At 43.3% G+C, this 115343-nt stretch carries 90 protein-coding genes and 3 tRNA genes (1 of these 93 running past the window's edge); 42 read left to right on the top strand and 51 right to left on the bottom strand.

Translation table 11 applies throughout. From position 1 onward, the window contains the following. The 3 genes from ACM0OZ_RS15665 to ACM0OZ_RS15655 all read left to right on the top strand — a co-directional run. Positions 1-1794, top strand: partial view of a transglycosylase SLT domain-containing protein gene (locus ACM0OZ_RS15665; protein ID WP_414583737.1) — the 3' portion only. Its footprint begins 396 nt before the window's first position; only the last 1794 of its 2190 coding nucleotides appear in the window; its start codon lies beyond the left edge, outside the window; it ends in the stop codon at positions 1792-1794. Between the two features lie 95 nt (positions 1795-1889). After that, complete coding sequence (gene tatC / locus ACM0OZ_RS15660) at positions 1890-2699, top strand: twin-arginine translocase subunit TatC (protein ID WP_414583736.1); 810 nt, start codon at positions 1890-1892, stop codon at positions 2697-2699. Then, a complete protein-coding gene (locus ACM0OZ_RS15655; RefSeq protein WP_414583735.1) occupies positions 2696-3031 on the top strand; it encodes a tRNA-binding protein in 336 nt (111 codons plus the stop codon). Before tatC ends, ACM0OZ_RS15655 begins: the two co-directional genes overlap by 4 nt. Positions 3032-3417: 386 nt before the next feature. Here ACM0OZ_RS15655 and ACM0OZ_RS15650 read toward each other — a convergent pair whose 3' ends face one another. Then, a complete protein-coding gene (locus ACM0OZ_RS15650; protein WP_414583734.1) occupies positions 3418-3729 on the bottom strand; it encodes a DUF3067 family protein in 312 nt (103 codons plus the stop codon). A gap of 226 nt (positions 3730-3955) precedes the next feature. Here ACM0OZ_RS15650 and petC point away from each other — a divergent pair, with 226 nt between their 5' ends. Both petC and petA read left to right on the top strand, forming a co-directional pair. Beyond that, entirely contained in the window at positions 3956-4495 is a 540-nt protein-coding gene (gene petC / locus ACM0OZ_RS15645) for a cytochrome b6-f complex iron-sulfur subunit (protein ID WP_096561153.1), read from the top strand. Positions 4496-4612: 117 nt separating this feature from the next. Next, positions 4613-5614, top strand: coding sequence for a cytochrome f (gene petA, locus ACM0OZ_RS15640; RefSeq protein WP_414583733.1), 1002 nt, complete (start codon positions 4613-4615; stop codon positions 5612-5614). A 222-nt stretch (positions 5615-5836) separates the two neighbouring features. Here petA and ACM0OZ_RS15635 read toward each other — a convergent pair whose 3' ends face one another. The 3 genes from ACM0OZ_RS15635 to ACM0OZ_RS15625 all read right to left on the bottom strand — a co-directional run bounded on the left by ACM0OZ_RS15635 (position 5837) and on the right by ACM0OZ_RS15625 (position 7958). After that, positions 5837-5971 carry a hypothetical protein gene (locus tag ACM0OZ_RS15635; RefSeq protein WP_414583732.1) on the bottom strand — a complete coding sequence of 45 codons (135 nt, stop codon included), beginning with the start codon at positions 5969-5971 and terminating at the stop codon, positions 5837-5839. A gap of 112 nt (positions 5972-6083) precedes the next feature. Next, positions 6084-6386, bottom strand: a complete 303-nt coding sequence (locus ACM0OZ_RS15630) for a hypothetical protein (protein ID WP_414583731.1) — start codon at positions 6384-6386, stop codon at positions 6084-6086. Between the two features lie 537 nt (positions 6387-6923). Further along, positions 6924-7958 (bottom strand): RRXRR domain-containing protein, encoded by a 1035-nt coding sequence (locus tag ACM0OZ_RS15625; protein ID WP_414583730.1) that lies wholly within the window; start codon positions 7956-7958, stop codon positions 6924-6926. Positions 7959-8440: 482 nt separating this feature from the next. Here ACM0OZ_RS15625 and ACM0OZ_RS15620 point away from each other — a divergent pair, with 482 nt between their 5' ends. Continuing rightward, positions 8441-9127 carry a Uma2 family endonuclease gene (locus tag ACM0OZ_RS15620; RefSeq protein ID WP_414583729.1) on the top strand — a complete coding sequence of 229 codons (687 nt, stop codon included), beginning with the start codon at positions 8441-8443 and terminating at the stop codon, positions 9125-9127. Between the two features lie 85 nt (positions 9128-9212). On the opposite strand, the gene ACM0OZ_RS15615 is transcribed toward ACM0OZ_RS15620, so the two are convergent. The 7 genes from ACM0OZ_RS15615 to ACM0OZ_RS15585 form a co-directional block, all read right to left on the bottom strand. Then, on the bottom strand, positions 9213-10802 hold the full coding sequence (locus ACM0OZ_RS15615) for a glycoside hydrolase family 57 protein (RefSeq protein WP_414583728.1): 1590 nt from the start codon (positions 10800-10802) through the stop codon (positions 9213-9215). Between the two features lie 116 nt (positions 10803-10918). Beyond that, positions 10919-12046: a small ribosomal subunit biogenesis GTPase RsgA gene (gene rsgA / locus ACM0OZ_RS15610; protein WP_414583727.1), complete on the bottom strand. Its 1128-nt coding sequence runs from the start codon at positions 12044-12046 to the stop codon at positions 10919-10921. Continuing rightward, positions 12043-12300 carry a sulfurtransferase TusA family protein gene (locus ACM0OZ_RS15605; RefSeq protein WP_041037380.1) on the bottom strand — a complete coding sequence of 86 codons (258 nt, stop codon included), beginning with the start codon at positions 12298-12300 and terminating at the stop codon, positions 12043-12045. Before ACM0OZ_RS15605 ends, rsgA begins: the two co-directional genes overlap by 4 nt. Then, positions 12297-13430 carry a molecular chaperone DnaJ gene (dnaJ, locus tag ACM0OZ_RS15600; protein WP_414583726.1) on the bottom strand — a complete coding sequence of 378 codons (1134 nt, stop codon included), beginning with the start codon at positions 13428-13430 and terminating at the stop codon, positions 12297-12299. The genes ACM0OZ_RS15605 and dnaJ overlap by 4 nt, the downstream gene beginning before the upstream one ends. Positions 13431-14194: 764 nt before the next feature. Continuing rightward, positions 14195-16150 carry a molecular chaperone DnaK gene (gene dnaK / locus ACM0OZ_RS15595; RefSeq protein WP_414583725.1) on the bottom strand — a complete coding sequence of 652 codons (1956 nt, stop codon included), beginning with the start codon at positions 16148-16150 and terminating at the stop codon, positions 14195-14197. A 208-nt stretch (positions 16151-16358) separates the two neighbouring features. After that, positions 16359-17108, bottom strand: a complete 750-nt coding sequence (gene grpE, locus ACM0OZ_RS15590) for a nucleotide exchange factor GrpE (RefSeq protein WP_414583748.1) — start codon at positions 17106-17108, stop codon at positions 16359-16361. A 595-nt stretch (positions 17109-17703) separates the two neighbouring features. Next, positions 17704-18189 (bottom strand): TetR/AcrR family transcriptional regulator, encoded by a 486-nt coding sequence (locus tag ACM0OZ_RS15585; protein ID WP_414583724.1) that lies wholly within the window; start codon positions 18187-18189, stop codon positions 17704-17706. An 83-nt stretch (positions 18190-18272) separates the two neighbouring features. Between ACM0OZ_RS15585 and ACM0OZ_RS15580 the strand changes: the two genes are divergently transcribed. From ACM0OZ_RS15580 to ACM0OZ_RS15550, 7 genes are all read left to right on the top strand, one after another. After that, on the top strand, positions 18273-18770 hold the full coding sequence (locus ACM0OZ_RS15580; protein ID WP_414583723.1) for a hypothetical protein: 498 nt from the start codon (positions 18273-18275) through the stop codon (positions 18768-18770). Between the two features lie 262 nt (positions 18771-19032). Then, positions 19033-19260, top strand: coding sequence for a hypothetical protein (locus tag ACM0OZ_RS15575; protein WP_414583722.1), 228 nt, complete (start codon positions 19033-19035; stop codon positions 19258-19260). After that, positions 19250-19639, top strand: a complete 390-nt coding sequence (locus ACM0OZ_RS15570) for a type II toxin-antitoxin system VapC family toxin (protein WP_414583721.1) — start codon at positions 19250-19252, stop codon at positions 19637-19639. Before ACM0OZ_RS15575 ends, ACM0OZ_RS15570 begins: the two co-directional genes overlap by 11 nt. A gap of 152 nt (positions 19640-19791) precedes the next feature. Continuing rightward, positions 19792-21804: a GspE/PulE family protein gene (locus ACM0OZ_RS15565; protein WP_414583720.1), complete on the top strand. Its 2013-nt coding sequence runs from the start codon at positions 19792-19794 to the stop codon at positions 21802-21804. 64 nt (positions 21805-21868) lie between these two features. Beyond that, a complete protein-coding gene (locus ACM0OZ_RS15560; RefSeq protein WP_414583719.1) occupies positions 21869-22987 on the top strand; it encodes a type IV pilus twitching motility protein PilT in 1119 nt (372 codons plus the stop codon). A 242-nt stretch (positions 22988-23229) separates the two neighbouring features. Beyond that, positions 23230-24444, top strand: a complete 1215-nt coding sequence (locus tag ACM0OZ_RS15555; protein ID WP_414583718.1) for a type II secretion system F family protein — start codon at positions 23230-23232, stop codon at positions 24442-24444. A 230-nt stretch (positions 24445-24674) separates the two neighbouring features. Beyond that, positions 24675-25229, top strand: a complete 555-nt coding sequence (locus ACM0OZ_RS15550) for a hypothetical protein (RefSeq protein ID WP_414583717.1) — start codon at positions 24675-24677, stop codon at positions 25227-25229. 150 nt (positions 25230-25379) lie between these two features. On the opposite strand, the gene ACM0OZ_RS15545 is transcribed toward ACM0OZ_RS15550, so the two are convergent. From ACM0OZ_RS15545 to ACM0OZ_RS15535, 3 genes are all read right to left on the bottom strand, one after another. After that, a complete protein-coding gene (locus tag ACM0OZ_RS15545) occupies positions 25380-26903 on the bottom strand; it encodes a VanZ family protein (RefSeq protein ID WP_414583747.1) in 1524 nt (507 codons plus the stop codon). A 213-nt stretch (positions 26904-27116) separates the two neighbouring features. Then, positions 27117-28319: an MFS transporter gene (locus ACM0OZ_RS15540; RefSeq protein WP_414583716.1), complete on the bottom strand. Its 1203-nt coding sequence runs from the start codon at positions 28317-28319 to the stop codon at positions 27117-27119. 135 nt (positions 28320-28454) lie between these two features. Continuing rightward, entirely contained in the window at positions 28455-28769 is a 315-nt protein-coding gene (locus ACM0OZ_RS15535; RefSeq protein ID WP_414583715.1) for a hypothetical protein, read from the bottom strand. Positions 28770-28908: 139 nt separating this feature from the next. Between ACM0OZ_RS15535 and ACM0OZ_RS15530 the strand changes: the two genes are divergently transcribed. Next, positions 28909-30078 (top strand): LacI family DNA-binding transcriptional regulator, encoded by a 1170-nt coding sequence (locus tag ACM0OZ_RS15530; RefSeq protein ID WP_414583714.1) that lies wholly within the window; start codon positions 28909-28911, stop codon positions 30076-30078. A gap of 1041 nt (positions 30079-31119) precedes the next feature. Here ACM0OZ_RS15530 and ACM0OZ_RS15525 read toward each other — a convergent pair. The 3 genes from ACM0OZ_RS15525 to bioU all read right to left on the bottom strand — a co-directional run bounded on the left by ACM0OZ_RS15525 (position 31120) and on the right by bioU (position 34069). Beyond that, complete coding sequence (locus ACM0OZ_RS15525; protein ID WP_414583713.1) at positions 31120-31656, bottom strand: formylmethanofuran dehydrogenase subunit E family protein; 537 nt, start codon at positions 31654-31656, stop codon at positions 31120-31122. A gap of 40 nt (positions 31657-31696) precedes the next feature. Then, positions 31697-32473, bottom strand: coding sequence for a DUF4198 domain-containing protein (locus ACM0OZ_RS15520; RefSeq protein ID WP_414583712.1), 777 nt, complete (start codon positions 32471-32473; stop codon positions 31697-31699). 573 nt (positions 32474-33046) lie between these two features. Next, positions 33047-34069, bottom strand: a complete 1023-nt coding sequence (gene bioU / locus ACM0OZ_RS15515) for a (S)-8-amino-7-oxononanoate synthase BioU (RefSeq protein ID WP_414583711.1) — start codon at positions 34067-34069, stop codon at positions 33047-33049. Positions 34070-35309: 1240 nt separating this feature from the next. On the opposite strand from bioU, the gene ACM0OZ_RS15510 reads away from it, so the two are divergent. The 3 genes from ACM0OZ_RS15510 to ACM0OZ_RS15500 are packed head-to-tail and all read left to right on the top strand — an operon-like array spanning position 35310 to position 36406. Next, positions 35310-35519 carry a DUF2997 domain-containing protein gene (locus ACM0OZ_RS15510; RefSeq protein ID WP_041037352.1) on the top strand — a complete coding sequence of 70 codons (210 nt, stop codon included), beginning with the start codon at positions 35310-35312 and terminating at the stop codon, positions 35517-35519. Positions 35520-35558: 39 nt separating this feature from the next. After that, positions 35559-35945: a DUF1257 domain-containing protein gene (locus ACM0OZ_RS15505; RefSeq protein ID WP_414583710.1), complete on the top strand. Its 387-nt coding sequence runs from the start codon at positions 35559-35561 to the stop codon at positions 35943-35945. Next, the gene (locus ACM0OZ_RS15500; RefSeq protein WP_096561129.1) at positions 35945-36406 is read left to right on the top strand and encodes a ferredoxin; all 462 of its coding nucleotides are present in this window, start codon (positions 35945-35947) and stop codon (positions 36404-36406) included. The genes ACM0OZ_RS15505 and ACM0OZ_RS15500 overlap by 1 nt, the downstream gene beginning before the upstream one ends. 121 nt (positions 36407-36527) lie before the next feature. Here the strand turns inward: ACM0OZ_RS15500 and ACM0OZ_RS15495 are convergent, their stop codons facing one another. The 3 genes from ACM0OZ_RS15495 to ACM0OZ_RS15485 all read right to left on the bottom strand — a co-directional run bounded on the left by ACM0OZ_RS15495 (position 36528) and on the right by ACM0OZ_RS15485 (position 41963). Then, positions 36528-38204: a DUF4335 domain-containing protein gene (locus tag ACM0OZ_RS15495; RefSeq protein ID WP_414583709.1), complete on the bottom strand. Its 1677-nt coding sequence runs from the start codon at positions 38202-38204 to the stop codon at positions 36528-36530. Between the two features lie 89 nt (positions 38205-38293). Further along, entirely contained in the window at positions 38294-38899 is a 606-nt protein-coding gene (locus ACM0OZ_RS15490) for a DUF3038 domain-containing protein (RefSeq protein WP_041037349.1), read from the bottom strand. 517 nt (positions 38900-39416) lie between these two features. Then, positions 39417-41963 carry an endonuclease MutS2 gene (locus ACM0OZ_RS15485; RefSeq protein WP_414583708.1) on the bottom strand — a complete coding sequence of 849 codons (2547 nt, stop codon included), beginning with the start codon at positions 41961-41963 and terminating at the stop codon, positions 39417-39419. Positions 41964-42338: 375 nt separating this feature from the next. On the opposite strand from ACM0OZ_RS15485, the gene ACM0OZ_RS15480 reads away from it, so the two are divergent. Beyond that, the gene (locus ACM0OZ_RS15480; protein WP_414583707.1) at positions 42339-43502 is read left to right on the top strand and encodes a GuaB3 family IMP dehydrogenase-related protein; all 1164 of its coding nucleotides are present in this window, start codon (positions 42339-42341) and stop codon (positions 43500-43502) included. 365 nt (positions 43503-43867) lie between these two features. Beyond that, entirely contained in the window at positions 43868-44236 is a 369-nt protein-coding gene (trxA, locus tag ACM0OZ_RS15475) for a thioredoxin (RefSeq protein ID WP_414583746.1), read from the top strand. A 396-nt stretch (positions 44237-44632) separates the two neighbouring features. Here the strand turns inward: trxA and ACM0OZ_RS15470 are convergent, their stop codons facing one another. After that, positions 44633-44770, bottom strand: a complete 138-nt coding sequence (locus ACM0OZ_RS15470) for a hypothetical protein (protein ID WP_414583706.1) — start codon at positions 44768-44770, stop codon at positions 44633-44635. 457 nt (positions 44771-45227) lie between these two features. On the opposite strand from ACM0OZ_RS15470, the gene ACM0OZ_RS15465 reads away from it, so the two are divergent. Next, the gene (locus tag ACM0OZ_RS15465; protein ID WP_414583705.1) at positions 45228-46304 is read left to right on the top strand and encodes an LOG family protein; all 1077 of its coding nucleotides are present in this window, start codon (positions 45228-45230) and stop codon (positions 46302-46304) included. A 182-nt stretch (positions 46305-46486) separates the two neighbouring features. Here the strand turns inward: ACM0OZ_RS15465 and ACM0OZ_RS15460 are convergent, their stop codons facing one another. The 6 genes from ACM0OZ_RS15460 to ACM0OZ_RS15435 all read right to left on the bottom strand — a co-directional run bounded on the left by ACM0OZ_RS15460 (position 46487) and on the right by ACM0OZ_RS15435 (position 56576). Continuing rightward, a complete protein-coding gene (locus tag ACM0OZ_RS15460; RefSeq protein ID WP_414583704.1) occupies positions 46487-47965 on the bottom strand; it encodes a leucyl aminopeptidase in 1479 nt (492 codons plus the stop codon). 215 nt (positions 47966-48180) lie between these two features. Then, a complete protein-coding gene (locus tag ACM0OZ_RS15455) occupies positions 48181-50361 on the bottom strand; it encodes a response regulator (protein ID WP_414583703.1) in 2181 nt (726 codons plus the stop codon). Positions 50362-50363: 2 nt separating this feature from the next. After that, positions 50364-50840 carry a response regulator gene (locus ACM0OZ_RS15450; protein ID WP_041037342.1) on the bottom strand — a complete coding sequence of 159 codons (477 nt, stop codon included), beginning with the start codon at positions 50838-50840 and terminating at the stop codon, positions 50364-50366. Between the two features lie 10 nt (positions 50841-50850). After that, positions 50851-54861: a PAS domain S-box protein gene (locus ACM0OZ_RS15445; protein WP_414583702.1), complete on the bottom strand. Its 4011-nt coding sequence runs from the start codon at positions 54859-54861 to the stop codon at positions 50851-50853. A gap of 276 nt (positions 54862-55137) precedes the next feature. Further along, positions 55138-56322 (bottom strand): hypothetical protein, encoded by a 1185-nt coding sequence (locus tag ACM0OZ_RS15440; protein WP_414583701.1) that lies wholly within the window; start codon positions 56320-56322, stop codon positions 55138-55140. A 119-nt stretch (positions 56323-56441) separates the two neighbouring features. Then, on the bottom strand, positions 56442-56576 hold the full coding sequence (locus tag ACM0OZ_RS15435; protein ID WP_414583700.1) for a hypothetical protein: 135 nt from the start codon (positions 56574-56576) through the stop codon (positions 56442-56444). Between the two features lie 123 nt (positions 56577-56699). Here ACM0OZ_RS15435 and ACM0OZ_RS15430 point away from each other — a divergent pair, with 123 nt between their 5' ends. Then, positions 56700-58919, top strand: coding sequence for a PAS domain S-box protein (locus ACM0OZ_RS15430; protein ID WP_414583699.1), 2220 nt, complete (start codon positions 56700-56702; stop codon positions 58917-58919). Positions 58920-58969: 50 nt separating this feature from the next. Here ACM0OZ_RS15430 and ACM0OZ_RS15425 read toward each other — a convergent pair whose 3' ends face one another. Both ACM0OZ_RS15425 and ACM0OZ_RS15420 read right to left on the bottom strand, forming a co-directional pair. Beyond that, positions 58970-59788, bottom strand: a complete 819-nt coding sequence (locus tag ACM0OZ_RS15425; RefSeq protein ID WP_414583698.1) for an alpha/beta fold hydrolase — start codon at positions 59786-59788, stop codon at positions 58970-58972. Positions 59789-59902: 114 nt separating this feature from the next. Then, positions 59903-60631 (bottom strand): lysophospholipid acyltransferase family protein, encoded by a 729-nt coding sequence (locus ACM0OZ_RS15420; protein WP_073631495.1) that lies wholly within the window; start codon positions 60629-60631, stop codon positions 59903-59905. Between the two features lie 378 nt (positions 60632-61009). On the opposite strand from ACM0OZ_RS15420, the gene metG reads away from it, so the two are divergent. From metG to lptC, 3 genes are all read left to right on the top strand, one after another. Beyond that, a complete protein-coding gene (gene metG, locus ACM0OZ_RS15415) occupies positions 61010-62611 on the top strand; it encodes a methionine--tRNA ligase (RefSeq protein ID WP_414583697.1) in 1602 nt (533 codons plus the stop codon). Between the two features lie 151 nt (positions 62612-62762). After that, positions 62763-63389 carry an NYN domain-containing protein gene (locus tag ACM0OZ_RS15410; protein WP_414583696.1) on the top strand — a complete coding sequence of 209 codons (627 nt, stop codon included), beginning with the start codon at positions 62763-62765 and terminating at the stop codon, positions 63387-63389. After that, positions 63389-64606, top strand: a complete 1218-nt coding sequence (gene lptC, locus ACM0OZ_RS15405; RefSeq protein WP_414583695.1) for an LPS export ABC transporter periplasmic protein LptC — start codon at positions 63389-63391, stop codon at positions 64604-64606. Before ACM0OZ_RS15410 ends, lptC begins: the two co-directional genes overlap by 1 nt. Positions 64607-64661: 55 nt before the next feature. On the opposite strand, the gene ACM0OZ_RS15400 is transcribed toward lptC, so the two are convergent. Further along, positions 64662-65984, bottom strand: a complete 1323-nt coding sequence (locus tag ACM0OZ_RS15400; RefSeq protein ID WP_414583694.1) for a D-alanyl-D-alanine carboxypeptidase — start codon at positions 65982-65984, stop codon at positions 64662-64664. 920 nt (positions 65985-66904) lie between these two features. Between ACM0OZ_RS15400 and plsX the strand changes: the two genes are divergently transcribed. From plsX to ACM0OZ_RS15370, 6 genes are all read left to right on the top strand, one after another. Further along, entirely contained in the window at positions 66905-67930 is a 1026-nt protein-coding gene (gene plsX, locus ACM0OZ_RS15395; RefSeq protein ID WP_073631486.1) for a phosphate acyltransferase PlsX, read from the top strand. A 113-nt stretch (positions 67931-68043) separates the two neighbouring features. Continuing rightward, positions 68044-69036, top strand: coding sequence for a beta-ketoacyl-ACP synthase 3 (locus tag ACM0OZ_RS15390; protein WP_414583693.1), 993 nt, complete (start codon positions 68044-68046; stop codon positions 69034-69036). A 112-nt stretch (positions 69037-69148) separates the two neighbouring features. Beyond that, positions 69149-70036, top strand: coding sequence for an ACP S-malonyltransferase (fabD, locus tag ACM0OZ_RS15385; RefSeq protein WP_414583692.1), 888 nt, complete (start codon positions 69149-69151; stop codon positions 70034-70036). Between the two features lie 103 nt (positions 70037-70139). Beyond that, positions 70140-70778 (top strand): lysophospholipid acyltransferase family protein, encoded by a 639-nt coding sequence (locus tag ACM0OZ_RS15380; protein ID WP_414583691.1) that lies wholly within the window; start codon positions 70140-70142, stop codon positions 70776-70778. A 274-nt stretch (positions 70779-71052) separates the two neighbouring features. Then, positions 71053-72093 carry an AI-2E family transporter gene (locus ACM0OZ_RS15375; protein ID WP_414583690.1) on the top strand — a complete coding sequence of 347 codons (1041 nt, stop codon included), beginning with the start codon at positions 71053-71055 and terminating at the stop codon, positions 72091-72093. 93 nt (positions 72094-72186) lie between these two features. Beyond that, complete coding sequence (locus ACM0OZ_RS15370) at positions 72187-72489, top strand: DUF2288 domain-containing protein (RefSeq protein WP_414583689.1); 303 nt, start codon at positions 72187-72189, stop codon at positions 72487-72489. A gap of 248 nt (positions 72490-72737) precedes the next feature. On the opposite strand, the gene ACM0OZ_RS15365 is transcribed toward ACM0OZ_RS15370, so the two are convergent. The 3 genes from ACM0OZ_RS15365 to ACM0OZ_RS15355 all read right to left on the bottom strand — a co-directional run bounded on the left by ACM0OZ_RS15365 (position 72738) and on the right by ACM0OZ_RS15355 (position 74852). After that, positions 72738-73268, bottom strand: coding sequence for a YdcF family protein (locus ACM0OZ_RS15365; RefSeq protein WP_414583745.1), 531 nt, complete (start codon positions 73266-73268; stop codon positions 72738-72740). Between the two features lie 382 nt (positions 73269-73650). Next, positions 73651-73724: transfer RNA gene (locus ACM0OZ_RS15360), tRNA-Arg, on the bottom strand. Positions 73725-73754: 30 nt separating this feature from the next. Beyond that, complete coding sequence (locus ACM0OZ_RS15355; protein WP_414583688.1) at positions 73755-74852, bottom strand: tocopherol cyclase family protein; 1098 nt, start codon at positions 74850-74852, stop codon at positions 73755-73757. 29 nt (positions 74853-74881) lie between these two features. Here ACM0OZ_RS15355 and ACM0OZ_RS15350 point away from each other — a divergent pair, with 29 nt between their 5' ends. Both ACM0OZ_RS15350 and ACM0OZ_RS15345 read left to right on the top strand, forming a co-directional pair. Then, positions 74882-75493, top strand: coding sequence for a J domain-containing protein (locus tag ACM0OZ_RS15350; protein WP_414583687.1), 612 nt, complete (start codon positions 74882-74884; stop codon positions 75491-75493). A gap of 169 nt (positions 75494-75662) precedes the next feature. After that, positions 75663-77747 (top strand): hypothetical protein, encoded by a 2085-nt coding sequence (locus tag ACM0OZ_RS15345; protein WP_414583686.1) that lies wholly within the window; start codon positions 75663-75665, stop codon positions 77745-77747. A gap of 641 nt (positions 77748-78388) precedes the next feature. Here ACM0OZ_RS15345 and ACM0OZ_RS15340 read toward each other — a convergent pair. Then, entirely contained in the window at positions 78389-79222 is an 834-nt protein-coding gene (locus ACM0OZ_RS15340) for a metallophosphoesterase (protein ID WP_414583685.1), read from the bottom strand. A 185-nt stretch (positions 79223-79407) separates the two neighbouring features. Between ACM0OZ_RS15340 and ACM0OZ_RS15335 the strand changes: the two genes are divergently transcribed. Then, entirely contained in the window at positions 79408-80547 is a 1140-nt protein-coding gene (locus ACM0OZ_RS15335) for an AAA family ATPase (RefSeq protein WP_414583684.1), read from the top strand. Between the two features lie 427 nt (positions 80548-80974). Next, positions 80975-81454 carry an orange carotenoid protein N-terminal domain-containing protein gene (locus ACM0OZ_RS15330; RefSeq protein ID WP_414583683.1) on the top strand — a complete coding sequence of 160 codons (480 nt, stop codon included), beginning with the start codon at positions 80975-80977 and terminating at the stop codon, positions 81452-81454. A gap of 198 nt (positions 81455-81652) precedes the next feature. On the opposite strand, the gene ACM0OZ_RS15325 is transcribed toward ACM0OZ_RS15330, so the two are convergent. The 5 genes from ACM0OZ_RS15325 to ACM0OZ_RS15305 form a co-directional block, all read right to left on the bottom strand. After that, on the bottom strand, positions 81653-82210 hold the full coding sequence (locus ACM0OZ_RS15325; RefSeq protein WP_414583682.1) for a GNAT family N-acetyltransferase: 558 nt from the start codon (positions 82208-82210) through the stop codon (positions 81653-81655). A 427-nt stretch (positions 82211-82637) separates the two neighbouring features. Further along, positions 82638-84863 (bottom strand): DEAD/DEAH box helicase, encoded by a 2226-nt coding sequence (locus tag ACM0OZ_RS15320; protein ID WP_414583681.1) that lies wholly within the window; start codon positions 84861-84863, stop codon positions 82638-82640. A 66-nt stretch (positions 84864-84929) separates the two neighbouring features. Beyond that, entirely contained in the window at positions 84930-86258 is a 1329-nt protein-coding gene (locus ACM0OZ_RS15315; RefSeq protein ID WP_414583680.1) for an ATP-binding protein, read from the bottom strand. Positions 86259-86403: 145 nt separating this feature from the next. Beyond that, positions 86404-87690, bottom strand: a complete 1287-nt coding sequence (locus ACM0OZ_RS15310) for a tellurite resistance TerB C-terminal domain-containing protein (protein WP_414583679.1) — start codon at positions 87688-87690, stop codon at positions 86404-86406. A gap of 148 nt (positions 87691-87838) precedes the next feature. Next, on the bottom strand, positions 87839-89176 hold the full coding sequence (locus tag ACM0OZ_RS15305; protein WP_414583678.1) for an ATP-binding protein: 1338 nt from the start codon (positions 89174-89176) through the stop codon (positions 87839-87841). 88 nt (positions 89177-89264) lie between these two features. Between ACM0OZ_RS15305 and ACM0OZ_RS15300 the strand changes: the two genes are divergently transcribed. From ACM0OZ_RS15300 to ACM0OZ_RS15290, 3 genes are all read left to right on the top strand, one after another. Beyond that, the gene (locus tag ACM0OZ_RS15300) at positions 89265-89585 is read left to right on the top strand and encodes a TMEM14 family protein (RefSeq protein WP_414583677.1); all 321 of its coding nucleotides are present in this window, start codon (positions 89265-89267) and stop codon (positions 89583-89585) included. Between the two features lie 1426 nt (positions 89586-91011). Next, positions 91012-92250, top strand: coding sequence for a phosphotransferase family protein (locus tag ACM0OZ_RS15295; RefSeq protein ID WP_414583676.1), 1239 nt, complete (start codon positions 91012-91014; stop codon positions 92248-92250). 290 nt (positions 92251-92540) lie between these two features. After that, positions 92541-93629: a T3SS effector HopA1 family protein gene (locus ACM0OZ_RS15290; RefSeq protein ID WP_414583675.1), complete on the top strand. Its 1089-nt coding sequence runs from the start codon at positions 92541-92543 to the stop codon at positions 93627-93629. A gap of 110 nt (positions 93630-93739) precedes the next feature. Here the strand turns inward: ACM0OZ_RS15290 and ACM0OZ_RS15285 are convergent, their stop codons facing one another. Then, positions 93740-94504: an effector-associated domain EAD1-containing protein gene (locus ACM0OZ_RS15285; protein ID WP_414583673.1), complete on the bottom strand. Its 765-nt coding sequence runs from the start codon at positions 94502-94504 to the stop codon at positions 93740-93742. Between the two features lie 303 nt (positions 94505-94807). On the opposite strand from ACM0OZ_RS15285, the gene ACM0OZ_RS15280 reads away from it, so the two are divergent. Next, positions 94808-95254, top strand: a complete 447-nt coding sequence (locus tag ACM0OZ_RS15280) for an acyl-CoA thioesterase (protein ID WP_414583672.1) — start codon at positions 94808-94810, stop codon at positions 95252-95254. A 122-nt stretch (positions 95255-95376) separates the two neighbouring features. On the opposite strand, the gene ACM0OZ_RS15275 is transcribed toward ACM0OZ_RS15280, so the two are convergent. The 3 genes from ACM0OZ_RS15275 to menA are packed head-to-tail and all read right to left on the bottom strand — an operon-like array spanning position 95377 to position 98878. Further along, positions 95377-96948, bottom strand: coding sequence for a 2-succinylbenzoate--CoA ligase (locus ACM0OZ_RS15275; RefSeq protein WP_414583671.1), 1572 nt, complete (start codon positions 96946-96948; stop codon positions 95377-95379). Next, a complete protein-coding gene (locus ACM0OZ_RS15270) occupies positions 96933-97973 on the bottom strand; it encodes an o-succinylbenzoate synthase (protein WP_414583670.1) in 1041 nt (346 codons plus the stop codon). The genes ACM0OZ_RS15275 and ACM0OZ_RS15270 overlap by 16 nt, the downstream gene beginning before the upstream one ends. Further along, on the bottom strand, positions 97973-98878 hold the full coding sequence (gene menA, locus ACM0OZ_RS15265) for a 2-carboxy-1,4-naphthoquinone phytyltransferase (RefSeq protein ID WP_414583669.1): 906 nt from the start codon (positions 98876-98878) through the stop codon (positions 97973-97975). The genes ACM0OZ_RS15270 and menA overlap by 1 nt, the downstream gene beginning before the upstream one ends. A gap of 336 nt (positions 98879-99214) precedes the next feature. Here menA and ACM0OZ_RS15260 point away from each other — a divergent pair, with 336 nt between their 5' ends. Continuing rightward, positions 99215-100630: an isochorismate synthase gene (locus ACM0OZ_RS15260; protein ID WP_414583668.1), complete on the top strand. Its 1416-nt coding sequence runs from the start codon at positions 99215-99217 to the stop codon at positions 100628-100630. Here the strand turns inward: ACM0OZ_RS15260 and ACM0OZ_RS15255 are convergent. Next, positions 100622-104317 (bottom strand): PAS domain S-box protein, encoded by a 3696-nt coding sequence (locus ACM0OZ_RS15255; protein WP_414583667.1) that lies wholly within the window; start codon positions 104315-104317, stop codon positions 100622-100624. The two genes, ACM0OZ_RS15260 and ACM0OZ_RS15255, sit on opposite strands and share 9 nt — an antisense overlap. A 510-nt stretch (positions 104318-104827) precedes the next feature. Beyond that, positions 104828-106135, bottom strand: a complete 1308-nt coding sequence (locus ACM0OZ_RS15250) for a glutamate-5-semialdehyde dehydrogenase (protein ID WP_414583666.1) — start codon at positions 106133-106135, stop codon at positions 104828-104830. 312 nt (positions 106136-106447) lie between these two features. Between ACM0OZ_RS15250 and ACM0OZ_RS15245 the strand changes: the two genes are divergently transcribed. Continuing rightward, a complete protein-coding gene (locus tag ACM0OZ_RS15245; RefSeq protein ID WP_414583665.1) occupies positions 106448-106915 on the top strand; it encodes a peptidoglycan-binding domain-containing protein in 468 nt (155 codons plus the stop codon). A 209-nt stretch (positions 106916-107124) separates the two neighbouring features. Next, a complete protein-coding gene (locus ACM0OZ_RS15240; protein ID WP_414583664.1) occupies positions 107125-108594 on the top strand; it encodes an aldehyde dehydrogenase family protein in 1470 nt (489 codons plus the stop codon). A gap of 232 nt (positions 108595-108826) precedes the next feature. Here the strand turns inward: ACM0OZ_RS15240 and mazG are convergent, their stop codons facing one another. Both mazG and ACM0OZ_RS15230 read right to left on the bottom strand, forming a co-directional pair. Beyond that, positions 108827-109657 carry a nucleoside triphosphate pyrophosphohydrolase gene (mazG, locus tag ACM0OZ_RS15235; RefSeq protein WP_414583663.1) on the bottom strand — a complete coding sequence of 277 codons (831 nt, stop codon included), beginning with the start codon at positions 109655-109657 and terminating at the stop codon, positions 108827-108829. A gap of 92 nt (positions 109658-109749) precedes the next feature. Further along, on the bottom strand, positions 109750-110364 hold the full coding sequence (locus ACM0OZ_RS15230) for a metal-binding protein (protein ID WP_414583662.1): 615 nt from the start codon (positions 110362-110364) through the stop codon (positions 109750-109752). A gap of 175 nt (positions 110365-110539) precedes the next feature. Here ACM0OZ_RS15230 and ACM0OZ_RS15225 point away from each other — a divergent pair. Next, positions 110540-110612, top strand: a tRNA-Val gene (locus tag ACM0OZ_RS15225). Positions 110613-110803: 191 nt separating this feature from the next. Here ACM0OZ_RS15225 and ACM0OZ_RS15220 read toward each other — a convergent pair. The 4 genes from ACM0OZ_RS15220 to glyQ form a co-directional block, all read right to left on the bottom strand. Next, positions 110804-110888 (bottom strand) — tRNA-Ser (locus tag ACM0OZ_RS15220). 50 nt (positions 110889-110938) lie between these two features. After that, positions 110939-113296, bottom strand: coding sequence for a ComEC/Rec2 family competence protein (locus ACM0OZ_RS15215; RefSeq protein ID WP_414583661.1), 2358 nt, complete (start codon positions 113294-113296; stop codon positions 110939-110941). Positions 113297-113456: 160 nt separating this feature from the next. Beyond that, positions 113457-113936, bottom strand: coding sequence for a DUF4079 domain-containing protein (locus ACM0OZ_RS15210; RefSeq protein ID WP_414583660.1), 480 nt, complete (start codon positions 113934-113936; stop codon positions 113457-113459). Between the two features lie 137 nt (positions 113937-114073). After that, entirely contained in the window at positions 114074-114949 is an 876-nt protein-coding gene (gene glyQ / locus ACM0OZ_RS15205; protein ID WP_414583659.1) for a glycine--tRNA ligase subunit alpha, read from the bottom strand. Positions 114950-115343: the final 394 nt, after the last annotated feature.

Raw genomic sequence — 115343 nt, 5'->3', positions numbered from 1 at the left:
GAAGAACTCCTAGGAGAAGAAGGCAAAGCCTCGGATCTTAGGCAGAAAGTGGTGAAAGAGTACCCCAAACAAGCAGCAGCAGCGAAAGCTTTGTATCTGATTGCCCTACCAGAGTATCAGGACAAAGCGATCGCGGAATTTCCTTCGCATCCCCTAACTTGGGAAATTGTCCGTAAGCGATTGCAGGAAAATCCCAATCAGCCGCAATTACAGTTAGTGTTGGCTAAATACGCTTATGACCAACTAGGAATTGTTCCTGTATTAGATCAGCTGGCGAACAACTCTACCCTAAAACCTGAAGAATGGGAAATCATTGGTACGGCTTACTGGGAAAACAGTGAATTTGGTAAAGCGGCGACAGCATATGGCAAAGCGACGCGCACACCCCAAAACTATTACCGCGTTGCACGGGGATTGCAGGTAGGCGGACAACGAGCAGAAGCCGTTGTCATGTATCAACAACTGGTGAAAACATTTCCGGATGCAAAAGAAAGTGGCACTGCTTTGATGCGTTTAGCAGAAATGGCAACAGTACGCAAAGACGCCTTGCCTTATCTCAACCAGGTCATTAGTAAATACCCTGACAAAGCAGGTACAGCGCTGGTAGAAAAAATCAAAATTCTTCAAACTCAAGATCAAAAGGCAGCCTCTGAAGCTCTGAAGCTCCTTCTTACCAAGTATGGTAACTCTGAGGAAGCCGCAGAGTATCGCTGGAAAATGGCACAACAAAAAGCGAAGGCAAAAGATTATAAAGCTGCATGGCAATGGGCAGAACCGATTCCCAAAAATAACCCCAACAGTATTTTGGCTCCCAGAGCCAGCTTTTGGGTTGCCAAATGGGCAACCAAATTAGGGAAAAACCAGGAAGCAAAACAAGCTTATGAGTATACAATCAGCAATTTTCCCTACTCTTATTATTCGTGGCGAGCAGCGGCAACCTTGGGACTAAATGTTGGCAATTTCAACACAGTGCGTAAGATGAACCCACAGGTCGTCCCCATCCAGCGTCCGTTACCAACGGCGGGTTCGGAAACTTTTAAGGAATTGTACCTACTCGGTCAAGACCGCGATGCTTGGTTGCAATGGCAGACGGAATTTCAGAACAAAATGCAGCCAACAGTCGCAGAGGAATTTACCGATGGTTTGATGCAGCTGGCAAAAGGAGAAAATATCAAGGGAATTGATCAAATTTCTAAATTGGAAGACCGAGAAACGCCGCAAGAACAAGCTGAATATCAAGCTTTAAGCAAACAGATCACCTATTGGCAAGCGCGTTATCCCTTCCCCTATCTCAACGAAATTGAGCAGTGGTCTGAAAAACGTCAGCTCAACCCCTTGCTCGTTACTGCCCTTATACGTCAGGAGTCCCGGTTTGAGACAAAAATTCGTTCTACGGCTGGTGCGACTGGTTTAATGCAGGTTATGCCAGATACAGCTAAATGGATTGCCCCACAAATTAAGTTCGATACCAAAAAAATTGATTTACAAAACCCCAACAACAACATCATGCTGGGAACTTGGTATTTGGATCACACTCATCAGCAGTATGGCAATAACTCCCTGCTTGCAATTGCCAGTTACAATGCTGGTCCTGGTAACGTTAGCAAGTGGTTGCCAATTCTGCCTAAGGAAGATCCAGATGAATTTGTAGAATCAATTCCCTTCGATGAAACCAAAAATTACGTGCGTCAGGTGTTTGGTAACTACTGGAATTACCTGAGACTTTACAACCCGGAAATTTCCCAAATAGTATCAAAATATTCGGCTGAACACCCAGAATTACCGCTTCAGTGATGTTAAAGAGTGCAGAGGCGCTAGAGATGAAAGCGTCTCTACATCCACCTGCTTCCCAGTACAATGGTTAAAAGGTGATGCTCTCTAGCTAACTCATGACATCTTCACAAGACATAGACACAACAACTCCTCCTAGTATTGACGTTGAAGTACAGGGCGACTCAAAACCAGAAATAGATCCTATAGATCCTCTTGATGAATTGCCTGGTGAAATCGAAATGTCAATTTTCGATCACCTAGAGGAGTTGCGACAGCGAATTTTTTACTCGTTAATTGCTGTAGCAGTAGGTATTATTGGCTGCTTTTTAGCTGTTAAGCCGATTGTTCAGCTGCTAGAAGTACCAGCACAGGGAGTAAAGTTTCTGCAACTGGCTCCCGGAGAATATTTCTTTGTCTCCCTCAAAGTCGCAGGCTACAGTGGGTTAGTGTTGTCTAGCCCTTTTGTGCTATACCAAATTATCCAGTTTGTCCTCCCTGGACTGACTCGGCGCGAACGCCGCTTACTGGCACCTGTGGTTTTGGGGTCAGCTGTTCTGTTTGGCGGCGGGATAGTATTTGCCTACCTTTTGTTGATACCAGCTGCTTTAAAATTCTTTATCAGCTATGGTGCAGACGTAGTCGAGCAACTGTGGTCGATTGACAAGTATTTTGAATTTGTCTTGTTGCTGCTCTTTAGTACTGGATTAGCATTTCAAATCCCCATCATCCAAGTGCTACTTGGTGCTTTAGGGATTGTTTCTTCTAAACAAATGCTTTCTGGTTGGCGCTACGTCATTTTGGGGGCAGTGATTTTAGGAGCAATTCTCACACCTTCAACAGATCCCTTCACCCAAAGTCTTTTAGCAGGAGCTGTGCTGGGGCTTTACTTTGGTGGTATTGGTCTAGTTAAGCTGATAGGAAAATGACAAAAATTTCCTATGAAGACTTTGAAAAAGTAGAAATTCGTGTTGGTAAAATCATCAAATTAGAAGATTTTCCCGAAGCGCGCAAACCAGCATACAAACTTTGGATAGACTTTGGTGATTTGGGTATCAAAAAATCTAGCGCTCAAATTACCAAACTATATCAAAAACAAGATTTAACACACAGGTTAATATTAGCTGTCACAAACTTTCCACCCCGTCAAATCGCTGATTTCATGTCTGAAGTTCTTGTCTTAGGCGTAGTACTAGACGATGGTGAAGTCGTGTTAATTCAGCCAGATAGAGACGTACCTCTGGGTAAAAGAATTCTATAACAATTTTCTTTCTATTCTTTTCTTAGCGCCCTAGCACAATGTGGCGAAAATAAAGCTAGCATTCTAAAGCAGTGAAAAGCCTACGTAATTAGCTTTTTGACTTTTGACTTTTGACTTTTGACTTTTGACTTTTGACTTCCGCGCATTTTATAACAATTTTCTTTCTATTCTTTTCTTAGCGCCCTAGCACAACGCGGCGAAAATAAAGCTACCATTCCAAAGCAGTGAAAAGCCTACGTAATAAGCTTTTTGACTTTTGACTTTTGACTTTTGACTTCCGCGCAGCGGTACTCGCCTACCCTTCAACAAGGGCTTCGTTCGCCCTAACAGCACACCGCTGAACGTCTAAAGCGTCTACAGACGTCTAATGCCGTTCATATTTTCAACTACTCAATCAACCATTCCGCAGCGCGTTCACCCAAATCTAAGGGCATGCTCACAGCTTTACCAAGTCGTGGGCGTTCTCGTGTTTCTCTAATATACTTTTTCACCTGTGTCTCACAACCCAAGCCAGTAAGATAATTGGCGATACTCTGGAGATGCTCTTGGTAGTCTGCCTCACTTAATGGAAAGGAAGCTTGCTCTAAATATTTCCACATAACTTGTAAGAATATTTTACCCTGTGTCCGACGCAACTGGACATCATAAGAGCGTCCCCACTTCTCAATCAATAGTTGGTGTAATTCCTGTCCCGTCATAGCTTTTCTCAGATATTTTTACATTTAGTTATGATGTTAAGTTCCATTACTCAAGTATGATAGGACTATAAAGAAATGTAATCCTACTAAGAAAGATGCTAGAAATATCTTTGCATAGAGCATTCTCGCATCCTTGTAGGTATTATCATTTTGGCTCAGACAAGAGTTTTTTCATGAGAAACTCTTGTCAAATTTGTTAACAAAATACACAAAGAACGCGTAGGTTATGGCGCAATTTTCTGAATCAATGGACGTTCCCGATATGGGGCGTCGTCAATTCATGAATCTTCTGACTTTTGGAACTGTAACCGGAGTGGCACTGGGAGCATTGTATCCCGTTGTCAAGTATTTTATTCCACCAGCAACTGGTGGTGCTGGTGGTGGTACAACAGCAAAGGACGAGTTGGGCAACAATGTCAGCGTTAGCAAGTTTTTAGAAAGCCATAATGTAGGCGATCGCGTTCTGGTTCAAGGACTCAAGGGAGACCCTACCTATATTGTGGTAGATAGCAAAGAGGCGATTACTGATTACGGTATTAACGCTGTTTGCACCCACTTAGGTTGTGTTGTTCCTTGGAATGCAGCAGAGAACAAGTTTAAGTGTCCCTGTCATGGTTCGCAGTACGACGCTACTGGTAAAGTTGTCCGAGGTCCAGCACCGCTATCTTTGGCTTTGAGTCATGCAAAAGTAGAAGAAGACAAAATTCTTCTAACTCAATGGAGTGAAACCGACTTCCGCACTGGGGAAGCACCTTGGTGGGCTTAATCAGGACTAAAGTGCATAGGACCAGTCTGGAGTCGAAATTTGACTCTTGACTAATGACACATCAGGCATGACTAATAACTAATATCAGAGAACGTTGTCCAAGTTGTCCTTATAGAGATGAGAAATGTTTGTCAAACAGCGAGTATAGCTCGCAGTGCTAGAGCAGTTGTAAAAACATTGCTTATAGCGATCGCTACAGTGACATTTTTCTTCACCAGCGATTTCGCCTTTCCTCAAGCAGCTTCAGCATATCCCTTTTGGGCACAGCAAACTTACCCCGAAACCCCTCGCGAACCAACAGGGCGGATTGTGTGTGCCAACTGTCACCTAGCAGCAAAGCCAGCCGAAGTAGAAATTCCCCAGTCTGTTCTACCGGACACGGTATTTAAAGCCGTGGTCAAAATTCCCTACGATACCAGCTTGCAGCAGGTGGGTGCCGATGGTTCCAAAACCGGCTTAAACGTTGGTGCTGTGCTGATGCTACCAGAAGGCTTCAAAATTGCTCCTGAAGAACGCATTCCTGAGGAGTGGAAGGAAGAAGTCGAAGGTCTGTTCTACCAACCCTACAGCGAAGAGAAAGAAAACGTCGTTATCATCGGACCACTACCTGGTGAACAATATCAGGAAATCGTCTTCCCCGTTCTTTCTCCCAACCCCGCAACGGACAAAAACATCCAGTTTGGTAAGTATGCTGTTCACTTAGGTGCTAACCGGGGACGTGGACAAATTTACCCGACAGGCGAAAAGAGCAACAACGCAGTATATGCTGCTTCTGCTACTGGTACGGTTAGCAAAATCGCCAAAACAGAAGATGAAGACGGTAACGTCAAGTATCAAGTTAGCATCCAGCCAGAATCTGGGGATACAGTCGTTGATACCATCCCCGCTGGACCAGAATTGATTGTTTCCGAAGGGCAAGCAGTCAAAAAAGATGATCCTTTGACCAACAATCCAAACGTCGGTGGATTCGGTCAAGATGATGGGGAAATCGTGCTACAAGATGCCAGCAGAGTTCAATGGTTGATTGCATTTGTCGCACTTGTGATGTTGGCTCAAGTTATGCTTGTTCTCAAGAAGAAGCAGGTTGAAAAAGTCCAAGCTGCAGAAATGAATTTCTAATTAACGAGCCAAATTATTAGTTATAAGACAGGCATTTTGCCTGTTTTTTTTTGCGGTACAAAACCGCTTTGCGTGGCACCTTTATGAGACAATACGGTTCAGTTAAGGTTGATGTGTAAAAAATAATGTGTGTAGAGACGCTTCAAACAGCGCGTCTCTACATTGTGTTCCTGATAAGAGTTTTGGTCTTATCTGAACCGTATTGCCCTATGAGAGACTTTCCTAAATAGGAAGGAATGACCAAGGTTGGGCAACTTTGTCCAAGTTCAATGAAGGAGAATGAGCGTGGCGATGCTCCTCTGGAGCCGCCCAAAGGGCATAGCCGCAAAGCGCCCGCCGTAGGCGGCGATTGCGCAAAGCGCACCTGGAGGAGGCAATTGCAGCTTCTTGGCGGGAAAGCGATCGCCTTTGTTATGCGCTTCATAGCGATCGCACACCTTCATCTAGGACTGAGCGATCGCCCCTCGAATCAAAGAGCGAAAGAGCCAAGTACATCAAGACCCACAGTTCTTGACGCGATAACACCAATAAGCACACCAAGACCTAGCGCTCTACGAAAATAATTAACGCCTTGAAATAATTCTAGCCACGCCCAAGTAAATAAAGAGCCAAAAGCAAGTGCCTCTAACCCTGTATTCACAACCCCTGTTGTAAAAACTAATTTGAGCAAACTAGCTGTTATCCAAACAATAAGCGGTAAGTTTGGCATCTGAGCTAAAACAATTTTGCCATCGCTGTCACGGAAAATTTTATCGAATAATGTATTTTTCATAACTTGAAATTGCAACAATCAGCCAAAATTATTAACTTACAAAAACTACCATTCGCATTACAACATTCAGGTTTCTCTCTTATCAACCACCATTATGCTGAGATTAGAGCGGCAAAGCATATTCATATTGGACTTGGGTTTGAAGTTGAGCAATGACCGTTTTTCTACTCATTTGTGGTATTGCATAGTGAGCGACAACCTATGTAAATTCTTCTTAGGTAATAACTCAAAACAGCGATAATCGTAAAAATATGTCCGTGGCAGGATGTGGCTTAGTTTCACCAAAAAAAGTCGGACTTTGAGACAACTGTTTAAACTTCATACCTTAATAGTCATTGTCAGCCACACAAATCCCTTTACATTTAATACCGTTCGTAGCGGTGCGCTGACAATGAGAACATAGAACTTTTTCGTTTTCTGTTTCTTGATTTGTTTTGATACTAGTGCTTGCGGTAAGAAAGTCTTTTTCGGTCTGGATTTTTTCACTCATCGAAAAATTGGGTCTGAAACCCCGTCCTTCTAGGACGGCTTTACAAATTAACCTGCTATGCGCCACAAGTTGTAAGACAAAAACTTACAATCTGTGGGCAGCGCGTTTTGACACAATCGCTTACCAGTCCTTAAACTATGCAAGCTAATTGTTTTTCTTTTGGAATCTTTTTTTGTTGGTGACTCTTGCCAACCTCCGACGTAGCAGAACCCATATTTAGAATGTTTGACAACCGAACCACGCTTAAACCCGGCGCTCAGGGTTCCGCCATAACGAGGTCTAATGTGTCCCGCTTGATGTTGTAGGCGGTGAAGTTGACGGCGATGAAACTCTAAAGGAATCACCTCAATTAACATTGTGTTGTCTGGTCTAATATGCCCACCAATAAACGAGTTAGCTAAAACCCATGAATCAACGCAATGAGCGTTAAACGTATTAGAGAGTTTATTTTTGGATTTTTTCAACCCCAAAGTTTGACGTTCGTCGTAAGTATTGTTTCCTGTACGAGTCTCTAAATTAGCAAGTTGCCGCAGTTCAGAATAAAACCACTGCTTACCAACTTCTAAAGGAGAAAACATCACATTCCATTTGCGCCCGTTCTTCCATGTCTTAGCTTTGATGTCTTCGACAACAAAAACCGTGACAGGAAATATTGATACTAACCATTTACAAATCCTAAGTTTCCATTGCCATCTAGCTTTAGTGGATGGTGGCAACTTTGGAAAGTTGACAAGTCGTAAGCCACGATTTTGACGACAGGGTGTTTTACGAAAACGTCTAGCGCGTCGCATATTTCGACGAACTTCTACATGGTCTTTGACCCAATCTACGCTATGAGTCTGTACGTTTAGGTAGGTGTGGGATCTGGACTTAACCGTGAAACCCTCACGCTTACTGCCAGGGTCAATTCCTATTGCGATAGGTTGGTAATTGCGGTTGGATGGTTCTACGTTGAGCCGAACACAAAATACTCCTTTTTTAAAGAACGGTGTAGCCTTACCTGATTTAATCCAACGTCTCGCCCTACTGGGGGTTGTTGGCATTAAAGGTCGATTGTTTGAGTCTACGACTGGTACAAACATTTGCTATAAACCTCTTACGAGTATGTCTTTCCCTTCGCTACTGACTATTAGAGAGGTTACAGACTAGGGAGGCATCCAGTAACGTCTTGTAAGTTGCCACACTTAAATAGTTCAGTTTGGGTTCGTACCCTAAGCTAGACACTGGTTTAACTTGGATTAAGAGAATGGCAAAATCTCCTCGGACAAGCCCCATCCCTTTTAGGGTGGGGTCAGTGACAAGGTAGTTCTTGTTGGATAGCGATTAGTTCTCGAACATCGTCCATACTTAATTTTATTAAACTTGCCCAATGTTACGGTTTTCCCTCTTATCAAATTAATTCCTCTTCTCTTAATCTGGCTGCTTTTGGAACCAGTGACGGTCAGATATTTTTCTCGGATAAAGGATTTAGATTTCCTCGTGATTTCCCAGCCTCCCAGTCATGACGACAGGATTCTAAACGATAGTATATAACCTAAGCTCCTAATGAGTTGAGGGATTGCCAATGACAGCCGCAGTAGAGTATTTTCCTATTACTCCAATTGAGTACCCAGATGAGGACGGTAAGCCAATGGCTGAAGGAGATATCCAGTGCAGTTACTTAACTTATGCAAGAAACGCACTACGGCTATATTTCCAAAACCGTTCTGATGTATATGTTGCTGGCAATTTATTTATTTACTACGAACAGGGTAATCCAGAATCAGTTGTAGCACCAGATATATTTGTGGTGTTTGGAGTAGATAATCGTGATAGACGCTCTTATAAAACTTGGGAAGAAAATGATGAAACTCCTGATTTTGTTCTAGAGATTACCTCAAAAGCAACTCGTACAAAAGACCAAGGTGCAAAAAAAGGAATTTACGCCTTTTTGGGAGTTTGCGAATATTATCAATATGACCCTACAGGAGATTATCTCACTCCCCAACTCCAAGGTTTGCGCTTAGTCAATGGAAACTATTTCCCAGTCCCTACCAGTACTTTGCCAGATGGTACAGTATCGTTATCCAGTGAAGTCTTGGGTTTAGAGTTGCGAATTCAATCAGGAGAAATGCGCTTCTACGACCCAGCGACAGGTCAAACACTGCTAAGCTATGAGGAAGAAGCAGCAGCACGACAAGCTGCTGAAGAGAAAGCGCAACGCTTAGCCGCTAAACTTAGGGAATTGAACATTGACCCAGATACTCTATAATACCAAAACACCTCACCCCCAACTCCTCTCGGTGCTAGTGGGGTGAGGTTCTTGGTGTATTTGAGCTAAGTCAAAACCCCTATAATTACAACGGACGATACACTCGGTAGTTGATATTAGGGAAAATATTGTCCATCAACTCAACTTTTTCCAGCCAACCACTATCGATTTTGCCAATTTTAACGTCTTCGTAAAGCTTGTTGAAACGCATGAGGTGCGATCGCGTCCTTCTGACAGCATAAGGTACCATCGTTCCCGTCCGCATAATAAATGCCCAATCGGAAGATTGCGCTAACAGCAATTCCCGCGCCGCTTGGTTTAACGCTTTCCATTCCAACTCATCTGCTGGTTCCCTGTTTGATATTTCAATCATCCGTTCTGCTGCTTTATGCAGATGTGGGTAAATCCACGCATTTGTTTCGTTCAACCAATACTCGTGGAATCCTTTATAACCCCAACTCGATTGCGAAGGACGGCAGACTTGCTGAGTTGGTTCCGCCCGCAGATAATCTGCCAAGTGGGTCATTGCATAAGTCTTTTGGTCAAACCAGGACTTGCGGAACAGGTAATCGATGAACCAGGGACCCTCGTACCACCAATGTCCAAATAACTCTGCATCGTAGGGAGAAACAATAATCGGCGGACGATGCATTATACCATAGAGATGCCCAGCTTGCTGTTCTCTATTATACATAAAATTAGCAGCGTGTTCCGCAGTTTTTTCCCTTGCCCAGTAGGGGTCGTAGAGCGCCTTATCTCCTAACCCTAAACCGCGTCCAGTAATTTTGTGATACTTAATGCCCGTATTTTTCCGCTGACCGTTGGGCATGATGTAGGGCTTGATGTATTCATATTCAGCTTCCCAGCCCAAGTCTTTATAAAATTCCCGGTATTCCGGCGCACCAGGATAGCCTACCTCAGAAGACCACACTTGCTGAGAAGATTCATGATCTCGACCAAAGACAGCGACACCACTTTCTGTAAAAATTGGGGCATAGCTGCCAAATCGCGGACGAGGACGGGCATAAAGAATGCCATGTCCATCAGTGAGGAAGTAGCGCAACCCTGCATCGGCTAACATTCGATCTACACCTTCGTAGTAGGCGCATTCTGGCAACCAAATACCTCTGGGTGGCTGTCCAAAAGTTTCCTCGTAGTGTTCGCACGCTACCTTAATCTGTGCCCACACAGCTTGCGGGTACATTTTCATCAGTGGTAGGTAGCCGTGGGTGGCACCGCAGGTGATGATTTCTACATTATTAGTATCTTGAAACTGCTTAAAAGCTGTTACTAAGTCCCCTTTGTAGCTTTCCCAAACTTCTCGTATCGCCTTAAACTCACTGGCGTAATGCTCGGCTAAATACTTGATATGACCATTGTGCGCATTATGTTCGAGTTCTAGTTGTATAAGTTCTTCTAGCTTGGCTAAGTGAGCGTCGTAGCGTTCTTGCAGTAAAGGATCGCGGAGCATTGACACAAGAGGTGGTGTCATGCTCATCGTGATTTTAAAGTCAACGCCGTCTCGCTTTAAGCCTTCAAATACTCGTAGCAAGGGAACGTAAGTTTCAGTGATGGCTTCATAAAGCCATTCTTCTTCCAGCACATAGTCACTTTCTGGGTGACGAACGAAGGGCAGGTGTGCGTGGAGTACAAGCGCAACGTAGCCGATAGCCATAATAAATAGTTCCGGGGTGTTACCTATTAATTGAAGGTTGGGGATTTGGTAGATTTAAGATTATTTTAAGACTTTATGGTGGTTAAGAGACATTGCCTGCATTAACACAACATCGGCTATGATTCTTCACTCTCTTGATACAAGTGTTGCAACTCCTGCAACTGCGTCCTGCGGGAACTACGGCGATATTTTTTAGATTCCAGCTTCGGTTCGTACTGAGTTTGTCCCTTTCCTTTGCTTTTCACCTTGAGAGTGGATTCAGGATCTGCTTGCTGGTTCTGGTGAGTCTGGCGGTCAATCGCTTCTGTTAAGAAATCTAAGTAATGTTGATATCGTTCCCATTCTCCCCGAACGATACACTCCGGTTCGTCTCGGTGTAAACAATCACTAAAACGACAGCTACCAACCGCTAATCTCTGCCTTGCTTCTGGAAAATAACTTGCTAATTCTTCTGGAGGAGAATCAAGGTCAGGTTGGTTAAATCCCGGAGTATCTGCGAGTAAACCCCCGGTAGGCAATTCAAATAATTCTACGTGACGAGTGGTGTGCCGACCCCTTGCTAGTTTGCCAGAAATCTCTCCGACTCGTAAGTTAGCATTGGGAATCAGTCCATTGATGAGGCTGGACTTGCCAACCCCGGAAGGTCCAGCAATCACCGTAATCTGATCTTTGAGCTTGTCTGCTGGTTCGTCAATATTTATACCTTGACCAACACTAATAAATATTGGTTGGTAGCCCCAATTTCCCAACTGGTGATAAATTTCTGCCTGCTGTTCTTTTGAGATTAAATCGCACTTATTCAGGCATAAAATCACATCTATATCGGTAGACTCAGCCTTTACCAAAAATCGGCTGAGTTGGTATGGTTCCAAAGGTGGATCGGCGACGGCAAAAACTAACAGAATTTGGTTCACATTGGCGATCGCCGGACGATCCAATTGACTTTGACGGGGTAAAACGGACGCGATCGCTCCCCGTCCGCCAGCCCAATCTGGTTCTTCCACGACCACGCGATCGCCCACCATAACTTGTTGCCCAATTTTTTTCAGTCGGCTTCTGCGGGTACATAAGAGGATGGGGGCAGGCAAGGGATGAGGAGGATCAGGGGGATTTTGCTCCCTCATCTCCCTCATCTCCCTCATCTCCCCTATCTCTACATCCAGTTGTACTCGATAAAAATTAGCTTGCACGGCTAAGACCGTGCCTATTAACTGGTCAGTAGTTTCTAGTCCTTCCCCTGTCATGAGGCACTATCGGGACGGCGGACTAGCAAGGAAAAATAACCAACGCAGTCTGTGATTTGCTCTACCTGATAGCCCGCCATTGTCAAACTATCAGGAACCTGCTCAATCGGCTCCCCAGGATCTAGCCAGACTTCTAGTAACTCTCCCGGTTGCATTTGCTCCAAACGGAGTTTTGTCCGTACAAAGTTTATCGGGCAAGGGGTGCCGCGCAAATCGAGTTGAGCATTAGGAGTTGAGAGGGCAGATAGACTCATCGTTGGTGAAAAAAGTTTCCCAAAAATCCTTCTAGACCACCTTTACCTGTGCGATCTCCTTTTATTTTAGCGAGCTTCTCCAGTAGTTCACGTTCCTCAGTGGTTAACTTGTTGGGGATATCAATTAACACAGTAATCATGTGGTCGCCACGGCTGACAGGATTCCCCAAACGTGGTACACCACGATTTTCCATTTTCATCACAGTATTTGGCTGAGTTCCAGGTGGAATTAACAATTCCTCTGGTCCATCTACCGTATTTACCTCTAAGCGGCAGCCTAAAATCGCTTGCAGGTAGCTAATTTTGATTTCTGAGAGAATGTTGATGCCATCCCGATGGAATTCCTCATCCTCATTGACAAATAAGTAAACGTATAAATCTCCTGGAGGACCACTGCGTTGACCTGCATCTCCTTCTGAGGAGATTCGTAAGCGTGTGCCGTTGTCCACCCCAGGTGGAATGGAAATTTTCAGTTTCTTCGTGACTTGTTTTGCACCCTTACCGTCACAAGTATCACATTTGTCTTCTATGACCATTCCTGTAGCATTACAGGTGGGACAAGTCGAAACTTGGGTAAAGCTCCCAAAGGGTGTTCTAGTGACGCGACGTACTTGACCTGTTCCAGTACAAGTCGAACAAGTGCGGGGGCGAGTACCTGGTTTTGCTCCAGATCCGCTACAGATTTCACAAGTCTCTAAATGAGAAATGCGAATTTCTTTTTCACCGCCAAATACTGCTTCCCGAAAGTCTAGCTTTAGGTCTAGCCGCAGGTCATCGCCCCGCACTGGTCCACTACGCCGTCTTTGCGTTGTCCCACCCATACCGCCAGCAAAACCGCTGAAAATGCTTTCAAAAATATCAGCAAAGCCACCCATGTCGCCGATATCTTGGTAGCCTACACCAGCTCCACCATTTACAGCAGCTTCACCAAAGCGATCGTAACGAGCGCGAACTTCCGGTTCGCTAAGCACTTCATAAGCACGGTTTATTTCTTTAAAGCGCTCTTCAGCTCCCGGTTCTTTGTTCACGTCTGGGTGATACTTCCGGGCTAAGCGGCGGTAGGCGTGTTTGATTTCTTCTTTGTCGGCGTCACGAGAGACACCTAGAATTTCATAATAATCGCGAGCCATATAGCAAAGGTGAAAGTTAAAAGGTAGAAAGCGGCTATGCACAGAGAACAAGGGCAGCAGCGGCTTGTTGCCGAAGCGCGTTAGCTCCACTCTAACGAAAAGCCGCGCTACGCGCGTCTTGTGCAAAGTGAGCTCAGAAGTTTGTCAAGGCAGAAGGCAGAAGGCAATGGTTAAGTTTTATTAATACTAAATTATTTTACCTTTTACCCTTTAGAAAAATCACCATAACAGTCTTCAAATCTGAATACTGAGGATATTTTCCTCTGAAGAAGGTTGCCTGCAGTTGTAGACCCAAAGCAGCTTCAGAGAGGGTTTCCCGCTCTCACAGCCAGAAGCATTGCACTTCTCCCTGTTTAATTAAGTGGCAGGCGAGTGGCGTTGCCCAGTAAAAAAATCTGGAATTAGTTTTGAAATCAAAGACTAAATTGAAACCAGAAAAATTTTTACTTGCGCATCAGCACTGATTGATCAGCACTGATAACTGCAACAGGTACTTCCCTCGTGGTAGACGACAAAAGCATCTTTTACAATTGTGCTATGTAGATGGCAAAAACTCCGCTCATTTTACAGACAGGCTACCCGCCCAAAAAAGTGTGGAAAACCCCACAGACATCATGAAATTGCATTTGTACTGTAACATTATTTAGCCGGAAGTATAAACCTCCGGCTAGACAATTCAGTGTTATTACGAGTGATATTATGATGCTCAGTGCTAAATCAAGAATTACCTTTTGAGAATTTATAATTCATAATTCATAATTTCCTTAGTCTATCACTTCATAATCAGCCTGCGTAGTATTTTCGTCATCAAAATCAAAGTTAAATTGTGGTGTTAGCGTTCCATTCACTGGCGCGGCTGCTTCTGAGGTCAATAAAGTATCTGAAGCTTCAGTCATTTCATCGTGGCTATTAACACGGTTATACACCTGGGAGCCAATGGCAAACAAACTTTGCTGGAAGTCATCCAACCGTTGCTTAAATTCTGCTAGGGAAATAGTTTCATCTGTCATTGCTGCTTGTAGCTGTGTCATTTTTTCATTTGCCAAGGCTCTCATCTGGTCGCTAATCAAGTTGCCATTGTTCTTTAATGTCGATTCGTAACTGTATAACAGATTATCCGTCTGGTTTTTGAGTTCAACCAGTTGTATGCGTCTTTTGTCTTGTTCGGCAAACATTTCGGCTTGTTGCCGCATTCTTTCGACTTCGTTGGCACTCAAGCCACCTGTATTGGTAATCCGAATACTTTGTTCTCGAAGAGTGCCTTTGTCTTGTGCTGAAACTTTGAGAATGCCATTGACATCAATTTCAAAAGAGACTTCAATTTGCGGTACACCACGAGGAGTCGGCGGAATTCCCGCGAGAAGAAATTTACCCAAACTCTTGTTGTCTCGTGCCATTGCCCGTTCACCTTGAAGGACGTGAATTTCCACTGAGTTTTGCCCATCGATTGCTGTGGAAAAGACTTGGGACTTACTGGTTGGAATTGTGGTGTTACGTTCGATAATTTTGGTGAACACTTCTCCCAAAGTTTCAATACCTAAAGACAAGGGCGTGACATCTAACAAAAGCAAATTATCAACTTCACCACCCAGCACCCCAGCTTGGATAGCTGCGCCTAGTGCGACTGCTTCGTCGGGGCTGACAGAGCGATCTGGAGTTTTGCCATTAAAAAATTTGATCAAGGCATTTTGCACCGCAGGAATGCGAGTGGAACCGCCCACCAAAATAATCCGGTCGATATCTTGTGGTTTGAGTTCCGCGTCTTTCAGCGCTTGAGTCATCGGTTCAATGGTGGCTTCCACCAGATGTGCCGTTAACTCTTCAAATTTGGCGCGGCTGAGTTCCATCTCCAGATGCTTGGGACCGGTTTCATCAGCGGTAATGAAAGGCAAGTTAATTGAAGTACTGAGCATACTGGAAAGTTCAATTTTTGCTTTTTCCGCTGCTTCCCGCAAGCGTTGCAAAGCCATTTTGTCCTGAGACAGGTCAACTTTCTGTTCCTGCTGGAAACGTTCCATCATCCAGCGTACGATACAGTTATCAAAATCGTCCCCACCCAGGTGGTTGTTACCACCTGTCGCCTTAACTTCAAACACTCCATCCCCAAGTTGTAGGATAGAGACATCGAAAGTACCGCCTCCCAAGTCAAATACCAGAACGATCTGCTCTTGCTCAAGCTTTTCCAACCCAAAGGCTAAAGCCGCTGCAGTTGGTTCATTGATAATTCTTAAAACTTCTAGTCCGGCAATAGTGCCAGCGTCTTTAGTTGCTTGTCTTTGACCATCTGTAAAATATGCTGGTACTGTGATCACTACCTGAGTTACAGGTTCACCCAAGAAGTTTTCCGCATCCTGTTTTAGCTTTTGTAGGATCATGGCGGAGATTTCTTGTGGTGTATAGTGATGTCCACGAATCTCGACATCAACAGTATCGTCTCGACCTTTGACACAGGTGTAAGGTACACGATCGCGTTCAACTGCGGTGTCATCCCAGCGACGACCGATAAATCGCTTGATACTGAAAATTGTGTTTTCGGCGTTCGTGACAGCTTGACGCTTTGCCAGTTGACCGATTAAGCGTTCAGTGCCTTTAGCAAATCCCACAATACTAGGAGTCGTTCGTCCGCCTTCTGAATTAGCAATGACAATCGCTTGACCACCTTCGAGAACCGCGACACAACTGTTGGTAGTGCCTAAGTCGATCCCAATAACTTTTCCCATAAATATCGGTATTTTTATCGGTATTTTTACTGAGTGCTTTTCGCTTGAAGTTTTAAGCGCCATCCGGTGTTAGCGCTACACAAACACCGGTCAAGGCTGCTCAACTTCGGGCGTGATGTTTCGCGGACTATTTTTGTTTGTGGTTAGATATGCGATGCTCGCCCAAGTTTGCCAGGCACTTTTGGTCAGTAAGGCGAGCGACTACAGCTTAGCTGTTAGCTGGGCTCGACTGATTTTCTTCAGAAGAGGGTGCATCTTCCTTTGGAGCAGCCACCTTCACCATTGCATGGCGCAGCACGCGATCGCCCAAGTAATATCCGCGTACTAACTCTTCTAACACTGTTCCTTCAGGATATTCATCCGTAGGTTCGCGCAATACTGCTTCGTGCAGATTTGGATCAAAGGGTTGACCTTCAGGACGCATTGGTGATACACCCAAACGCTTTAAGCTATCAACTAATAGCTTGTAAACGCCTTGGTAGCTCTTATGAATGGTCATTTCCCCATCATTTTGGGGTTTGATTTGCGACCTTGCCCGTTCAAAATTATCGACGATTGGCAGTAATTCAGTAATTGTGTTCCGCTTCACCTGCTGTTCCAAGTCTTCTTTCTCTTTTTGATTTCGTTTGCGGTAATTCTCAAAATCAGCCACAATCCGCAAATATTGAGTGTTACGCTCTTCTACCTGCGCTTTTAGGGACTCAATTTGTTGATTGACTGCTGGTTCTTTGGCTGTGGACTCATTACCAGCAGCCTCAGTTGCAGCAACACCACTATCTTCACTCTGCGTAGCTGTATCTCCAGAGACGTTGGCTTGAGTTGACACTTGATCAGTCACTTCGCTTTGGGTTGCGTTGGCATTTATTTCGGCTGTAGAGTCGCTAGTCATTGCTTGCTTTTCCTCGGTTTGTTCACCTAATGGCTGGTTTGTATTGTTTTGCTGTTGCTCGTCTATCATTTTGCACTCTTCCCAGATGCTATATTGGGCAGTTATCCCCATATTTTGCAGCTCTTAAATTCAGCTACAAAAAGCGGTCACCTAAAGTATCAAGTTATGAACTCAAGGCAAAAGAGTGTAGACGCCCGGAGGACGGCTTCCCGTAGGATTGTAGGAAGTATGAAGTGAAGTACGGAATATTTCATCCTTCATTCTTCATCCTTTAGCCTTTATTTGGTCACCGTCATCTATTTTGACAAATGCTGAGTGCGTTAGCGTATACGCTCCTAGGGCGGCTTTCCGTAAGGTAAAGGAGCTGCAAAGAGCGGACGCTTGCTTTATCTGACAGGTTATTGTTTTTTGCCAGATAAAGCAAGTGTGAAGTCTCTACATGAAATACAGGGTTTTTTCGTACGTAAAATGTATTACTTTATAAAAATTTATTTTCTAGGGCTTACGCAATAACTCTGGTGAAACTCTTATTTCTTTGTGTCCTTTGCGTCCTTGGCGGTTCGTTTTTCATAATGCATGCGTAAGTCCTGTTTTCTTGACTTACCCTGAGACAAGCAAAAGTTTTTCTGGCAGGCGCTCTAGGACACGCTCAAAGAGTACAGTATTATCTAAACTTCGAGCTAGTATAAGAGAACCCTGAATTTGCAAGCATAGCATCTTCGGCTCTTTGCTGTGCTTGAGAACGCTCAATTCCCGCTTCCATCAATACTTGCACTAGGGTATCAATCCAAACATTAAAGGCATTCTGAATTTTGTTGTGAAACAAGTTTTTCGCTTCACCAAGGGCAAGCACTGCTAAAAGACAACTTTGTTTGCCACCACTATAAAGTTTATCCACATTTGTTGTCATCACACGAATTCGGTCAACGGGTTCGCCACTGTTGCGTAACGCTTCGATAATGCTGGCTTCTTGGCGATCGCTCATCGACTTAAGAACAACCGCCGCCATTTCTTCCTTGCCTTTGGGGAAATGGTGATACAGGCTGGCTTTACCTAAACCTGTGGCTTCTGACAGTCGTGCTAGGGTTGCACCTTCGTAACCGTATTGCCGAAACACCCTTGTCAATTGGGCAATTATAGTCAACCCCACCGAAAGGTTATCTTCTGTCTCTATCTTTTCGGTGTTCCGAGTTTGTCAGTGGAGCGATCGCAGATTCTCTTCAAGTTGAATTGGTGTTGAAGTCCAAAAATAGTGTTATTTGTGACTACATTTACTTAAAAAGTGATCTGGAAGAACGTCGTCCTAGTGATCCTGACAGGACTTTTGCGGTAGGAGATTTCACTACACTCTTTCAAAAAGCTATCACTACTGTTGACCTGATCTTTCGTAATGGAGTGAATTGGGAAGCCTTTGCATACTCCTTCCGACAACTTCAAGTTAAAGCTGACACAACAGACCTTATCATTCAATCTATTGAAAACAAAGGGGATGGGAATTTTGTGATCCGAGTGAGTGTGCCTCCCAATGCAGACAAGGTAGAAGTCGAACAGTATTTTAAGCGAGAATACCAGACGGCTTTGAAGGCGATGGAGGAAAAGTATCGATACCAGTTACAGGCAAAAGATAGGGAGATAGAACTTTATCGACAGCAAAATGAAAGTCTTTGGGAAATGGCGAAACTTATGGCTAGCAGAACTGTTGATGTTAAATCAATAACACCTGAATCTTGATAGTAGGTAGCACTGCCCGCGAGTCTTCTGTGAAAATCAGTTGCTACACTCAGAGGGCTAACAAATCGTTGGAGCGGACAGAACAGAGGTTGTCGGTTAGAATTCAAAGCTATCTGCCGCCGCTCAACTCAACTGTTAGCCTGTTGAGTTATCGGTAGGGACTCTCCTTGAATGCTGCCGATGGGGTGTTGAGTGTTCATCAACTTCGCAGTCAAACTCAGCCCGACTAAAATATGTTTAGGATATTGGGCAGGAGAGTGAAATGGATACCTCTATTCTTGACAAGGTGGTTGAGCAACTGAGAGCCATGCCCCAAAGTTTGCAGCAGCAGGTGCTCGAATTTGCAGTTGCTTTGGCAGGTTCAACAATTCAAGGTGTTCCAGGTCAGCAATTGCTGCGTTTTGCTGGTGCAATACCATCAGATGACATCCAGTTGATGCGCGAAGCAATTGAAGAAGACTGTGAACAGGTTGACACCAATGAATGGTAGATATCTGCTGGATAGTAACATTATTATTGCTCTGTTTGCAGATGAGATGACGGTCAAAAACAGCCTTGCACAAGCAGACGAGGTCTTTATCCCAAGTATTGCCGTTGGCGAGTTGTGTTATGGTGCAAAAAAATCGGGACGCTCAAAAGAGAATTTAGAACGTATTGATGAGTTGATAGCTAACAGTGCTGTACTTGGATGTGACGCAGAAACCTCTCGTTATTATGGGGAGATCAAGAATAAGCTACGCCTAAAAGGGCGACCGTTACCCGAAAACGACATATGGATTGCAGCACTTGCACTTCAATATAATCTGACATTAGTTACACGCGATGCTCACTTTCAAGAGATTGAAAATCTCCAAACAGTTGCTTGGTAAGGCAATTGCTGCTGGCTAACAAATCGCTGCAAATGCGTAACTCTAAACGACTTAAAAAACTTTTGCCTAAATTTAACTGAGTATATGTGTCAATTCTAACTGCCAGTTTGGGAATACTCTAATCAGAGGTTTCTGCAACGAATTGCTCACATATGACCCAATCGTCATCACAAAGACGTAGTACTGCTCTTACTACAAGAATAGAGTTTTCGCCCTTCGGCAACAAGCTGGTGCAATCTGGCTTTGTCAATAGCGAACAAATGAGACAGGCGTTGATTGAAAGCCGCAAGTCTGGCAGACCTTTGACACAAGTGCTGGAATCAATTTCAGGACGCCAGCTCTCACCAGAGTTATATAGGCTACACAAAAAGCAGCAGTTATTTGAACTCAAAATACTCTACGGTGTTGAGTCCCTCGATCTGGAAGTTAGGCAAGTTGGCAAAACAAAAATTGGTCAACTGATTGATACTCTCATTCCGGTGGATATCTGTCGTCGCCATCACTTGGTACCACTTGCTAAGAATGAAGACCAAAACCCGCCCTCTGTTTTGGTGGCGATGGTAGATCCGGATAACCTAGACGCTTGCGATGATTTGAACCGCATTTTGCGCCCACAGGGATGGGCTTTGCAGCGGATGGTAATCACCCAAGAAGATTACCAGCAACTGATTAACCAATATTTAGATGAACTGACTGTTAAACAAAAGAACTTAGAACAGGAAAAGTCTACAGATATCAACCAAGATTTAGAAAATATTGAAAATCTTAATTTAGATGATGCCCCTGAAGATAAGGATACTGACTTGGGCGCAGCGATGAAGGGTGCCCAGGATGCCCCGGTAATCAATTTAGTTAACAGAATCCTTGCCAGAGGACTACATGAGAGGGCTTCTGATATTCACGTAGAACCGCAGGAAGACAACTTACGCATTCGCTTTCGTAAGGATGGTGTGCTGCGTCAGGCTTTCGACCCTCTGCCCAAAAAAATTATTCCTGCTGTCATAGCTCGTTTCAAAATTATTGCTAACTTAGATATTGCTGAACGGCGTGTCCCTCAAGACGGACGCATTAGGCGAGTGTTTGAGGGACGCAAGGTAGACTTCCGCGTCAGTACCTTGCCCAGTCGCTACGGTGAAAAGGTAGCACTGCGGATTTTGGATAATTCTGCAACCCAACTCGGATTAGATAAGTTAATTACTGATCCAGAAACTTTGCAAATTGTCCAGGAGATGGTTAGCCGTCCCTTTGGTCTAATTCTAGTAACCGGACCGACAGGTTCTGGTAAAACAACAACGCTGTATTCGGCTTTGTCAGAACGGAACTCTCCAGGCATCAACATCTGTACGGTTGAAGACCCAATTGAGTACAGTTTACCTGGAATTACGCAAGTGCAGGTAATTCGGGAAAAAGGGCTAGATTTTGCAACAACTTTGCGAGCTTTTTTGCGGCAAGATCCCGATGTGCTTTTAGTGGGTGAGACGCGAGACAAGGAAACGGCAAAAACAGCGATTGAGGCAGCATTGACTGGTCACTTGGTTTTAACAACGTTACATACTAATGATGCTCCAGGGGCGATCGCCCGTTTGGGAGAAATGGGCATTGAGTCTTTCATGATTTCCAGTTCTCTGATTGGCGTGTTGGCACAGCGTCTAGTACGGCGTGTCTGTTCCAATTGTCGCATTCCCTACACTCCCACCTTAGAGGAACTCGCTCGCTACGGTCTATCAGCTTCTCAAGAGGCTGGTGTCACTTTTTACAAAGCTAACACCCTCATTTCAGAGCAAATTCAAGAAGCCAAGGCAAACAATCAGCTTTGCCCAGAATGTAATGGCGTTGGCTACAGAGGACGTTGTGGTGTTTATGAAGTCATGCGAGTCACCGAAAACCTGCAAGCCCTAATTACCGAAGATGCACCAACAGAACGCATCAAAGAAGTGGCGGTGGAAGAAGGGATGAAAACTTTGCTGGCTTACAGCTTGGATTTAGTGCGCCAAGGCGACACCACCTTAGAAGAAGTAGAACGGGTAACGTTCAGCGATACAGGTTTGGAAGCAGAGTTAAAAGCCAAACGCAAGAGCAGTCTGACGTGCCGAACTTGTCAAGCTGGGCTGCAACCCGAATGGCTAGATTGTCCTTACTGCATGACACCACGATTTCAAGATTAGTCATTTGTCCTGAGCTAATCACAAATGAATTTGCAAAAGGAATTTTCAAACAGGAAGCACAAAAATGGAAATAATGATTGAAGATTTAATGAAGCAGTTAATTGAAATGGGCGGTTCGGATTTGCACTTATCCGCAGGTTTGCCTCCCTACTTCCGCGTGAGTGGTAAACTCACACCCATTGGCGACCAACCGTTATCAGCAGATCAATGCCAAAGCCTAATTTTTAGTATGCTCAACAACTCCCAGCATCAAACCTTAGAGCAGAACTGGGAGCTAGATTGTTCTTATGGTATCAAAGGATTAGCTCGTTTTCGGGTCAATGTTTACAAAGAACGTGGTACTTACGCCGCATGTTTACGGGCATTAAGTTCTAAAATTCCTAACTTTGAAAAATTAGGTTTGCCAGATGTTGTGCGGGAAATGTCAGAAAAACCAAGGGGATTAATTTTGGTAACAGGTCCCACGGGTTCTGGGAAAACAACAACCCTAGCCGCAATGATTGACTTAATTAACCGCACCCGTGCAGAGCATATTTTAACAGTAGAAGACCCGATTGAATTTGTTTACGAACCTATTAAAAGTGTGATCCACCAAAGGCAACTTGGTGAGGATACAAAAAGCTTTGCCAATGCTCTTAAAGCAGCGCTGCGGGAAGACCCAGATATCATTTTGCTAGGGGAAATGCGCGACTTAGAAACAATTTCATTGGCTATTTCGGCAGCGGAAACAGGACACTTAGTGTTTGGTACTTTGCACACCAGTTCAGCAGCGCAGACTGTAGACAGAATAATCGACGTTTTCCCCCCAGAAAAACAAACTCAAGTGCGAGTGCAGTTATCTAATTCACTAGTAGCAGTCTTGAGCCAAACTTTGGTTCCGAGAAAAAATCCCAAACCAGAAGAGTTTGGTCGAGTGATGGCTCAAGAAATTATGGTTGTGACTCCGGCTATTTCTAACTTGATTCGTGAAGGAAAAACATCTCAAATTTATTCCGCTATCCAGACTGGCGGAAAATTCGGGATGCGAACTTTAGAAAAGGTTTTAGCAGATTTATATAAAGCAGGAGTTATCTCCTTGGAAACGGCAATATCTAAAACTTCTAGGGCGGATGAAATTCAGCGTATGATCGGTGGTGCACAACCAGCAGGGGCAAGACCAGGAGTCGCTGTAAAACCACATTAAAAAGTTCAAGTCAAAACGCATAAAACTAGAAAAAATACTTTTTAATATTCAGATTTGACTTAAATAATCTGAGAAAATTTATTTTCTAAAAGTATGATTGATAGATATTTAGAACCACCACACAGATGCATGCAGATAAATTATCTGTGTCCATCTGTGTCCATCTGTGGTTTAATTTGAAAAAAATCTTGGCTTTTGGACTCTTGTTAAATGACTAATTCATTGTTTTGAATTTTTAGACCATGCCAACATTTATTGCCCGTGTTAGGGACTCGCAAGGAAAATCAAAAATAGAAAAAATTAGGGCTGACTCCTTAGCTCAAGCCCGTACTCATCTCAGACAGCGAGGTTACGTAGTCCAAGACCTGAAAAAACAACCTCAACGCTTGAATTTAAAACAACTTCAAACCAAATTTACGAACGTTTCAGTCAAGGATAAAGCCGTGTTTTCTCGTCAATTTGCTGCTTTAGTAAATGCGGGAGTGGCAATTGTCAGAAGTTTGGGTGTGTTATCTGAGCAGTGTAGCAACCCTAAACTCAAACAAGCTCTTTTGGGGATTAGCGCCGATGTCCAAAGTGGAATTAATCTTTCTGAGGCAATGCGGAAATATCCTGATTGCTTTGATAATTTGTATGTCAGCATGGTTGAGGCTGGCGAAGTTGGTGGTGTTTTGGACGAAGTGCTAAATCGTTTAGCCAAATTGTTAGAAGACGTTGCTCGATTACAAAATCAAATTAAATCAGCACTGGCTTATCCAGTTGTTGTAGGATTTTTGGCAGTTGCCATTTTTATCGGGATGACCGTTTTTCTCATTCCTATTTTTGCAAATATTTTTAAAGAATTAGGAACTACATTGCCTCCTCTAACGCAGTTTATGTTATGGATAAGTGAAATTTTGAGAAGTTGGCGGCTGTTGCTTGTCATTGGTATTGTGATTGCAGCAGGAATTGCTTATAGACAGTACTACAAAACTCCGGCTGGACGTGAAACTATAGACCGCCTTTATCTAAAAATGCCGTTGTTTGGTGACTTAATCCAAAAATCATCAGTTGCCCGTTTTAGCCGCACGTTTGGTTCTTTAACTCGTTCAGGTGTGCCAATTCTCACTTGCTTAGAAATTGTGCGGGAAACATCAGGAAATCAGGTGATTGCCAACGCCATTGATGCAGCGCGTGCAGAAATTCAACAAGGAGGTATGATTAGCCTTGCCTTGCAAAAAGAAAAAGTTTTTCCTTCTATGGCAATTCAGATGATTAGTATCGGCGAGGAAACTGGTGAATTAGATAGTATGTTGATGAAAATTGCCGATTTTTATGAAGATGAAGTCGAACAGACAGTCAAAGCACTAACCAGCATTTTGGAACCAGTGATGATTGTGGTTTTGGGGGGAATGGTAGGTACAATTTTACTGTCGATGTACCTGCCTATGTTTAAGGTTTTTGATACATTGGGATAGCCAAAGAAAAATGATGAATGATGAACAATACCAAGTTGCGTTCAAAACCTCACCCCTGCCCCTCTCCTTAGTAAGGAGAGGGGTGCCCGTAAGGGCGGGGTGAGGTAAGACCTATGAATGCAACTTAGTATAAGAAAGAATTCCAGAATTCATAATTTCTAACTTTTCTAAAGACTATATTAATCCGATAATTTTGAATTTTGAACTTTGAATTTTGAATCTTTTAATCTATGTCCGTGCAAAAATCGCATTACGAAGCTTGCTTAGCAGAGTACAGCAATTCCCTAAGTGCGATCGCCTTGTTGAAGCAGCATCGTCCATACTTGGAAATGATTCCTAGTTTGCGTTGTCCAGATGAAAGCGTCATCACTATTCCACTTCCAATAGCCCGTCTTCGTGGTAACGTGACTACAGTAGCAGAGGCAACTCGCTTACCTTGTGATTTGGCAATTTTGATGTGTGATCCAGAATGGAAAATCAAAACATCACCTGAAATTCTCATTTTTATTCATCGTCCCCATGAAGATTTTTCTGACTTTTTGGGACGTTGGCGACAAACAGAGGTTTGGCTAGACAAGGACTATGAGTGGCTTATGCCTAACCACTACACACACATACTTAGTGAGGGGACGAATATTATATATCCTCTATTTGTGGTTTATTCAGAAACACCAGAACGTATCAAACGGGGTCTTAAAGGAGCTGAGTTGCCGTTTATAATTCAAACACCAGAATCTCTGGTAGAGGAGAACACAATGGAAATTTTCTCTTCAGAAAGTCCATAAATATCATTAGACAAGATTCCATCTCTTTGATTCCATCTGTGTCCATCTGTGTCCATCTGTGGTTAATTATTCTTTTTTGTGGAATGAATGCAGGAAGTCTATTGTTTGTGTTGGGCGATTGCCCAACAATAGACATCTTTAAACTCGACTTTATAACCTGTTTAGGGCTGCTTTTCTCAGCACCATCGAAGCCCGCCATCTCAAAATTAGTGTCGTCCCGGCTGTAAATAATATACCAAGTAACAGGCTTTTCAGGCTGAGACTTTTGCCGCTATCATTTACCAAAATACTTTCTAGTATCAGGGAAGGTAATAATATTCCGCTAGCAAGCAATAACCTGTTAAAACTTAACTTTCTTTTGGCGAGAGTCGTCAAAAGCGCTAAGCAAAGCCCTAGAGGGATAAAAGTCAGTCCATAGTAAAAAATTTTCTGCTCTTTGGGAACCAATTCCAGCAAATTCAAAGAATAAGCATTTTGTGATTTATCTACGTAAACTTGGATAGTCGCCCCAGAATAAGTGATGACTATCTGATGGGGGTCAGTATCTGCAAAAATACCAGGGATACTTAATTTTGTGTCTGCTCCGTTTGCTCCAGTTATGGGTGTTCGTATTCGTAAGTCTAGGTCACTTCCCTGCTGTCCCAGTGTAAAATTGCGATGAAGAGAATCACCTGAAAGTGAGACTATGCGTGCAGGTCCAGTCTGATCTGTATCAGCAGTAGCAACGGTAGTGATTATTGTAAATTGAGAAGTTTCACGTATCCTTTCACTCAAAAAGGTCGCAGGCTCTCTTGTTTTTAACCAATGGTTAGAACTCAAAGCAACACCTTTTTCATCTTTGTCTGGTGACAGTCCTTGTGACAATAGTTCGGGAAGTTGACCAGTACGATCCTGATAACTTCCTTTACCAGTTAAGTCATAGGAAGCTACCAAAGACTTTCCGATAGTCTTCGAGTCATTTTGGTGATTCAATACTTGTGAAACTTCATTTTTAGAAATTGCTCTGTTAGCAATAGAAACTTCGGAAACATATCCCTGCCAAGGTCTACCACCGGTTTGCTCATTGCCTATCAAAAGTGGATAGTTCAAAGACCAATTGCTCAAATTAGTTGTATGTTGCCAGCCAATTGAAATCAGAAATGATATGAGTATGTATCCAACAAAAAATAAAGTTATTTGTTTGATAGAGTTGGTAGATCTACTATTTCCTCTATGTATTAAGGTATAGATAAAACTTTGTGAGTTCCAGAAATAAAAGCAGATTAAACCTACCAATCCACCTATCGTATTGTTAAAAATATCGGCAGGAGTAGGTGTTCTTGAAGGCAGAAAGACTTGCAATGCTTCAACTGTGAATGATAAGCCTGCACTCACAAGTATAACTGCTAAGAATTGAATGCCCGGTTTCATCTTTATTCTCTCTAAGAGACTGGCAAAACCGAAACCTAAAGGCGCAAACAACAAAACATTGTTTACCTGGTCTTTAAAAAAACTCGAGTTGTCAAAACTGGCAACAAGTTCTGGTAGTGAAAAAGTATCTGGAAAGGAGAAATTAAAGGGAGACAGCGTAGCTACTAGCACCACTAAGATGCTAAGAATGACTAGGATAAAATCTCCGGGAAGTACTGATTGATCTAGGTTAGATAATTGGCTAAAAATTTTGCGTCTCTTCATCATGACCTCTGTTATCTGTCTTTTTATTAATTGATAATTGAACCATTAGCTACTGCTAGACGGTTAAACAAGAGGAATTAACAAAAAGTAAATGAACGGTTTTCTTAATGTTATTTATTCGTCAATCATAATGGGGAAAGAATTCTAAATCTTTCATAAAGACGCCGTAAAGATAAGTTTCCAGAAAATACATTTAATAAATACATTGCGCGATCAGGTTTTTCCGGATCTCAAACTATGCCGCACCAACCACCGATGCAGAACAGCCATAAGAATTACCAATGGCACCATTAACGCTGGAATACTCTCCAAACCAGCACGAGCTGCTACCCAACCAGCGGTAGTTGGTACAGTGGCTGCACCCAAACTGGCAACGCTGGTTACAAACCCGATTGTTGCTGGCACAAGCGAAGTGGGTACGCGCTGTGGCACTAACCAGATTGTTGCCGGAAAGATGGCAGCCAAGGCAAAACCAATCCAAGGCAAGCTCAGTAATTGATTTGGTAATAACCACCACATCACTAAACCACCTACTAGCAATGCCAAGGAAATATCAAGTGTGCGAACTGCACCAAGTCGCTGCATAAAGAACCCAAGGCTGAAGCGCCCAATTGTCAACCCTAGCCAGTAAGCAGTGACGCTGTAACCTGCAACTACTTCCGGTGTGCCACGACCGATGTGTTGAACTGTGTAAGCCCAGTTGCCCAGAGATGCTTCCGTACCCACGTAGACTAGCAGCAACAGCCCTGTTACAAGGACTACGGGTGTTCTAAGGGCTGAACGTAGGTTTGCCCAAGCATTCGTATCGGATGCTTGAACTTGCACGGTCATTGGACTGTAGTGATATACAACAGTCCAAAGGACTCCTGCAACAAGCAGTCCTACAACACTAGCAAACACCAGGTAGATGAGTCGCCAGCCAAGCCCTAGCAAAAGAAGCGTGGTGGCAACAGCAGGTCCGAGTAATGCACCAATCCCATAGAAGGCATGCAACACACCAATCAGATTAGCATTGCGTTGGTCATTAACGATGTAGGCGTTAATACCAGCATCAATCAATCCGATTCCAAGACCCAGCAGTGTTCCACTGGCAACCATGACGAACCAGTAAGCGGTAACCGCGTAGATGATCAGCGCACTCGTAAGCGTGACCGAGGCGAACAACAGCATCCACGCAAGCCCCAGTCGGTTGCTGATTAGGCTACTGGTTAGTGCAGCAACGACATAACCCGCAATTTGGCTAATGAACAAGAATGTAATGGTTGCAGGGGTGAGGTGATAGGTGGACAGGATTGAGGGCAGCAGCACTCCCAGACCTCCCTCGGCAATGCCAATGGCGATAAAGGCATAGAATGCGATCGCCACTCCAATCCAAGCTGGATGATTTGATTGTGGCGATTTTACTCTATTATTCAATTGATTTGACTTGATGGTCCAGATTCTGGTTCTACGCCGAAGCAAACGCTTTACCAATCGAAAAAACATGATTTTGGGGTTAATGTTATGGTTGCTTAAACTTTGGAGACAAAATAATTGTGGCTGATAGTAGTACTACCATGTGTAAGGATCCCAATCACGCTTTTGTGACCTGCGATGGTAACGTTCCTCAAGCCAGATAAGCACTTCTTGCTGAGATTCTAATTGAAAGAACTCATCGCTTACGGGGTCATAGATTTTCCACCAGGCTTTTCCAGATTGGTCTATTGTTTCCGAAATCTGAGGTTCCTCGTTGAACGTCAAGAGGTCTCGGAAATACCCCCAAATCCGATTAAAGAAAGAGAGTGGTTTGAGACTTTGCGTTTGAGGCTTTGGTTCAGTGGAAATGAATTCAAGTTTGTCGTTGCGCCACTGTTGGTAAGTTCTCATGCGAAATCCTCATGGTTAATGGGACTTCTGAATCGATTCAGATAAACACACAGACTATTGTAAGCACTCTATCTTGAACGATCAAGAGGTCGTTAGCTCGATATAGCGGCAAAATTGAGGAAAGATTGTTGTCAAACGTATGCAGCACGATAAGGCACTGAAATCCGTGACTCTACAGGATCTCGCTAAGGCGATCGGAGTGTCGCGAACTACGGTATCGAACGCTTTTAATCGACCTGACCAGATATCTGCAGAATTGCGGGAAAGAGTGCTGGCAATGGCAAAGCAAATGGGCTATGCAGGTCCAAATCCAATGGGGCGGATGTTGCGCACAGGAAAAACAGGTGTCATTGGCTTAGTCTTTTCTGAAGCACTGCCATACGCTTTTCAAGATCCTGTGGCGATCGCCTTTTTACAAGGTGTTTCCAGCGTGTGTGAAAAGGTGAAAGCAAGTCTGTTGATCGTACCTACCCTAGAGAGTGATGCAGCGCAAATGACAATCCAGCAAGCAGCAGTAGATGGATTCATCGTCTACTCGATGCCAGATGATAGCGAGGCTGTGGCGAAAGTCTTGGAAAGAAAACTGCCAGTCATCGTAGTCGATCAGCCAAACCTAAGCGGTGTTCCCTTGGTTCGCATTGATGATCACAAAGCAGCCCGTGAAGCAGCCCTTCACTTACTCGGTCTCAATCACAGAAGACTGGGGATTATCGCGATGGATTTGCTGTCTGACTCTTATGTAGGTCCAGTCAATAGCCAACGACTCGAACGCGCTGCGTTTGAGATTTCGCTGCTGCGCCTACGCGGTTACGAAGATGCAATGCGAGAGGCTGGTCTTGACTTAAGCAAAGTTCCGATTGTAGAGTGTCCGCCTAGAAACAGTGAAGATGATGCTTTTGAAGTTGCGCTGACTTTGCTCAAACAAGATCCAAGACCAACAGGGATTCTTGCCATGTGTGATATTTTGGCAATTGGCGCTTTACGTGCCGCAGAACATCTTGGTTTGTCTGTTCCAAAAGATTTATCGATTGTTGGTTTCGATGATATTCCGTTGGCATCTCAGATCCGACCATCTTTAACAACAATCCAGCAACCACTTATTGAAAAAGGGGCGATCGCCGCTGAACTGCTTCTTGGTATTTCAATCGCTGATAGGGATTCACACAAAACAGCCACTGTCACCTCAGATAAAATACCGCATTTCGTGATGAGTGGTGTGTTCGACTTAAATGAAAATCGGCATAAGGTTCTTGAGACGAAACTAGTTGTGCGAGAATCGTCAGGACCTGCTCCAATACAGTTGAGTTGACATCCTCACCGCCCTAAAAGTGCGGGGAAACCCAAAACTCGCGACTTGGGTTTCTGTTTCATAGCAACTGCCTCTACCCTTAAGGGATTTGGTCTTATGTTCGCTCCACAGACTGTAACGGTGTGTCCCACCGCCATATGTATCGAAATCCAAAAAGGAATTCTTATGCCTGCTTGTTGATTCAAGGGATGGTCACCATTGCCCCATCCAATAATCCCGGTCTACCGATTTTTCTTAAGCGTTGCAATATTTGCAAACTTTGGTGTTAGGGTTTATGTCTCCATCGTCGCGGGTGGGTCAGTGACCTCCTTCATTGTATCAGTAAAGCCGTCCTATAAGGACGGAGTTTTATACCCAAAACTTTTGATAAACCTGAGATAAACTATAAAACATCATACTTACGACTGTTGCAATAATTTTCTGCAACCGCAAACTATTAGTACTTATTAGTACATAATAGATAAGTTTTATCTTGTGTTGTCACCGTGGCAAATTCCACTCCCGTTGGAAGAGTACACAACGACCCGAGTTGTTGTCTACTTTTTCTTCGACGGCAGATGGATTCCAATCAAATTTTGTACCTTGAACAAGGCAATAAAGCTTTGTTATGACGCATTGCTCTCAAATCGGGAAATTTTTTTATTTCCTGTTGACATAGACCCCAACGACTTTTATACACCAAGTTCCAAGTAAATGAAGTAGAATGCTCTTGTCTAAAAAGCCAGACAGAGAGCAAATTTTACTTTTGAATTCTGACGACTGATATCTTACTTTTCACTCTTATGTAGAAAACCTCGCTTCCATTCCTCTCTCCTACGAGGAGAGAGGTTTTGATTTTTCCCCCTTCCCTACTAGGGAAGGGGGCTAGGGGGTTAGGTTTTTCGTGGATTTTTCCACATGGCGTGAAAAGTCAGCCTCATATATTTGGGCGCATCTTCATACAGAATTGGTATGAGTCCTGAACTGTATTGGAACCTGCTTCAGGTATAATCTGAGGCAACGATAGACCTATGATTGAATATTTATTGAATATTTTTAAAGTTATTCTTCTATCTGAAAAAGAGATGGCTGGGGGGCTTTCATGACAGCATCATAGCGCTCTATTCCCTTTTTGTCCTTGTTCCAACCATCCAGCAGCACTCTAGCAGAATTGGGTATTGTGTAGCGAACAGACTCTCCTGTCTTTTTGTGCTTAATCACGACGACTCCAAACAAATCCGCATTGGTTTTACTTGGCAAAACACGCAGCGAATTTTGCCCAGGTGTGGCGACTGTCGCAATCATAATGCCATCGACAACGCAAGGACAGGGTGAGTTTGGACCGTCTTGATAAGTTACGTCTAAATCGCGTGGTTGTGCTTTGAGCTTTTGCTTGGCATCTAATCCAATACGGATGCCTAAGGCAATATAAGTTCCAAACCCACCATGAACTCGTTCCCCTAATGTTACCCACTCTTCTGGTGTTTCTGCCCTCACTTCAATAAGAGAAAATGTCAGGCAGAAACAGGTTAATAAGCTGACGAATAAAGTTGGCTTATTTAGGGCTTGCAACCAAATCATCCAAAATTCAAAATTCAAAATTGGGTGTTAAGCTAAATTCTTTCTTTGAATTTAGCTGTTAAGCTAAATTCTTTTTCTTACGTAATGCCAGCAATCCAACTACACCAAGACCAAGTAATGCCGATGGTTCAAAAACAGAGATTTTTTGGGCTGTAAAGCTACTTTCGTAAGAAATTCTCACATTTCCATCTGACAAAAACGAGTAGCTAGTTTCAATTTGTTGCAACCCTCCAACACCAATGGGGATGGAAAAGTTGCCGTTGTTATCTTTAGAAACTTCTTCACCCAAGTATTCTACTGTCACATCTGAAAGTGGTTGTCCTTGATAGTATACTTGAACTTCCAGATTGTCTCCTTCCTGAACTGCATAAGGATTTTCCAAAGGTATAATTTCCAGTGGCTGGTTGAAGGGTTGCGCTAGAGTGTCAGACCAATCATAAAGAGCTTTGGTGTACTTCAGATTATGACTCACATTTTGGTATTGACTAATTTCAGCTTCTGAAATATTGCGAGATTCATTTTCGGATATTCTGGCATAATAGCCATTATCAAAAAATGCAGTTAACGCTGCTATTTCGCCGTCAGGGGTTAGAGAAAGTCCATCTTGTTTCTGATTAATAGTAAATGGCACTATCTGTCTTGTTGCATCATAAGCTGTGGCTTCCTTAAGTTTTGCCGGAGAATAAGGTAGTGGTCCTTCTTCTGGATGACCATACAATAGATTGTATTCTCCGTTTTGATAATCAAACCAGACAACGTGTGCTGAAGCTGGTTGCAAAAGCAATGGTAGAATTGCACCCGCTAATAGCAATTTTTTCAAATTGCGGATAAGCATCTCAATTTCCTTAATTGAGTTATTACATCATTATTAAACGCAGGTTTTTTGATGCCGAACAATCCCCCTATCAGGGATAGAATTGTTAATAAAAATTTCGATTTTTTATTAATGCTGAATTTTTTATTTGTTCATCCTAATAATCATCAAAAATATGATATTCTACAATGTTTATCTATAACAACCGGACGTTATATCATGTCCGCCTAATTACTTATAATTCCTGCTTTACCTCACCCCAACCCTCTCCTTACAAAGGAGAGGGTGCCGTGCCTCCTAAGGGAGGAGCTGAGCGCCGTTAGCGCACGCTGAGCGCAAAGCGCACGCTACGCGAACGCGTAGCGTCTCCGAAGGAGATACGCGAACGCTAACGGCGTTCGCGCAGCGTGTCCGAAGGACTCAGCCGTTCCGGAAGGGTAGGCGGGTGAGGTTGTTCGTTTTTTATAAGTGTTCATCCGGACATGATAGAATTTGTGGCTCTAACGTGTGAAAGGCAATAAATAAGCTGGGTTTTGTTCCTCAACCCAGCCTACAAAAGATAAATAATTGAATACTCAAGCGGGTAGCTAATAGCTATTTAACAAACTGAGGCATGATTTCAGCAGCGGTGAATAAACCGTAAATACCGCGCTGGTGCAATGCAATACCAGCTTTGAGATAGCCAAAGGCAGGACCACAGACGTTGGCTGCCATGCTGGTTTCATCACCTAATGTGAAGGTATGGGTAGAAATTTTACCTTCAAAGGTACGACCAGTAATTTTAACGTTGGTGCTGATGGGCTTTTTTGGATTGCGGGTATCAACTATGCCACCAACAGTGACGCGATCGCGTCCCACAATTCCCGCCAACTCCAGCATCACATCATCGGCGTGTTCCATGTTCTCTAACTTCAGCACACCATTGGTTTTATCCAGAAGTGCTTCTACTTCCTCATCCGTCATTGCCCTAGCAGTTTCCACACTAAACCCTGGCATATGAGCAATATCTTCGCGGATGGTGGCGCGGTAAGCTTCCCAATTGGCAATTCCCACTCCAAAAGTAATTTCCACTCGATGAATTTCGGCGTAGCTTTGGGCGGCTAAGGCTGCTGCTGCTGTTAACAGTCCTGGTGTTGCCCCACATCCTGTCATGTAGGTAATTCCTGCTGCTTGCAGTTCCTGTTTCATCGCCAGCAGTTGTTCCACGGCGCTGGTGCGCTTAATTGCATCCACCAAAACCCCGCGCCATCCAGATTTGATAAACTGCTGAGCTACAGAAGCAATAAAATTATTAGGTAAGTTGGGTAAAGCCAGAAAATATCCATCTACAGGATGAGATTTTTCAATTAAATCCTCAATACTGCGATGAGTTAAAGTCCCCAAGGGTTCTAAATAACCCACTGAACCTTGAGATTGGTAAGTTGTAATACATTCTTGAGCATTTAAACCATCAGCGGCGTAGATATAGCCTTGCTTGTCTGCCGCTGCCACTAAAATCATTTCACATTTTGGGGCGAGTACTTTGGCAGCAGCTTGCCCCAGTCCACCAAAGCCCAGTACTCCTACGCGCATCGCTTTGGGGAGATGAGTAGAACCTGTTACTTGCTCTGCATTCATCTAAAAATCTCCGGGAGTGTGGAAACGTTGATCCTAAAGACCAAGGAGGAAACACGACACGAGCAGATTTATCTGCCGTCAAATCTCTTAAAATACCATTACCGCCTTGGAGTTACTTAGTGAGCGTGTACTTTTGTAATGTACTTTCAACGGGACAATTACCGTTTCAAACCTTTCACCCCTTCGGGTTCGCCAGTTCCCTACGGCGGGAAACCCGCCTTCAGGACTGGACTCACCTGTACGCATAATGGTTTTGCTCATTCGAGCCTCCCTTTCGGGGTTAAGTTAGCTTCGACAATGTTATTGGTCGGCACGTCCAGAAGACACTGGCTTAACCCATAAACCTGTTTAATCCTCCGGTTCTAGAGCCTGGAACTAGCTACGCATTTCAGGGTAGGAACTTCGGCACTTGCCAATAACGTAGTACTTAAGGTACTTAGTCTGGTAAGCTAGGGCTTCAACGAGAACGAAGTCTGCTGAAGCCTTCGGATTGAATCCGAGGGTTGCTTACGGTCAACTTTCTAGAGTTAAATAACAGCTTACCCTACCCTTTAGGAGTCAGTAATCCTCAGTTGTGAGTTCGGATTTGTTTTTACTCGCACCAATACTCATGGCGATCGCCACCGACAAGATTGATCCGGCTTGTTAAACTAAATTTACGTAGCTAAGCTTTAATTCCAAATCCATCATTCAAAACTAATTTTTAACTTTAATTTTGAATTTTCAATTTCAGTAGCGGGCTAGCTTTTCCCCATACTCACAACTCTATGTGGCTCCCCATCGCTGCTGGTAGACTCATAAAAATTAGAGTTCAACACTCTACCGAGGCAAACTTTGTTTGACAAGTCATAGGATTTGATTCCTACAGGCAAGTCAGGTGCAAGATATGAAATAGCTTATTTATGATGATAATAACAAAATTTTTGACAAATTTGACCGTTTATAAGGCTCTTACTACCGCTTCTGCAGGTTTTTAGGCGTTATGTCTCTTCAATTATCAGTCGAACTTTTAGCTTGACTAAATTGATAAGGTTAAGAGAAACTAACAAATATCAGAAGTAGTACCCTATACAAATAATAAGTTTTGTTAAGTTTATGAGATATATATTTTGAGAGATGGAACATTAGTTAACAAATGGCAAATTTGTAGCTAAGAGAAAACGCTGTCTCACATAGCTACTTTTGTAGCAAGTTGCTACAGCAATACTGTCCAAGCCTAGGATTTTGGTTAGCAAAAAGCATGGAGACTTTAGAGTTCGTAATTTATCCAGACGGTCGGGTACAAGAAAAAGTCACTGGCATTGTGGGTGCGTCCTGCGCTGAAGTTACAGCAGCGATAGAGGCACAGCTAGGACTAGTACTAACTCAGGAGTCAACCTCAGAATACTTTGCTACCAAGGTACAGCAATCTGGTGTGGTGAATACGCAAACCAGCTACAGCGATTGGTAAGTTTTCAAACTAGTTTAGTTACATTGATTTAGAACCACCATGTCACACTTTAGCCAAATCAAGACCCAAATCCGTAACATTGATTCCTTGAAAGAAGCATTGACAGAATTGGGTATAGACTGGAAGCAAGGTCCACGCGAAGTCCGTGGTTATCGCGGTCAAACCCATAATGCCGAAGTTACCATTGAGCAGGAAAATGGTTATGATATCGGCTTTAGATGGACTGGCAAAGAATACGAACTGGTTGCTGACTTACAGTACTGGCAACAAGACGTATCGGTTGAAGGTTTCTTACGCCGCGTCACACAACGCTATGCATACCAAACAGTAGTCAAAGAAACTGCTCGTGCTGGATTTCAAGTTGCTGAACAACAAAAAAATGAAGATGGTTCCATCCGTTTAGTCGTACAGCGCTGGAGTGCGTAATGTCTGATTTTTTGCCGTCGCCGGAACAAGAGGAAGACAACCGCTCAGGTTTTGAACCAGAATTGGGCGGTTTTTTACGAGACGCGCCAGAACGTTCTGGTTTTGAGCCGGAATTGGGCGGTGTTTTGCGGCAAAAGGGTGTCTATGTGGACGAAGTTACCTGTATTGGCTGCTTGCACTGTGCCCATGTTGCCCGTAACACGTTTTATATTGAACCAGATTACGGGCGATCGCGTGTGATTCGTCAAGACGGCGACCCAGAAGAGGTTATTCAAGAAGCAATTGACACTTGTCCTGTTGATTGCATCCACTGGGTTGATTACACCAAATTGAAAAAATTAGAAGAAGAACGCAAATATCAGGTCATTCCCTTAATTGGATATCCAGTGGAAGGGGCAGTTGTTGCTGCCCAACGACGACGCAAAAGGCAAAAACTAACCCGTAAAAAATCTCGTTATTAAAGTTAGTTTCACCTCATGTAGGAGGACTGGTCAAACTAGTCCTCCTATTTTTAATGATTAAACTCACGCACTGTCTGTTGGCATGTCTGTTGGCATAAGTGGTATGGATCAGCTTGCTCAACTATTCTTTCTCAGGGAAAGTCTGCACCTTGCCATCGGGACTAAAAACAGCTCGAATTTTTACAGATTGTCCATTTTTATTAGGAGAAACAAAAGGTTCACCAATCAGAGGCATCCCTGTCCGGTCAACATAATCTCTGGCAGCTTTTCCTAAAGGTAAAATTTGCTCAATTGAGCCGTCAACAGCCACGACTAAACTGTACTCAATGCTTTGGCTCAATCCAGAAGGCGGTTGCCAACCTTTTTTCAATTTTTCTCTAGCTTGTGCCACTTGAGCCGTATCAAACAACGTGTCACTACTGGTAGCAGTACCACTACTAGTTGTAGCAACTTCTGTAGGGAGATTGCCTCTATTTCTACGGGCTTCCCGCAATCTAGTGATTAATGCATCAGTAGCACTTGGTTCAGAGGTGCCTGGTTGCGAGAAAGATGGCTCACGGCTAGCACCACCACTGGGATTGGGTAAGGTGGCTAGTGGTGGGGGGGCGCTTGAGATATCGGGAGATATGTTACCTGTGCTGGGCAAATTGCTTGGTATTGAATTCTGTTGCTCTGATGCAGAAGAAGTGCCACTCTTTGGAATTGATGTTAATGCCGTACTGTTTTGCCTTGGTTGGGATTGAATAGCAATTTTTGGCTTTAGTTCTGTGTTGAGTGGAGAGGTTGAGAGGGTTGGAGCTTTTGGTGTTCCAGGTATATTCAGCGTAGTTCCTAAAGATGGTAAAGGTGCTGTGGGGACATTACCTAGGCTAGGAGATGTTTGGGACGCAGAGGGGAGTGTAAATTTTCCAGATGTTTGAGGTGTTGCAGGCACACTAGGCAATGTTTGAGCGATCGCTGGTGGAGAAGCAGTAGAATTAGGTACTTGTAAGGGAGAACCAAGGGGTGGTAGCGACTGCGAAGGCAAACTATCAGGGGGAGCGAATGTAGGTAATGTTGATGAGGGTTGGTTCTGTGGTGAGGATTCTAGAGCAATCTTCTCTTGTGCCGTTGGTTTTTTGGCTGTCTGCTTTTGTCTGTTTTGGTTAGCATACTGCCAAGTCAGTGGTGCTAAACCCACAGCTACCACCAAAACTGCTGCAACCGGTGCCCAAGTCGGTATCCGACTCCTCGTTGTACGAGGAGTGAGATTTGGTAGCGCCATGACATCAGCAGAATACTCATCTAGGGCAGTTGCTAAGTCGAATAATTGCAGCAGACTAAGTTCAATGACAGGACCAGATGCTGGGTTTGCCAGAGAACCAAGAAAAAGGTTGTGAGTTAAGTGAGTGCTAGGTTTTATGTGTATATCTGCAACTGGTCTCTGGGTAAACGAGTTTATCGCTTGAGTTTCTAGTAAAGAGGAGTTGTTAAAATTTCTTTGTTCAGCTTCATTAGATGTGAAGCTTGCGTCATGTGTTCTGGAGAAATTTGCCCAAAAGCTTTCAGGAGACATTTGCAGGAACTCTTGGACGTAGTTTGTCACCACTGCACACAAAGCCTCTAGCTGGTCGCTGTCGCCTTTAATTGCGATTCTCTTTTCCTCTGGCAATCGCGGATCGTCAAAGCGAAGCTCAAACTCTAGCTGCTTCAGGACAGATTTACCCATCCACTGAGACAAAGCTGAACTCTGCGCCAAGACTTCTAGCGTGCAAGTGGGCGGTGTATACCGACGGATCACAGAATTTGATACAGGCATGGCAGGAACTGCGAGCAGGATATTTTTGATTTTTGATTTTTGATTTTTGGTTTTTGATTGGGAAATCTAAAATCTCACAAATCTCAAATCTAGAATTTGATGGAACGGTCAATCAGTGCTAACCACAAACGCCGATGCCCACCAGGTCCACTGTAAAAAAGTAAATCTATAAGCATTTTCAGTGCCAGGTGGGTAAGTTCATCAGTGGAAATTGTCGCGTCTTCCTCCATCCGCTCTTGGTAAGTGTTGCAGAAAGCATCAATATAATCTCCAAGTAAAGCAGCCTGATGAGGTTCGCGGTTGTCTTCCGCCATTTGTTCCAATAGACCAACAGCACGGCGAATCAATTCTTGGTGCTGTTTGGCAAGATAGCAAGTAATGAGAACAAGCGCCCTAGCTTCCTCCACATCTAGTTTTTTTCGTCCTCCTTGACCTTTACGCAGTGGATTCGACTGGCGCAGTCGCCATAATGCCACGCGGTCCGGCACTCTCGACTCTAAATTGAGATTGACTGCCGCTTGTAGCATTGCCTCGGAGCCAATGCCAGTTAAAGTTTCTAACGCCAACAGCACCAAGTCCAACTGGGTTTTGATATTGTCCCATTGAACAGAATTCGGGGCTGGGAGGTTAATTAAATCCTCCCACTGAGAACTTGGAGCGGGTGAATTCGCGGCAGAGTGCATAACTTTTAGCATAGGTGATCAGGCTGGTAGGGGCTGTTGCTGTTACCCATTTTGAAACCAGACTCTCAAGGGTGAAGATTGGTTTCCAATCACTATTAGCCGAAGCGAGGAGCTACAGCTTCTATCATTTTGGTGAACAGCAGAGGTCTTTGTCTTAACTCTATGACGAAAAGCTATTTTGAAAAAACTATAAGCTTTATTAATTGTGTTTTGTCTGCCGAACACATATGGCTGATTTTTATTTTTTATTAAAAATACACATAGCTATACAGATTTTTACTAATAGCCGATCGCTATTTATAGTAGCGCAATTGTTTACTAGTGATTAAGCTAACACACGTATAACTTGCTTATTTTTTTGTTAAGACATTCATTTGTCATGAGTCATTTGTAATTACAAATGACTCATGACAAAGCACGCCTCTCACCAGTCATGATGCAATTTTCATGCGTCACAGCTTATTTCACTTATACTCATTGCCATAAGAAAAACCCGGATTCTTGCTTGGAGAATCAGAGTTTTTCAATACTATTCAACATAAGCAACCGTCACACCAGTACCGCCATCGGCTTGTTCGGCTGCTTCGTAACGGCTGACTCTGGGGTGATGCTGCAAGAAGGCGTGAACTCCTTGCCGCAGCTTACCCGTGCCATGTCCGTGAATAATCCATATTGGTCCTGTTGCTTCGGAAATTGCCTTGTCTAAAGTTATTTCGGCATCAGACACCCTACGCCCACGCAAATCTACTGTATTTTTAGATGTGCGAATTGCAGGAGTTTCTGTCAAGGTTGTGATTTTTGACTCTCCTTTGCTCCTGGCGTCCTCTGCTCCTCTGTTCCTAGACTCCTTAACGACTGGTTCAGCTTTTTGACCATCTAAAGATTCTACGTCTTGTACCTTCACCGTCATCTTCATAATCCCAAAGCGGACTGTTAACTCACCATCTGAATCAGGAGCAGTTAAGACTTCCGCTGTTTGCCCTAGCTTGGGTATACGGATGCGATCGCCCACTTTGGGAACAAATCCCACTTTCGGTTTTGGTGGTGCTTTTGGTATAAATTTTTCTTCTATTTGTTTCAAAGCATTGCTTGCTTGTTGGGCGTCTTGTGCTGTTGGCTTACCTTGCTGCAAACGGCGAATGACTTGAGCTATCTCACCTTTTGCTTGAGTTATTGCCTGCTGCACTGCCACCTCTTGCGAGGCACGCAAAGCACGTTCCCTTTCCTCTAATCCTGTGGCTTTTGCGGATACTTCTTTGTATAAACGCTCAGCTTGCTGCAACAAATCTTGTGCTTGTGCTGCTTTGGTTTCCTGACTACGGCGTTGTGCTTCCAACCCAGCAATCACCTGGTTCACTTCGTCTGTTGCTCCTCCCAGTTGCGTTTTCGCCTGTTCCACAACTTCTGGTTTCAAACCCAAGCGACGCGCAATTGTCAGAGCGTTGGAACGTCCAGGAATTCCCCATAGTAGACGGTAAGTAGGTGAAAGAGTACTTTCATCAAATTCTACAGAGGCATTTTCAAACCGCTCATCTTCATATTTCAGTGCTTTTAGTTCACCAAAGTGAGTGGTCGCAATTGTCAACAGAGCATGGTCTGCTAGATATTGTAGTAGCGATATTGCCAAAGCACTCCCTTCAGCAGGGTCTGTTCCTGCGCCCACTTCGTCGAGCAGGATTAAAGACGAGGGGAGGGATGAGGATGAGGAGGATGAGGAGGATGAGGAGGATGAGGAAGAAAATATTGCTCCCTCATCTCCCCCTGCTCCCTCATCTCCCTCATCTCCCCCTGCTCCCTCATCTCCCTCATCTCCCTCATCTCCCTCATCTCCTACTTCGTCTATTGCTGCCAAAATCCGACTAATGCGTCGAATGTGACCAGAAAAGGTGGATAAGTTCTGCTGTAACGACTGTTCATCCCCTATATCTGCCAGCACCTTGTCAAACCAAGGCAATTCTACGGGTTCACGAGCTGGCACAAATAAGCCTACTTTTGCCATCAATACAGCCAAACCCAGAGTTTTCAAAGTTACAGTTTTACCACCAGTGTTTGGACCGGTAATTGTAACTACCCGGATGTGCGGCGCAATGAGCAAATCAACGGGAATCACTGCAGATCCTTGTTCATGGTGATGCTGCCACTCCAAAAGCGGATGACGCAACTGCCGTAAGGTAATGGTTTCGTTTTGCTCGCGGTGAATAAAGCGCGGGGGATTTGCTTTGAGCCAGAAACTATAACGCGCTTTTGCCAATGCCAAATCCAAGGTTGTGACAATTGCTAACAACCTTTCCAAATCCGGCTTGACAGCAGCAACTTGCTGAGTTAACGTACGGCGAATCGCTTCTTCTTCTGCTTCCTCTCTTTTTACCAACTGCCGCAATTGGTTTCCCAAAGGAACTATGGAATTCGGTTCCACGTACAACGTTGCGCCGCTTGTGGAAGTATCGTGGACAATGCCCGGTATCGCGTCTTTTTGTGGCGCTTTCACGGGAATCACAAAGCGATCGCCTCTTTGTGTAATGATTTGTTCTTGAACTGCATTCGCTTTAACTTGTAAGATATTATGCAGTTTTTGGGTGATTTGACTGCGTACTTGCCGAACAGAAGTGCGAATTTCACCGAGTTTTAGGCTGGCGCGATCGCTCACCTGCCCTCTTTCATCTATACATCTGTGAATTTCTTGCTCTAATTCTGGATAAGTCCGTAAATCGGCAACCAAATCATTCAATATCGTCAAATCTGGGTGGTTATCGATCACACGGCGTAGGTTTCTTGTGCCAGCGAGAGTGGTGGCGATCGCTAACAGTTCATCTCCTGCCAAAATTCCTTGCAGTTCTGCGCGTTCTAAAGAATCGCCAATATCTTGAATTCCCTCAAACGACAGCCCTGGACCTAGGCGGTTTTCCAGTTCGTAGATTTCCTTTGTTTGCGCTAACAACTGCTCACTTTCGGCTGGCGAGACCGGAATTTTTAGATGGCGTGCAGCAATAGTCCCCAGCTTGGTTGCCGCAAAGGTGGACAAATGCTGGCAGAGGCGAGACCATTCAAGTAGTTCTAAAGTTTCAGATTGGATCAAGGCTTAAAAAACATCTAACCTGAATGAAATATGAAATTATGGTAACAACACTATCGCCTAAGCTGCTCACCCGCTAAGGTGAAATTTCCCGTAATCATTAAATAATTTCTTTGTCTTGCTAGTACAAGGAGTCAGAAGTCAGGAGTCAGAAGTCAGGAGTCAGAATTGAGCACCTATGGATTTTGTACTAGTGGTGAACTTGTTCGGCACAGCCGTGCCGTAGACATAGGGCAGATGAGTGTTGGCAGCACACGCTCCTACTGATTGGATTCTGAATTCTTCAGTGACACACTGTACGTGGTTGAATTCAAAAAATCTCTGCAAATCCCCCCATAATTTTGATACCCTAGCTAGAACAGATTGGGGTACAAAACCGTGGACATTCAAATTGGGCGGGGAAAAACGGCTCGCAGGGCATACGGAATAGATGAAATTGCACTCGTCCCTGGAAACAGAACACTAGATCCTAGTTTGGCTGATACCAGATGGCGCATTGGCAATGTTGAGCGCGAAATTCCAATTATAGCCAGTGCGATGGATGGCGTAGTTGATGTCCGCATGGCTGTGCTTCTGTCGCGCTTAGGAGCATTGGGCGTTTTGAACTTAGAAGGGATTTACACTCGCTACGCCGAGCCAGACCCTATTTTAGACCAGATTGCCTCAGTGGGGAAAGAAGAATTTGTTCCCTTGATGCAAAAACTTTATGCTGAACCGATTAAACCGGAATTAATTGAACAACGGATTGCGGAAATAAAACAACAAGGCGGCATTGCAGCAGTAAGTGCAACTCCCCTAGGGGCAAGCAAATTTGGTTCAGTGGTGGCAAAAGCAGGTGCAGATTTATTTTTTGTGCAAGCAACTGTAGTTTCTACTGCACATCTATCACCAGAATCTGTGGTGCCACTTGACTTGGCTCAATTTTGCGAAGAAATGCCCATACCTGTGATTTTAGGAAACTGCGTCACTTATGAAGTTACTCTGAATTTGATTAAAGCAGGGGCAGCAGCAGTACTAGTGGGAATCGGTCCTGGTGCAGCCTGTACGTCTCGTGGTGTGCTAGGTGTCGGTTTACCACAAGCAACTGCGATCGCCGACTGTGCTGCGGCACGCGATGATTACTACCAGGAAACTGGCAAATATGTGCCAGTGATTGCTGATGGGGGTTTAATCACTGGCGGTGACATTTGCAAGTGCATTGCCTGCGGTGCAGATGGTGTGATGATTGGCTCTCCTTTTGCCAGAGCCGCCGAAGCTCCAGGAAGAGGATACCATTGGGGAATGGCGACTCCTAGCCCCGTCTTGCCTCGTGGTACACGCATTCGTGTCGCCACCACTGGCACCCTAGAGCAAATCCTTACAGGACCAGCACAACTCGATGATGGAACTCATAATCTTTTGGGAGCCTTGAAGACGAGCATGGGCACTTTGGGAGCCAAAAACATCAAAGAAATGCAGCAAGTGGAAGTTGTGATTGCTCCTTCTTTATTAACGGAAGGTAAAGTCTACCAAAAAGCACAACAATTAGGTATGGGTAAATGAAGCGACTGGGTACTCGAGTTTGAGTTAGTGGTTAGTAGTACTGTATGACAACGAATGACCAACAAATGTAGAGACGCTTTCATCTCTAGCGCCTTTCTAAGCGCACTTCTCCATACCCGATACTCAATGCTGCACATCAAATTATTAAATAAATTTTCCAGACTCTCAAAGTATTACTGGAAAAATCTCATATGTCGCCTAAAATAGAGATAGCGGAGACGCATGTTTCCGTTCACTCCTCACACCACACTCCGCCCGGCTACTGTTCGGGCGGTTCCTTAATAAATAGTTATTTTGAATAAGTTCAAACGCCATATGCAAAAGTATGTGTCTGACTCCCAAGCAGTGGTTTTTGCTATGGTAGAATTTTCACCAAACTCCAACATAATAATAGGCAAAGGTTTTTAGGCATGTCAGCAGCGGCACAAGTTACAGACTCTACCTTTAAACAGGAAGTACTAGATAGCGAGATTCCTGTTTTAGTTGACTTTTGGGCACCCTGGTGCGGACCTTGCCGGATGGTTGCTCCTGTTGTCGATGAAATTGCCGCCCAATACAACAATCAACTCAAGGTAGTTAAAGTCAACACTGATGAAAATCCTAATGTTGCTAGCCAGTACGGCATTCGCAGCATTCCTACATTGATGATTTTTAAGGGTGGGCAAAAAGTTGATATGGTGGTCGGTGCCGTTCCGAAAACTACATTAGCTAACACTGTGGACAAATATCTTTGAACACAACCGCCGGGAAATTGCTCAAGAGCCTTCGATTTGCTCTTTTGTCGTAAAGATTCGTAAAGAATCGAGAGGCGGCAATCGCCTCTCTACACATTTGTTGCCTTTGTGATTCAGCTTATGTTTAGTAGCGCTTAGGCGATCGCAGCTCTTGAAAGTTTTTTGTTGTGGGCGATTATTTGTAAACTAAAGATTAAATTACCGTAGGGTGAGTTTTCAGCCTCTGTACTAATCTCTGATTATGTATAAAAGTCGAAAGTGCTACGTAAGGCATCATAAGGTGAAGTTACGTTACACTTTGTTAATACACCCAACGGCTGCATAAGTCCTATCGCGTCATCGAGTACACAACAATTAACTAAAGCAGTCCAATAGACATTCCTTGGCTTGCACCAGTCAGGCAAAGTGGGTTAAGTTGGCAATTGCAGCAGCTGGCATTGGCATAGCGATGCCCGTTAGGGGCTGTTTGTTACCCAATTGCCAACAGACGTAGTTCGCTGCGTCCGTTCCAAATAGAATCCGATATCGAACCATTTGCTCTGATCAAGACAGGTTGGCGACAGCAACTATTACCAGTTCTTTGGTTTGTGTTGAACCAAAGGTACTTTATGTTGTGAAGAAGTCGTTAAAAGTCAAGAGGAGGCAGAGTGCGTTGCTCCCGCCAGTACCTGCAAAGGATTTCCTGTTATAGGTGGCTGGTGAGTCCAGTACTGTAAGCGTTTTACGCACACTACGTGAAGCGCATGAGCTCCGAAGCGGGGCAAGGTATGGGCAGCGAGCGTGCTGAAAAGCGAATGAGGGTTTGCCGAACCACTAGTCAACTGGCGTGCCACAATGAACCGCACTCGTACGCAAAGGATACGAAGAAATAAGAGTTTCACCAGAGTTATTGCGTAAGTCCTAAAACTCTGGACTTTGGACTTCGCGTAGCGGTTTAGAAATTCCACATGAAATTTAGATAAAATGTAATGCCATTTTGGCAGCACTTCTCATGACCTCATCTGCGTCGTTTGACACATTAGAGTCTCTCCAAACGGATATCGCTAAATTATTTGAACACTTACCTACGTCAAAGCATCAGCAATATATTATCCAGGCGCTATCGACGATAGTGCGTCTGGCTCAGAAGAGTGAAGAAATTGAACGTCTCGATTGGAAGATATTGTCCACTGCTTTAGCAGACATGGAGCACGGTTTCCAGCTGTTTTATGCTTATCGACACGTTCGCAAAGTCACAATTTTTGGTTCTGCTCGTCTATCGCCAGAAACACCAGAATACCGCATGGCGTACGAATTTGCTCGCTATGTTTGTCGATTGGGGTTTATGGTGATGACAGGCGGTGGTGGCGGAATTATGCAAGCGGGTAACGAAGGTGCTGGACGAGAAAATTCTTTTGGTTTAAATATTCAACTCCCTTTTGAGCAAGAGGCAAACCCGGTTATTCAGGGAGATCCGAAGCTCATTAACTTCAAGTATTTTTTCACCCGCAAGCTGTTTCTCCTGAAAGAAAGTGATGCTATAGCCTTGTTTCCAGGTGGTTTTGGAACACAAGACGAAGCTTTTGAGTGCATGACCTTAAGCCAGACAGGTAAGTTTGGTCCGGTACCTTTAGTTTTAATCGACCACCCTGGAGGTGATTACTGGCGGTCTTGGAGCGAATACATCGAGAAGCAACTCGTGCAAAAAGGTCTAGTAAGTCCTGATGACCCCAGCCTTTACACAGTGACAGACAACTTGGATGTGGCTTGCAAAGCCATTACCAGCTTTTACCAAGTCTATCATTCCTGCCGCTACGTAGGCGATCGCTTAATCATTCGTCTTAAGTCAGACTTATCAGATGCTGAGGTCGAACAACTCAATGCTGACTTCAGCGACATTCTGGTTACAGGACAAATTGAAAAAAGTCAGGCTTTACCACAAGAAGCCCAAGATGAAACTTTTGGGCTACCTCGCCTGATTTTATACTTTAATCAAAGAGATTTAGGGCGATTGTACCAGCTGATCAAAGTGATTAACCACATGGGTACTCCCTCGCCCGAGGAAAAGGCGCATCCGGAGAGGAAGTAGGGAGGAAGTAGGGGAGCAGGGAGCAGGGAGCAGGGAGCAGGGAGCAGGGGGATAAAATACAGCTTTATCTTTTTCATCTCCCTCATCCTCCTCATCCTCCTCATCTCCCTCATCCTCCTCATCTCCCTCATCCTCCTCATCCTCCTCATCTCCCTCATCCCCCTCATCTCCCAAGCACTGTATTAGCTATCGCTGAGCACCCAATTTACGAGAGTACGAACGCCAAAGCCAGTCGCACCGGGACCGTTGTAGCCATTTTCTTTTTCTGTCCAAACTGGACCTGCAATGTCTAAGTGCGCCCAAGGAGTTTCTTTGACGAATTGCTTGAGGAATAAAGCCGCAGTAATTGAACCGCCGGGACGTGGTCCAGTATTTTTCATGTCGGCAATACCAGATTTCAGCCCTTCAAAGTATTTTTCTTCCATTGGCAAGCGCCAAAACTTTTCCCCTGAGGCTTCAGCCGCTTTCTCTACCTGCTTAACTAAAGCATCATCGGGAGAGAACAAACCAGCAATGTCATCTCCTAAGGCAATGACACAAGCACCCGTGAGAGTGGCTAAATCAATAATTGCATCGACTCCTAGCTTCTCAGTAAATACCAAGGCATCTGCTAGAGTCAAACGTCCTTCTGCATCGGTATTATTGACTTCAATAGTTTTGCCGTTGGAAGCTGTCAAAATGTCGCCTGGGTGCATGGCACGACCGCTGATCATATTCTCTGTCACAGCGGAGATGAAGTGAACTTCGACATCTGGTTTAAGTTGACCAATCGCTTTAGCAGCTCCTAAAGTTGCGGCAGCACCACCCATGTCAATTTTCATGGTTTCAATGCCGCTACCTGCTCCTTTAATGTTAAGTCCACCAGAGTCGAAGGTTAAACCTTTGCCGATAATCGCTAGCTTACGTTTTGGTGTTCCTTCTGGCTTATAAGTTAAGTGAATAAACTTAGGTGGCAGTTCAGAAGCTTTTGCTACTCCCAAAAAAGCTCCCATACCTAATTTTTCACAGTCTTCCTGTTCTAGGATTTCTATTTGCAAACCGTGATCCGAGGCGATCTGTTGAGCAGTTTCCGCCATAGTAATCGGCGTTACCGCGTTCGCTGGTGCTGCAACCAACTGCCGTGCCAAGAATACACCAGCGGCAATTTGATTGGCGCGGGTAATGGCTGCTTCCTGTCCACCCAGTCCTAGTAAATCGACTGTTTCGACTTGTGATCCTTTATCCTCTGGTTCCGATTTAAAGCGATTATCCTGGTATAGTGCTAATTGAACTCCTTCGGCGATCGCTTGCGCGGTTTGTGTTGGATCGTTGTTCCAAATTGGCAGGCTAATCCCCAAAGTTTTGGTCTTTTGCTTTTTAGCTAACCTGGCTGCAGTGGCTGCGGCTCTGCGCAAGCTGTCTAATTTTAGAGCCTCGGGTTTCCCTAAACCTACCAGTATAATTTTACGAACTGGGCTATTAGCACCTACTCGGGTGACAACACTGCTGCCTTGTTTGCCCTTAAATTCCTCTTCGGTTATGAGTTCTTTTATACTACCAGCCAAGTTTTCATCTAAAGTTGCAAGTTCGCCAGTTAACTCTACTGCATCTTCAAATAATCCAATTACTAAACCATCCCCCGTCCATTCTAGTAGGGGAGTATCAGTCGCACGAATGTCCATTTCCTGTATTCTGTGTCAAACTTCTTGTACCAGTATTGCGCAAAATATGCGCTTTATGCTAATTGGAAAGATGGGGGAGAGAGCGAAGCAACTATTGAGGGAGGGAGGGAGTGAGGGAGTGAGGGAGTTAGGGAGTGAGGGAGTTAGGGAGCACCCAGTGCAGCGGAGAATAATTTTTGACTAATGAAAATGTAGAGACGCGCCATGGCGCGTCTCTACAAATAACCAATGACTAATTCTGCGACTACATTTGCTAGGTGATCTGGCATCACGGGCTTAGAGAGATGTCTTTGGAAACCTGCTGCAAGTGCAAGGCTACGATCCCTGTCTCCAGCATATGCCGTTAGGGCGATCGCCGGAATGTCTCCTCCCTGTTCGCGTGGCAATGCCCTAATTTGGCGGATCAGGCTGTAGCCATCTTCTTCTGGCATACCAATATCGCTAATGAGCACATCTGGTTGGAATGTGGTCAGAACTTCTAGCGCTGAGGAAACGGAGGTGACAGCAGTGGCGATCGCTCCAAAATCTTGCAAAGCGAATACCAAAAAATCTCGTGAGTCAGCGTCATCATCGACCACCAAGATGCGCACTCCTTCTAACGGAGATGATGGGGTGTTGGGCTGAGCAGGTAATGAGGGAAAAGAATTTTTCCCCCCATCTTTTCCTTTTCCCTTTTGCTTATCTTTTTTCTCAAGGAGTGGCAATTGCACCGTAAATGTTGCTCCTTGTTTTTCTCCTGAACTCTGTGCGCTGACAGTTCCACCATGCAGTTCTACCAAGTGACGTACAATTGCTAAACCTAATCCTAAACCGCCGTGTTTACGAGTGGTAGAACCATCTGCCTGACGAAAGGAGTCAAACACGTAAGGAAGAAAGTCGGGGCTGATACCAATGCCTGTGTCTCTTACTGTAATTTTGGCATAGTTTACCGAGTCGGAAGTCGCGAATGAGGATGAGGGGGATGAGGAGGATGAGGGGGATGAGGAGGATGTTACTCCCTTATCTCCCTCATCTCCCTCATCTCCCCCATATCTCTCATCTACCCATTCGAGATCCACTTCTACGAGTCCTCCGTGTGGAGTAAACTTGATAGCATTAGACAGGAGATTCCAAACAATTTGCTGTAATCGGTTGGGATCGCCTAAAACAAGGAATTTTGGCTTTTGGATTGTGGATTGGGGAGGTAAAGAGAATTCTCCTTGTGCGCTTGTGATTTTGTCTTCGGTTGCTAATCCAGAATTTAAAATTGTAAATTGCAAATCGATTGATTTGGCTTGAGCTGCTAGACGCATCGTGTCAATTGCGGCTTCAATTGCTGGAATCAGATTTGTTGGGTAAGGACGCAGGGTGAGTTTCCCACTTATTATGCGAGATACATCTAGCAAATCTTCTATAAGTTGTGTCTGTAACTTGGCGTTGCGCTCAATTGTTTCCAAAGCACGACTTAAGCTTGTTGCATCCAATGTGCGGCTGCGTAGTATTTTTGCCCAACCCAAAATGGCATTGAGTGGCGATCGCAATTCATGGGAAAGCACTGCTAGAAACTCGTCTTTAATTCGGTTTGCCTGTTCTAATTCTTCTTTTTGTTGCCGTAACTGAGCTTCATTTATCTGTAATGCCTGCTCTGCCAGCTTATAATTTGTCACGTCACGACCAATCGTCAGTAATGATTGGACCGTTCCATTTTGTGTATATTCCGGCACTATACGTGTTTGGTAGTAAATGCGTCCTTTTGATCCGGTAAAATCGAACTCCATCGAGCACCCAACTCCTGTGGCAAACACTTGGCGCAATTTTGCTTGCCAAGTCGCTACTTCCTCTGGATATCCCATTTCGGCAACAGTTTTGCCAATCCATTTTTCTAGGGGTATCCCGGTTACTAGTTCTATTGCGGGATTTACGTAGCAGTAGCGGAGTTCTGTATCAATCCGGGCAATCACGTCGGGTGAATTTTCTGCTAAAGCTCTAAATTCCTGCTCGCGGCGGTACAGTTCTGCTTCGGCAATTTTGCAGGCGCGTTGATATTGGGCTTCGCGCAGTGCACGGCGTACCGAAGGGACTAGACGGTCTAACCGTTGCTTGAGAACATAATCAGTTGCGCCGCTTTTAAGGGTTTCAATGGCGACTTCCTCGCCCATTGTTGCGGTAACAAAAATGAAGGGAATATCTGGGCAGTGATGCTGCGCCATCTCTAGAGCTGTTATACCGTCAAACCCAGGTAAGGAATAATCTGAAAGAATTAAGTCAAAGCCATCTTGCTCCAACGCTGTCTGGAATTCAGCTTGCGTCTTCACATGCACCTGTTCGCAGGCAATACCGCCTTCGTTGAGCAGGGCATGGATCAGTTCTGCATCCAGCAAACTATCTTCGAGCAAGAGAATCCTTAGACCTGACATTGCTATATTCCTGCTACTCCTTGAGTACTCCGTGCCGGAGGGATGGAACCGGGGGGCGGTTCATTAATTATTGCCCAAAATAACCCAAGTCCTTTAATGACTTCAACAAATTCATGAAAATCGATAGGCTTAACGACGTAGCCGTTGACGCCAAGGTCGTAACAGCGAGCCAGATCCTGCTCCTCTCGGGAGGAGGTCAATACGACCACCGGCACGATTCTCAATCCTGGATCTGCCTTGAGTTGCGTCAGGACTTCTATGCCATCAACTTTTGGCAATTTGAGATCCAGCAGCACCACAACGGGATGACCCTCACGACGCAAACGATACAAACCTCGACGATACAGGTAATCCAATGCTTCTTCGCCGTCACGGACGACAACGACTTCATTGCCCAAATGGTTTTCTGCTAGTGAAGTCAGGATTAACTCAACGTCGTTAATGCTGTCTTCAACTAGGAGAATGCGCTTTAGTTCCATCGTATACTCTCTACTCTCCACTTCTCACTCCAGACCTCCTTGGTAGCGAAAAATAAAAGGTCGCGACCTTGTCTATTTCACTTTCTGCCCAGACGCGTCCGCCATGACGGTGAATAATGCGTTGGACATTTGCCAATCCTACACCCGTGCCTTCAAACTGTGGGTCGCTGTGCAACCGTTGAAAAACGCCAAATAATTTGTGAGCGTATTTCATATCGAAACCAATGCCGTTATCTCGCACGAAGAATACCACTTCTTGCTCACTGCTGGTACTGCCTACAGTAATTTCTGTTATGGAGCGGGTTTTGCTATACTTAAGAGCATTTTCCAGCAGATTACGCAGAACCAGCCGCAACATTGAGGGATCACCATATACTTGAGGCAAGGATTCTATTTGCCAAAAAACTTCGCGGTTTCTATTTTCTGATATGAGATCGCGTTGCACCTCTTGCACGAGTAGATTCATGTCAGTCGTGGTATGACGCATTTCAGAGCGCCCAACACGGGAGAAGGTTAACAAATCATCGATTAATTTACCCGCTTGTTTGGTGGCTTCGGTGATGATGTTCACGTAACGCTGGCTGGTGTCATCCAGTCCTGTTGACCCAAGGCGTTTTTGCAGCAAGTCTACAAATCCTGTAATATGCCGCAGCGGTGCCCGCAGGTCATGGGAAACTGAGTAGGAGAAGGATTCTAGTTCTCTGTTGGCAGCTTCTAGTTGAGCTGTGCGCTGTTTTACCCGTTGTTCCAAAGTTTCGTTAATTTGGCGAATTTGAGCCTCGGCTTGCTTACGGTCTTCAATATCAATACAAGAGCCGATGTAACCAAGAAACTCACCTGCCGGGGTGAACCGAGGCACACCAATATCTAAAAGCCAACGATACTCTCCATCAAAGCGTTGCAGGCGGTACTCCATTCGGAATTCTTGGCGGGCATCAAATGCATGAGTATATGTTTCCAGACAGCGCACCATATCATCAGGATGGACGCCTTGAACCCAACCATCACCGAATTCCTGCTCCAACGTCCGCCCAGTAAAATCTAACCAAGGTTTATTGAAGTAGGTACAGAGTTTATCCGTACCAGACATCCAAACCATCATCGGAGCAGTATCTGTGACATGGCGAAAGCGCTGCTCGCTTTCCATAAGGGCTTCGGCTCGTTTGCGTTCACGCAGTGCAGCGTTTCGCTGTTCGCTGATGTCGATAGTAATGCCGTCAAAGCGTTTTGGTGTGCCACCTGCATCACAAAAGGTGCGCCCAATCGCCCGAATCCAGCGTACTTCTCCATCTGGGGCAACTGTGCGGTAGTCAATATCATAGCCACCAGCTTGCTCAATAGAGGCTTGAATTGCCTGCCGTGTGGGTTCCCGGTCATCAAAATGCAGCAGTTGATAAAATAAATCGATAGTGACTTCGGCATCGGGTGGTAGACCAAAATGCGCTTTGCACTGGTCATTCCAAATTAGCTTGTCCAGTGGTAAGTTGCAGTACCACAAACCAAGTTCGGCTCCCTGAATAACCAAATCCAGACGTTCTGTACTAATTCGCAGAGCATCTGCCTGTTCTCGCAGCGTCTGCTCTATCTGTTTGCGCTCAGTAATATCATGGGCAACCGCATACACCAACTTTAACTCAACATCAGGAACAGAATTCCAAACCAGCCATTTGTAGGAACCATCTTTGCAGCGGTAGCGATTCTCGAAATTGACGGTAATGGCTCCCGTTGTCAGCTTCTCAACTTCTTTTAAGGTTTTTGCCCGGTCTTCTGGATGGACAAACTCAATAAATGGTGTGGTTAGCAATTTTGCCTGAGTATAGCCGAGAATTTTTTCACACGCTGGATTTAATCGCTTGAAGTAGCCATCAAACCCAGCAATGCAAAGCATATCAGCCGATAGCGTAAAGAAGCGATCGCGTTCTGCTTCTGCTCGCTTGCGTTCGCTGATGTCCAAAATGAAGGCGATCGCCTCTTCCTGTTTCTCCCCAGCTAAGGCAAACCCAACCAACACGGGAACACGAGTGCCATCTTTGCGGATATATTCTTTCTCATAAGGAGGATAGACTTTCTTGACTTTTGCCTCGGCGATCGCCGCTTCATCGAACGGCAGATACTCTGGTGGCGTTATATCAGTCCAGCGCACTCCACCGTCTAAAAAATCTTTGCGGCTATAGCCAAGAATATGCAAGTAGGCATCGTTTACCTCACTGAGTCCCCCGTACACATCGCCATACTGAATACCAATGATGTCTGAGTCTACAAATAGCCGCAGCCGCGCTTCGCTTTGACGCAATGCTTGTTCTGTCCGTTTTTGGTCATCGATATCTGTACACGTGCCAAACCACTTGAGAATTGTGCCGCCTTCATCACGTAATGGTAAAGCTTGTGCTAGATGCCAACGGTAAACGCCATCAACTCGTTTGACACGGCACTGTACCTCAACTCGGTTTCCTGTCTTAAGCCCGGTTGTCCATTTTTCTACGGCTTTTGGCAAGTCGTCGGGATGAACTACCTGCTGCCAATTGGACACCAAAGTTTTTTCAAGTCTAAGTCCAGTGTAGTCTAGCCAGCGCTGATTGAAGTATTCTACAAAGCCATCGGGACGCGTAATCCAAACCATCTGAGGAACGTTTTCGGCAAGCAGCCGATAGCGTTCTTCACTTTCGCGTAGTGCTGCTTCTACTTGTTTGCGTCCAGTTATATCGCGGTTGACTTCCAAAAACCCAACGAGTTCACCCTGCGAATTGTGAATCGCAACCTGACGGCTTTCTACCACAATTTGCGTCCCGTCTTTGCGCGTGTGAATCAGTTCGCTTTCCCAGCACCCTGTTTGCTGTAAGGCTGTATCAATGTTTTCAACCCCACCTTCTGGTACTTGGGTTTGCAAGAACTTATGGTTCACCTGTCCTATGGCTTGTGCTTTTGAGTAGCCATACATTTCCTCGCTTGCTCGATTCCAGTAGGTAATGACATTTTGGGCATCACGAACAAAGATTGCCTCATAAGTTAGTTCCAACAGTTCGGCTTGCTCTTGCAGCGTCGCGGCTTGCTGCTTTAGCTTCTGCAATATCTGTTTGCGTTCCCCATCCACCTGGTTCATAAACCTAGCATTACGCCAAATCAGCGCCAAAAACATCACATCCAGGGACACCACGAGCAGCGATATGCTAAAGTTGGGGTCGTATTGTTTTGCCCTTTGACCTAGAAGAATCAACCAGCCGAGAATTAGGGGGAGCACGATCGCACTTGGTATGAGTTGACGGGCGATCGCGCCGCCGTTCAGTTCACTAGTAATTATTTGCATGAACCCGCGATCAGGATGGGTGTACAACACTCCCACACAAAGCACCCCAAACGCCAGTGCTGTGTGTAACGCCATTGAGGTAGTATAAACGCCGAACTGGTAAAAATTTTTCATCCCGTAGGCATAGCCAACAAATGCTTGCAAAGAAATGAAAGCGACAATCAAGCTCAAACCCTGAGCCAGCCAATAACTGCGGTGAGTCTTCTGCCCCAACAGCCATAGTGCCACACCTGATAGGAGAAAATTAACGGCGGTATTTGCCCCCATCCGACCTAGATGAGATGTTTCTACAGCTTCTAGCGAGTCACGAAACAGCAGTTCGTCAATTCCCAAATTCAACCCAAATAGGTATTGACATAATGTCAGGAAGCCTATGATTGTAACTGCGATTGCGCATCCTTGGGCAATGAGGAGTGAGGATGAGCGAGTGAGGGAGTGAGGGAGTGAGGAAGTGAGGGAGTGAGGGAGTGAGGGGGATGAGGGGGATGAGGAATTTATCCCTCTTACCCCCCTTATATCGGTTGACAAAAGCCAAAGTGACAGCCCAGAGAGCAACAAAGCGATCGCTGTATTGACTTTCATTGTAACGAGTCCTGGCATTACACTTTTTAGCAGGGCAATGTCAAATACCCAGCCACTCAATACGACACAAGCAATGAAAATCACAAAGGCACTTGCAGCTTGTGCAACGGTTATGGTAGAGGTGAAGTTACGCATACTTCACCCCAACTTCAGCCTTCAGTTGTTTAATATAATAATTGCAGGACATAGTTTCCTACATTGCTTAGCCAAATGAAACACTTTAAAAGTGTTCCTAAAATCAACCTTAGGATTGATGGCAATGTTTATGGATTTACCTTGAGATAGATTTCTTGATTTTTTCCGTAAAAAATTTTGAGTACATATGAACAAAAAACCCGGTTTTTTTGGAAAACCGAGTTTGTTGATGAAGGGTTATTTCTATCCAAAAAGCCACAAAGCAAGAACAAAAGGTTACTTGTTATTAACAAAGTTTTTTGATGTATTCACACTCAATGCAATAGAATTAACATCAAGGTCAAATTTAGTGGCTATTGCTTGAATGATATTTTGTTCAACTGGTGTTGTCTCACCGTTCATTTGGGCAATTCTGTAACATTGAGCCAACAAGGGTACAGCAAAATCACGGTTAAGTTGATTGAGAAGTGTATCCAAAGGTTGAGGTGATTTGATGTTTTGAGAGATTGCTTGCAAGGAGGTAGAACTTAAGTTCAAAGCTTGCAACTCAGGCAAAATGTCTTCCCATGTTTTTTCTGGATGGCTGGCAAGGATCATGTGAACCAAGATTTGATCCATTAACGCTTCTTGACCTAGGGCTTTTTGCAGATAATTTTCGCTTTGTTGTTTTAACTCTGTCAGCGTCTGTTGGGAAGTAAGCGCCTTTGATTCATCTAGCTTCGCTTCATAAAATCGACACGCCGCATACCCCAATGAATAAATCATCGTTGCATTAGAACTAGCACCAATCATTGCACCAGCAAAAGGTATATTTCGCAGCAAACCTAAACCTGTTGCTTTCAAAAGACGACCGCCACCCAACGCCAAACCAAAAATCCCCAACACTTCTCCCTTACGGGAAGGGTCTTTCAAATCCAACCCATAAACAGCAGCAATTTGATAAACCATTTCTGACTGCAACTCTGTGGTAGCTGCTAAATCAATTGCCAATAAAGCCGCCGCGAATCCAGGTAAAATACTAGTTGCCAATCCAATACCGCCTGCCTTTGTTGCTTTCTCAACCATGATCCGGTGGGCAAGCTGGCTAGGAGATTCATTAGGATATTTTTCCTTAAGCTTTTTGGCTGCTGCTTCCGCTTTGTCCAAATTAACGTTATCAACAGAACCAAGCAGCCAATTCAAATTTAAGACTCCAGATAGTTTGCGGATCAGCCAGATTTCACTCAAACGATTGACGACCTTTCCTGCTGTTTGAGTCCCTTGCGAAATCAACTGGTTTGTTTGTTTTGCTGCTGCTTCTTTGACCCCAACGACTTTTTCTGCTACGCCTTTTCCAGCTTCCAAGAAGGATTTTAAAAAAGATTCTCTATCTTTTTGCGGAACCTTGGTCAACTGATTATCGGCTTGTTGTGATGCCGAAGCGGGTGAATTCACGGTTTTTTGTTGGGGTTCGGTTTTCATTTTTCAGCCACCTAGCAAACATCTTTCTATTTTGTTTGTAGCTTTGGTGCCATTGCTTTTTCCTCTCTCTGTAAGCACAATTTGTCGAATATCTTTCGTGGTTTATCCACACCATTAGTCTAATAAACGTTCATCAAAGGTACGACAACAGCCAACACCGACTGTTGTAAAGTATTCGTTAGGGCTGTCAACACTCTACAATCAAGAGTCAAAAACTCTCGACGTGTTAAATATTGTGAGGTTTTATGAATCATTAAGGATTTCTATAATAAATCAAAAAAAGAGTGCCGAAACCCGCTTAGTTATGCAATTGTTAAAGATATACTAGTTCTTGTTTTCAGCCATATCTCACTTGCTTTGTCAGTAACCACCGATTCATGAATGTCAACGAGTTTTCTTTGCAGATCAAGGTATGGCGCTCACAATTGGCTGGACTGCTTGAGCATACTCAGAAATCGACAGCCCCAAAGAAACTTCTGAGCAAAGCGTTGGAAGAGCTACACATCGCTGTAGAAGAACTGATGGTAGCCGAGGAAGAACTACGCCAGCAGAATGATTGGTTGGAAAACGCTCAAAAGTTGGTGGAAGCAGAACGTTGCCGTTACCAAGAATTGTTAGAGTTTGCACCTGATGGCTATTTACTCACAGATCACAATGGAGTCATCGAAGAAGCTAACAGCGCCGCTGCTATCCTCCTGAAGGTTTCGCCGCATTTGTTGGTAGGCAAACTCCTAGTCACCTTTATTCCCCTTACAGAACGACAAAGTTTTCGCTCTCATCTGAACAAGCTTCATCGGCAAGAGAAATTACACGAGTGGGAAGTACGCTTTAAACCCCGTAAATGTGAGCCTGTTGAGGTTGCCATAACAATGGCAGCTGTGCGCGATCGCTCTGGAAACCTGATTGCTATACGCTGGCTATTACGTGATATCAGGGAACGCAAACTCTTAGAGTTGGAACGCATCGAGCTTTTAGCGCGCGAACAACAAGCAAGGAAAGAGGCTGAAGTAGCACGCGCACGAATGACTAATATTCTCGAAAGTATTACTGACGCTTTTGTCACTATAGACACCGAGTGGCGCTACACTTATGTGAATTCTCAGGCAGAAAAACTTTTAGGAAAAAGTGCTAGCGAGCTAACTGGTTTGATAGTGTGGGAGGTATTCCCTGATACTGTCAATTCACAATCATATACACTGTTTCATCAAGCAGTAGAACAGCAGGTGAGTGTCACCTATGAAGAGTTTTTCCCAATATTCAACAAGTGGTTCGCTGTTCGCTTGTATCCATCTTCAGATGGTCTATCGGTTTACTTTTTAGATATTACAGAGCGCAAGCAGACAGAGAAGGCTTTGCGGCAAAGCGAATCTCGGTTTAGGCGTTTGGTTGAGTCCAACATCTTTGGCAGCACAGTCATGGATTTTCTTGGCAACATCACAGAAGCTAACGATGCTTTTCTTTTGATGGTCGGTTACACAAAAGAAGATTTACGTGCTGGCAAGCTGCAATGGATAGATATGACTCCTAGAGGATACTTAGGTTTAGATAAGCAGGCGATCGCACAGGTGAAAAAATCTGGCAGTTGCAACCCTTATGAAAAAGAGTTTATATGCAAAGATGGCAGCCGCGTCCCCATTCTTATTGGGATGGCTTTATTAGAAGGTTGTGTTGATTGTTGCATCTGCTTTGTTCTTGATCTAACCCCGACGAAGCAATTGGAAAAGGCTTTGCGGCAACAAGCTGCGGAATTGGCTCAGGCAAACCGCACCAAAGATGAGTTTTTAGCCGTAGTCTCACACGAGTTGCGATCGCCCCTCAGTGCTATCTTGGGCTGGGTACAAACACTACAAAATGGCTCTTTAAATCCAGCCACAACCGCACGCGCTATAGAGAAAATCGAGCATAGCACCCGAACACAAATACAGCTAGTCGAGAATCTTCTGGATATTTCCCAAATTATTACAGGCAAGTTGCAGATGAACCTTGTTTCAATTGCACTTGCCCCTATCATCGAAGCAGCGATTGATCATGTCCGTCCTGCTGCTGATACCAAGCAAATTCAACTTCACTCAAACTTAGATCCAAGGGTAGGCAGAGTGTTAGGCGATCCCAAGCGCTTGCAGCAAATCATGTTGAATCTGCTATTTAATGCTATTAAGTTCACACCGCAGGGGGGAAGGGTAGAAGTAGATCTCGAATGGGTAGATGGGGGAGATGGGGGAGATGAGGGAGATAAGGGAGTAACATCCTCCTCATCCTCCTCATCCTCCTCATCCTCCTCATCCTCCTCATCCTCCTCATCCTCCCCGCTCCCGACTCTACACTGCCTAAACTATGCCAGAATTACAGTGACAGATACAGGCATTGGTATCAACCCTGAATTTCTACCATTCGTCTTCGAGCGCTTTCGCCAAGCTGATAGCACAATGACAAGGTCATACGGTGGTATGGGATTAGGTTTGGCTATTGTGCGCCATCTGGTAGAAATGCATAGTGGGACTGTTCGCGTAGCTAGTCCGGGGGTAGGACTGGGTACGACGTTTACAGTTGAACTTCCATGCGACAGTTGCGACAGTAAAGCCCGTTTTTCTAATTAAACTGATGAACTAACTGTTCCGCCCGTCAATCTGAGCGATCGCCTCTCCTCCTACCCCAGCGCTTCAACTGTTTGGGCGCTACTTTCTAAAAAATTGTTAGCTTTCATAATTTCATAAAGATTCGTATCTGTTTCTAATAAGCAAGCGTGTCCGCTTTGTGGTAGTACCACCATTTTGGCGTTAGGCAAGATATTGACTAAACGTCTTGCTTCATCCAGAGAAGGTAAAAGTCGGTCGTTGGCACCGGCAATCACCAAAACGGGTTGAGTGAGGTGACGTAATTCCACATCATCGACATGAAACTCTCTGAGTAAAGAGATTCGCCAAAGGACAGTTTGTGGTGGTACGGTGCGCATGGTTTTCAGGAGTTCTTGTCTATCACTCCTGGAAATACGTGCCAAAGCTGCTAAAAACGGCAATAAACCGAATGCACCGATGTCATAAAGGTTGGATGGGACTAAGTAAGTCAGTTGAGACGTCCAAGTTAACAAAGGGCGAAGATTAAAGGCACTGGCTGAGTTAATCAGAACAATGCGCTTAAAGAGCTGGGGTGCTTTGATCGCTACTTTCTGCGCCAAACAACCCCCAAAAGATTCTCCACACAAGTAAACAGGACGTTGGGAGCTTTTTTCTAATTCTGCATGGATCAAGTCCAATACGTTATTCGCTAACTCATCCCAACTGGTAAGGTCTTCCCTTGGAATTGCTAAACAACGGACATCAAAGCCGGCTTCTAATCCAGCAGTTTGCGATCGCAATAGTTGACCGGTTCCATCCATCCCTGGCAAATATACAAACAACGGAAACTCTGGCTGGAGTCTTTTAGGTGTGAGGAAACACGGCTTTAGCTCAACTTTTGGAATAGTCATGAGTCAACAGTCATTAGTCATCAGTCATGAGTTAACAGTCATCAGTCATTTGTTATTTGTCAATAGTTATTCGCTGGCTAAGGACAAAGCATATTGGACTAATGACAAAGGTTCTTAGTAGCAACCTTCATGTAGTAACTTTGCAATTTCAGAGTGACAATGATTTGTCAATTCCGTCACCACAGTTTTTGCTTTTTTCCCTTGGTATTTTTCTTTTTGTAGAGGCTTAATCCAATATGGGCGACCAATCAATACGGCGACACGACGATATGTGACTAACGGATGCCAACCTGGTTGATTAAATAAAGGTTCTGAAGGGTCAAACAAACTTAATACCCTCAAAGGTACGGCAGATGTGTTAACTTCTTCAAGGGACGCTATTGCAATTGGCAAAATTGCTAAATCCTGCACTTGGGCTCGCAATGCCAAATGAGCAAAACCTCGTTGAAATTCGCCCACTCGATTGGGCTGGGTAAATTCCACCATCGGTTTTGTGCCTTCCGGAAAAACTCCTACTATTTGCTTTGACTGCAACAGGAGTTGTGACTGCTGAAAAAAGCTTTGCTGCCGCTGTTGGTTTGCCTCCTCTAGGGGAAAACAGCCTAATTGTCCCGTGACAATCTCCCGCATTATTGGCACTTGCCCCATGTAGTGATGGCAAGCAAAGCGAATCGGATTTGATAGCGCCGCCATTAAAATTGGTGCATCCATAAAACTGCGGTGATTGCTCACTACTAACACACTGGCATCTTGGGGAATGCGATCCTCGTAATAACGAAATATTTTGGTTGATAGCGCCGCCAGTAACCAGCGAGAAATCTCAAGGGGGCTACTTACACTCATGTCTTTTCAATATAAATTTTCCGAAAATTTCGCAGCTAAACTTGATGAAATTTTTACATTTCTTTACTAATAAGGACGACTGTCTTAAGGTAGAAATGTCAGAGCAACAAAATCGTTAAAACCCATTGTGCAGCCATAGGTTTATCCTTTAATAATGTGAAATGTAATGACAAATTTTTTGTGGATATTAACAGGGATTTCTTGTCTTTTTTATAGAAATTAACTGAATTTATACCTATCATAAAAAAAATTAAACCAGAGAAATTTGCTATTATGAAGATATTGATTGAAAATATGAGAGTTATGTTATATAATGACGTGGTTTTAGCAAAAGAAGTAAGATAGAAAACATTTTTTACAAGTCGTTTTTTATTCTCCATGAATCAAGTGAATAAAACAGAAAAGACATTTGCACTCACAACGCCGCTATATTATGTAAACGATTTACCCCACATCGGCAGTGCTTATACAACCATGGCAGCAGATGTGGTGGCGCGATTTCACAGACTTTTAGGGCATAGGGTGCTGCTGATTACGGGGACAGATGAGCATGGGCAAAAAATTCAGCGGACAGCCGAGAGTAAAGGGCGATCGCCACAAGAATATTGCGATGAGATTGTGCCTAGTTTCGTTTCTTTATGGCAGTTGCTGAACATTCAATATGATCGCTTTAGTCGCACCACAGCTCCTCGTCATGAGGCGATCGTCAAAGAATTCTTCCAGAGACTGTCCAAAGCAGGGGACATCTACTTGGGACAACAACAAGGCTGGTACTGCGTCTCCTGTGAAGAATTCAAAGAAGAAAGGGAACTGTTAGAAGGACACCGCTGTCCTATCCACACAAACAAAGAAGTCGAGTGGCGAGACGAGCAGAACTATTTCTTCCGTTTATCTAAATATCAAGAGAAACTGCAAGCACTTTACGACTCTCGACCGGATTTTATCCAACCAGAGAGTCGTCGAAATGAAGTCCTCAACTTTGTCAATCAAGGGTTGCAGGACTTTTCCATTTCGCGGGTGAATCTAGATTGGGGTTTTCCAGTACCAACGGATCCCAAGCACACCCTTTATGTTTGGTTTGATGCGCTTTTAGGTTATGTCACCGCATTGTTAGAACCGGACGAAGAACCAACTTTAGAAAATGCCCTAGCTAAATGGTGGCCTGTAAACCTGCACCTAATTGGTAAGGACATCCTGCGCTTCCACACAATTTCCTGGCCCGCAATGTTGATGTCAGCTGGTTTGCCATTGCCAGATCGAGTTTTTGTGCATGGCTTTTTAACCAAAGATGGTCAGAAAATGGGCAAAAGTTTGGGTAATACCCTTGATCCTGTAGCGCTGGTGGAGCGGTATGGTAGTGATGCGGTTCGTTATTACTTTCTTAAGGAAATCGAATTTGGCAAGGATGGAGACTTTAATGAAAGTAGATTCATTAATGTTCTAAATGCAGATTTGGCAAATGATTTAGGTAATTTGCTAAACCGCACTCTAAACATGGTGAAGAAATACTGTGCTGGAAATGTGCCGCCAATCACAAATGAAGATATTCCTATTGACAATCCGTTAAAAGCCATTGGTTTACGTCTTGCGGAACAGGTGGAAAATGCTTATAAAACGCTAGCTTTCAATCAAGCTTGCGAGGCTATCCTTTCACTGGTGCAAGCCAGCAATAAGTTTATTGATGATCAAGCACCTTGGTCATTGTATAAACAAGGACAGCAACAAGCAGTAGAACAAGTGCTGTATGCAGTTCTTGAATCAGTCAGACAAGCAGGTTATCTCCTGTCTCCGCTAATTCCGGATATAAGTAGCGATATTTACCAGCAATTGGGCTACGGAATAAATTTTAATGAACAAATAAAAACTGCCATAGCCGCTCCTTTTGCCATTCATGGCACATGGGGGGTGCTAACCAATCAAAAAAAGCTGGGTGAACCTCGACCAATCTTTAAGCGAATAGAACCTCCTAAAAACAATTAGTTGTTTCAAATTTCAATTACTGATTTTGTCTGGATTTATCGGGACTAAATTTATTTGTCCTGAAAGATTATCATAAGCGGCTCTAACCTTGCATCTAAAAGTAGACAATTAAGTATCAATTATTACATTTGATAAAAGAGGTATGACAACAATGTTGAATAATCTGGAAAACGACTCGATATTTACGCCAGAGCAAGTTTTAGAAAATCGGGGTCGTGTTGCCATATTTATTGATGGCTCAAATTTATTTTATGCAGCGCTACAACTAGGAATTGAAATTGATTACACAAAGCTGTTATGTAGATTAACCGCTGGCTCTAGACTGCTGCGAGCCTTCTTTTACACTGGAGTAGACCGCACAAACGAAAAACAGCAGGGTTTTCTGTTGTGGATGCGGCGCAATGGGTATCGAGTCATTGCTAAGGATTTGGTACAGTTGCCCGATGGCTCCAAAAAAGCCAACTTAGATGTAGAAATTGCCGTCGATATGATGGCTTTAGTAGATTCCTATGATACAGCAGTGTTAGTCAGTGGGGATGGAGATCTGGCTTATGCAGTCAATTCTGTGAGCTATCGTGGTGTCAGGGTAGAAGTGGTGAGCTTGCGCTCAATGACGAGCGACAGTTTGATCAATGTTAGCGATCGCTATATTGATTTAGAAGCGATAAAAGACGATATTCAAAAAACCCCTCGCCAAAGCTATCCTTATCGACCATTAAGTATGGGTTTTTTGGAAGACCCTAGGGAAAGTGATGGTCATCTAGAAATCCAAGAGTAATGCTGCAGCAAAAAAGCAAAAAAAGAAGAACGAAGAGTGAAGACAGAAAAATTTTTCTTGTTCTTTCTTCTTTATTCCCTCTTCTATCTTCTTTCCTGGTCATAGGACTCGTTGCTTGTGGCGGAAGCCAATCTCAGGTAACGACCAAACCCCCTTCTGAAAGTCCATCACCTGAAGAAAAAGAAAGCAATTTGACTTTCTCTGATGTCACCTTAGAACAAGCAGATGAAGTTGGACGACCTGTATGGAAAGTCAGAGCAAAACAAGCAAAATATACCAAAGAAAAACAAATTGGTGAAGCAGAAACTCCATATGGAGAACTTTACCAAGATGGCAAAGTTGTTTATCAAGTACAAGCTCAACAGGCAGACATAGCACAAGATGGTAAGCAACTTTTTCTTAAGGGAAAAATCATTGCTACAGACCCTCGCAATGGTGTAGTGTTGCGGGGTAATGAGTTGGAATGGCGACCTAAAGAAGATTTGCTGATTGTCCGCAACCAGCTTAACGGAACCCACAAACAATTACAAGCGATCGCCCAAGAAGCACGAGTGACAACCCGTTCTGAACGCGTAGAATTTTCTGGAGGAGTAGTGGCAAACTCCTTGGATCCGCAATTACAAATGCGAACAGAGCATTTGATTTGGCAAATCAAAGAGGAAAAATTGATCGGCGATCGCCCTGTGCAAATGGATCACTATAAAAATAACCAAATTACTAATCGAGGTCGAGGAGACGCTGCTGAAGTCAACTTAAAAACAAAGATTGCCACAGTTAAGAAGAATGCCCAGATAGAATTACTAGACCCACCAATGCAAGTTGCTAGTAATTCTATGACCTGGAATCTAAACACAGAAACAGTCACCACAAATTCTCCTGTGCGGGTATTCCATCGCGCTGAAAATTTGCTGGTGACTGCTAATCAAGGTGAAATGAAGATACCACAAAAAACTGTTTATTTAACAGGTAACGTTTACGGTGTTGGGCAGCGTCGCCAGTCTCTCAAATCTAATACCCTAACTTGGTATCTTGACAATCAATTAGTTGAGGCTCAAGGCAATGTGCTTTACCGCCAAGTAGATCCTCCATTCGCTTTTACGGGTGAAAAAGCCTCTGGTAATCTACAAGCAGAAACTATTGTCGTCACTGGTGGCAGTTCTGGCAATAAAGTGGTGACAGAGATTATTCCCCAAGAAGGAAAAGTGAAAAGCCAATAGTCATTTGTCGTTTGTCATTTGTCAAAACCAAGGACAAAGGACAAAGGACACATGACTAACCTCCATATAACATCTCATTACGATTGGCTGCGCCTAATTGGGGTAATGTGTTGACGGTTATATGGGGAGCAAGGGTCGCAGGGACACTTGAGGCAACTTGTAGTCGTTGCGAAAGACGTTGTAAGAATTGGTCTTGCCCTGTACGGAAAGCTGAGACATTTGTACCACGGTTAATAATAGCAAACCAGACCAAACCGCGATCGCGTGTGGGCATCACACCTGCCAAAGCACTGACATCGCGCAGAGTGCCAGTTTTCATGACAGTGGCAACAGGTAGGTGTCTGGAGTGCATTGTTCCCCGATTGTCGAACCCTGAGACGGGAAATAAGTCAGCCAAACTCAACTGATGAGTGAGTGCTTCCTGTTGAATTGCCATTAACATAGCACAAGCTGCTCTGGGGGAAATGCGATTTTCCTGTCCTAGTCCTGAACCATTGATTAACTGAATTTCTGATTGCGGTACCCTTGCAAGCGCTGCTGCTGTTGATTGTACTATCGGCGCTCCCCCTACAGCCTCTGCCAGCATTTCAGCCATTTCATTGTTGCTGAAAACGTTCATCTCCTTGATGATTTGCTTCAAGGGGAGCGAGTAGTGACGCAGCAGCAAGGTAGATTGGGGATTTGCTTGAGCTTCTACTTTCACTCCAGAAGCAATGACAACTTGAGGCTTGGGAGTTCCTTTTGGCATCAGCGAGTGTTGGAAAGCGACTCCACGAGACCAAGTGCCAGAATTCAATGCTTGTTTGAGCAACTGACCTGCTAACAGTGGATTACGTTGGAAATTCATGGCAAAATTGCCAGTAATGACCAAATTTCCTGTAATACGCTTAATACCCATCTTGTTGAGACTATTACCAAGGGCGATCGCTTCCTCCCAAACAAACAACGGATCGCCGCCACCAGTAATCACTAAATCGCCTTGTAATACCCCATTTTGCAATGGTCCTGTCCCACTCACCAAAGTTTGAAATTGGTGATCTGGCCCAAAATTCTTTAAAGCAACCAATGAGGTAGCAATTTTGGTTAAGGAAGCAGCCGGCAGAGGAACCGTACCTTGGTGATTGCCCATGAGCATAGGTCCTGACTGTATCCAAACTCCCTGGCTCTCGGTTTGATTCGCTGCCACTAATTTTAATGTTTGCAGCCCCTTGAGATATTCCAGCACTGTAGTAGCCCCAGCTGGATTTGGATCGGCGGCAACAACCAAGCCAGGGCTACCTTGCCAAGCCAATAGATCCAAAGCATTTATCGGCTTAACTTGTACCCCAGCCATTTCGAGCCAAAAAGAAATTAAACCTGAACCAAACAATTCCAGCATGCTTCATTCCTCTGTAGAATGTGCTACTTTGTTTACTGTATTATTATGTAAGTGTTTAATGCTGCTAAGCATTGAGTCATGATAACTGGTCATTTTGCCTTGTGAAAGTGGGGCGCATAATAAAGTTTTTGTAGAAAGGATAACTCTCACTTTAAAATTTCTGAAAAGAGGGATTTTCATCTCAGACTGTTAGTTAATCTAATACTTAATGTCAGGGTATCTATTTCTGGGCTTGCGGTCTGTTGTTGCCTAGATTCCAATCTACATTTTCTCCTCAAACATACACTGAGGTTCTTTCCCTTAAAGTACAAAGAGAAACTTTAGGGGAAGAGCGATTCTACTGTATTAAGAGAAGGAACGTAGATTTCCAGAAAGAATGGATGACATCAAAGGAGGGAACAAAGAATGAAGCAGCAGGATGAAAAATGAAAATTTTATACCTCTTACTTCATTTTTCTGCTTTTTCCGGACTTGCTCCTAGCAAGACGGTAAGCTGTCCTGCAGGAGAACACACACTTTTGCTTTTATTTCATCCTTCTCAATTGCGCCTTCAATTAAGTTGGTTTTGTCTATCCAACATCTTCCTGATATGAGGGCTTCAATCAGGCTATTTTTTTGATTTTAAGCAGCCATGTGCTTTTTGTACCAAAAAATGCTATTTCACCTGAAAGCTACTAAATTTTATCCTCAGTGCCGTGATTTCACTCCTCAGTTATAGAGGGTAATTCATGCTATGTTGGGCTTGGCAGAGCCTCTCAAGAAAGGATGAAAGAAAGGGTAAAGGAGAAAGGATAAAGGACGAAAAGCTTATACTTTATGTTTCACACTTTATACTTGATTCTTTTGCCTTTATCAGAACATCTACGACTTTCAGGGGAGGCATCTGGTAAAATTTGTAAGGTTTCTAGAAGCTCTGAGCAATGGGATCGACTTGCGTACGGATAGCAATTGACGCAATGGGAGGGGATCATGCACCCAGTGAAATCGTTGCTGGCGCACTGCGGGCACGAGAAGAATTGGGTGTAAAAGTATTATTGGTGGGCGATCCCCAACAAATAGAAAGCAAACTGCCGCCAAAAATAAATATGGCGCAGTTAGAGATCGTTCCTGCTGAGGATGCGATCGCAATGGATGAGGAGCCTTTAAGCGGCATCAGACGCAAACCGAAGGCTTCAATCAACGTAGCAATGGATCTGGTAAAACAAAAGCAGGCAGATGCTGTGGTTTCTGCTGGTCACTCTGGGGCAGCGATGGCGTCAGCTTTGCTCCGGTTGGGACGACTACGGGGAATTGACCGTCCAGCAATTGGTGCGGTATTTCCCACGATGGTAGCGAGTAAGCCAGTCCTCATACTTGATGTCGGCGCAAACGTAGACTGCCGTCCTAAATTTTTAGAGCAGTTTGCCGTTATGGGGTCGGTTTACAGTCAGTATGTCTTGGGTATTCCAAAACCATTAGTAGGTTTGTTAAATATCGGTGAAGAAGACAGCAAAGGCAATGACGCCGCTGTTCGTGCTCACCAACTGCTGCGTGAAAATTCCCGAATTACTTTTGTGGGCAATGCTGAAGGACGTGATGTCCTTTCTGGTCACTTTGATGTGATTGTGTGCGATGGATTTGTGGGCAATGTGCTGTTAAAATTTGCCGAAGCAGTCGGGGAAGTCATGCTGCAGATTGTGCGAGAAGAGTTACCCCAAGGATTGCACGGTCAAATTGGTACAGCAATATTAAAACCAAATCTAAAGCGAATTAAGCAGCGCATGGATCACGCAGAACATGGAGGTGCTTTACTTTTAGGTGTTGACGGAATTTGCATTATTAGCCACGGGAGCTCTCAAGCGCCTTCAATTTTTAATGCAATTCGTATGGCAAAAGAAGCTGTAGATAACCAAGTGCTGGACAGAATTCAGTCACAATATCAAAGCATTCAGCGCGAGAGTGGTTAGCAGCAGTCACTAGTCATTAGTCATTAGTCATTTGTAATAACTCCAGACTAAGGACTAAAGACTAACGACTAAGGACTAAGGACAACTATGCTGATAGCTTTGGAGATGCTAGAGTGCAAAATTTAGGAATAGCAATCACAGGAAGTGGATCAGCAGTACCAGCAACTTTCCTGGATAACCAGTCACTTACAGAACTGGTTGAAACATCAGACGATTGGATTACCACAAGAACAGGAATTCGTCAACGGCGGTTGGCTTCTTCAAGTCAAACCTTAAGTGAGCTTGCCACTGCCGCTAGTCAGCAGGCGATCGCGGCGGCTGGAATCAATCCACAAGACTTGGATTTGATTCTACTGGCAACCTCTACTCCTGATGACTTGTTTGGCACTGCTTGTCAAATTCAGGCTCAATTAGGAGCCACCAAAGCGGTAGCCTTTGACTTAACAGCAGCCTGCTCTGGCTTTGTGTTTGGACTGGTTACAGCTGCCCAATATATCAGGACTGGCGTTTATCAGAACGTACTACTCATTGGAGCGGATATCCTCTCTCGTTGGGTAGATTGGCAAGACCGACGTACTTGTGTATTGTTCGGTGATGGTGCTGGGGCTGTGGTCATACAGGCGAATGAGAAAGATTGCTTGCTGGGATTTGAACTCAGAAGCGACGGAACTCAGAACAACTGCCTTAACCTTGCCTACACACCTGAACCTAAAGAACTTACCCAAGGCGTCAACGTTGGTAAAGGCAACTTCCAACCCATCACTATGAACGGCAAAGAAGTATACCGCTTTGCTGTACAGAAAGTGCCAGAAGTTATTGACAAAGCTTTGTTCCGCGCCAACCTGAGTGTTGACCAAATAGATTGGCTACTCTTGCATCAAGCAAATCAGCGTATTCTCGACGCTGTTGCTCAACGCCTGAACATTCCAGAACAAAAAGTTATTAGTAATCTTGCCAACTACGGCAACACCTCTGCCGCCTCGATTCCCCTTGCCTTAGATGAAGCAGTGCGGCAAGACAAAATCAAACCCGGTGACATCATTGCCACCTCTGGCTTTGGTGCAGGACTAACTTGGGGTGCAGCAATCTTCCAATGGGGAAGATAGGGATTGGCGACTCTTAACTGGCGATTGGGGATTAAGTTTTTTCATACCCAATCGTTATTTTCTAATAGCTGATCCCCACTTCCCAAAATTAATGACCAATGACTAATGACCAATGACTAAAACTGCATGGGTGTTTCCTGGGCAAGGTTCGCAGTCCCAGGGAATGGGAATAGACTTATTAGATGTGCCATCCGCGAAAGATAAATTTGCCCAAGCGGAGGAAATTTTAGGTTGGTCTGTGATTGAAATGTGTCAGAATGCCGAAAATTTATCGCACACTCTGTATACACAGCCTTGCCTATACGTTGTAGAAAGCATTCTTGCTGATATCTTACGAGAAAAAGAACAACCAAATTTAGTTGCAGGTCACAGTTTAGGAGAATACGTTGCTCTCTACGTGGCTGGCGTGTTCGAGTGGTCGGCTGGATTGCGCCTGGTGAAACGTCGTGCCGAACTTATGGACAACGCCGCAGTTGGCGGGATGATGGCAGCTTTAATGAATTTTGATCGCGAACAGTTGGAAAAAGTGATTGCCGAAACTCCCGACGTAGTGCTGGCAAACGATAACAGTCCGGCTCAAGTGGTCATATCAGGTACACCTGGAGGAGTAGAAGCCGTGATGTCCCAAGTCAAGGCAAAGCGTGCTAAGCCCTTGAATGTTTCTGGAGCATTTCACTCACCCTTAATGGCTGCTGCTGCTGCTGAATTCCAAGATATTTTAGAATCTGTCGAATTTCAACAAGCTTTTGTACCAGTATTATCAAATATAGAACCAGTTCCCACTGTTGATGCGACTGTTTTGAAACAGCGCTTGATACAACAGATGACTGGGGGAGTGCGGTGGCGAGAAACTTCACTAGCACTACCAGAAAATGGCATCGAGCGCGTGGTAGAAATTGGTCCTGGTAACGTGCTAACTGGTTTAATGAAACGTACTTGCCCTGACTTAATTTTAGAAAATATCCGTAGTCTGGCTGAGCTAGGAATGCAGAAAAACTAGGGGAAGCAGGGAAGCAAGGGAAGCAGGGGAGGTAAAATTAATCTCCCTCCCTCCCTCACTCCCTCCCTCCCTCACTCCCTCACTCCCTCCCTCCCACTCCACTATGTCTCAAAGCCGCGAACCGTTTGCCAGTCTGTTACTCTACCACGCCTTTAAGTGGTCAGTGGTCAGTCCCATGCTCCACAGTTACTTTCAGGGACGGATCTATGGTGCCGAAAATGTCCCTAAAACCGGACCACTGGTGGTAGTCAGCAATCATGCGAGTAACTATGACCCACCAATTGTTTCTAATTGCGTACGCCGTCCGGTGGCGTATATGGCAAAGGAAGAATTGTTTAAAATCCCGATTTTCAGTAAAGCAATTCAGTTGTACGGTGCTTATCCAGTGAGTCGGGGTAGTAGCGATCGCACTGCTATCCGTGCGGCATTGAAGTATCTTGATGATGGATGGGCTGTAGGTATTTTTTTGCAAGGAACTCGCACACCAGACGGACGCATTACAGACCCTAAACGGGGTGCAGCGCTGCTCGCAGCTAAAGCAAAAGCCCCTATTTTGCCTGTATGTTTGTGGGGAACTCAGGCGATCGAGCAAAAAGGTTCGATAACTCCTCGTTCAGTTCCAGTAACAGTGCGAATTGGCGATTTGATTGATGCTCCCAGTTCCACTGATAAATACGAATTGGAGGCGATAACGCAAAAGTGTGCAGCAGTGATTAACGCGCTCCACGATTTGGGAAGATAATTTGGAAAAGCCGGAAAATATGCTTAAAGGAAGTGGCAAGAGCCGCTAAATTTGTGTCAATTTAAAACCATGCGATTTTTGATTTTAGATGTTAAATCGCTAATGGGCATAAATAATCATCTAAAAATTGATATATTTTTTGCGTCCACGGCTGGGGAAAAATACCACAAACCCCGAATCTAAAATCTTCAGTTCAAACTTATGCTTGTTCCAGGCTGCTGGACGCAATTAATCATAATTAGGCTCTTTTTCAAGCATACTTCCTAAACAGTATATGAGCGGTTTTGATGCCAACAATTTGTGGGATCGCCTGAATAATCTGGCGTTAGTCCGTTTTTTGCTTCTAGTTGCTTCTGGCTGGGCAGTTGTACAACTTCTAGCATACTTTGAACCAGTTATCGTTATTTTCACATTTGCTACTATTCTAGCTTTTTTGTTGAGCTATCCCGTACAATGGTTGCGGCGTTTTTTGCCTCACGGTGTAGCAGTTTTTGTAGTTTTTTTGTTAAGCATTGTCATTCTTGGTGGTCTGGCAATTACTGTAGGCTTAACAGTGTTATCTCAAGGACAACAATTAATTGATAGTGTCAGTGCATTTTTAAACTCTTTAATACCCCTCATAGAGCGAGTAGAGGATTTTTTTCGTAACCGGAATCTGCAAATAGATTTAAGCGCGCTCGAAGAGCAATTGCGAAATCAAGCTATATCTCTACTTGTTAACAGTTTAAATATTTTTCAAAGCTTTATCACTAACTTCGTAACTTTTATCTTGATTGCAGTTGTCGCTTTTTTTATGTTACTGGATGGCGAAAAACTTTGGCATTTTGTTATAAAGATAGTACCACAGCGACGACGAAATAAATTTACAAAAATCATTCAACGCAACTTTTTAGGTTTTTTTCAGGGGCAGTTGATATTAACCTTATTTTTAACATCTTCAACTTTCATTATTCTCTTAGTGCTTAAAGTACCTTTTGCATTGATATTATCAGTTATAGTTGGAATTCTTGACATAATTCCTGGCATAGGAGCCACTTTAGGAGTTAGTGTCATTACTCTAATTGTGTTATCACAAAGCGTTTGGATGGCGCTCAAAGTTTTGGTAGCTTGCGTCATACTTCAACAAATACAAGACAACTTGATTTCACCTCGGATTATGCAAGGTGCTCTCAATCTTAATCCTGTCGTTGTATTCTTTGCTTTGCTTGTTGGGGCTAGAGTCGCAAACTTATTGGGAATTTTTATTTCTATTCCTATTGCTGGGGTAATTGTTTCTTTGTTTGAAATTGATGAAATGAAATCAGAAATTGAGTAAGGAGGATTGGAGGGGAGCAAGTCTTATCCGAACCGTATTAAATTATATTAAATTTGTTTAAAATAGTAACTAATGACTACTGACTTATGACTGATGACTAATACAGATTTAAGAGTGCAATTAACAGAAAATCTGGATGAGGCGGAGTGGGAATGGTTAATTCCCCATGTACAACGAGATGCCGTAATTTTAGTGGCGGTAGAACTGGATTTAGTTGATGTAGGGGTAGCGATCGCTAGCGATAATACCTTGAAAGTGCAAACATGGATAGATGAGGCACTGATTACCAAACCTTCAACGGCACAACTGGGAGAGTGGAACACTCAGCATACAAAGCGGTTTAACACTTTGATTATCCAGCCTTATGTACTTGTACAAGAAAAAGCTGCTGCTTAACAAAATATAGCCATTTGCAATTGGGTAAGGTACACAAAGAAATAATAAACCACAGATGGACACAGATGGACACGAGATTTATCTGTACTTCATTCAATTGAATTGCGCTATATAGAATGATGGCAACAAAGAAACCCAGTTTCTTAAAACCGGGTTTCTTTATAGAGTTTTTTAATTCATGAGATCCCTTGCAAAAACTAAATAAAGTCTTGAAAAGAGCTTTGCCTTTGAAGCAAAGTAACATTCCTTCACTGCTTGTTGTAAGATTCGTGCTCACCAGCATAACCAGTTGCTACCCAAACTATAGCTCTGACTCCATCACGGATAGATTTTTCAATGGGTTCAGGAGAACTTTCAGAAGGCACTGCTACAGGTTTAAAATCAATTCCTCGACTACTTAAAACAATCTCACCGATCACTCTGGCGCGGCGCATATGGTAATCAGAAGTTACTAAATATACACTCTTTATGCCACTTTTTTTTAAATCATCGACTATTGTGGTGAAGTTTTCCACAGTATTGTTTGCTCTGTAATCTAGGTGCAACCGTCTTGGATCAACCCCAAATTTAGCAAACACCTTTTTGGTCACCCTCGGCGGGCTACCCCCAGAAATCCAAATGGGTAGATTCGGGTGTTTGCGGGCAAAATCTGCTGTAAATTTCTCTCGCTCTAATTTAGATGTCGAACCACCCAAGACTAATATTGCTTGGGGCTGGACAAATTGGCTTTGAATTTCTTTATAACCCCACAACATCATCAGTGGTAGGGCTAGGAACATAAACCGAGAAGAAATACCTTTAAATCCTGTCTTTTTCAAGGGTCTATCACTTCGGTTGCTTGAACAGAATTTGATCGCCAGAAGAATAATAATCTAGATTATCAGAGTTCTGAAAAGTATAGCGAAATTTGTATTTGACTATACTTTTCAGTTGCATGTGCCTATACCAAATCCGCTGTAGATACCTCCCCTAAAGACTGCTGATGCGGTCTTTTTTTGACAAGCGGCAACTTGCAACCGGAACTGGTGGAGGTAACAGACGCAGATTTGGTATCAACTGTGCCTATAAATAAGAAACATTTCTAGATTCAAAGCACAATTGTTTCCGCAACTGGAGCAGATACAAAGGTTTTTTGACTAGTTTATCGAATGTATCAGACAACGGGACTGGCCAGATTCGAACCGGCGACCTAGCGCTTAGGAGGCGCTCGCTCTATCCTGCTGAGCTACAGCCCCAAATAACTACTATTTTTGATAATAGCAGTTTTAGCGCGACTGCCAAGAATTGTCCCAGGGTCCGCCGCCTATTTCTAATCCACACAGAAAAGTACGTGCTTTCAGGATAGTTTTTCTTTTTCCTATACTTAATTCTCGCAGTTCTAAATTTAACTGACCCTGCATAGTGTCACGACAGCAAAATATCAAACCTTTGGCTGTTGGCGCACGTAGAGGAGTCCCAGGTAAATTGGTAGTTCCTGTTACCTCAACCTCGTACTGCAAATTTCGCGCTTTCATTTGCCATCTACCCCAAGGCTGAATATCCCAGTGTACTTGGGAATTCCAGGGTACAAATTCATAGAACTTGCCTTGATGGTGTATGCCAATCATTGCGACAGATTCCATCCACCATAAAACACCACGCCGTCCGCCACCAGCGGTGAGGGCGAGGTCATCTTCGCCTTCAAAGCTATTGCAGTTCATCCAAAACCATTTTTGGGGAAAAGCGCCTCCCCAATTTTTCTCGCTGTAAGCTGGGGCGTTAGTAAATTCGTAGCGTTTGCCATTCCAGTCAATCCAACCGGAAGCCAAGCCGTGTGCCATCAAAATTTGCCATCCAGGCTCAAAAATCTGCAAAAATGACAGCCAACCTGCTGTTGATTGTTGAATACTTCCTTTATCACCCCATCCGTAGATAGGATGGATTTCATACTGCCAACGACAGTAGCGACCAGTCGCAGGGTCGTGAATTGACCCCTGATTCAGGGTAGCTGTTGCTTGATAGCCTTCTTGCACATGCTGTTCAAACTCGGGTGGTAGTAGGTACAGAGGTTGAATGTCTAGATTTGTTTTACCCCAATGACCCAGGCTCAAAACGTCACGACTCGCCCAAAATTTGGTCACATCCGGAAAAGTCCGCCACAGATACTCATCGTTGGGACCGAGGATTTGTGCTGCACCGCCACTATGGGGTTTACCGCCAATGGGGTCTTCAATAGAATACATAAAGGCAAAAGTTTCACCTTCTGCGGGCAAAGTGACGCGGTAGTACCAACCTTCAAAGAAGCGACGACTACTACCGTCCCAGTGGTAACCGCTGTGGGGTGTTTGGGTTGAATGATCAGGGTTTGTGGGAATAGTTAACATAGATTTACCGTGGTGCAAAATTCCTCTGTATGAGCGATCGCCTTAACATAAATGATGCCTACTCTATTCTGGGACTGAAACCCGGTGCATCGCCAACAGAGGTTAAGCGAGCTTATCGTAAGCTAGTTAAGACTTGGCATCCTGATCGGTTTTCTCATCCACAGAAGAAACAGGAAGCAGAACAAAAAATTAAACAAATCAACGAAGCTTACAACAAGCTTAAATCTGATCTGCCAAGTTCTGCACATCAGCCTAGTCAAACAAAAGAAACAAAAATTTATGCGAATCGCTCCAACGCCGAACTTTTCTACAACTCGGGAGCAGAAAATGCAAAATTAGGAAGATACGAGGAAGCACTTACAGATTTTACTCATGCCATTCGCCTCAATTCTGACTACATCGAAGCGTACAAATACCGTGGCTTTATCTGCTCCCTACTTGGATATGAATATCGAGCCACTGCTGATTTAAATAAAGCTGCACAGATGGAAGCGAAGTTAAAAAATAAACAGGCTCATTCTGCATCGCCATCATCAAAACACTCCACGAGAACCCGAGGAAGATCAAAGCTGAAAATCCTTTTAGAAAGATTTTTGCGGTGGATAAAGTCCTTTTTCGGGTTCAATCGGCGCTGGCGGTGAAGTCTCTACCCATTGATGCACTTGTTTTTGTCATGTTCCATTGACATGGGACAGGATAAGCACAGATTCGAGAAATTTATTGGAAGAAGATGAGGATAGGCTTGTGAAACCGCGTTACGCACTCAAGTTGTTTTTTGATTCGAGGACCAAGCACAGCAATCTCCCTATTATGACCAAATTCCACTGGCTAGAAGTTAGCGAATACGCCTCCCTCTCTCTGTCTGCACTAGGATTAGTCACAGCGGCTGTCACTCAACAGATGATTTATGCAGCTGCTCCCTTGACTGTTACAGTTTGTTTGAACGCCGCTAATCGGGAAAGGTTAAAGTCTTTGACCCAGCAGCAACAACAAGCAACAATTGCTAAACTTGACCTACTCATTGACCCACTCCGACAGCGGCTTGCAAACTTTGATACTTTCACTCAAAAACTCAATACCACAACCCAACAGCAGCTTGAGGAATTACGAAACAACCAGGAGCAAGACTTTAATGTTTTTACAGAGCAATTTGAACAACTTTATGCCTCTTTGCTAGAGATCACTATAAAAATTCAACAACAGATACAGGGATTACAGCAAACTCAGCAAGAACAAAACATTGATACCTTGAAACTACGCCTGATTGAACTTGATAACTTGACGCAACAGTTGAGTACAGCGGCTCAACAGCAGATTGACCCACTTTATGAACGCCTTGCACAACTTGAAGCGTTGACACAACAGGTGAGTCAATCGACTCAGCAGCAGATACAAGCATTACAGCAAACTCAGCAAGAACAAAATACTGGATCTCTCAGACAACGCCTGACTCAACTCGACGCCCTGACGCAACAGTTGAGTACAACCACCCAACACCAGATTGACCCGCTTTATCAGCGTCTTTATCAACTGGACTCGTTTACACAGCAATTGAATCAATACACTCAGCACCATATACAAGCATTGCAGCGAACTGTGAACGAATTAAATGTCGATGCGATGAGACAACACCTGACTCAACTCGACGCTCTCACACAACAATTGAGTACAAATACTCAAAAGCAGATACAGGAATTCCAGTATGCGATCGCCGTCATTCAGACGGAACTACAAGAATTATCTCAAAGCAAGCAGCAATACCAAAATGTACCCGAAAAAAAGAAAAAACCAGAAGGTTTCAGCCCTCACCCAGGTCAAGCAACGACTAAATCACCAGCACCCGTCGCGCAAAACAAGCAACGCACAAATTCTTCTCCACCCTTATCCCCAGTTACGGTAATACAAAGCTCGAATCAGGCAAATAACACAACAAATGAAGTGTTGGCACCCATTGTAACGGCACCCACATTAGCGCCAACACCAGAGAATTTAACAGTTGAAAACACTGTTAAACAACTTTCACATAAAGTGACTTCCGTCGCCTTTAGTTCCAACGGGCAAATATTAGCCAGTGGTTGTGATGACAAAACCATCAAAATATGGCATTTGGCTGACGAATCCCGCATCCTCAAGGAAACCGGAGGGTTTTCCTGTACTGAAGCAGTTAATTCCCTAGCATTTAGCCCTGATGGCAAGATTTTGGCGAGTGGAAGTGACGACAAAACCATTCGCTTGTTGGATATCTCGATAGGGAAGGAAATCTGTAGCTTCACAGGACATAAAGAAAAGGTTTATTCTGTTGCCTTTAGCCCAGATGGAAAAACTTTAGCCAGTGGTAGTAAAGATAAGACCATAAAGCTTTGGTCTATAGATACATATAAAGAAACATCTACACTCCACGGGCATTGTGACGAGGTTTTATGCGTTGCTTTCAGTCCAGATGGCAAGATTTTAGCGAGTGGTGGTGCTAAAAACGATAAAACTATCAAAGTTTGGTATTTGGCTGAAAATAAATTTTTGACTCTTAAAAGTCATTCTCAGGAATTGGGAGGAATTCATTCTATTGCTTTCCATCCAGATGGTAAGCAGATCGCAAGTGGCAGTACAGACAAGACAATTAAAATTTGGCAAATATCAAGCGGTCAAGAACTCCGTACTCTGACGGGACACTCAGATGATGTGTCTTCTATTGCGTTCAGCCCAGATGGCAACCAGATTGCAAGTGGCAGCAAAGACAAGACAGTAAAACTTTGGCAGGTAGATACAGGACAGGAAATCCGTACTTTCACAGACATTGAACAGCCGATTTATTGCTTAGCTTTCAGCCCAGATGGTAAAACGCTAGCAGTTGGTGGCAATGGTGATCATAATGTCATGTTATTGCCTTGCAATTGAGGCTGGCACAAAAGAGCTACAGTTTGCTCTTCTTATCAACTCAAACATTGGCAAATCGACTTCTCCAGTAAGTCGGTCGGTACAAATAAAGTTTACTCGTTAAGGACCGTCATTAGTCATCGATAAAGGCTTCAGGCGTTTTTACAAATCTTTATATAGCTCGATTTTTTTCCGCCTATCTACTTAACAATCTAAAACAAGATTATTTTTATAAGAAATTTTGGAAAATGTTAAGACGGATGAACCGTTATAAAATTTGGTAAATTTCTAGACCTCCATCAACTGGGCAATGCTACTTTAAATATAGGCACGCAGAAGTTAGAAGTTCATCTAACATCTTAAGTATTAGAGCCTGTGCCTCCCGCTCTAATCGATTCGCAATCATTTCTCAGTTGTTGTGTTTTGTATAATGTGTTTTCGCCTAAGTTGAGTGATGAGTTCTGGAGGTTTTTGAACGTATCAAGAAAAATGCCTGCCTAGCTGGAATAAAGAACACACAATTGTGAATAGACTGGTTGCGAAAGTTGTCCACCTTAGTCTAGTTACTTTCCTCTGATTTTTAACTCTTCTAAATCGTCTCAACCAAATAAACCGCCGAAAGCCCCTGATAGATTCGATCTTAGCTTTCGGCGGTTTAATCGTTAATCGCCACTTAGAGTAATCACAGTCACTTCCGGTGGGCAAAACAAACGTCCTGGTGCATAAGTTCCCAACCCACGATTAATGTAGAGTTGGTTCGTTCCCACCTTGTGGAAACCCTGCGCCCATTCCCAATGTTTCACGACTTTAGAACAGTCTGCTCGCAAAAATGGTATCCATCGCCGCACTTTTCTGGGAAGTTTGCGAACCGCCTGCTTATAGTACATCACCACAGGACCAATTCCTGGGAGTACGATTTGACCACCGTGGGTATGACCAGACAGTTGCAAATCTACTCGCCATTTTTGCAAAATCTCAGCACTATCTGGGTTATGGGATAGTACGATACAAGGTGTAGTACCGTCTAGCTGATTCATTACATCTTTAGGTTTAAATTCTCGTGACCAATAGTCAGCTAACCCGACGAATGGTAATTCTTTTCCTAAAGGATAGGCTATTTCATTCCAAAGAACTTTAATACCGATGCTATCCAATGCAGCTGTCACTTCTGCTTTTGAACGGCTGTAATGTAGGTCATGATTCCCGAGTACCGCATAGACCCCAGCGCGACTTTGCAGATGTTTGAGTCGTAGCACCAGCTGATGAATTGGTGATGGATCGTCAGTCACATAGTCGCCTGTTAAGACAACTAAGTCGGGTTCAGCTTCGTTGCTGAGAGCGATCGCTTGTTCCAACATTTTTTCTGACAGCCGCTTACCGTCGTAATGCAGGTCTGACATATGTACCAGCTTCGTATTTTGTAACGATGCTGGCAACCCTGCAATATTAACCGTCAACTTCTCGACGCTTAGAGGTCCAGATAACAACCAGTGCATTGCGCTGACATTACTCCTCCTACCAGCGTCTAACAGCTTAACAAATCATCTCTGAATGAGTATAGAATTCTGGACGACTTTTTGAAAAATTTATGAAAGTTTTTGTGAATGTTAAACTAAATCCCGTCTCAATCACAAAGTAATTTACGCTACTATAAGCTGTACTGTATCTCCAAACCAAATCTATGGAGCCTGCTTACATAAAAGACTACAGCCATTTTGAACAGCACGTAGCAACACTTCTCCATAGGGCAGGTTGGACTGTGATAACTGCCAAATCAAACCAGCCTGGCTACGATTTAGTTGTTAAAAAAGGAAACTTAGTTGGCGCAGTTCATCTCAAGTGGCTCAGAAACAATGTAGCAGCACCACAGCTTTTAAAATTTGCCAATTTTTTAGATTCTGACGAGGGAAAATTTTTTAATTTTGGCTTATTCATAACAACAAAAGGTTTCAGCGGACCTACACTCGCTTTAATTAGGTCTTGGGGTAAAGATACTAAAATTCGCTGTGGAATTGCTAAGGAAAATAAGCTTCTTGGAATCGATAGCGCTGATTACGAAGATAGAGTTCATCATAATTCAATTAGACCAGAAAAGATTTATTTTGGCATTTTTACCTGTAAAGGCGGAGTAGGTAAAACGACTATAGCAGGGCATTTAGCAGGAGCATTTGCACTACAAGGATTCAATGTAGCACTTATAGATTTAGATCCAGAACAAAATTTGCAAAAGCTCGTGGGAGATGGTGTTTTTGTTCCTAATCCTAGAGGAATGGGAACCACAATTGAAGTGTTTGATGGCAGGGATTGGCATGAAGATTCGGCTCGTGATTGTAAAATAGTTATTTGCGATTGTTCACCCGCGATTGAACGCAATCCAACACATTTAGTTGAAAATTTTCACTATTGCATCATCCCAACAACCTTAAATCCACTAGGGATAAACAAGCATGGAAAAGTGATTCGAGATACTGTGACAGAAATACGTCTCATCAACAAAAATGCTCACTTATTTGTCTTAGTTAATAACTTCAAAAATCCCGGTGCTCAAAAATTAAGTCTTCTAAGAAAGGTTTATTTCGAGACGTATCAAGACATTATTAAAACAGATGAGAAGTTTCATTGTATAGATCCAACAGAAGTTTGTATTCGCACTAGTGAACAACTTTATTACTGGGGAATACATATTCTAGAAAATCCAGAAAATCCATCGAGCCGATTAGCATTTGACTTAATTGGTGGAAGGTGCTATCCACGTGATGATTTTATCAGCTTGGCAGATTATATAGAAAGAAAAGCTGGTATCGGAATTCTCAGAGATTAGTAATACCAATTCTCTGTAACAATGCGCTTAATAATTACCCCCCGCCTTTGGCGTCCCCCCGATGCCTTGGGGGGACTACAGTTCAGTTGAATTAAGCTCAACTTCATAAAGAAATGGTATAAGTACAGACGTTGCATTGCAACGTCTTAGGTGATGAATATGCAAATTATCTGATCTAAACAGAATTGCTTTTTAAAATAAAAAATTAAAAATTTATTTGCATTTCTATGTAAAAGTAAACACCTTTATAACTGAAAATATGTTACGTGCATCTGTCTTAAGCAGCGATCGCCTTTTATGTCTGTAGCAGGGTTAATATCCAGTTCTTAACTTATTAAATGTTTATTAAGTGATGTAAAGCAGTTGCTGGTAAGCGATGTAAGTAACCTAGGCAACTGCGTGTTTAGTAAGCGATCGGAGATTTTTTATGACTTTCACTAGCGACTCAGGAACAACTTTCACTAGCGACTCAAAAACAAAAGAATCTGTACAACAGTTTCTGCGCTTTGATGCAGATACTCAACTAGCCATGCTGTGGTTCGGCTACTTAGACATCAAAGACCAATTGGAACCAAAAAACCAAACTTCTGCACAAGACACCGCCGCAGCTTTATATGACACAATTGTAGCGCTCCCCAAAGAACAGCAGCTGCAAGCACAGCGTGATATAGTCAGCGGTGCAAATAGCGATATCAGCCGCGCTTATACAGCTTTAAGCTCTAGCGCTAAACTGGATGTATGGCTAAGACTGGCACGAGCAATGGAAGATGGTACTGTTACTCAAGTACCCTCTGATTATAAATTGCCCGATGAAACAAACGACTTTGTGAATCAAATCAAAGGCTTGGATTTTGAGCAACGCATTGACTTTACTCGTAGCGTAGTGTTCGAGTATGGTGCTAAATAGTCATTAAAGTCTTAGAAACTGGGTTTTTCTAAGGGAATTCTAAAAAGTCAAAAGCGCTCTCACGATATCGAGAGTGCTTTTTCGTAGTTTATCTCGTTACCAGGTTCAACCTGGTAACGAGGGTTTGGAGGCTTCGCCTCCTGGGTGTTGCAACTCTTGCAAGATCTCAGTCAAAAGGTTGTCTGTTTTTGAGGACCTCTATAATGTCTGTCGTGCTTCCCATTCTGAGCGCAAAATGCCATATAAAATCAGGTCAAAGCGCTGTCCCTCACGGTGGATCAAGCCACGTTGGACACCCTCCTGACGAAACCCTACCTTTTCATGTACCTTGATCGACCGGATATTGTAGGCGATCGTAGATGATCCTACTCGGTAAAGGTTTAACTCTCGGAAAGCATATCCAAGAATAAGTTGCAAAGCATCTGTACCATAGCCTTTACCCCAGTATGCGGGATCGGCGATCGCAATACCTAACGACCCAACCTGATGCATCCATTGAATTTGAAACAAGCCAACGACGCCAATTAAGGTATCATCAGCCAAAGTTCGCAAACGGAAGTGGAAGCTGTTTGGTGAGTTGAGAAGACTTGCTTCAAACTGTGTCCAGCCTTCAGGAGTCATCGGTTGTGCTGGATCATTATCCGCAACCCGCAAATACTCATCATTCTCAGACCATTTAGCAAAATATTTGTTGTCCTCAGGTTGAGGTGCAGCCAGACGAACTAACTTGCCTGTAAAAAGAGGCTTGAATTCCATGTAAGATTCCTTTGTTGAGATGTCTTTGAGGTTGTAAATTAATACAAAAATCCCTCGCACCAGAAGCGGAGTGCGAACTCATACCAATTTGGGCTGTTTGGGAAACAGCTATCAGCCCAAAATGACGTTTTTACTCAATGACAGGCAACAAAGGCAATCCTTAGATTAAAATGTGATATTACATTTGTATTTCTTTTGACTGTAGCTTGTCAAGTCACTTGCTTATAAACCAGTCCATTTGAGTAATGAAAAGCGTGGATTGAACTTTAAAACCATAGATCCAGACAGATTAACACTAGTTATTTATCTGTGTCCATCTGTGTCCATCTGTGGTTCCATTTTCTTTATTCTTAACTTTTAGAACAGTAGTTTAATAAACTTAAATTTTTATTGAAAATTTCATGCAAACAAAGTTTAAGTAAAAAAGTTAAGTATTATAACTTTGCCACAAAGCGACTTGCTGCCTTAGCTCCGACATATCTAAATGATTGCTGACAAAAGCTTTGCGTAAAAGTGGGTAAGGAATAAATTCATCATACTTTTCAAGTTGTGGTGCTTCAGCATCAGTGAGTAAATCTTCATTTTTTATTCTTTGTTCACAGAAGGAAACAATTTCAGGATAAAGATATTCAAATTTTTTAGGAGCTAATTTAATAGTCAAAAAATAAGGATTATTGCCACTGCTCCCGCTAATTTCCAATGACTCGCGGCAAAAGCGGTTAACCAACCTTTCTAAAGTACAGTAAGCGACAGTACCCATCCAAGGAAATATCCAGCACTTACCTTTTTCTAATTGCAAAATATTACGTTTATCTAGTCCAGCATCTCTTGCTAATTCACGAACTGACTGCAAACGCTTTAAAGCATTTTTTTGTAAGTAACTATACTCTACATCCTCAAACAGGACTTGTCGCATTCGTTGCAAAATTCTTGTATGAATGATGCCACTACCACCCCGCCAATAAATACTAGCTTTACCCTCTACCGGCTTCACCAAAATAACCTTTCTTTTAAAATCAACATCTACAACTTCCCAAGTTTTTCCTGCTAGGGCGAATGAATGCCCCACAGGAGACGGCGTAACGATACTGCCAATTTCTGTCGTTCCGTACTTAACAATATATTCCTGATTATCAGGAAAGACAGCATAAAACTGAAATTTACCCACCACCTTTTCCCCTGCTAAACCGATAATTAACTTACCTTGTTCAGTTAAGTGAATATGGTCAATATCAATGAGATAGCGCAACAATAACTTAAAATCTTCTTGAGAAATAGCAGCAAAAGTTGGCAGACTTAAAACCTGTTTAGCAAGGGCAGCAGGTGAAAGTTCTCCTGTTGCTACTAAAATGCTCATCGTCTGATGATATAACAAACTCAAAGGATATTTTAAAGGCTTTATCGGTTCAATCCAACGCTCCTCCAAATAAAGTTGAATAATCGCAATAGATTGCAAAAGTTGCCAAGGAATTTGTTCCGGTAACGATGCTTCAGGAGATACCTCCTCCTCAACACAAACAAATCGCATATCAGCAGCTTCACCTCTTCTTCCAGTACGTCCCAACCGCTGTAAAAAACTAGCAACAGAAAGAGGCGATTCTAACTGAATAACTCGCTCCAAATAACCAATATCTATACCCAATTCCAAAGTCAACGTAGCAGCAGTCACCGCTGGTTGATTGAGTTCACGCATAGCAGCTTCAGCCGCTTGACGCAAAGAGGCAGAGATACTGCCATGATGCACATAATAAATATCTGGATACCCCTCAACACCTGCAACTTGACGCAAACAAGCAATAACAGATTCCGTTTGCGATTTATTATTAGCAAAAATCAAACACTTTCGAGACTTACTCAAATTAAAAATATATCTATCATATGCACTTATACCTCCTTCTCTCTCCTCTTTTCCTCTCTCTGCGTTCTCTGCGCCTCTGCGGTTCGTTTCAGAAACATAAAAATGCTCCACAGCAAGTCTAATTTGACGCTTCCCTCCCTCAATCTTTGGAGTCATCACCAACTTATCAGTCCCAGAACGCAACCACTCCTCAGCCATTAAATAATCACCAAGAGTCGCCGATAAACCAATTCTTCTAGGTTGTCTTTGCGTCACCCTTGCCAACCGTGCCAATTGACAAAGAATCTGACAACCCCGTTCCGAACCTATAAACGCGTGGATTTCATCAATGATCACAAACCGCAAATCACCAAACAAACGTACTAAATCATTATGTTTATTAATTAACAAACTTTCTAAAGATTCCGGCGTAATTTGTAAAATGCCCTGAGGATTCTTAAGAAGCTTCATTTTATGACTTTGGCTAACATCACCGTGCCAATGACAAACTGGGATATCTGCCTCTCTCAACAAATCATTCAGACGTTCAAATTGGTCATTAATTAAAGCTTTAATAGGACCAATATAGAGTGCGCCAATAGTACTAGAAGGGTTCTCATGTAATAAAGTCAAAACTGGTAAAAAAGCTGCTTCTGTTTTCCCCGAAGCAGTCCCAGCAGCAACTAGCAAATGAGCATCAGTGTCAAAAATAACTTTACAAGCTTCGATTTGAACTGCTCTTAATTCAGTCCAATTGTGATTGTAAATATATTCTTGGATAAAAGGGGCGAGTCTGGAAAATGCAGCATTGCTCATCTTGTACTTACACCTTGACAGAATTAGGTTAACGCACCCTCTAAGTCTGTGTCGTCTATGGTTTTTTTATAAACTAAATTCCGCTACATCATCCTCATCCGCATCTGTATTTTTACTCAAAACGGTAGGTTTAAAATCAGCACCATGAATGAGTTCACCAAAAGAAAGATTTGGATTTTGATAAAGAATATTCAACACACTAAGAAAATCCCGCACTATTTCACCTGGAGTCAGCAAAGCTTCTGCACCCAATCGGTTAACAATTTCTTGGACAAAATCTTTTAATTCACGGGTTTTTAAAGTCTTTTCGTAACCAAAGTTAATCGCATGAATTTCTGTTAATCTTTGCAAAAGCGCGAGGATTTCTTCTTCTGTTAGTGTGTTAAGCCGCATCACTGGTGCCATATATTCCTGCACACCCGCTTGAGTCACAAAACGACTTTCTTTTGTCCGCCTTCGCCAAGCAGCATCTGCAAAAAGCCCCCGATTTGGATCTTCTAAAAATCTTAGAGTACCACCAATAAAAATGCCAAGATGCTCTGCTTTACACTGCATGGTATCGTTGAACATCCCCAGCAGTCTGTTATAGTTTTTTTCCCGCGTCACTGTAGGAGAGATTTGGTATAAATGTGCAGCTTCATCAAGCAGAATTAAAAGACCTTTATAGCCAATTTCAGCAACAAACTTAGCTATGATCTTGATGTAGTCATACCAACTTTCATCATCAATAATAACACGCACTCCTAAGGCGGCTTTTGCCTCAATCTTGGTTGTAAATTCGCCCCGCAACCATCGTAGTGCGGCATTTTTTAAATCATCATCATCCAAGCGATAACCACGCCAATAGGCAACAATGACGGTGCCAAAATCAAATCCGTGAACTAAATCCTCAATATACTGAACAACTTCCCTAATTTTTTCTTCAACTTTGTCATCAAAACCTTCGTCATTGGGACGCATTCCAGTTTCTTTGGCGACTTCTTGTTGGATTTTATTAATCCATCCTTCCAAGATGGAAACCAACGCACCACCATCTGGACGAGTTTTTGTGGCGAGGTGACTCATTAATTCTCGATATGTTGCCAACCCTTCGTTGTTGCTTCCTGCGAGTCGGCGTTCCCAGCATAAATCAGCATCAGCTACAACAAAACCTTGTTCCATAGCACGGTTGCGAAGCAGTTGCAGCATGAAACTTTTGCCTGAACCGTAATTGCCAATAACGAAGCGAAATGCTGCTATCCCTTCTGCTATATCATCAAGATTTTGCAATAGGCTTTTGAGTTCTTGTTCGCGTCCGACTGCTATGTGTTCCAGCCCAACTCTAGGTACGACTCCTGCACCAAGAGAATTTATCAAAGCAGTTGATATTTTTTTCGAGATTTTGAGCTTTGTCATTTAGATTACTGCACCTCATTTTTCTCATTCCTACGAAAGGCGTGGCAAGGCATTCAGTAGGCTGCTACTTCCTGTAATTTACCAAAGGTAGAGCCGTGAAAGCTTCCCCAGGCTAAAGTTGGGAATAGGAATTTAATATAAAGATTTAATTTGATGAGGTTTGTCCAGCCATTTTCCCTTCGTAAATTGCAATAATTTTTTTTACATTTGTCATATGTTCTTGATAAATCTCTGGCGTTTCTGAATTTGGATTAATTATTAATTCACCAATAGTATCATTAGCACATTCATTAATAAAATCAATCAGTAAATTTGGCATTGTAATATTTTCTTCAGCAATCTTTTTAATAGTGGTATTAGGGTTATTCTGCTCTACAATAGCTTTTAATACCTGAATTGTATAAGCGGGTAGCTGTTCGATAAAATCAGCCCATTCTTCAGAAAAATTTTCTAACTGAGTTCCAGTTTCTATTGTTTCTAAGGATTCTATTAATTCAGAGAAAGGAAAAAATTCTTCGCTTGCTTCCTGTTCGTTTTCATTCAATTGTTCCTGAGTAGTCAGGGTTTCGATTTGATGAAGCAGTTCCCAAACTTGGCTTTGCAACTCATCGCGCTCCTCTTGCAAGACTGAGACTTGCCCTTGTAACTGTTGTAGTTGAGTTTGTTGTTCTGCAAGTTGGGTTTGTAAGGAATTTAGGCTTGATTCTATAAGTTCTTTCTCAACTTTTTTATCTAAAAGAAATTGCTTTTGCTGGTTTTCCTGAGCTTCTAACTCTTGTATGTGGACTCGTAAGTCGTGTAATTTTTCTTCTAATTGAGGCTTTAATCTGTTCAGTAAAGTTAAGTTACTTTCTAATTCTTGCTTTTGCTGCTGAAGTTCACTTATTTGAGTTTGCAGTTGAGTGATTTCAGCACGCGAAACATTATGATTCAATTCTAAACGGCGTTTTTCTGCTGTTAGGGCAGAAAAGGAATTATTGAGTTCTACTTTTGATTTATCTAATGCATGAAGCTCATTTTGTAAATAGTTTATTTCTGCTTCTAACTGTTTTTTTTCTATAATGTAGGTGCTTAGCTCTCTATTAAGACTATCTCTTTGATTACGTCGTTCTAAGACTTGATTTTGCAGTTTATTTGACTCTGCATACAATGAGGCGTTATGTGCTTCAATTTGATTCATTTCTGCGACAAAGCGCGACTTTAATCCCTCAAGGTCTCTAATTCGCCTTTGTAGGGAATCTAAAATGAGCATTTCATGATTTCTTCTTCTTTTATCTACAAATAATGCTGATAGATATGTCGCAGGTACAGTGATTACACCTGTGAGAAGGGCATTGCTAAAATTCCAGCTAAGGACGAGACTAAGACCAAAACTCACTCCAAAGGCAACTATACCTATAATAAGTCGATTGCTCACCGTTGCTGATTGCATATTGCTTGTTTTTAACATAGTCAAGTCGTCAACCTAAGCATTTTCTAAATTACTAAGCCTCACACTGTCGCGGGTGAAAGCTATCGGTGTCATCATTTTCATACAACAATAAAGAAAAATGAAAAATGAAAAATGAAATTTATCTATTTCATAATTCTGGGTTCGCTGGAAAGTGGGTTGAACTCGATAGTGACAAATCTGCTTTCAAAAAATCAACAAATTGTCTTGCTGTTCTTCCAGAACGACCATTATGGCGAGTCGCCCACTGTAAAGCTTGGCGTTCCAAATCTTCCTGACTGATATCAATTTCAGCTTGTGCCGCAAGATGCCGGATAATTTGTAAGTAAGTTTTCTGATCAGCTCCTTCAAAAGTTAAGGTCAAGCCAAAGCGATCGCTAAAAGAAAGCTTCTCTTGCATGGTATCCCATGCATGGATTTCTTCGTTGTCCTTGGGCGATGGTCTATCGGCAAAAAACTCTCGAATTAGGTGGCGGCGGTTGGAAGTAGCATACACAACAACGTTTTGCGGTCGTGCGGTTAAATTACCTTCCAAAACCACTTTGAGTGCTTTAAAAGCATCGTCATCTTCTTCAAAAGACAGGTCATCGACAAAGATGATAAATTTCTGTGGGACACCGCGCAACTGCTCCACAATTTTTGGTAAGTCTTTCAATTCAGATTTTGCCACTTCCAGTACGCGTAAGTTGCTATCGCCATACTCCTTCAACAAAGCTTTTACCAGAGAAGATTTTCCGGAACCACGGCTCCCGTAAAGTAAGACGTGTAGCGCCACCTGTCCAGATAATAAAAACTCTGTGTTTTTCAACAAAGCTTGTTTTTGCGACTCGTAACCCACGAGTTGACTCAACTCAACTGAATCAGGATAGCGTATTCCGATAAACTGCCCAGCTTGCCAACGCAAAGCCTTATACTCTGCAAATAAACCTGTACCAAATTGGCGATAATAAGCTGCCAATTCTTTCACAGCATCAGCCCAATTTTCCAACTGTTGTAGTTTCTCTAGGAGCGGTAATTCGTGAATTCCTGCTACTCTATCTTGCTCTACATACCACACAACTGGTGAAACGGGTAGATGAGCTACGGCTTGCACCCACTGACTCAAAGCAGCGCTGCTGCACTCATAAAGATTTTGCAACGCTTGTAAATCATGCTGAACTGCTGCTACTAGTGCAGGAGGTAAATTCTCAAATTCTTGCTGTTGAGCTAGCTGAGTAAAAGGATTATCTGCTCTCAGAATTTGAGTTATCAGATACTCCTCCCAGTTTTGATGTCTGGCAGCTAAGCACTTGAAGTAATTGCCGTACGCCTGGAGACAACTCTGCGCGTCCGCATCAGTGTAACGTATTGCTTGTAACAGGTCAAGATATGCAATCCCCACTTCGCCTTGGAGGACGGATTGGTAGAGTAAGAGGGACGCTGCTTGGCGCTGGAGATATTGGACCTTTGCGATTGCTCTATTATCCATCAATCAATCATGGTGATGTAGCTAAATAGCTATGGTAAATTGTCTGCTGATGCTTGCAGCAAAATCAAAATCTACATAGGTTTTAACAATGACTTTAGGTATTGTTGCAGCCCTTGCCTATGGCATCTTAGCTATTATCGGTGGCATCATTGGCTACCGTAAAGCGAATAGCAAAGTTTCTCTTATTAGTGGTATCATCAGTGGTTTACTACTGATGATTGCTGCTTTTGTCTATCTCCAAGGACAAACTTGGGGTCTGACATTAGCAGCTGTGATCACTGGTGTTTTGATAGTTGTTTTTGGATTTCGACTGGTTAAAACACGCAAATTTATGCCTGCCGGATTCATGACTCTTTTAGGTGTGGTCGCACTAGCGACGATGGTAACTCAGCTGGCGGTACTGAGGTAACATAAGCTTACTCGTCATAACCATTCTCGGTTTTTGACATAGCTGCACTTTCCCTGCTCCACTCTCCCTGATCGAGGTTGTTAAATTAGTACATTTATATTATCTCAAAGTTAATTTTGTCACGCCAAATCCGCATTTACAACCTCTATTTGTTCTGGAGACTGGAGGCCGCACGCCGGACGCCAGATAGGTGGGGAGACGCTCCAAAGGGCGCTGGCTCCCCAACGCACAAGCTTGGCTACACACGCAGGCTTTAGCTGTGCGCTATCCTTGTCGCTTTCCGCAAGGGTAGCGCATATTCTATTCTCCTGGGTGTGGTGCAACATCTGATACCCCGTAAAGTTAACTAGCCAGACTATGAGTAGTCTGTCACACAAACTATGTAGGGTGAAATAAAAAACCACAAAGGCGAGGCAGTGCGTTGGGCGGTGCCGACAGTCCCGCAACTGCCGTCCAAAGAACGCAAAGAAAGAGGAAAAGAAGATAAATTCCTAAATGGGTTTACGCCTCAAAGTTACGTTGACGAAATACGAGTAAGGAAGAAGGGTTAGGTTTCTTGGCGTAGCCTAAGAGACTGAAAATTATTGTAAACGTAGTGCATCACGTTTACGTACACGCCCATTGAGTTGTGCCTTCTTTAAAACAGCAATGCTTACGCGTAGAGTAACACCCTACCTTAGCAATATTTGCTGTCAAGTGTTTTTTATTGTTGTCAGAGTTTATTAATATATGTTTCTCAGTTTAAGAAGAAGTAAAAACATTAGTTCATCTGTTGATTCAAAAATGTTTTTGAGTTTAAGAAGAGGTAAAAATTATTGTTGATTAGCATTTTTGGGATTGTCAAGAAAATGTTGCAGAAACTACAGAAAAGAGAATTTGATTTTCAGTGAAAACATGCCTAGTTCAAAAGCACAATCAGTAACTTCTCTGAAGTTATTTCATACTTCACAAAAATGTAAGCTTCACAATAGCGTTGCTGTAAGAATTTCAGCTACTAGTCATTCTAAAACGCAAGATTGGAGGGTAACCAAATCATTGGTAAGCTCCGGAAATCAACTCAGATGTCATGTACTTTAGGATGTCATCTAAACGAGGGGGATAGGTCTGTTAATGTATATTTATCATCCAAAAGTTATCAGCAATTATGGAATCAAAATGCACATTTACAAAACTTTATTTATAGCCTTAACTATGTAGGCACAGACATTTGAAAGATTTGGCTGAACGCTGACGCAAAATTTCAAGCAATAGTAAAGGTAGCATTGCCATTTTGGCAGGTTCATTTTAGAAAAATCGGATATTAGTAGATTGTGTCAATCGTTATTGATACTCGCACGCTTGTTGCTATCTACTGAATACTGTTGAAGCAAAGCCAATACTGAAATAGCGGATTATCCAAGCAATCTTACGCTATAGGAATTAATACATGGTACTTTCACTGTCTTCTCATAATGTTATCCAGTATCTGCATAAAGCAGGTCTGTGTAGCTCAGAAGAAGGCGTATATGCCGATTCTGAATTACCGTTAAGTAGCATGAAAAATTGCAATTTACTTGTGAATTTTACGGCAAATCACAAGCTACTGGTTAAACAGGAACGATACATTAATAATGATGCAAACTCCCATGAGTTTTTCAATGAATGGCTGTTTCACCAATTGCTTCAGCAGTTTCCAGTTTTAGGAAATATTCCTGCGATCGCATCATTATTAGTACATTTTGATGAAGAAAAATCTATTATTGTTCGCAATTACCTAAAGGAATATTTTGAACTAGCAAGTTTTTATCAAAAAAATTTGTCCTTTCCCAAAGCAATTGCAAGTGCTATTGGCACGAGCTTGGGAGCGCTGCATCGTGCTACTTTTAATCGCCGAGAATATCGTGATTTTATGGCAACTGCTCCTGAAGGACAGTTTCGCTATCAATTTTATAATCCAGCGCAAGGAATAGGGTCAATTGGATCTGAGATTTTTGGGAATGTTCCCACAGATGCACTGAAATTCTACGTTCTTTATCAACATTATGAAAGTTTGGAAGCAGCAATTGCAGAATTGGCATACGAATGGAATCCCTGTTGCTTAACTCATAATGATTTAAAATTGGAAAATATTTTAGTCCATTCAAGGTGGGATCAGTTAGATAATTGTCTTGTACGACTGATTGACTGGGAAGCTTGTGCTTGGGGAGATCCTGCTTTTGATTTGGGAACTTTAGTAGCAAGCTATCTGAAAATTTGGTTAGAAAGTCTAGTGGTAGATCCCACTATCGAGTTAGAAGAATCTTTGCTTCTAGCAGCAGTACCATTGGAAGTTCTCCAACCCTCAATAATAGCCCTAACTCTGGCTTATCTTGATTCTTTCCCAATGATTCTTGAGTATCATAGCGACTTTGTTCAACGAGTTATTCAGTTTGCGGGTTTAGTTTTAATTCATGAAATTGAGTCAAAGATTAAGCATCACAAATACTTTGATAACTCAAGTATTTGTATGCTCCAAGTTGCTAAAAGTTTACTCACTAAAGCGCAAGAGTCTGTGCTGACTGTTTTCGGGATTGCAGAGTCAGAGATTATAAAACATTTTGTGAACTTCGCTCAATTCTCTCAGCCAGAAACAGAAAATAACTTGCTTCGCCTTTATTACGACAAAACTCGTTTGCGTGGTTGTTAATACGAGAAGGTGACGAGAATGGAGAAGTCAATAAACAATCGATTTCTTACAAAAGTATGATTTGGATATTTAGAACCGCAGATGCAGACAAATAAATTATCTGTGTCCACCCCCCTCATTCCCCCCTAAAAAAGGGGGGAAGACAGAGGAAAAACTTTTATTTAATGTCCATCTGTGGTTTAATTTTCCAAAAATTGCCAAAAAATTTCATTTCGCACTTTTGTTTAATTACTATCCCTGTATACTCGCTTTGCTCTCTACCCTGAACTCTCCTTTAATAAGCTCCAATAATGCTAGAGTCTTCTACCAAACCGCTGCTAAATTCTCTATTAGATATTGCTAGCAATATCCAAATTGAATCTAACTTTTGCATTCGCCACCCTAAATATCAACCCTTTGCTCTACCAGCCAAAATAGCAGAGCGATTCCGGAAAAATTCGCCAGGATTACAACACAAGTATCTTGCTCTACTTTTGCGAAATTTCCTTCACGGGATTTACTACAATGGTTCGCTACAAACCACATTGTCACTGAATGGTGATGCGAGTCATAACTTAGCATACAAAAGCCTAGAGAGCCATTCGATTTTGGAGATTGATTGGCAATTTTACGAGCAATTACATACCAGCAATCACGGTAGAGGTTACTTTGATCCTGGTTGGCTGGTGTTGCGACGAGAACCAGATGGTAGTATCGCAGTTACCAAAGGCGGTTTGACATTGTATGTTGAGTACAATAGCAACCTAGAACCATCAACGCAAAGCGCCAAAGTAGGAGAGTATATTAATATCTGGATGCCTAAAAACCGACTGGAAAACGGCTTTTACGTAGCGGTTAGTAATGTCAGACAGGATTTGCAGGTTCACCCAGATGCTCATTTGGGCGCAGGGCGAATTTACTTTAATGTCACTCCATTTGGTGCGATCGCCCTCATGAAACGCCTCACACAGCAACTGAACGCTGCTGCAATTCCTTTTAATTTTCAGGTTTTACATAATCCATTAGCCTATGGGCGCTACGACTCAGGAGTGCTGTGCTTTGAACGCGAAGACTACCCAGCAGTGCGAAAAATCCTTCAGGCTGTGTATGCAGATTATCAATCGCATTTTGACAAAGAAATCCCCTTATTTACCAAATTTTTGGCACCTGGGCTAGGTTTAGCTGAAGAAGTCAGCCAAAAATTTGCAGCGCAGGAAAGTTTTGGAATGAACCGCTGTCAAATTGTGGCTAATGCTTTGTTGGAAGTTTGGCAACAAGGTAACAATTCAACGCACGAGCGAATGAGGGCAATTGAGCTACATTTTACTCGGTTCGGCATTGATTTACAGCGTCCTTACCTCAATCCTTGCTCTGAGGATATTTATTACCCATTAAACTGATATAGCAGGGAACGCTTATTACGTCCTAACCACCTTGGCTGTTGCTGTACTATACTCGGGATTCAAAGTCAACAAGCAAAGATTATTTTAGATATTAGACCAAAGGAGAATTAAAACATATGTAGCAGTTTATCTTTAATTGTATCAATCTTATTTTCACATAGATCAACTAATCGACCTATTGGCACATCGGTAAGAGCAATAAAACAGATTGCAACAGTAGTGTCAGGCAAGTCATAAAAATAGATCATCAATTGTCTGGCTTCTAGCTTAAAAATAGAATACTGTAGGGAACCGAATTTTGTGGTTTCCCCAAAAGAATCTAAAGCCTTTGAAACCTGCTTTAGATTCTCAAAATGTTCAAATGCCTGACCAATATCATTATCCCCAAAAACAATTTCATCCATCTTTGGGCGCGTGCTACTGAAATAAAGAGGTATACCTGCATTGAGATCAAATATAAAAATTTCCTGTAGTTGATCTTTTGTTTGATTAATAACGTCAGCTAGCAAATCAGAAACCCGTGTGTAATTTACTGCTCCGGAACTGAGATCATTCTGCTCACTTTGTTTCTCTTCAATAGGTGTCCTTAACACCTCTTCGTCAAATCTCCGCAAAGCTGGGTTACCAGGATTGTCTTGACGAGCAGCAGTTAATAGCTCTTTCAGTCGCCCATTAGCTTCAGCCCATAGAATCAGTTGGAAGACGCTGATCTGATAGTTTTCACCTGTTGTGATCGCATCTAAATTCTCATTTAAGCTGAAGCGAACCATCATTTTGAGTTTTCCTGGAATAGGAAATGCACTCAGGAGTGCTTTGTGGAACTCCTGAAACCATCCTTCAGTATTTAATATTTGAACATCCTGGTCACTCATTAGACTTTAATATAGATTATTTTTTGGAGTCAGAAGATGGAGGGTATTCGTTAGTTTGTAACTATTGCTCGATTAGTTCCGTCATTACTTGGCTCATGTTGCGTCCCCACAAAGCGCAAGCAGCATGGAACCGTTTCTTGAGGTCATATACAATGCTAATTGCATTATTATAGCAACCGCCTTGGCGATTTGAGCAGAAACTGGATCTAGCTGGCAAATGCTAGAAACCAGATGATTGCGGTAAAATTGTTTACTGTAGCAGGCTATTTGTTTGCTACCTATTTTTGAACTTTGGCTTGAATTATGGCCTTTACTTATAACCGCACCATTCGCTTTCAAGACACTGATGCTGCTGGGGTAGTTTACTTTACCAATATCTTGAGTATTTGTCATGAGGCTTATGAGGAGTCTCTAATTATATCTGGCATTAATCTCAAAGATTTTTTTACGAATCCTTCTGTAGCTTTTCCGATTGTTCATACTAGTGTGGACTTTTTTCGTCCTCTGTATTGTGGGGACAATTCGGTTATTAGATTAATGCCACAACAGCTTAGTGTCGATAGGTTTGAAGTGGCTTATGAAGTGATAGTTGGTGAGGTGATGGCTGCTAAAGCAGTGACTCGACACGTTTGTATTGAGACAAATAGCAGAACTAAAAGAGAGTTGCCAGAAGAAATGACGGAATGGTTGGAAGCGAACCGCCGAGGCGCAGAGAGCGCAGAGAGAAGAAAGTCAAGAGAGGCTATTTGAAAGAGTTAAGAGTTGAAAGAGATTTTTCTTTCATAAGTGAGGTTTGTTTGAATGAGGACTTACGCAGTAATAACGGAAAAACGAACCGCAAAGGACACGAAGGACACGAAGGAAAGAGGTTTTCAAAGAGATTTTGCGCGAGTCCTGTGAATAAATTTTGTGGCTATTGTCTGTAGCTGTTGGCGGTTGATTTTGCCTTGAGAGTTACGAGGTAAGGTTTGTACAGGAATCCAATGTTTGGGGATTTTAAATTTGCTGAGTTTCTCTTTTAGGAGATTTCGGATTTCTAAATCAGAAGTATTCGAGTTTTTCGGAATGTAAATTGCTGTGACTGCTTGTCCCCAAAGTTTATCTGGTATGCCAATGACACAAACATCAGCTACCATTTTTGTTGCTCTTATGGTTGATTCAATTTCGATTGGATAGACATTTTCCCCGCCTGTAATGATTTTTTCGCTGTTACGTCCAACAATATGTAAATAACCTCGTTTATCTAAAAATCCCAAATCATCTACTTGCAAATATTCTTGATTATCCCAAGTATTAGGATAGTAGCCTAAAGCTAGAGATTGAGAATAAATTGTGATATTTCCTATTTGATTTGAATTCAATTCCTCGCCTTGCTCATTGCAAATTTTTACAGAGGCATGGGGAAGGAGTTGAGTACAGCTATCTTTACCATTAAGAAAATCATCGGGTTTGAGGGTGGCAATTTGTGAGGCGGTTTCTGTCATGCCATACGTGGGAGCTAATCGGATGTTGTAATATCTTGCTTTTTCTAAAAGTTCGTTCCAAGCTGGCGCACCTCCCAAAAGTACAGTTTGAAATTGGGATAGCCACTCGGTTAGTTCTGGATTTTGTAGAAGACGCTGTAACTGTGTTGGTACTAAAGAAATACAAAATTTTGATGGTTCAATAGTGCTTATTTGATTTTTTATTTGACCAGATTCTAAGTCTTTAAATTGCTGAATAACGAGTTTTCCACCAGTATTGAAGGAGCGCATAAATTGCATTAAACCGCTGACATGATAAAGCGGTAATACGCAAAAGGAATTAACTTGATTGAGCGAAAAATGTTCTGTAAATCCTCTTACGGATGCCATTAAAGTTTCCCAGGTATGAATGGCAAACTTCATCTTTCCCGATGAACCACCAGTCGGAATCATAATGGCTGCTGAGTGGGGAGGTAAGAAAGTAGGAATGAGGGAGTGAGGGAATGAGGGAATGAGAGAAGTTTCCCTCCCTCTCTCCCTCTCTCCCTCCCTCTCTCTCTCCCTCTCTCCCTCCCTCTCTCCCTCCCTCTCTCCCTCCCTTTCTCTCTCCCTCTCTCCCTCCCTCTCTCCCTTTTCTCTAGTTTTTATTCCCCAATTCCTCGTCCCTAGTCCCCAAATTAAATCTGGGTTGACTAAATCAAAAACCTGTTGCCATTCTTGTTTTCCCCAATCGGGATTGCAAAGAAAAACTGGACAACGAGCTGCACAAGCAGCAAGAAACCCTGCTAAAAACCGCACTGGATCGCGTTCAGCTAGGAGAATTTTCAGTGGTCTGCCCTGATAATATGAAAACTGCGTTAATTCTAAATACAGTTGTTCGCTTAACTGGGCAAATAAATCCCTATCATCACAAATTAACCAGTCTTTAGGTAGAGGCTGGTAAAATGTTTGCTGCACAATATTTTCTAGAGTTTTTTCCATAAAGCTTCTGGCAAAGTTTCTTCTTGGGCAAACCAATGGTTGACACCAAAACCTACTGCTCTGTTACCCTGAGATAATTCAGCGGCTAGCTGGAGTGCAGCTTGTCTACCAATTGCGGTTTCAAACACGGATGAAAAGACAGCATCAATTTTATGCTGCTGACAAAACTGACGCAGGCGCGATGGTGAACCGACTATCCCAGGCTTGATCACAAAAATTCCTCGCCAACCTTGTTTGAAGCATCTGGCTAGTTGGTTAAGTGTGGCGACAGACTCATCTAGGGCGATCGCCGTCTGATAACAATGGCTCAATTCCAACATCGTCTCGAATTGAGCCACAGACAAAGGCTGTTCAATAAATTCAATTTCTAGGGATAATTCATCATTTGCCTTAATATTGTCGCAAGTCCGCAGCCATAAGTTAGCTTCTTCATAGCTCAATCCACCATTAGCGTCTAACCGCAGTTTTGCAGAGGCTGGCAAAGTTTGAGCGAGTCGTTCAAAAATTTCTAGTTCCTGAACAATTGGATAAACACCCATCTTCCACTTAAAGGTACGATATCCCTCCTTCCATAACTTCTCCCACGCCTCTAGCGCCGCTTCTCCAGCTGGCATTAACCCACTGTAACTCAGGTTATGAATGCTTAAATTCTCTTCTTGCTCTGCGCCCTCTGCGCTACGGACACTTTCCTCAACGGAGGGAACCTCCGCACGGAAGTGTCCTCCTCTGCGGTTCGTTTCCCAAGCCGACTCAAATCCAAATTGACACGCCGGTAACTTGTCAGGAATAGACAAAATCGTCTCTTCTGTGATTTCCTCTGGAAGCTCGTGGCAAAATTCTAGAGCTTGTTCCAGAGTTTCCGAACCAAACCAGCTGATGGGCGCAATTTCCCCCCAGCCGATTTTTCCTGTTTCATCAGTGAGACGCAGGATAATACCTTCGCGAACATCCCAGCTTCCGTAACTTGTAGTCAGCGCTTTGAGAAATCTTTGCTGATAAGGACGAAACTCAAATCGATACTGCATCAAAAACCTGCAAGCAAAAATCCCAAACCGAACAGTAAGCTACTCCAAAAATGCACTGATACGGCAATGAATTTACAGTTACTCACTTTTTCCGGGTGGTTATGATTTTGCTGAACATGGCTACATAACTTTCGGGCAAAGGGTAAACTCGCAAAACTTAGTAAAGTCCACACGGGAAAAATTCCACAAAGCACAAACAGCAAAGTTAGGGCATAAATGCTACCAGTAAACCAAGTTAACAACTGAGCCGCTTTTTGTGTTCCTATGCGGACAATTGGCGAACGTTTTCCTGCTGCTATGTCATCCTCAACTTGGTGAAAGTGCGAACAAAACAAAATTAAGCTTGTAGCAATTCCAACAATCACCGAAGCTGCGAGACTCATCATTGACCAGGTAGCAGTTTGACTGTAGTATGCTGCTCCTATAGCCAAGGGACCAAAGGCAAAAAAGCAAATGATTTCCCCTAAACCCTGGTACCCTAGACGAAAGGGAGGTCCTTGGTAAGTGTAGCCCAAAGCACAACAAAGCAAAATTATTCCGATTACGGTTAAGTCTTGTTGCCACCAAGCTATTGCTAGTATTCCCAGCAAACCCAGACCTAAAAATAAATTTCCCAGCCAAAATATTAATAGCTTATTGCCTGTTAAATTCACTAAAGAATGGTGTTTATTTTTGTCAATCCCTGTTTCAGAATCAAAGACATCATTACTGAGATTTTCCCAAGCCAGGATAAAAATTGCAGCGACTGAGAAAGTAGAAAAAACTGCTCCATGAAATATCTTAGTTTCCGCAAATGCGATCGCCGTTCCTACCCAGATGGGCATAAGAGCAACGCTGTACATTGGCGGTTTTATTGCCGCCATCCATAACTTAGTATTGGGATAAGAAATCAGCTTTGTAGTCATCAGTCGTGAGTAATGAAATTGCCAACAACTTTTTCAGCAAAAGTTCTTATGGTTTGTAAATACACCATATACAGACAACACATTCAAAAAAGTCGCTTTCTCTGTAAGAGTGAAGCATTAATCAGGTGCATTAACGCACTGAACCTGGTTATGGTCCTTCTCACTCTCAAATGACAGCATAAACTTGGCACTGCAATCAGGTTTTTGCCAAACCACAATCTGACAGAGCCACTACGCTGGTTACAAGGCGACTGTTTTGTGTTACCTGTAGAAATACGACCACGAATTATCACTCTTTTGGAAGTTAACTTTAGAAAAATTTACTCTTTCTAGATCATGACAGTTTCTCCATGTAACGCTGACTTTTTTGTATATAATAAGGAACTATGCCGCTTTCTTTTAGCCGTTCAGCAAAATTGCATCAAGAATAATGTCACACAAATTGCAAGTCTTTCCCTGGAGATTGACTGGGTTGACCCTTTAGTTGTCCTTGAGCGGCTGGCACAACCAAAGAAAATTAATTTTTATTGGGAGAATAGAGGAAAAAAAGAAGCGCTTGCTGCTGTTGATGCTGTCGCCAAATTAGAAATTGTTGGGAAAGAGCGTTTCGCTCAATCAGAAGAGTTTATCAAAGAATGTGTAAAAAATATAGTTTGCTTTTCTAGGACAAACCAAGCTTTCTCTGGAACTCAATTTTTATGTAGTTTTAGTTTTTTTGATCAAAATACCCAAGCAGACTATCCATTTCCAGCCGCTACCATTTTTCTGCCGCGTTGGCAAGTGGCTGTTAAAAATGAGTGTTGCGTATTAGTTTTAAATACAATTATCAATGCTGACGTAAATATTCAAAGAATTCTGCAAATTTTCTGGCGCAAGATTGAAATTATCAATTCCATAGGATATGAGTCACAAACTCTTGATTATTCTTTGCCAAAATTCAGCAAACAATCGGTTGCAAATCCAGAAAAATTTAAACTTTCAGTTTTGTCAGCTTTGGAAAAAATTCAGTCTAATCATTTAAATAAAATTGTTTTGGCAGATGCACTTGATGTTAGGTCAAATGCTGATTTTAACTTAATTCAATCCTTAAATAACCTGCGACAACTGCATCCTAATTGTTATGTGTTTTCTATAGGAAACGGTAAGGGACATAATTTTATAGGCGCAAGTCCGGAACGCTTAATTAGTATTCAGGAAAAACAGTTAATGACTGATGCTTTGGCTGGTTCTGCACCACGCGGTAAAACACCTGCTGAAGATGCTGCTAATGCCAGTTCTTTGCTCAATAGCATGAAAGAAAGACACGAACATTCGTTGGTGATTGATTTTATCACTCAGCGTCTGTCTCAACTGGGTTTATCACCTCAAGTTTTAGCACCTCGCTTGCGACAATTATCTAACATCCAGCACTTGTGGACACCTATCAGCGCCCGAGTTCCTGCTCATGTCCATCCCTTAAAGATAGTCGCCCAGCTACATCCTACACCAGCAGTTGCAGGTACTTCCCAAGAAATTGCTTGTCACGAAATTCGTCGTTACGAAAGCTTTGAAAGGGGTTTATACGCTGCGCCACTAGGTTGGGTAGACTTGGAGGGAAACTGTGAGTTTATTGTGGGAATTCGTTCAGCACTCATAGATGGCGATCGCGCCAGACTTTACGCAGGTGTTGGTATCGTTGCTGGTTCCGATCCCGACAAAGAACTTGCAGAAGTTCAACTCAAACTACAAGCGTTGCTCAAAGCATTAGTTTAGAATTTTGTGTAATGCTTGTAACAATTGCTTAACCGTGTAGGGCTTTGGCAAAAATGTTTCGACACCAAGGGCTTCCGTCCGTTGCTTGTTGTCTGAAAGTCCACTAGCAGCCATAATCTTGACACATGGATTCATTTTTAGCAAAGCACGGCTCGTGGTTAAACCATCCATGATTGGCATCATCATATCCACCAACACGACTTTAATTTCTTCCCGATGTTGAGCATACAATGCAAGTGCCTCAATGCCATCACAGCCTGTCAACACTTTATAGTTGTAGCTTTCCAGCGTGATTTTGGTAATCTCTCGAATTTCCGCCTCATCATCCACCACCAAAATCAATTCTCCATTTCCCGCAGGTAATTTCAAAGTTTCTGCTGGCGGTGTTTCGTTCTCTAAAACTGCTTTTAAAAAGACCTGAAATTGTGTTCCTTTACCAACAGTGCTAGAAACACTGATAAAACCGTTGTGGCTTTTCATAATGCCAAGCACTGTTGAAAGACCTAGCCCTGAACCTTTTGCGACCTCTTTGGTTGTAAAGAAAGGCTCAAAAATTCTATCCAATATTTCAGGAGACATACCAACTCCAGTATCCCTCACGGTGATCACAATGTGGGATCCAACAGTTGCATCAAGATTCATCTGCGCATAGTTTTCGTCAATCAAGAAATTTTCGGCTGAAATACTCAAAACACCACCATTTGGCATCGCATCGCGAGCGTTAATAACCAAATTTATGAGCACCTGATGCAGTTGTGTCGCATCTCCACAAACAGTCCAAAGATTTGGTGCTATGTCAGTGCAAAATTCGATAGATTTGGGAAATGTCTGTTTGGCAAACTGCTCAATTTCCAATATCAAATGCCGTAGTTGTAAAATCGTGCGCCTACCTTCGACACCGCGTGCAAACGATAGCACTTGCTTAACCAAAGTCGCACCACGTTGAGCGTTTGTTTCTAATGTCTCAACCAGCTGCTGGTTTTGCTCATCAGAAATTCTCATCCGCAAAAGTTGAGCAGACATGAGCATCGGAGCCAGTATATTATTGAGGTCGTGGGCAATACCGCTCGCAAGTGTGCCGAGGCTTTCCAGTCGTTGAGCGCGAAGAAACTGTGCTTCAAGTTGTTTCTTTTGGGTGATATCGGTGTCAACGGCGAGAATTGATTTTGGGTTCCCGCGTTCATCGCGTACTAGTGTCCAACGACTTTCGACGATGATTTCCTTGCCATCTTTCATCACTTTATGCAACTCACCATACCATTCGCCTGTAAGGTGAACTTGATGCAGAGCCTCTTCTACCTGCGGTGAAGTTTCCTTGAACAACAGCTCGTTGGCATCCTTGCCCAGAGCTTCTTGTACTTTCCAACCGTAAAGACGCTCAGCGCTTCTGTTCCAAAAGACAATTTTGTTTTCTAAATCTCTAACTACAATGGCATCTGTCGCGACATCGAGCCAAGCCGCTTGTTCGCGGATTTTCTGTTCCGCTTGTTTGCGCTCGGTGATATCCATTCCTACACCAACCATACGGACTGCTCTACCAGTTTCGTCATAGTACACTTGCCCTTTATTTCCTATCCAATGCAGCGCACCATCTGGTGATACTAATCGAAATTCGGCTTCATAATCTGTCCTATTTTCAATAGCATCTGTAATGGCAGCAAGGACGCGATCGCGATCTTCAGGATAAACAGCATCGAGAAAAGCTTCAAATGTGTGGTCATGGGAGCCTAAGGCAAGACCACAGAGCGGTTCCATTGGGTTATAATCCACAACATTATTGGTTGTGATGTTCCAATCCCAAGTCACCATGCGGGCGGCTTCCAGAGTTAACCTCAGTCGCGCTTCACTGTCTTGCAGTGCTTCAAGCGTCAGCTTTTGCTCTGTGATATCCATACAGGAACCAATGTAACCCGCAAAACTACCATCTGAATGGAATCTTGGGGTACCTGTATCTAAGAGCCAACGATACTCACCATCAAAACGCTTGAGGCGGTATTCCATTGTGAAACTGCGGCGAGCATCAAATGCAGTTGTGTAGGTTTCCAAGCAAAACTCTAAATCGTCAGGATGAACAAGTTCTGCCCATCCGTCACCTAGTTCTTGTCCTAGTGTGCGTCCACTAAATTCCAACCAGCCCTTGTTGAAATAATGACAAAATTGGTCAATACCAGCCATCCATATCATCACTGGGGCTGTGTCTGCCATAGTGCGAAATCGTTCTTCACTTTCTTGCAGCGCGGCGATCGCATTCTTGCGTACAGTGATGTCAATAGAAATGCCAACAATGCCGACTAATTCCCCCTTGTCATCGTGTATAGGCGAATCAGTGATTAAGATTGGGAACAAGGTGCCGTCTCGACGGCGAACGAGAAATTCACCAGACCAACTTTCACCGCGCTGTAGCTGCGACATAATCTGGGCGGCTTGCTGTTGTGAAGTCTCAGCAGGAACGACTTCCAAAATATTTTGACCTATGACTTCCACCGCTGACCAGCCGTAGAGTATTTCCGCAAAGCGATTCCAGTATATAATTTCCCCGTCCAAATTAGTGGCAATCACTGCCTGTTCCACCGTTGATAGCAGATGCGCCTGAAAGTAAATTGCTGCTTCTTGTTGCTTGCGCTCAGTAATATCAATAGCTATGCCCAAAGCCTGCACCGGCAAGCCATCGGCATTTTTGGTAAACAGAGTATTTCGGCTACGCATCCAACGCCACTCGCCATTGGCATCTCTGATCCGGTACTCTAGTTCTCGAACTTCACCTTCTTTGAGATTTTCAAAGCCTTTATGGTATTCTGTAATTCGCGGTATATCATCTAGATGAACCAGATTCGGCAATACTGCCTCTCTCATGGCTTCAATTTCTTGCGGCGCATACCCTAAAATCTCAACAATTTGTTTGTTTACATAAATAGTGCATTCTTCAACTAAGTCGTAGACATAAATGATATCTGGGCTGGTTTCAACAATCCGCTCAATAAAATACTGCTTTTCTTGCAAAGCAGCTTCTACTTGCTTGCGTTCGGCAAGTTCGCTTTGTACCTGCAACAACAGCATGGATTGCTGAATTGCGATCGCCAGTTGATCAGCCACTGCACAAGTTAATTCCACTTCCTCCTGTTGCCAAGAAAAAGAGTAGTTATTTCTGATCAGGCTAAGACTACCCCAAAGAATAGAGCCAAAATGCACTGGTACCAGCAACCATGCTCCCTGATAAGTTTCGGCAAAGTTACGGTTGATTTCGTCTGAACAAGCACGAGCATCTTCGATTTGAACAACTTCCAATCGCTTGAGCCGGGCGGCAATTTCATTGTCAACATCGGGAATTTCCAGTCCCAAAGCACTTGGTAAATCTGGAATTTGATGATAATCAGCGACATTCAGCCACAGTTGCCGTTCGGGTAGATATTGCACAATTTCAACTCGATCAGCTGGTACAAGCTGAGTAATCTCATAAACTGCTGTGGAAAAAATTGTTTCTAAGTCCAGAGAATTACGGATACTTTGAATCACGCGATTGAGCGCCTGCTCTTTTTGAACTTGGCGTCGCTCCCGTTCGTGTTGCTGTCTGAGCGCCTCTTCAGCCTGTTGGTGTTGAGCGGCTAATTGTTCTAACTGAGAAAGGTTTTGGCGTAGTGCAGTTAACTCTTCAATCAACTGCTCTTTTGTCTTTTCCTTGTCTTTCATTGCTTTATATTTTAGGAAAAAGCTCTGTTTCAAGCAGTCACTTAAAAGATTTAGATAAAGATGTTCTCCCTGTCATTATCTAAAATCGTAAATTTATATACCGCTTTAAAAGAATTCCTTCAATAATTGCTACTGAAAATATTCCAAAATATTGATAAGTATTTATCATTGCAATCCATCAAAAAATTGGACATCAAATAATCATTTATAAATCACAAAAAAGTTTTTACAAAAGTATGATTAAGTGATATATAACCACAAATTAACACAAAAGCACAATGAATTATCTGTCTTAACCTATGTGCATCTGTGGTTTCATTTTCATGAATTTCACTGTTGTAAGTTTCAGGTAAATGCACACAAATTAAATATATTATGTAGGGTGGGCAATACCCAACCCTATAGATTTGTAGGGAAAAAATTTAACACCAATTCTTGGCAATAGCTTATAGCTAGCTTGTAGTTACACAAACGTAACTACAAACCAAAGTCAAACTGTAAATCAATTGACTATAAATTCCTATGGATAAAGGGCTTGGCATCTGCACCTGTATAAGTAGCCACAATATGACCATTGCCAGTCATCTGATATTTGTATGTTACCAAACCTTCTAAGCCAACGGGACCACGAGGAGGCATTTGTTGAGTACTAATTCCGACTTCTGCACCAAAACCATACCGGAAGCCATCAGCAAATCGGGTAGAACAGTTGTGGTAAACTCCTGCTGCATTCACCAGCGCCAGGAAAGTTTCAGCAGCCTCTGCATCTTCAGTGACAATTGCATCGGTGTGTTTAGAGCCATAATCGTTAATGTGGGCGATCGCATCCTGCAATGAATCCACAACTTTAATCGACAAAATCAAATCAGAGTATTCTGTCTCCCAGTCTTCTTCTTTTGCGGCTGCTATACTTGACAAAATCTCACAACTGTGTATATCTCCTCTTAATTCCACATTGAGTTTTTGCAAAGTCTCAGCAATTTTTGGTAAAAATTCTTGAGCGATGCTGGTGTGAACTAGCAAAGTTTCAATCGCATTACAAGCAGCAGGATACCCCGTTTTGGCATCAACTGTAATCGCAATGGCTTTTTCAAAATCTGCGGCTTTGTCTACATAAAGATGACAAATTCCATCAGCGTGACCTAATACAGGTATACGGGTGTTTTCCTGTACAAATCTGACAAACGAGTTAGAACCCCTAGGAATAATTAAATCTACATACTTATCTAATTTCAAAAGTTCCAGGATTTCTTCTCGTGTTGTTAATAACTGCACCGCATCTGGATTAACAGCAGTTTGAGATAATCCTTGTTTAATCGCCTTAACTATCGCTTCACAAGAACGAGTTGCTTCTTTGCCACCCTTGAGAATAACACCATTTCCCGACTTGATAGCAAGAGAAACTATTTGAATTGCCGCTTCTGGACGTGCTTCAAAAATGATACCCAAAACTCCCAAAGGACAAGTGACGCGCTTCAGAATTAAGCCTGTATCAAGTTCACGGTGAATCTGTACAGCACCAACTGGATCAGGAAGCTTTCCTACATCTCTGACACCAGTAATGGCATCTCTTAACTTATGTTCATCTAACTGCAAACGCTTATAAAGTGGTTTAGCAATTCCTTCTGTAGTCGCTCTTTCACAATCAGCAACATTCGCTTGTAAAATTTCATCTTTTGCAGCTTCTAAAGCTTGGGCGATCGCTTCAATAGCTTGATTTTTCGCATCAGTTGACAGCACCGCCAGCTTGAGTGCAGCCTGTCGGGTTTTTTTAGCAACTGCAATTAGGTTTGATAAATCATCACTAGAAATAGTCATGCTCAAAAATCACGTTTATCTATACCTTTCCCCAATCGTATCAACAGTAGACCTGTTGCACGAATCCCTAAAACCCCCCTTAATTCCTCCGCAAGCCGAGGGAAGATTTAATTCCCTCCTCGCGGGGAGGGTTAGGGTGGGGTGTTAAATATTCGTGCAACAAATCTATTAGTTATTTTCTCCACCTCTGCATCCTCCACTTGGTTCACCCAACTGGGTAAGAAAAACTACTCGATTCGGGTGAGGTTTGAGCTACATAATCAAGCTTACTTTAGAAGTATCGAACGCAAATGAAATTCAGGGAGAAAAACAATGACATTTACTCAACCATCTACCGAAGCTCAACTTGACAGACCCGAACTAAGAGAAGGTTCCACAGGAGAAGCAGTTAAAGAATTACAAAATTTGTTAAAGAAATACGAACTTTACACAGGTGCTATTGATGGCATTTTTGGTCCAGCAACAACAAAAGCTGTCAAAGCCTTCCAACACCGTGTATTTTTAAAAGAAGATGGTATTGTTGCCGATAAGACTTGGCGAGCGCTTTACAAGGGTGCGCCAGTCGATATGCCAATTCTGAAAAGAGGTAGCAAAGGCGACCTAGTCGTCACCATTCAAAAAATCTTGCTAACTACCAAAGACTATAGTGGTAGTGCTGATGGCGACTTTGGTGTCCGCACAGAAACCGCAGTGAAAGCTTTCCAAAAGCGTGTAGGTTTGCCACAAGATGGCGTTGTTGGCGATCGCACTTGGTTTGAGTTCAGCAAAATTCATCACTAAAGCCACGTCGAGACAATGAGAAGGTAGTAGAAACACCAAACCCGATTTCTTTAAGAAACCGGGTTTTTCTACTTCTCACTTTTTTTATATTTATATATGTAAAGGAAATCAAAAGATTACATAAAAAAATTTTCAAAAGTGCTGTATACAAAGCAACATAATTAATAGATTTCAACAACTTTATTGAGTGAAAGCTAAAGGAGGACCTGATGGTTACTGCGACTGTACCAGAAAACCAGGTTAAAATCGGTCCCACCAAGCTGCTGATTAATAACGAGTGGGTGGAAAGCGTTAGCGGTCAGCGGTTTGAAACTATCAACCCCGCTACGGGTGAGGCCATTTGCGATGTTGCAGAGGCGGATGCACCAGATGTGGAGAAGGCAGTGCAAGCGGCTCGTAACGCTTTCAACAGTGGGGAGTGGCGTAAGATGTCCGCTACCCGTCGCGGTGAGTTGCTTTATAAACTGGCTGATTTGATTGAGCATAATATTGACGAACTCGCACGGCTAGAAACCCTAGACAACGGTAAGCCGCTACATGATTCTTACGGCGACATCAGGTTAGTTATAGCCTGCTACCGCTACTACGCAGGCTGGGCTGACAAAGTACAAGGTAAGACCATTCCCATCAATGGTCCTTACTTCTGCTACACACGCCATGAACCAGTGGGTGTGGTAGGTCAGATTATCCCTTGGAACTTTCCGTTGCTGATGCAGGCTTGGAAACTCTCTCCAGCTTTGGCAACTGGTAATACTGTAGTTCTCAAAACCGCTGAACAAACACCTTTGTCAGCACTGCGGATTGGCGAACTCATTATTGAGGCTGGTTTTCCTCCTGGTGTAGTCAACATTCTATCGGGATATGGACCAACAGCAGGAGCGGCGATCGCCCGCCACATGGATATTGATAAGGTTGCTTTTACCGGCTCAACTGAAGTTGGGCATTTGGTTATGGAAGCAGCTGCTAAGAGTAACCTCAAGCGCGTGACTCTAGAACTTGGTGGTAAGAGTCCCAACATCGTCTTTGCCGATGCTGATATGGATCAAGCAATTGTTGGTGCTCACCACAGTTTGTTCTTCAACCAAGGTCAGTGTTGCAACGCTGGTTCACGGCTGTTCGTCGAAGAGAAATGCTATGACGAGTTTGTCGCCAAGAGTGTAGAACGAGCCAAACAGCGCGTCGTCGGCGATCCCTTTGACCCAAATACGCAGCAAGGACCACAGGTAGATCAAGACCAGTTCAACAAAGTCATGAGCTACATCGAGTCAGGGATGCGCGATGGTGCTCAGATGTTATGCGGTGGGCATAGAGTTGGCGATCGCGGATTCTTTATTGAGCCCACTGTCTTTGCCAATGTCAGCAACGACATGAAGATTGCTCAAGAGGAAATCTTTGGTCCAGTTATGAGCATCATCAAATTCAAAGACATTGATGAAGCCATTCATTTGGCAAACAGCACAATGTACGGTCTCGCCGCCGGAGTATGGACAAAAGATATTACCAAAGCTCACGCCATTGCCAACAACGTCCGTGCAGGTACCGTTTGGGTGAATTGCTACCACGTGTTTGACGCTGCTGCACCTTTCGGCGGCTTCAAGCAATCTGGTATGGGTCGTGAACTCGGTGAGTATTGCCTAGAGCATTACACCGAAGTTAAGACCGTGACCATCAAGTTGTAAGAAAAATTTAAGATTTTAAACCACAGATGGACACAGATAAATTATCTGTCTTCCTCTACGTCTATCTGCGTGCATCTGCGGTTAAATATTCTTACAGCGCTTTTCTAATGATTAGACCACAAATCGTAGGGTGGGCATTGCCTATAAAAGCTTATGTGAGCGACATGTGAGATGTTGGTGAGCAATGCCCACCTTACAGAAAATCGCTGTAAATCCAATTTTTGCAACAAATTTAATGTTCTCCTGCAAGTTGAGCCTTAGCTTGTTGCCACAGCGACTCTAATTCCTCTAAAGTGTAATCAGAAAGAGGACGGTCAGCAAAAGCCTCCATTTTTTGCAAACGCTGAATAAAGCGCTGATTTGTTCCCTGTAAAGCTGCTTCCGGGTCAAGATTATTCCAACGGGCAAGTTGAAGAACAGAAAACAGCAAATCACCTAACTCAGCTTGTTGTCGTTCTGGTGTTTCGTGTTCCAAAGCCTGTTTGAATTCCGTCAATTCCTCATTAAACTTGTCCCACACCCCATCAATATTTTCCCACTCAAATCCAACAGCCGCCGCCTTTTGCGAAATCTTCATTGTTGCCATCAACGGCGGAAGCTTACGCGCATAGCCACCTAGCTTCCGACTGAGTGTTTGACTATCTGGCGATGGTTCACCTTTTTCCGCAGCTTTAATTTCTTCCCAGTTTTGCCGCACCTCATCAACGTTTTGCACCGACACATCACCAAAGACATGAGGATGACGACGAATCAGCTTTTGGGAAATCCCTTCAGCCACTTCCTTCAAAGAAAATTGTTCGTATTCGCCAGCGATTTGTGATTGTAGGACAACTTGTAAAAGTAAATCACCCAGTTCTTCAGCAATAGCGTCTTTATCTCCACTATTAATAGCATCTACCACTTCATAAGCTTCTTCTATCACATATGGTGTCAGCGTTTGGGGAGTTTGCGCCAAATCCCAAGGACAACCCCCATCTGGAGATCGCAACTTTGCCACTATATCAATTAATTCTTGTAACGCCGCCAAACTCTCAGCGTTCCTCTGGGTTTGATTAGTTTCCATAATTAATAAAAACTCTGCGTCCTCTGCGTCTTCTGCGGTTCAAAATCTCACTCTTTGTAGTTGGCAAGCAGAATGCCTACCCCACAAGATATTTATGACTTTGTGCGGCTATTTCTAGCTTTTACTTTACCCCTACTACTACCGCGACTCGTCGCTTTACGTTTCTTCATTTTCGCACGTGGCGGCAGCAATCCACGCACTCCCTGCTTTTGCACACGCTTGTATGCCGAGCCGCTCCAGTCGCTGAGAGAATGGCTCATAGCCCCAAGTTCGAGCCCTATAAGTAGGGCAAGAAATTCCGTACTGTAATAAGTGAGCGTGGATGTAACAGTTCCGCTTGCAGTCTGCCAATTGAACTCCACATTCCACAGCTTCTGGACAACAAATAAAGGGAAAATTGCCGCGATCGCTATCAAGCTACCTAGATAAAGTACACGTAGCGTCGTGCCGATGACTGGTCCATGAGATAAAAAAGAACGATGGCGTAGGCTTTTTTGATAAGGTAGCCAAATATAGCGCAAGAAACCCCAGCGTTGGTAGTGGCGGGAGTAAATGTCCAAGTCAGGACCGAACATCAGCCCTCCGAACAGAAAACCACCGACAACCAACAAAGTCAAGTTACCGCTCTTGGTTTGCCAGAAAGTAACACCAGTTACGAACGGCAAAGCCCATAAAGTAATGCGATCGTGAGTCCGACCAGAGGGCATAAGCAATTTTATGATTCGCTCATTTAAAATGTACAAGCCATTGCGACTCAGTAGGCACTAAATTCAATGCAGGATAGCATAGAAGAGATTGGGATTGACCAAAGAAAAATTTTTTCAAAAAAACTATCGCGTTCTCAGAATTTATGTGCTAATATTAGTTATTGTGTACGACAGCGGGCAGTTAGCTCAGTTGGTAGAGCGCCTGCCTTACAAGCAGGATGTCACTGGTTCGAGTCCAGTACCGCCCATTTCCCGCTGATTTCAAATAGTTAAGCGAAAATAAAGTCTGCCATGCAAGTTTAAGCCTAGTTTGCCGCGATGACAAACTAGCCTTGAAAGATTTGGCAGAAATCCTACTTTTCGTAAATAGACTTTCAAACCCTGAAACAAGATAAGCACCACCAGGCAAAAAAGCCGAAGTCAATTTATTGCTGTGAAACGGAGAAGGGGGGATTCGAACCCCCGTTAGGTTTCCCTAAAACGCATTTCGAGTGCGCCGCATTCAACCACTCTGCCACCTCTCCAAAGGCATGAGATTCCTATAATAAAGAATATATCACGAATTGGCAGTTTTTTAGAAAATAGATGTTTTATTTTCTGCTGCCTGGATAAATGTCTCAAACTGTCGGTTCGGTGTCCACTGAATAGCGCCGTCTCTACCTGTAAAGAACAGTTTTGTCTGACTTAGGCTCAATTCAGACAGCGTTTTTTGGTCAACCTTAGTGCTTGTGGCGATCGCCACTTGTGGTTGTAAAGCAGGAATTAATTCTTGTAAAGACTGACCAGGACACCACAAGACTTGCGTACGAGGTAAACCTCCAGTTTTCACTAGCTGACGCAGTTGAGTTGTTTCCAGTTCACCCACTAACAGCCAATTTTGCCCTAAAATTTGCAACTGTAAGATGGGCAATTGGTTGTTGATAAATTGTGCGACTACCGAACCAGTACTGACAGTTTGACCAACTGACAAAGCTTGGTAAATTCCCTTACCCTTTTCCACTTCCTTTTGAATGACCTGACTGGTCATGTAATTTTCTAATGTGGGAGAAGAGTCATAGAAAATCCCAATTGGCAAACGTTGTAATACCTCCACCCATGCACTATTGCCATTGCGATGGAAATTAGAAGCAATTGCCCAATCTATCTTATTCACACCCTGCTGTTGTAAAAACGGCACTATAGTGAAGCGTCCTGTCCCTTGCTCCCCACTATTAATGAGTGTGACCTTTCCTTGGTCTTGAATCACTAAAACTGGTTCCTCACCAGCTGCTAGGACTGTTATCCGAAACAGGGTGTTTGCAGAATGCCAAACTGGAATAAATACCAAACCCAAGGCAACCATACCAGCAAACCACCACCGCTTTTGCCACCAAGGCACCACCCATGCCAAGATGATTAATGTGTATATTGCTAGCATCTGACCAATGGATATGCTACCAATAGCAACTGTGCTTGCTGGTAAATTCGCGAAATATTCCACCAACTGTAGCAGCCAATGAGTTGGATGATACAACAAATTAGCCAAAGCGCTGCCTGCGTCAGGCAAAATTAAGCTTGCCAAGGCGCTTACCATTCCACCAATACTGATGACAGAAATCAATGGGGTGGAAAGGATATTAACTGGCAAAGTGTAAACCGCTATTACACTAAAGACATTCAATAGAAGGGGTAATGTCCAAATTGCAGCGGCAAGAGGAACTGCAATTGAAGATGCAATAATTGGTGGCAACCATTCCAAACGTTTTATGATTGGGGACGCTGTGACAATTAACCCCAGCGTTGCCAAGAAACTGAGTTGAAATCCTAAATCCCAAATCCATAAAGGATTAAATAGCAATAATAGTACTGCTGCAACCAGCAATGACCCGAACTGTTTGACTTTGCGTCTTAATCCTATTCCAATAAGTGCCGCAAATCCCATAATGACGGCTCTAAGTACCGATGGTTGCAAACCTGTTAGAGTTAGGAAAAGAATGAGAGCTATGCTGCCAAGTGTAATTTGGGTTCCTTTTTTAGCCTTTGATGTCAAACCCAGTATCACACCCAAAATTAACGATGTTTGAAACCCTGAGGCGGCTAAAGCATGAGCGAGTCCCACCTGGACGAAACGGTCTCGGGTATCGTAGGGTAAATCAACAACTTTGCTACCCAAAACCATAGCACTAACAAGCGGACCTTCTGGGATACCTAACAGACGAACTTGCGATCGCACAATTCGTTGGCGAACTTTCCACCATCCCCATTCATCCCCTTCATCGAGAATATTAACTTGCCGTCCACTTAGACCAGCAAAAGCACCTTCTTGTTGAAGAAATTTTTGAAAATCGAAAGCACCAGGATTTGATGGTGGTTTTGGTTTGTACAGAACGCCAGTGATACCAATTTGTTGAGTGATGTGTAACCCAGTCGCTTGAAGTAAAGGTACAGTGACATATAACTTTCCAGTCACTCCTTTAGTTCTACCTCCTGAACCACTGTCATTTCTTACCTCATCTAGCTGAGTTGCTTGTAACCACAATTGTCCACGCCCAGAACGAGTCATGCGGGGTGTACTAAGTACCTCACCGCGAACAATAAAAAGTTGTTCTTGATTGTTGCCATTTTCTGGCGGGACGAATTTACTAATATCGTTTGCTTTTGGTGTCGGAACTCGCAATTGAAAGTAAAAGCTAGCCAACAACCCCACCACACCAGCAATCAGCCACACTCTCACGTGAGGAGTGGTTTGCGGTAACTGTGGCACTGTCTTAGTTTGTGTTTGGGAATTTTCCTTATTTTGTGGGGGTTTCCGTATATTTGGGCGTCGTCTTCCAAAAAAGATCCCTCCTACTACACCCAAACCCAACACCCAAAAGCCACCCCACGGAACTGCTGTAAACAGCAACCCCAGAATGTAACCAAGACAGATTATGACACCACTTGCCTGAATCATTAGAGTTTTTGCAACAAGCACCCGGCAAACAGAAGTTGTGACTATACAGGCTTAGTCTGTGCAGGCGTACTTTATGTGTTTATCCTGAGTAGACAAGCTTCATTTGTATAGTCCCAGACTTCCAGTCTGCCGAGGTATAAAGATTTTGGCAATAGGTCTATCAAAAACTCATACCCAATTTCAAACCCAACGCGGCGTGCACAAACAGGAGACAAAGTGCTGTGCTACCCAAATAAGCATGCAATATGCGTAATGATGGTTTATTACCTGCAAATCCACTTAAAGAAATTACACCATTAATGAATAACAGTAACAGTACTATCGAGCCAGTCCAAAAGTGAGGGCTTTGCAGAATTGGCTGATGATGCATGACTAATGCCAACAATCCGCCTGTGTAACCAAGCGCCATGAATAAAAACATCCACGGCGCTAATTTGCGATGGTCACTCCGACTTTTCATTGCAGCTTCTTTATCCTCAACAAGTCGCCCTCTCCAACCCGCCAATCCAACAAAGCTACCCATCACAAAAACGACAATACCCATCATCACCGGATGTCCCCAATGGACTATAGGATGAGGTATTCCCAGAGAGCGAAACCACGCTGCAATAGGTTCCAAAACTTGGCTGAGATTGACCATTACTCAAAAACCTTGACTTTTTTGCAACATCTAATTTAGCAATTTCTTGCATAAATCAAAACAAAAGCTTAGGAAAGTCGGCTTTCTTTGTGTAACCTCACCCTTTTGGGCGAGGCAGTTTTACAAAGATTATGCACTCAACTAGCCGCTTTCAACAACGGAAAACCCAGCTTTTCTCGTTGTTCTACATATAATTGCGCGACCTTACGCGCTAAATGTCGAATTCTTGCAATATATCGGGTTCTCTCGGTTACAGAAATAACTCCTCTCGCATCTAGTAAATTGAAGGTGTGCGAACATTTCAACACGTAATCCAGGCTAGGTAACACCAGTCCTCGTTCACTCAATTGCTGCGCTTCCTGCTCGTATAAGTTAAATAATGTAAGCAGCATCTCAGGATTTGAAGCTTCAAAGTTGTAAACACACTGCTCAATCTCGCCTTGGAGGTGAACATCTCCATATGTGATGTTATCCGTCCAGTGAATTTTGGTCATTGCTTCAACCCCCTGGAGATACATTGTCAGTCTCTCCAAGCCATAAGTCATTTCAATTGACACAGGACGACAATCTAGTCCTCCACATTGTTGAAAGTAGGTAAATTGAGTAATTTCCATCCCATCTAACCAGACTTCCCACCCAGTCCCCCAAGCTCCCACCGTTGCATCTTCCCAATTGTCTTCTACAAAGCGGATATCGTGGTCTTCAGGACGAATTCCTAAAGCCCTCAAGGAATCCAGATAAATCTCTTGAATATTATCTGGTGAAGGCTTAATCAGGACTTGAAACTGGTAATAGTGTTGGAAGCGATTGGGGTTTTCACCGTAACGTCCATCTGTAGGACGGCGACAAGGCTCAACATAAGCGACAGCCCAAGGTTCTGGTCCCAGCGCTCTTAAAAAAGTATGGGGGTTTTTAGTGCCAGCGCCCTTTTCAATATCGTACGGTTGGGCAATGAGGCAACCGCGATCGCTCCAGAATTTCTGCAATACAGCTATAACTGACTGAAAATTCACAACTACCCTTCCTTCATCACTCTTGAGTGCATCTCCCATTTTTGCCTAAACCCGTGCCAGTGAGCAGTTTTGGGTAGTCTAAAAAAAAAACTTGGAAATTTTTTGAAAAAGGAGTTGACAATCCAAGAGTGGGTGGATATATTAAATAAGTGCCTGAAGAGCGGACGCCAAAACAAAGGCAAAGCCAAAGGCTCAGAACCTTGAAAATTTTATAGTTTTGAAAGCTAGTATACACCTTAAGCGTTGCGGTAGTAAACAATAAAAACCGAAGCTGAGGGTTAAAAAAATCAGCTAAACAAAGAGCGTACACGAGTGATATTCACTCTTTGTACAAGGAATCAAAACGGAGAGTTTGATCCTGGCTCAGGATGAACGCTGGCGGTATGCTTAACAC

The organism is Scytonema sp. PCC 10023, assembly GCF_963920835.1.
In the GTDB taxonomy this organism is placed as follows: domain Bacteria; phylum Cyanobacteriota; class Cyanobacteriia; order Cyanobacteriales; family Nostocaceae; genus Kalymmatonema.
The sequence above is the reverse complement of the archived record's forward strand: the minus strand, read 5'-3'. Positions and strand labels throughout refer to the sequence as shown.

What these genes read in the sequence shown, in the direction of transcription:
- tatC (WP_414583736.1), top strand. Translation starts at nt 1,890, where the DNA reads ATGACATCTTCACAAGACATAGACACAACAACTCCTCCTAGTATTGAC.
- ACM0OZ_RS15655 (WP_414583735.1), top strand. Translation starts at nt 2,696, where the DNA reads ATGACAAAAATTTCCTATGAAGACTTTGAAAAAGTAGAAATTCGTGTT.
- ACM0OZ_RS15650 (WP_414583734.1), bottom strand. Translation starts at nt 3,729, where the DNA reads ATGACGGGACAGGAATTACACCAACTATTGATTGAGAAGTGGGGACGC.
- petC (WP_096561153.1), top strand. Translation starts at nt 3,956, where the DNA reads ATGGCGCAATTTTCTGAATCAATGGACGTTCCCGATATGGGGCGTCGT.
- petA (WP_414583733.1), top strand. Translation starts at nt 4,613, where the DNA reads ATGAGAAATGTTTGTCAAACAGCGAGTATAGCTCGCAGTGCTAGAGCA.
- ACM0OZ_RS15630 (WP_414583731.1), bottom strand. Translation starts at nt 6,386, where the DNA reads ATGAAAAATACATTATTCGATAAAATTTTCCGTGACAGCGATGGCAAA.
- ACM0OZ_RS15625 (WP_414583730.1), bottom strand. Translation starts at nt 7,958, where the DNA reads ATGTTTGTACCAGTCGTAGACTCAAACAATCGACCTTTAATGCCAACA.
- ACM0OZ_RS15620 (WP_414583729.1), top strand. Translation starts at nt 8,441, where the DNA reads ATGACAGCCGCAGTAGAGTATTTTCCTATTACTCCAATTGAGTACCCA.
- ACM0OZ_RS15615 (WP_414583728.1), bottom strand. Translation starts at nt 10,802, where the DNA reads ATGGCTATCGGCTACGTTGCGCTTGTACTCCACGCACACCTGCCCTTC.
- rsgA (WP_414583727.1), bottom strand. Translation starts at nt 12,046, where the DNA reads ATGACAGGGGAAGGACTAGAAACTACTGACCAGTTAATAGGCACGGTC.
- ACM0OZ_RS15605 (WP_041037380.1), bottom strand. Translation starts at nt 12,300, where the DNA reads ATGAGTCTATCTGCCCTCTCAACTCCTAATGCTCAACTCGATTTGCGC.
- dnaJ (WP_414583726.1), bottom strand. Translation starts at nt 13,430, where the DNA reads ATGGCTCGCGATTATTATGAAATTCTAGGTGTCTCTCGTGACGCCGAC.
- dnaK (WP_414583725.1), bottom strand. Translation starts at nt 16,150, where the DNA reads ATGGGAAAAGTTATTGGGATCGACTTAGGCACTACCAACAGTTGTGTC.
- grpE (WP_414583748.1), bottom strand. Translation starts at nt 17,108, where the DNA reads ATGATAGACGAGCAACAGCAAAACAATACAAACCAGCCATTAGGTGAA.
- ACM0OZ_RS15575 (WP_414583722.1), top strand. Translation starts at nt 19,033, where the DNA reads ATGGATACCTCTATTCTTGACAAGGTGGTTGAGCAACTGAGAGCCATG.
- ACM0OZ_RS15570 (WP_414583721.1), top strand. Translation starts at nt 19,250, where the DNA reads ATGAATGGTAGATATCTGCTGGATAGTAACATTATTATTGCTCTGTTT.
- ACM0OZ_RS15565 (WP_414583720.1), top strand. Translation starts at nt 19,792, where the DNA reads ATGACCCAATCGTCATCACAAAGACGTAGTACTGCTCTTACTACAAGA.
- ACM0OZ_RS15560 (WP_414583719.1), top strand. Translation starts at nt 21,869, where the DNA reads ATGGAAATAATGATTGAAGATTTAATGAAGCAGTTAATTGAAATGGGC.
- ACM0OZ_RS15555 (WP_414583718.1), top strand. Translation starts at nt 23,230, where the DNA reads ATGCCAACATTTATTGCCCGTGTTAGGGACTCGCAAGGAAAATCAAAA.
- ACM0OZ_RS15550 (WP_414583717.1), top strand. Translation starts at nt 24,675, where the DNA reads ATGTCCGTGCAAAAATCGCATTACGAAGCTTGCTTAGCAGAGTACAGC.
- ACM0OZ_RS15545 (WP_414583747.1), bottom strand. Translation starts at nt 26,903, where the DNA reads ATGAAGAGACGCAAAATTTTTAGCCAATTATCTAACCTAGATCAATCA.
- ACM0OZ_RS15535 (WP_414583715.1), bottom strand. Translation starts at nt 28,769, where the DNA reads ATGAGAACTTACCAACAGTGGCGCAACGACAAACTTGAATTCATTTCC.
- ACM0OZ_RS15530 (WP_414583714.1), top strand. Translation starts at nt 28,909, where the DNA reads ATGCAGCACGATAAGGCACTGAAATCCGTGACTCTACAGGATCTCGCT.
- ACM0OZ_RS15520 (WP_414583712.1), bottom strand. Translation starts at nt 32,473, where the DNA reads ATGCTTATCCGCAATTTGAAAAAATTGCTATTAGCGGGTGCAATTCTA.
- bioU (WP_414583711.1), bottom strand. Translation starts at nt 34,069, where the DNA reads ATGAATGCAGAGCAAGTAACAGGTTCTACTCATCTCCCCAAAGCGATG.
- ACM0OZ_RS15510 (WP_041037352.1), top strand. Translation starts at nt 35,310, where the DNA reads ATGGAGACTTTAGAGTTCGTAATTTATCCAGACGGTCGGGTACAAGAA.
- ACM0OZ_RS15505 (WP_414583710.1), top strand. Translation starts at nt 35,559, where the DNA reads ATGTCACACTTTAGCCAAATCAAGACCCAAATCCGTAACATTGATTCC.
- ACM0OZ_RS15500 (WP_096561129.1), top strand. Translation starts at nt 35,945, where the DNA reads ATGTCTGATTTTTTGCCGTCGCCGGAACAAGAGGAAGACAACCGCTCA.
- ACM0OZ_RS15495 (WP_414583709.1), bottom strand. Translation starts at nt 38,204, where the DNA reads ATGCCTGTATCAAATTCTGTGATCCGTCGGTATACACCGCCCACTTGC.
- ACM0OZ_RS15490 (WP_041037349.1), bottom strand. Translation starts at nt 38,899, where the DNA reads ATGCTAAAAGTTATGCACTCTGCCGCGAATTCACCCGCTCCAAGTTCT.
- ACM0OZ_RS15470 (WP_414583706.1), bottom strand. Translation starts at nt 44,770, where the DNA reads ATGGTTCGATATCGGATTCTATTTGGAACGGACGCAGCGAACTACGTC.
- ACM0OZ_RS15465 (WP_414583705.1), top strand. Translation starts at nt 45,228, where the DNA reads ATGACCTCATCTGCGTCGTTTGACACATTAGAGTCTCTCCAAACGGAT.
- ACM0OZ_RS15460 (WP_414583704.1), bottom strand. Translation starts at nt 47,965, where the DNA reads ATGGACATTCGTGCGACTGATACTCCCCTACTAGAATGGACGGGGGAT.
- ACM0OZ_RS15455 (WP_414583703.1), bottom strand. Translation starts at nt 50,361, where the DNA reads ATGTCAGGTCTAAGGATTCTCTTGCTCGAAGATAGTTTGCTGGATGCA.
- ACM0OZ_RS15450 (WP_041037342.1), bottom strand. Translation starts at nt 50,840, where the DNA reads ATGGAACTAAAGCGCATTCTCCTAGTTGAAGACAGCATTAACGACGTT.
- ACM0OZ_RS15445 (WP_414583702.1), bottom strand. Translation starts at nt 54,861, where the DNA reads ATGCGTAACTTCACCTCTACCATAACCGTTGCACAAGCTGCAAGTGCC.
- ACM0OZ_RS15440 (WP_414583701.1), bottom strand. Translation starts at nt 56,322, where the DNA reads ATGAAAACCGAACCCCAACAAAAAACCGTGAATTCACCCGCTTCGGCA.
- ACM0OZ_RS15435 (WP_414583700.1), bottom strand. Translation starts at nt 56,576, where the DNA reads ATGATTCATAAAACCTCACAATATTTAACACGTCGAGAGTTTTTGACT.
- ACM0OZ_RS15430 (WP_414583699.1), top strand. Translation starts at nt 56,700, where the DNA reads ATGAATGTCAACGAGTTTTCTTTGCAGATCAAGGTATGGCGCTCACAA.
- ACM0OZ_RS15425 (WP_414583698.1), bottom strand. Translation starts at nt 59,788, where the DNA reads ATGACTATTCCAAAAGTTGAGCTAAAGCCGTGTTTCCTCACACCTAAA.
- ACM0OZ_RS15420 (WP_073631495.1), bottom strand. Translation starts at nt 60,631, where the DNA reads ATGAGTGTAAGTAGCCCCCTTGAGATTTCTCGCTGGTTACTGGCGGCG.
- metG (WP_414583697.1), top strand. Translation starts at nt 61,010, where the DNA reads ATGAATCAAGTGAATAAAACAGAAAAGACATTTGCACTCACAACGCCG.
- ACM0OZ_RS15410 (WP_414583696.1), top strand. Translation starts at nt 62,763, where the DNA reads ATGTTGAATAATCTGGAAAACGACTCGATATTTACGCCAGAGCAAGTT.
- lptC (WP_414583695.1), top strand. Translation starts at nt 63,389, where the DNA reads ATGCTGCAGCAAAAAAGCAAAAAAAGAAGAACGAAGAGTGAAGACAGA.
- ACM0OZ_RS15400 (WP_414583694.1), bottom strand. Translation starts at nt 65,984, where the DNA reads ATGCTGGAATTGTTTGGTTCAGGTTTAATTTCTTTTTGGCTCGAAATG.
- plsX (WP_073631486.1), top strand. Translation starts at nt 66,905, where the DNA reads ATGGGATCGACTTGCGTACGGATAGCAATTGACGCAATGGGAGGGGAT.
- fabD (WP_414583692.1), top strand. Translation starts at nt 69,149, where the DNA reads ATGACTAAAACTGCATGGGTGTTTCCTGGGCAAGGTTCGCAGTCCCAG.
- ACM0OZ_RS15380 (WP_414583691.1), top strand. Translation starts at nt 70,140, where the DNA reads ATGTCTCAAAGCCGCGAACCGTTTGCCAGTCTGTTACTCTACCACGCC.
- ACM0OZ_RS15375 (WP_414583690.1), top strand. Translation starts at nt 71,053, where the DNA reads ATGAGCGGTTTTGATGCCAACAATTTGTGGGATCGCCTGAATAATCTG.
- ACM0OZ_RS15370 (WP_414583689.1), top strand. Translation starts at nt 72,187, where the DNA reads ATGACTAATACAGATTTAAGAGTGCAATTAACAGAAAATCTGGATGAG.
- ACM0OZ_RS15365 (WP_414583745.1), bottom strand. Translation starts at nt 73,268, where the DNA reads ATGTTCCTAGCCCTACCACTGATGATGTTGTGGGGTTATAAAGAAATT.
- ACM0OZ_RS15355 (WP_414583688.1), bottom strand. Translation starts at nt 74,852, where the DNA reads ATGTTAACTATTCCCACAAACCCTGATCATTCAACCCAAACACCCCAC.
- ACM0OZ_RS15350 (WP_414583687.1), top strand. Translation starts at nt 74,882, where the DNA reads ATGAGCGATCGCCTTAACATAAATGATGCCTACTCTATTCTGGGACTG.
- ACM0OZ_RS15345 (WP_414583686.1), top strand. Translation starts at nt 75,663, where the DNA reads ATGACCAAATTCCACTGGCTAGAAGTTAGCGAATACGCCTCCCTCTCT.
- ACM0OZ_RS15340 (WP_414583685.1), bottom strand. Translation starts at nt 79,222, where the DNA reads ATGCACTGGTTGTTATCTGGACCTCTAAGCGTCGAGAAGTTGACGGTT.
- ACM0OZ_RS15335 (WP_414583684.1), top strand. Translation starts at nt 79,408, where the DNA reads ATGGAGCCTGCTTACATAAAAGACTACAGCCATTTTGAACAGCACGTA.
- ACM0OZ_RS15330 (WP_414583683.1), top strand. Translation starts at nt 80,975, where the DNA reads ATGACTTTCACTAGCGACTCAGGAACAACTTTCACTAGCGACTCAAAA.
- ACM0OZ_RS15325 (WP_414583682.1), bottom strand. Translation starts at nt 82,210, where the DNA reads ATGGAATTCAAGCCTCTTTTTACAGGCAAGTTAGTTCGTCTGGCTGCA.
- ACM0OZ_RS15320 (WP_414583681.1), bottom strand. Translation starts at nt 84,863, where the DNA reads ATGAGCAATGCTGCATTTTCCAGACTCGCCCCTTTTATCCAAGAATAT.
- ACM0OZ_RS15315 (WP_414583680.1), bottom strand. Translation starts at nt 86,258, where the DNA reads ATGACAAAGCTCAAAATCTCGAAAAAAATATCAACTGCTTTGATAAAT.
- ACM0OZ_RS15310 (WP_414583679.1), bottom strand. Translation starts at nt 87,690, where the DNA reads ATGCAATCAGCAACGGTGAGCAATCGACTTATTATAGGTATAGTTGCC.
- ACM0OZ_RS15305 (WP_414583678.1), bottom strand. Translation starts at nt 89,176, where the DNA reads ATGGATAATAGAGCAATCGCAAAGGTCCAATATCTCCAGCGCCAAGCA.
- ACM0OZ_RS15300 (WP_414583677.1), top strand. Translation starts at nt 89,265, where the DNA reads ATGACTTTAGGTATTGTTGCAGCCCTTGCCTATGGCATCTTAGCTATT.
- ACM0OZ_RS15295 (WP_414583676.1), top strand. Translation starts at nt 91,012, where the DNA reads ATGGTACTTTCACTGTCTTCTCATAATGTTATCCAGTATCTGCATAAA.
- ACM0OZ_RS15290 (WP_414583675.1), top strand. Translation starts at nt 92,541, where the DNA reads ATGCTAGAGTCTTCTACCAAACCGCTGCTAAATTCTCTATTAGATATT.
- ACM0OZ_RS15285 (WP_414583673.1), bottom strand. Translation starts at nt 94,504, where the DNA reads ATGAGTGACCAGGATGTTCAAATATTAAATACTGAAGGATGGTTTCAG.
- ACM0OZ_RS15280 (WP_414583672.1), top strand. Translation starts at nt 94,808, where the DNA reads ATGGCCTTTACTTATAACCGCACCATTCGCTTTCAAGACACTGATGCT.
- ACM0OZ_RS15275 (WP_414583671.1), bottom strand. Translation starts at nt 96,948, where the DNA reads ATGGAAAAAACTCTAGAAAATATTGTGCAGCAAACATTTTACCAGCCT.
- ACM0OZ_RS15270 (WP_414583670.1), bottom strand. Translation starts at nt 97,973, where the DNA reads ATGCAGTATCGATTTGAGTTTCGTCCTTATCAGCAAAGATTTCTCAAA.
- menA (WP_414583669.1), bottom strand. Translation starts at nt 98,878, where the DNA reads ATGACTACAAAGCTGATTTCTTATCCCAATACTAAGTTATGGATGGCG.
- ACM0OZ_RS15260 (WP_414583668.1), top strand. Translation starts at nt 99,215, where the DNA reads ATGACAGTTTCTCCATGTAACGCTGACTTTTTTGTATATAATAAGGAA.
- ACM0OZ_RS15255 (WP_414583667.1), bottom strand. Translation starts at nt 104,317, where the DNA reads ATGAAAGACAAGGAAAAGACAAAAGAGCAGTTGATTGAAGAGTTAACT.
- ACM0OZ_RS15250 (WP_414583666.1), bottom strand. Translation starts at nt 106,135, where the DNA reads ATGACTATTTCTAGTGATGATTTATCAAACCTAATTGCAGTTGCTAAA.
- ACM0OZ_RS15245 (WP_414583665.1), top strand. Translation starts at nt 106,448, where the DNA reads ATGACATTTACTCAACCATCTACCGAAGCTCAACTTGACAGACCCGAA.
- ACM0OZ_RS15240 (WP_414583664.1), top strand. Translation starts at nt 107,125, where the DNA reads ATGGTTACTGCGACTGTACCAGAAAACCAGGTTAAAATCGGTCCCACC.
- mazG (WP_414583663.1), bottom strand. Translation starts at nt 109,657, where the DNA reads ATGGAAACTAATCAAACCCAGAGGAACGCTGAGAGTTTGGCGGCGTTA.
- ACM0OZ_RS15230 (WP_414583662.1), bottom strand. Translation starts at nt 110,364, where the DNA reads ATGCCCTCTGGTCGGACTCACGATCGCATTACTTTATGGGCTTTGCCG.
- ACM0OZ_RS15215 (WP_414583661.1), bottom strand. Translation starts at nt 113,296, where the DNA reads ATGATTCAGGCAAGTGGTGTCATAATCTGTCTTGGTTACATTCTGGGG.
- ACM0OZ_RS15210 (WP_414583660.1), bottom strand. Translation starts at nt 113,936, where the DNA reads ATGGTCAATCTCAGCCAAGTTTTGGAACCTATTGCAGCGTGGTTTCGC.